This window comes from Pantoea sp. KPR_PJ (assembly GCF_041386365.1).
Lineage (GTDB): Bacteria > Pseudomonadota > Gammaproteobacteria > Enterobacterales > Enterobacteriaceae > Pantoea.
In genome coordinates this window covers 797,428-911,625 of sequence record NZ_JABMIK010000001.1, presented here as the reverse complement: position 1 = coordinate 911,625, position 114,198 = coordinate 797,428, and the positions used below count along the sequence as shown (strand labels likewise).

The following is a 114,198-nucleotide window of genomic DNA, read 5'->3' as shown; positions in this document are numbered from 1 at the left end:
TCCAGCAGGTGCAGCCTTTCCAGCAGTCTGACAAGAGGCGCGTCTGACTGCACGGCCTGTAGATGCAGACGCAGATAGTGATAAACCGGCATATAACCCGGCGCCATCTGCTGCGGCAACCAGCCCCGCACTCGCGCCAGCGCCGGCCGTGGCCACGCGTGCAGCGGACGATCCAGCAACCTGATCTCGCCCTCGCCCTCCAGCAACCCCGCCATGAGCGCCAGCAGAGTGCTTTTACCTGCGCCATTTGGCCCAACCAGATGCAGTAGCCTGCCCGCTTCCACGCTGGCGGAAAAGGTCGCCAGCCGTCCTGCAATGGCGACCTCTGTGAGGCAGAAAACCATTTACTGCGCCAGCGCCTGCTCAATACTCTGCCGGATGGCGGCATCATCAGGCGTCATATCAGGCGTAAAGCGCTGCACAACCTTGCCGTGGCGGTCGATCAGGAACTTCTCAAAGTTCCAGAGGATGTCCCCCGGTGCCTTCGGCGCGCGGCCCTTGCTCACCTGACGTTCATAGAAGCCGCTGCCTTCAGGACGACGGGCATCCGGCTGCGCCGCCACCAGCTGGGCATAAAGCGGATGACGCGCTGCGCCGTTGACATCGCCTTTCGCCAGCAGCGGAAAGCTGACGCCATAGGTCGTGCTGCAAAACGTTTTAATTTCCTCGTTGCTGCCCGGCTCCTGCTCCAGAAACTGGTTGCAGGGAAAGCCCAGCACGCTAAACCCCTGCGCCTGATAGCGTTTCTGAAGCGCTTCCAGCTGCTCATACTGCGGCGTCAGGCCGCATCTGGACGCCACGTTCACCACCAGCAACACCTTGCCCTGCCACTTCTCCAGCGTGGTGTTCTCGCCATCAATCGTTTCCACTTCAGTTTGATAAAGGCTCATAAACGTATCCTTTGGTTTATTAGAGACAAGCCAGCCAGGGCTAGCGCGAAGATTTGATCAACAGCCCAATAAAGAGCGGCGCGCCAAGCGTCGCGGTCACCACACCAATGGGCAGCTCCGCGGAGGTCAGCGCCAGACGCGCAATAACATCAGCGGCAAGTAATACACCTGCGCCTGCCAGTGCCGATGCCGGTAACAGATAGCGATGATCGCTGATGCCGCTCAGCCGCAGCAAATGGGGAATAACCAGGCCGACAAAACCAATCGCCCCCGCCATCGCGACGCTGACGCCCACCAGCCAGCCCGTTGCCAGCACAAAGAGGTTGCGCCAGAAAAAGAGCGACAGGCCAAGCTGCTGTGCGGAGGTTTCTCCCAGCGCCAGCAGATTTAGCACGCGCGCGGTGGCAATCAGCCCGAGGATGACCGGCAACAGCGCCAGCATCATCCAGCGGTAGCGCCAGTCGATTCCGCTAAAGCCACCCATCATCCAGTACATCAGCTGGCGCAGGTCAAGGCTGGTGCTGAAATAGACCGCCCAGGTCATGACGGCGCTACAAATCATGCCGAGCGCAACGCCAGTGAGCAGCAGCCGCGTCACCGAGAGCTGCCGATGCGCGAAACAGAGCAGGATCAGGGTAATCAGCAGCGCGCCCGCCATGGCGGCCAGGCTGAGGCTCCACAGCGACCCGCTGCCAAACAGTACGCCAAGTACCAGGCCGATGCCCGCCCCGTTAGAGACGCCAAGCAGTCCGGGTTCTGCCAGCGGGTTGGTAAAAAGCGCCTGCATCACCACGCCACACACCGCCAGCGCCGCCCCCACCAGTACCACCGCCAGGGTTCGCGGCAGGCGCAGCTGCCAGACAAACAGCTGGCCACTGTCGCTCAGCCACTGCGACGGCGCGATCCAGCTGTCGCCGGCGCACAGGCTGAGAAGCGCTAACGCCAGCAGGATAAGGCCCAGCACAATTAATCCACGGCGGCTACGGCGATCCGCCTGATGAACAAGCTGCTCCAGCAGGGACATAAAAGAGGATTCACTCAGAAAACAGAGATTTGATTGTAGAGAGACTGGCAGAAAAAGAAAGGCTGGCGTGTGCGGCGCTGGAGAGCGCCGCACACGAGGTTAGTGCGCATGTGACGAGAGTGAAAGCCGCTCGCGATGCGGCTTTAGCGTGCCGTACAACGGCTTATCGTGGCTCGCCGCACGCCTGGCACGTTGAGGACGATGCGTTTGCCAGCTGCTGCCGTTCCAGTAGCCGTGTGACCCTTTTATCCCCAGCTTGCGGCCATGATGCGCTTGCCACCATTCAGCCGAGCGCCAGTCAAAACCATCCCAGTAGTTACCCTGCGCATTACGGTCGCCCGCATGGCGACTTGCTCCTGTTGCATTAGCGTGGCCAACATGGCTGACGCCAGCCAGCAGCAACATACCAAATAACAGTGCCGTTTTTCTCATCCGCAACCTCTCTTGTTTGCTGTCGGCGCAGTTATAACAAAAGCGTTTGCAGGGTCACTATCAGCGCGTGCCGATTTGCACGGTTTTTTGCAGATGCTTACACAAGTCTGACACCAGCGAAAAGAGCCGGCGGAACGGCAGACGATGTTACGCGGTACACCAATGAAAAAGGCCGCTTACGCGGCCTTTTTTTGAACACTGAAATCGGTCAGTCGTTATCTTTCGGAGAAGCATTTTCGACACGGCTTTTCAGCTTCTGACCCGGGCGGAACGTCACTACGCGGCGCGCAGTGATTGGAATATCTTCCCCCGTTTTTGGATTCCTGCCTGGGCGCTGATTTTTATCGCGCAGGTCGAAATTACCAAACCCAGACAGTTTAACCTGTTCACCATTTTCCAGAGCGCGGCGAACCTCTTCAAAAAACAGCTCCACCAGCTCTTTTGCGTCGCGTTTGCTCAGCCCAAGCTTTTCAAACAGGTACTCTGACATTTCAGCTTTTGTAAGCGCCATAGGTTCAATCCCTCAAGGTTGCCTGGAATCGCTCTTTTAATGCCGCAACACATTTGCCAACGGTCGCGGCAATCTCCTCTTCTTCGAGTGTCCGGCTGGTATCCTGCAAAATCAGGCTGATGGCGAGGCTCTTGAAACCCTCTTCAACACCCTTACCGCGGTACACGTCAAACAAGTTTACGCCAACTACCTGATTTACGCCAACTTTCTTACACTCGGCGATGATATCTGCTGCAGGGACGTTTTCAGCCACTACAACGGCGATATCGCGACGGTTTGCCGGGAAGCGAGAAATCTCGCGCGCATCAGGCAGGACGCGGTCTGCGACCTTATTCCAAAGCAGTTCAAAGACTAAGGTGCGGCCGTTGAGATCCAGCTTACGTTCCAGCTCAGGATGAACCACCCCGATAAATCCGATTCGTTCGTCCTGCAGATAAATAGCCGCGCTTTGCCCCGGATGCAGCGCCGGATTGGCTTCAGCACAGAAACGGATAGCGTCCAGTTTGCCGGTCAAATCGAGCAACGATTCTAAATCACCTTTTAAATCATAGAAGTCAACCGTCTGACGCGCCAGATCCCAGTGCTCTTCAAAGCGGTTGCCGCTTAATACGCCAGCCAGCATAAGATCCTGGCGAATACCCAAATCTGCCTGGGTATCAGGCACAAAGCGCAGGCCGCTCTCAAACAGGCGCACGCGGCTCTGCTGACGGTTCTGGTTATAAACCACGGCGCTCAGCAAACCGGTCCAGAGCGACAGGCGCATCGCCGACATATCGCTGGAGATAGGATTAGGCAGAATCAGCGCCTCTTCACCCGGATGCAGCAACTGCTGAATTTTCGGATCCACAAAGCTATAGGTAATCGCTTCCTGATAACCTTTGTCGACCAGCAGGCTTTTGACGCGTTTCAGGCTCAGACTGGCTTCGCGATGCTGCGTCATCTCCAGACCCGCCTGCACCGGCACGTCTGGAATATTGTTGTAGCCATAAACGCGCGCCACTTCTTCAATCAGATCTTCTTCAATCGCCATGTCGAAGCGCCAGCTCGGGGCAACGGCTTTCCACTCACCCTGACCTACGGTCACTTCACAGCCAAGACGCGTCAGAATATCGGTAACCTGCGCGTCAGACACGACGTGACCAATCAGGCGATCCAGCTTCTCGCGGCGCAGCGTAATGGTGGCGCGCGGCGGCAGCGATGCCTCATGCGTCTGATCGATAACCGGGCCCGCCTGACCTCCGCAAATCTCCAGCAGCAGCTGGGTAGCGCGCTCGATGGCTTTATGCTGCAAAGCCGGATCGACACCGCGCTCGTAGCGGTGTGACGCATCGGTATGCAGGCCGTGGCGGCGTGCGCGGCCGGTAATCGCCAGCGGATCGAACCAGGCGCATTCGAACAGAATGTTCTGCGTGGCGTCATTCACCCCCGAATGCTCACCGCCAAAGATGCCGCCCATCGCCAGCGCGCTGTGGTGATCGGCAATCACCAGCGTATCGCTGCTCAGCTTCGCTTCACTGCCGTCCAGCAGCGTCAGGGTTTCATCCTCTTTCGCCATACGCACCACGATGCCACCGTTAAGGCGGTCAAGGTCGAAAGCGTGCATCGGCTGGCCCAGCTCAAGCAGGACGTAGTTAGTGATGTCGACCACCGGATCGATAGAGCGAATACCGCAACGACGCAGCTTTTCACGCATCCAGAGCGGCGTAGCGGCTTTGACATTAATGCCCTTTACCACGCGGGCCAGATAGCGCGGGCAGGCGTCGGTTGCATCAACGCGAACAGGGAACGTATCCGCAATGGTGGCCGCAACCGGCTCAATGGCCGGTGCCGTAAGCGGCAGACCATTAAGTACTGCCACGTCACGCGCAATGCCGATGATGCCCAGGCAGTCCGCACGGTTGGGCGTGACGCTGATCTCAATGGTGTTGTCGTCAAGCTTCAGGTAGTCACGGATATTGGTGCCGACTGGCGCATCAGCGGGCAGTTCGATAATGCCGTTATGATCGTCGGAAATACCCAGCTCAGAGAAGGAGCAGAGCATCCCTTCTGACGGCTCACCGCGCAGCTTCGCCGCCTTGATTTTGAAGTCGCCCGGCAGCACAGCGCCTACGGTTGCTACCGCTACTTTCAGACCCTGACGGCAGTTTGGCGCGCCGCAGACGATATCCAGCAGGCGATCGCCGCCCACGTTGATTTTGGTGACGCGCAGTTTGTCAGCGTTCGGGTGCTGGCCGCACTCTACGACTTCCCCCACCACTACACCGTGGAAGGCACCGGCAACCGGGTCGACGCCGTCAACTTCAAGACCGGCCATGGTGATCTGTTCAGACAGTGCAGCGCTGTCCAGAGCCGGGTTTACCCATTCGCGTAACCAGAGTTCACTGAATTTCATTGGATAACCTGCCCTTATTTAAATTGTTTGAGGAAACGTAAATCATTTTCAAAGAAGGCGCGCAGATCGGTCACGCCATAGCGCAGCATGGTGAGTCGTTCCATGCCCATACCGAAAGCGAAGCCAGAGTAAATCTCGGGATCGATGCCGACGTTGCGCAGTACGTTCGGGTGCACCATGCCGCAGCCCAGTACTTCCAGCCACTTACCGTTTTTACCCATCACGTCAACTTCCGCAGAGGGTTCAGTGAACGGGAAATAGGACGGACGAAAGCGGATCTGCAAATCTTCTTCGAAGAAATTGCGCAGAAAATCGTGCAGCGTGCCTTTCAGATTGGTGAAGCTGATGTTTTTGTCGACAATCAACCCTTCCATCTGATGGAACATCGGCGTGTGGGTCTGATCGTAGTCGTTACGATAGACGCGGCCGGGTGCAATGATGCGAATTGGCGGCTGCTGATTTTTCATGGTACGGATCTGCACGCCGGAGGTCTGGGTACGCAGCAGACGCGTCGCATCAAACCAGAAGGTATCGTGATCGGCACGCGCCGGGTGGTGACCCGGAATATTCAGCGCGTCAAAGTTATGGTAATCATCTTCGATTTCCGGACCGGTCACTACGGCGAAGCCGAGTTCGCCAAAAAAGTTTTCGATACGATCGATGGTGCGCGTGACCGGATGCAAACCGCCGTTTTCGATGCGGCGGCCCGGCAGTGAGACGTCAATAGTTTCCGCAGCCAGACGTGCATTCAACGCAGCGGATTCCAGCGCCTCTTTACGAACGTTAAGACGCTCCTGCACCTGCTGTTTCGCCTCGTTGATCACGGCGCCCGCAGCTGGACGCTCTTCTGGCGGCAGCTCGCGCAGCGTGGTCATCAGCTGCGTCAGATGCCCTTTTTTACCCGTATATTCGACGCGCACCGCGTCAAGGGTGGCGATATCCGTCGCCTCGTCGATAGCGGCCGTGGCGCGGGCCACCAGTTCTGCGAGTTGGGACATGGTTTCCTCTTCTTCCAGTCAGGCTGGTCAGTTCTCGTTGGGACATTAGGGTCCAATTGGCGTCGCCAGAAACACAAAAGCCTCCACGAGGGAGGCTTTCGGCGCGATTTTTCGTTTCTTTTCTATGCGCTAAAGCCCCTGATTGTCAGGCGCTAAAGTAAAAAAAGAAACGGAAAATAGCAGCATTCATGCTTGCGTTACCTTGATTTGATACAGAGGGCACTATTGAAAAGCCCGGCGGTGAAAATGTCAATCTTTTGCTTGAGTTACAGGCAATAAAAAAGGGAGCAAGCTCCCTTTTTTATCTGACTTACGCCAGAGCTGATTTCGCTTTTTCAACCAGTGCGGTGAACGCCACTTTGTCGAATACAGCGATGTCGGCCAGGATCTTACGGTCAATTTCAATGGACGCTTTTTTCAGGCCATTGATGAAACGGCTGTAGGACATGCCGTTCTGACGCGCTGCTGCGTTAATACGCGCAATCCACAGCTGACGGAACTGACGCTTACGTTGACGACGGTCACGGTAAGCATACTGACCAGCTTTGATAACAGCCTGGAAAGCAACGCGGTAAACACGTGAACGTGCACCGTAGTAGCCTTTAGCTTGTTTTAAGATTTTTTTGTGACGTGCGCGAGCAATTACACCACGTTTTACGCGAGCCATGTGAGCTCTCCTGTATCAATATTCTGTGATGCCCTTATGCCCTGCTGAATGCAGAGGTGTCGGGGCAGATTTATAAAAAAGTTAACTTATGCGTACGGCAGGCAGGCAACAACCAGACCCAGATCGCCTTTAGACACCATGCCTTTCGGACGCAGGTGACGTTTACGCTTAGTTGATTTTTTAGTCAGAATATGACGCAGGTTTGCGTGCTTACGCTTGAAGCCGCCAGAAGCGGTCTTCTTGAAGCGCTTAGCCGCGCCACGTACAGTTTTAATCTTTGGCATTTTAAAAATATCCACTTCGCATTGTTAATAAAACGAATCAGACAGGCGAACAAAGGGCCGCACAGCGCGAACGCTGCGCGGTCATTGTTACTTGAAAGCCTACTGTTTCTTCTTGGGAGCGAGCACCATAATCATCTGGCGGCCTTCGATCTTCGATGGGAAGGATTCGACTACTGCCAGTTCTGTCAGATCTTCTTTCACGCGGTTAAGCACTTCAATACCGATCTGTTGGTGCGCCATCTCACGACCGCGGAAACGCAGCGTGATTTTGGCTTTATCGCCTTCTTCCAGAAAACGAATCAGGCTGCGGAGTTTTACCTGATAGTCGCCTTCATCGGTACCAGGACGGAATTTAATTTCCTTAACCTGGATAACTTTTTGCTTCTTCTTCTGTTCCTTAGAAGATTTGCTTTTTTCATAAAGGAACTTGCCGTAGTCCATGATACGGCACACCGGCGGTTCGGCGTTCGGGCTGATTTCTACTAAATCAACACCCGCTTCTTCAGCTTTTTCAATAGCTTCGCGAAGGCTGACAATACCAATCTGTTCGCCATCCACGCCAGTTAAGCGTACTTCAGTGGCACGGATTTCACCGTTGATACGATTCGGACGCGTCGGTTGTACTCGTTTTCCGCCTTTAATAACCTTATTCCTCTAATTGGTGAAGATTGCGGCTGCGAATCTCTTGTTGCAGCTTCTCAACAAACACATCGATATCCATCGTCCCGAGGTCTTTACCACGGCGGGTGCGAACGGCCACTTTGCCAGCTTCCACCTCTTTGTCACCGCAGACCAACATATAAGGGACGCGACGTAATGTGTGCTCGCGGATTTTAAAGCCTATCTTCTCGTTTCTCAAGTCTGCTTTCACACGAATGCCAGCATTCTGCAATTTGCGTGTCAACATGTCGACATATTCTGCCTGTGCATCGGTAATATTCATTACCACCGCCTGCATCGGTGCCAGCCAGGTCGGGAAGAAACCAGCGAACTCTTCGGTCAGGATGCCAATAAAGCGCTCCATTGAACCAAGAATTGCGCGGTGAATCATCACCGGGGTCTGACGGTCGTTATTTTCACCGACGTAGGTAGCATCCAGACGTTTTGGCAGGGAAAAGTCTAGCTGAACTGTGCCGCACTGCCAGGCCCGGTCAAGACAGTCATACAGGGTAAATTCAATTTTCGGGCCATAGAATGCCCCTTCTCCGGGCTGGAATTCAAACGGAATTTCGTTTTCATTCAGCGCGGCGGCCAAGTCTTCTTCAGCACGATCCCACATTTCATCCGTGCCGATGCGCTTTTCAGGACGCGTGGAGAGCTTCACCACGATCTTTTCAAAGCCGAAGGTGCTGTACATGTCATAAACCATGCGAATACAGCTGTTTACTTCATCACGCACCTGGTCTTCGGTACAGAAGACATGGGCGTCATCCTGTGTGAAGCCGCGCACGCGCATCAGGCCGTGCAGTGCGCCTGACGGCTCATTGCGGTGGCAGCTGCCAAATTCGGCCATACGCAGCGGTAAGTCACGATAGGACTTCAGACCCTGGTTGAAGATCTGAACATGGCCCGGGCAGTTCATCGGCTTGATGCAGTATTCACGGTTCTCAGATGAGGTGGTGAACATCGCTTCTTTGTAGTTTTCCCAGTGCCCGGTTTTTTCCCACAGCACGCGGTCCATCATAAACGGACCTTTCACTTCCTGGTACTGGTACTCTTTCAACTTACTGCGCACGAACACTTCCAGTTCGCGGAAGATAGTCCAGCCGTCATTATGCCAGAAAACCATGCCCGGCGCTTCTTCCTGCATATGATACAGGTCGAGCTGCTTACCGATTTTACGGTGATCGCGCTTCGCCGCTTCTTCCAGACGCTGTAAATAGGCGTTGAGCTGCTTTTTATCTGCCCATGCGGTGCCGTAGATACGCTGCAGCATCTTGTTATTGCTGTCGCCGCGCCAGTAGGCACCCGCAATTTTTTGCAGCTTGAAGTGGTGGCAGAAACGCATATTCGGCACGTGCGGACCGCGGCACATGTCGACATATTCTTCATGATGGTACAGGCCAGGACGATCGTCATGGCTGATGTTCTCATCAAGAATGGTAATTTTGTAGTTCTCGCCGCGCTCAGCGAACACATCACGCGCCTGCTGCCAGCTAACGACTTTTTTCACAACGTCGTAGTTGGTTTCAGCCAGCTGGTGCATGCGTTTTTCCAGCGCGTCAATATCTTCCTGCGTCAGGGTGTGGTCGAGGTCGACGTCATAGTAGAAGCCATTATCGATAACCGGACCGATCGCCATTTTTGTGTTGGGCCACAGCTGTTTAATCGCATGTCCCAGCAGATGCGCACAGGAGTGGCGAATGATCTCCAGACCCGCTTCATCTTTGGCAGTAATGATGGCAACAGACGCATCTTCTGTGATGGGATCAACCGCATCGACAAGCTGTCCGTTGACGCGTCCCGCGATACAGGCTTTCGCCAGACCCGGACCAATGTCCAGCGCAATATCCATCACGCTGACCGCGCGATCGTAAACGCGCTGGCTGCCATCAGGAAGAGTAATTACAGGCATTTCGTATCCTTAATTGCAGTGGTAAGCCACACGAAAGCTTACATACAACATTGAGTAAAGGTGATTGCCCGGCGTAATGTCAGACCCACGTTGTCGGAATGACGCCAGGAAGTAGTGCGCCGCAGATGATAACAGCTTTAGGCTGCCAGCAAAACCCGCCGCTGTTTGGCTAAGTTGAGGAACAGACGAAAAAAAACCGCAGCAGAGCTGCGGTTAACCAACATACCGCGCGGTTTACATGGCGTAAGTCAGCATAATGCTGGTGCGCGTGTCGGTGCGATCCGGCGCAGACTCTGGCGGATTGTTATTCCAGGTCACGTTATAGGCCAGCTTCAACGCAAAGTGATCGTTGATGCCCACCTGCAGACCGGTTTCAGAGTTGATAGTCGTATCTTCACCAAAGCTGCTCAGGACAGAGACACCCTGAATAAACTTGGTATTGTCGGTCAGCTGCCACTGATAGCTCAGCGCGCCGTAACCCAGTGCGCGGGTCTCGCTACCGCCGTCGTGGAAATCGTCATAGCGCACGCCCGGACCAAATTCTGCCCGCAGCGAGTGGATGGGACCGCTCAGAATCTGACGACCATAACCCGCAGTCAGAACGTCGCGCGAATCGTAGCCGTTAAAGCGGTCACTCAGCCAGCTCGCCTGACCAAACAGGTAGTCAAAGCTGTTGAGGTTATAACGCGTACGGCCACCGATATTGTAGGTTTCTGCCGAACGCTCATCATTAGACGAGGTATTCGCTGCATTGCCCCACAGGCTGTAAGCCATGGAGGTCTGATACCACGTCATATTGGTTTGAGCAGTAAGTGAGGAGCTTTTGGTGTTACCTGTTTGTGCCAGGTATCCCGCAGAGGCGCTGCCATCAAACGGTTTTTTTGCCGTTGATGGATCGTCCATTGCGGTAAAAACGGTGTTATCCGCCAATGCCTGGTGGCAAAACGCGCCGGCGGAAAGCAAAAGAACGGCTGAGAGCTTGTTAAGCACTTTCATTTATTGTGACCCGTACGACAGTTAAAAAAAAAGGAGAGTGTGAAGACTTTTATCGGCCAATCAATGCAATTTACGGTAAGTATTGTAAATAATTATTAACCTGACGATCTCCTTTGCCGATCGCGCCACGCCGCCTGCACATTGGGAATTTTCTCATTAACGGCGAAACATCCTCTGTGTGGCAGACAAAAAAAAACCGCAAATACGACAAAATCTTTCAGCGGCACCTTTGGCGCTTTACCCGGTTTTACATTCAGATGCGGATTATCCGGGCAATTATCCTGTTCATTATTCGCGCATTTTTTCGCCATGGTCTACGCTGTGCTCAGTCATGCTATACAGAGGTGAAAAATGAGCGGCAATGTTAATCGTTACGTTGTCACGTTTAGCTATGAGGAATCTGGCCTGAGTGATGTTCAGAGACTTAATAGTGCAATGGTGGCTGCCGGATTCACTACCACTCTTCATGATGATGAAGGCAAAGCGCACCCGCTGGCTACCAACAGCTTTGGGCTGGTCAGCGCCCTCTCCCCGGACGATCTGCAACAGCAGGCCGTTGCCGCGGGTGAAAGCGTGTTACACCAGAAGCCCGAGGTCAATGTGACTACGCTGGAGGCTTATCTGCACGACGCCTCCAGGTAATATCCCTTGCCATTCATTCCGGTAAGCTGTGCGCGAGCGCGGGTTTTTGCAGGGATGCTTAGCGATATAATTGCCTGTATATCGTGTTAAGCCCGGAGTGATGCCGCAGCCTGACAGGTAAAGAGAGGATCGCCCAATGTGGACCGCTATTAGTCGTCTGTTAAGCGAGCAGTTAGGCAACGCTGAGATAACCCAACGCCATGAACTCGCCGGAGGGGATGTGCATCCTGCCTGGCGTATCCGCTATGGCGAGCACGATGTCTTTGTGAAGTGCAACAGCCGAGAGATGCTCACTCTCTTTACCTGGGAAGCCGATCAGCTGGCGCTGCTGGCACGCACGCAAAGCGTGCGCGTACCCGAGGTCTATGGCGTTGGCCACCACCGCGACCATAGCTTTCTGCTGCTGGAGTATATCGAGCCACAGCCGCTTGATGCGGCGAACGCCTTTCAGCTTGGCGAGCAGCTGGCGCGTCTGCACCAGTGGAGCGAGCAGGCACAGTTCGGCCTGGATTTCGACAATAATATTACCACTACACCGCAGCCTAACAGCTGGCTGCGCCGCTGGTCTGTCTTTTTTGCCGAGCAGCGCATTGGCTGGCAGCTTCAGCTGGCAGAAGAGAAAGGGATTACCTACGGCAACACGGAAGAGATCGTTGATTGCGTTCAGCGCGCGCTCGCTTCCCATCATCCTCAGCCTTCACTGCTGCATGGCGATCTCTGGCCAGCAAACTGTGCCGGTAGCGCCATCGGCCCATGGATTTTTGATCCTGCCTGCTACTGGGGCGACCGCGAGTGCGATCTGGCGATGCTGGGCTGGTTTTCTGACCTGCCGCGTCAGATCTACGAAGGCTACCAGTCCGTCTGGCCGTTGCCGGATGGCTTCTCGCAGCGCCAGCCAGTCTATCAGCTCTACTATCTGCTTAACCGCGCCAACGTATTCGGCGGCAGCTGGTTAAGCGAGGCACAGTTTGCCGTGGGCCGGCTGATGAATGAAGATGCGCTGGCGCAGCGTCAGGCCAGACCGGCCTGACCTGTCAGAGAAAACCGAGCAGCGACAGCACGAAATAGCCGCCGATGGCAATCACAACCGGCAGAATATAGAGCGGGAAAATCTGAAGAAAAATGGTGTGGTGTGGCACCCGAATTTTCTCTTCAAGCTGCTGACGCGTGCGCCCTTCACTTCCTTTGGCCTGCTCCAGAATCAGCTGATCTTCAATGCCCTCTTTGATATGGCGCGTCTGCCGTGCCATGCGCGAACCGGATGATTCCAGTGCCAGCCCGACAAAGATCAGAATATAGATAATCCAGAAGCCAATATTCATCTGGCCATTAAAGGCCGGAACCGGAGAGTTATGCCAGAAGAAGCCGAGGAAAGGCGTATTAAAGCGGATCATATCGACAATGACGTGAACAAAGTCGAGCATAACAGCATCGATGCCCGGCTGTTTTTCACTGTGTCTGAACATAAAGCTCAGCACTGAAATTGCTGTCGAGAGTAGCGCGAGCAAAAAAATTACCCAGCCAGCCACGCGCTTAAGGATGGCGATGCGGCCAGCCTGTTGATATGTCATGGTATCTCCTGTACCTGAATCCAGTTTGCAGTCAGTCTACCTGTCTGCCGCAGATATTTCCTGAAAAAAGCATCGGCCGTGCGCTTTCGCGGTGCCCATCGGCCCATGATAAGGTAGCGCAAATTCAACAAGGAGCCAGCTGATGAGTTATACCCGCCCTGTTTACGCCGCCCTGTTTGATATGGATGGCCTGATAATTGACTCCGAGCCGCTGTGGGATCAGGCTGAGATGGATATTTTCTCCACGCTGGATGTCGATCTCTCCCGCCGCGGTGAGCTGCCGGATACGCTGGGCCTGCGCATCGATCAGGTCGTGCGCATGTGGTACGAAACAATGCCCTGGTCCGGCCCGTCACAGCAGGAGGTCACCGCGCGCATTATTGCCCGGGCACTGGCGCTAATTGAGGAGCAGCGCCCACTGCTGCCCGGCGTCCGGCAGGCGTTGCACCTCTGCCGTCAGCAGGGACTGAAAACCGGACTGGTTTCCGCCTCGCCGCTTATGATGCTGGAGCGCGTGCTGGCGCTGTTTGAACTGCGTGGCGCGTTTGACGTGCTGGTTTCTGCCGAGGTGCTGCCCTACAGTAAACCCCATCCGCAGGTGTATCTGGATGCCGCAGCGCGGCTGGAGATTGATCCGCTGCACTGCGTGACGCTGGAAGATTCTGTCAACGGAATGGTCGCCACTAAAGCCGCCCGTATGCGATCCATCGTCGTGCCACCTGCCGCGCTGAGCGACGATCCGCGCTGGTCACTGGCAAATGTCAAGCTGGACAATCTTACTCAGCTCACGGCCACCCACCTGCTGGGATGACCACAAACCCGCCGCTGGCGGGTTTTTTATTATCTGTTGATCGCCATCTCAAAAAATAAAACAACGTTTCAATTTTATTGAATTGCCTGTCCACTCCTTTTAAGATGCCCTCAGACGCCCCGCGGGGCACGCCTGCCTGACTTCGCCAGAGAGGATTAAGATGGACGTTCGTCAAAGTATTCACAGTGAACACGCCAGACAGCTCGATACCGCTGCGCTACGCCGCGAGTTTCTTATTGAGAAAATATTCAGCGCAGATGACTACACCCTGACCTACAGCCACACTGACCGCATCATCGTTGGCGGAGTCATGCCAGTAGCCACCAGCGTCACCTTCGGCAACGAGATGGGCAAGCAGCTGGGCGTCAGCTACTTCCTTGAGCGCCGGGAGCTGGGGATCATCAATATTGGCGGCCCGGGCACGGTAACGGTTGACAGTCAAGTCTGGGAGATAGGTTCAGAAGAGGCGCTGTACGTCGGTAAAGGAGCACAAAACCTCATTTTCCACAGCAATGATGCGTCTTGCCCGGCAAAGTTCTATTTCAACTGTGCACCGGCCCACAGTCGCTTTCCCGATAAAAAAGTGGGCAAAGAGGAGGCAGTGCGCACCACGCTGGGCGACGCGGCCACCTCTAATCGTCGCACCATCAACAAATATCTGGTGCCGGATGTTCTGCCAACCTGCCAGCTGACAATGGGTCTGACCCGTCTGGAGGAGGGCAACCTGTGGAACACCATGCCGTGCCACACACACGAGCGCCGCATGGAGGTTTACTTCTACTTCGACATGAGCCCGGAGAGCGCCGTGTTTCACATGATGGGCCAGCCGCAGGAGACGCGTCATCTGCTGGTGCATAACGAACAGGCGGTGATCTCACCCAGCTGGTCGATTCATGCCGGCGTCGGCACCCAACGCTACACCTTTATCTGGGGCATGGTGGGCGAGAATCAGGTTTTCGACGACATGGATCATGTCAATATCCGCGATCTGCGCTAACAAAGGAGGCGCACTTATGATACTCAACGCATTTAATCTGGAAGGGAAAGTCGCGCTGGTCACCGGCTGTAACACCGGGCTTGGTCAGGGCATGGCGCTGGGACTGGCGCAGGCTGGCTGCGATATCGTCGGGGTTAATCGAGACGATGCGACAGAAACGCAGCAGCGCGTAGAAGCGCTAGGTCGTCGTTTCTGGTCTCTACAGGCGGATCTAATCCGCACGGAAGAGGTGCCCGGCATCGTGCAGCAGGCGGTCGCCGCAGCGGGCAGGATCGACATTCTGGTCAACAACGCCGGCATTATCCGTCGCGAAGATGCGTTAAGCTTCAGCGAACAGGACTGGGATGATGTGATGAACATCAACAGTAAGAGCGTATTCTTTCTTTCACAACAGGTGGCTCGCCAGTTTATCGCCCAGGGACACGGCGGCAAAATCATCAACATTGCCTCGATGCTGTCGTTTCAGGGCGGTATCCGCGTGCCCTCTTACACTGCCTCAAAAAGTGCGGTTATGGGCCTGACGCGCCTGATGGCAAACGAATGGGCAAAGCACGGCATCAATGTCAATGCGATTGCGCCAGGGTATATGGCGACCAATAACACCGAGCAGTTGCGCAACGATGAAGGCCGCAGCGCTGAGATTCTGGGCCGTATTCCTGCCGCTCGCTGGGGCGTACCGGAAGATATGATGGGGCCGGCGGTTTTTCTCGCCTCATCCGCATCCGATTACGTAAATGGGTATACGCTGGCCGTCGATGGTGGCTGGCTGGCGCGATAACGTAAAGCACGGCGGCATCCGGTCGCCGTTTCGCTTGTAAAATTCACGCTTCGTTACAGCGTCACAACTTCTCATTCACTGGATAAATCCCTATACTGGATGCATCGACAGTTTGCACCCAGGTTCTATCATGACGGGCGAAGGCCACGTAATTTTTGCTATTGCCACTGCTATTTTTGCTAAACGCGCTGAGCTGACACCCGTGCTGGCTCAGGCTGACTGGTGGCACCTTATTCCCGCCGCGCTGCTTACCTGCCTGTTACCTGATATTGATCATCCAAAATCGTTGCTCGGTCAGAGACTAAAGTGGCTCTCCTATCCGATAGCACGTGCATTTGGTCATCGCGGCTTTACGCACAGCCTGCTGGCAGTAGCCGCCAGCCTGTGGCTGTTTCAGATTAACGTGCCGGAAGACTGGCTGCTGCCGGCCGACGTTTTGCAGGGCATGACGCTGGGTTATCTTAGCCACATCGTTGCTGATATGCTGACGCCTGCTGGCGTGCCGCTGTTATGGCCCTGCCGCTGGCGTTTTCGTTTGCCCCTCCTCAGAAGCCAGAAAGGCAATCAGCTTGAGCGCACGCTCTGCCTGGTGCTGGTAGGCTGTTCCCTGTGGTTTCCGCCGGGCGCGCCCTCCTTTGGTGCGCAGGGCTGGACCTCGCAGCTGTTTGATACCCTGCAAAATGGCGTCTCTCGCCTGATTTCTGCGCAAAAAGCACATTAAAACCGCAGAAAATGCTGTCTGGTTATAAGCCATTCCATTTGGATATAAGTCGACACCAGCGGTAGCTGGTACCATACGGCCACTTAATTCGTGTGTCACAATATCTCGCGTTTCGGCTTTTCAGAAAGCCGGACGCGCTCTCTGGAGCCAACATGGATCTACCTCTGATTCTTAATCTCGTTGCCTTTGTCGCGCTGCTACTGCTGCTATCGCGCCTGGGTCGCCAAAGCTGGAGCCTGTCGAAAAAAGTGCTGGTCGGTCTGGTGATCGGCGTGCTGTTCGGCCTGGCGCTGCAAACTATCTATGGTGCGCAGAGTGACGTGCTGAAAACCTCTATCAGCTGGTTCAACATTGTCGGTAACGGCTACGTGCAGCTGCTACAAATGATCGTGATGCCGCTGGTGTTCGCCTCGATTCTCAGCGCCGTGGCGCGTCTGCACAATGCCTCATCGTTAGGCAAAATCAGCCTGCTGACGATTGGCGTTCTGCTCTTTACTACCGCCATCTCTGCGCTGGTTGGCGTGCTGGTTACTGGCCTGTTCCACCTCAGTGCTGAAGGTCTGGTGCAGGGGGCGCAGGAGAGCGCGCGTCTGGCTGCCATTCAGAGCAACTACGCAGGCAAAGTTGCCGACCTGACCGTTCCGCAGCTGCTGCTCTCTTTTGTGCCGAAAAACCCGTTTGCCGATCTGACCGGTGCCAGCCCCACGTCGATTATCAGCGTAGTGATCTTTGCGGCCTTCCTCGGTGTAGCAGCGCTCCAGTTGCTGAAAGATGACGAAGTCAAAGGCCAGCGCGTTCTGGTCGCTATTGATACGCTGCAGTCCTGGGTGATGAAGCTGGTGCGACTGATCATGAAGCTGACCCCCTACGGCGTGCTGGCGCTGATGACCAAAGTTGTCGCGGGTTCTAACCTGCAGGATATCATCAAGCTTGGCGGCTTCGTGGTTGCCTCCTACCTGGGCCTGGCGATTATGTTTGGCGTCCATGCGCTGCTGCTGTCGGTGAACGGTATTAATCCTTTGCGCTTCTTCCGCAAGGTATGGCCGGTGATCACGTTTGCCTTTACCAGCCGCTCCAGCGCCGCCAGTATTCCGCTGAACGTGGAAACCCAGACGCGTCGTCTGGGCGTACCGGAATCGATCGCCAGCTTCTCCGCCTCGTTTGGCGCAACCATCGGGCAAAACGGCTGTGCCGGCCTCTATCCAACGATGCTGGCTGTCATGGTGGCCCCGACCGTGGGCATTAACCCGTTCGACCCGGTCTGGATTGCGACGCTGGTGGGTATCGTCACGCTCAGCTCCGCCGGTGTGGCAGGCGTTGGCGGCGGCGCAACCTTCGCTGCGCTGATTGTGCTGCCGGCAATGGGCCTGCCTGTTACGCTGGTTGCCCTGCTGATCTCTATCGAACCGCTGATCGATATGGGCCGCACCGCCCTGAACGTCAACGGCTCAATGACTGCCGGTTCCCTGACCAGCCGCTGGCTGGGCATGACCGATAAAAAGGTGCTGGAGAGCGATGAGCACGCGGAGCTGGCTCATCGCTAAGCGCGTTATCTGGCCCTGAACCTGACGACGACCTTCCATGCTGGTGACGTGAACGTCACCAGCATTTTTTTTGCGTTATGTTCTGCCCCGTCTTTTCTGCTACTTCTTCCCTCTGTTAGCCTCTCGTCCCTGTCTGAAGGTTAATTACGCAACCTGGACCAGGGATCCCGGCAGCTTCACCGGTTTGTCGCCTTTAGAAAGTGGTCTCTTCTGCGCCTTATCAGTGCGCGGCTGCAACAGCGCCTCCACCCTGCCCGTGCTTCACAATCCGCCGCCATGATGGCGACGTCGTTAAGAAAGCGTTAAGCGTGGTAAAAAGAGGAAAAAGTCGCGCCTCTGCGCTTGTTTTCGCGCCGGAAAAAGAGAATGCTGCGGGCAGTTACCGCAGGAGAAAACCGATGAAAAAAGTTATCGCCTCAATGCTGGCGCTAACGCTGCTGTCGCCAGCCCTTGTTTCAGCCCATCCCGGTGGTTGGGGGCCGGGTCCAGGCCCTCACTGGGGCGGTCACGGTCGCGGCTGGGGCGGTCCAGGTCCGCTGCGTTTCCTGCCGGAAGCCGCAACCGCCGTTTTGATTGGCGGTCTTACCTACTACCTGCTGAATGGCGACTACTATCAGCGCCAGGGTGAAAACTACGTGGTGGTACAGCCCCCCGCTGAACCCTACAGAGAGATGCGGGTGCTCGACTTTAACGGCAGACGTTTTTACGTGCAGGAGGGGCACTACTACCAGCGCGATATTAATGGCGAATATATTGAGGTGCCGCGTCCGGCCGGGCTGTAAGCGAGCAGCACGGCTTATCGCGACCAATGAAAACGGCCCGTCAATGACGGGCCGTTATGTTATTCAGTTTTTTCAGGCTTATTGTGCAGCCTGTGGATCGGTGTCGTAATCTTTACAGCTCTGGAAGCCATAGTTCATCACGCGGCCTGTGTCGTTGTAGCTAACGAAATAGGTCTGTGGCTTGCCGTCGCGCTCGCCAAGCACATAGGTCTGGCAGGTACCGCGTGCGTGAACCATCGTAATCTCGGTAGAAGCCGGACCCGCAATCTGACGTACCTGATCGCGCGTCATGCCTTTTTTCACATCCTTAACAACCGGCTTGCTGACGTAGCTCTCAGCACGATCGTAAGCCGTACAACCAGACAGTGCGACCAGCGTCAGCGCCGCAGCGATACAACCCATTGCTTTTTTCATCTTGTTGTTCCTCATTTTTTGTCCATGTAAGCTTAAGCCTGGAACAGAAATGCAGATTTATCAACTTTATGGGTGCATTTTACGCTGACTTTTCATCGTCAGGTTCGCGTAAAAAAGCTGTTTATCTCCCGCCCGGCCCGTATAATCCTGCGCGAGAATAACCACTCTCAAAACTACTTTTCGGAGGCGAGATGAACAGACAGCGTGCAGCGCGCGATGCCCGCCACCGTACGCGACAGGATGAGATCATCGCGGCAGCGCGACGCTGTTTTCGTCAGTCAGGTTTTCACGCTGCCAGCATGGCGCAGCTTGCCAGCGTCGCCAGCCTCAGCGTTGGGCAAATTTATCGCTATTTTCCCAGCAAAAACGCGCTTATTGAAGAGATGATAAAACGCATCGTTGACGGTCGTGTGGTCGCGATGAGTGAACAGAACGATCTTCTCCATATCGCCGATATGATCGCCCGCCGGGAAACCCTGAACGAAGAGGATGAGATGCTGATGCTGGAGGTGGCTGCTGAGGCAAGCCGCAATCCGCGCGTCCGTGAAATCCTGCAGCGTGCAGAAGCGCGGCTGTTTCATAATGCCTGCGAAAAACTGCGCCGGGACTATCCCCACCTGAGCGAGGCGCAACGTGCCGCCTGCGTTGAGGTGCTGGCGGTGCTGATTGAAGGCACGGCTTTTCGTCGGCTGACGACGCAGAAAGCGTCAGCGGAGCTGCTCTACACCCTTTATAAACAGATGATCCATCATCTTATCACGCCCTCAGAGGACAAATGACACCTGCATCAACGAACCGACTGGTCTATGCCATCACGCTGGGCCTGATGGCGGCGCTTGGCCCGCTCTGCATCGATCTCTACCTGCCTGCGCTACCAGAACTGGCACAGGATCTTCATACTTCAACCGCCACCGCGCAGCTTAGCCTCACTGCTGGCCTGCTCGGGCTGGGTGCGGGCCAGCTGCTGTTCGGGCCGATGAGCGACAAATTTGGCCGCCTGCGTCCCCTCACGCTCTCGCTGGTCCTGCTGTTTATCGCCTCAGTGGGCTGCGCTCTGGCGCAGGATATTCATCAGCTGCTACTGGCGCGCCTGTTCGAAGGACTGGCTGGCGCCGGCGGTGCGGTACTCTCGCGTGCCGTGGCGCGTGACATGTACAGCGGCCATGAGCTGACGCGTTTTTTTGCCCTGCTGATGCTGGTCAACGGCCTGGCGCCGATTGGTGCGCCGGTGCTCGGAGGCGTCCTGATGACGGTGCTTAACTGGCGCGGCATTTTTATTGTGCTGGGTGCCACGGCGCTGCTGCTGATCCTGCTGGCACGCTGGAAGCTGCACGAAACGCTGCCGCCAGAACGCCGCAGCCAGGGGTCGGTGTTTTCGGCCTGGGCCGCACTGGGTCAGGTCATTACCCACCGTCCCTTTATGGGCTTTTGCCTGACGCAGGCGTTTATGATGTCGGGCATGTTCGCCTATATCGGCGCGTCTCCCTTCGTATTACAGCAAATTTACGGCCTGTCGCCGCAGGCGTTCAGCTTCTGCTTTGCCGCTAACGGCATCGGTCTGGTCATCGCCTCGCAAACCAGCGCCCGCCTCTGCCCGCTGTGGGGTGAGTATCGCGTGCTGAAGGGTGGCCTGACGCTGGCGTTTGTCGCTTCCAGCCTGCTGCTGCTGGCGGGGCTGAGCGATGCCCCTCTGCCGCTGGTGCTGGTTGCCCTCTTTTTCACCATCGCCAGCAATGGCGTCATTGCCACCACCGCGTCGTCGCTCGCCATGCAGAGTCAGGGCCACCGCGCCGGTAGCGCCTCGGCGGTGATCGGCGTCTGCATGTTCTCTTTTGGAGCGCTCTCGGTACCCATTACGGGGCTGGGTGGCACCTCCCTGCTCAGCATGACCGGGACCATCTTCGGCTGTTTTATGCTGGCTATTTTTATGTTTACTTTCCTCGCGCAAAAACCTGCGCCGCGGAAAGAAACCGTCTGATAACGCAGCAGTTAACCGGAAACAACTGGCGCTTTGGCTTGTTGTTTTCACTGATGCACGTTAGCTTTAAGGAATGGTTCGCACGGGCCAACAGGCCAATGACTTGGGGAGAGAGGCATGTCACTGCAACAGGAAATCATTACCGCACTTGGCGTTAACCCGGAGATCGATGCGCAGCAGGAGATTCGTCGCAGCGTGGATTTCCTCAAAAACTACCTGAAGCGCCACCCGTTTCTGAAGACGCTGGTGCTCGGCATCAGCGGGGGGCAGGACTCAACGCTGGCGGGCAAACTGTCGCAGCTGGCCATCAGCGAACTGCGTGAAGAGACCGGCGACAAGGCGTATACCTTTATTGCCGTACGCCTGCCCTACGGCGTACAGGCGGACGAGCAGGATTGTCAGGACGCGCTGGCGTTTATCCAGCCCGATCGCTCACTGGTGGTTAACATCAAAGAATCAGTGCTGGCCAGCGAACGCGCGCTAAAAGCGGCAGGCATTGAGCTGTCAGATTTTGTGCGCGGCAACGAGAAAGCACGCGAGCGCATGAAGGCACAATACAGCATTGCGGGTATGACCCAGGGGGTGGTGGTCGGCACCGATCACGCGGCGGAGGCGGTAACCGGCTTTTTCACCAAATATGGCGACGGGGGCACCGACATCAACCCGCTGTTTCGCCTTAACAAACGTCAGGGCAAGCTGCTGTTAAAAACCCTGGGCTGCCCGGAACATCTCTATCTGAAGCGTCCAACCGCGGATCTGGAAGATGACCGTCCCGGTCTGGAAGATGAAGTGGCTCTGGGCGTCACCTATGAAATGATCGACGACTATCTGGAGGGCAAAAGCGTCGCCCCGGAAACAGCGAAGATCATTGAAAACTGGTATCAGAAGACCGAGCACAAGCGCCGCCCGCCAGTGACCGTTTTTGACGACTTCTGGAAGTAGCGCCCTTTTCCCCTGCTTTCCGGCAGGGGAAACCTTTCCACCCATATGTTCAATCATTAACCCACTGGCGAAAGCCTGAACAGACTGATATGCTGTATGAATACACAGTTACAGGAGTCTGTCTTGGTTCGACGTGCCGCTACGCACCGCCTCGAGTTTGATGCGGCTGCTATCTACGAATATCCCGAACACCTGCGCGAATGGCTGGAAGGCTTACCTAATCAGCCCGGCGTCTACACCTTTCACGGTGACAGCGAGACGCTGCCGCTTTACATCGGGAAAAGCATTAATCTGCGTTCGCGGGTGATGTCCCACTTCCGCACGCCAGAAGAAGCACGCATGCTGCGCCAGGCGCGGCGCGTCAGCTGGATCCCAACCGCCGGCGACCTGGGCGCACTGCTGCTGGAAGCGCAAATGATCAAAACCCAGCAGCCGCTGTTTAATAAACGTCTGCGCAAAAATCGCCAGCTCTGTTCTATTCGCTTTGTCGACGGCAAGCCTGATGTGGTCTATGCCCGCGACGTCGATTTTTCCCACTCTCCTGATCTGTTTGGCCTCTACCGTAGCCGCCATAAGGCGCTGGAAACGCTGAAATATCTGGCCGATGAGCACCAGCTCTGTCACGGCCTGCTGGGACTGGAGAAGCTGAGCGCTAACCGCCCCTGTTTTCGCGCGGCACTGCGCCGCTGTGCCGGTGCCTGCTGTGGTCGTGAGACCGTGGACGATCATCAGGCGCGCCTGCTGGAAGCGCTGGAGAGCGTGCGGGTGGTGTGCTGGCCCTGGCAGGGTCCGGTGGCGCTGATTGAGGAAGGCAAACTGATGACGCAGATCCACGTTATCGATCACTGGTTTTATCTGGGATCGGTTAATACGCTGGAAGAGGCGCGCCAGCTGAAACGTGCGCCGAGCGGCTTCGACCACGACGGCTATAAAATCCTCTGTCGACCGCTTATCTCCGGCCACTATCCCATTGAACCGCTATAAAAAAACCGCCGACGCTGCCCAGCGCTCTTTTTCTGGGCAACGTCGGCGGTCTTACAGCCTCAATTCAGCGTGATTATTCAGCCGGCGGTGGGGCAAATTTACCGTCGCGCGGGCCTTTTTCAGTCAGATGCTTTTCAAAATTGGCGTTGTACTGCTTTTTCTGCTCTGGCGTCAGCACGTTGTAGATCTTGTTCTGGGTTTCCATCATCGCGACGGCGCGCTCTTTTGCGTTAGCGGTCATTTTTTCTGCCTGCGCTTCCGCCTTCGCACGGTCAAAACTGTCAGCCGCCACGATTGCATGATCGGCACGACGCTCTTCCAGTGACGGACGTTTAAAATCTTTATGGCTCTCTTTCATGATGTCGCGAATCTGGGTTTTCTGCGCCTCGGTCAGGTTCAGATCCTTAAACATCATGTTCATACCGTGGTGCATCGGCGGCTTATGCATCGCTTTTTCGCTACCGGCCGGTGGAGGTGTCAGGTTGTCAGCCGCTGCATGGACTGCGCTTGCCGCACCGAATGCCAGAGTAGAAGCCAGAAGAAGTGAAGTCAGTTTACGCATAATAGTGTCCTTATCATTCAGTTAATGACGACAGCAGTCTGTCGTGTCTTCGAAAACAAGATTACGCTGCTGAATGTCAATCACTCAGAGAGTGAGTAAAGCCGTGAAAGCATAAAAGACAAAAATCGGGCAATCATGGAGAGAATGAGAAGAACAGCGTGAGGAATTGCAAAGGAGTATGAATTCAAAGCGGATTTGGCAGGAATTATGGAGGAGTGTAAGGGTTTGGGCAGCAAAGCGGAAGGATAATTCTGCGCCTTGCTGCCGTTTTTTGTCAGCGCGCCAGCGCCGCCGTCTGCTCCCCTTCCTCGACCAGCATTAAGCCAGCACGCAGCCCGGGCGCAACGGCAGGGTTAGGAAACAGCACATATTCCCGCGCCTGCTGCACAACGTAACGCCTCTCTCCATCTTCGGCCAGCAGTGCACCCTGCGGGAACGCGGTGAAGTTGCGCGTCTCTGCGTCCATATGCAGCTGGAACTGCTCGCTAAGGCGGGTAATCTGCTGCACGACCCGATAATGGCGCGGCGCAGCCTGTGCCTGCGGCAGCGGCTCCCCGCTCAGCAGCGCAGAGAGCGCCAGCTGCGCGGCAGCGAACTGCGTCAAATCGTTGGTGCCGAATGGCAGTGCTTTGCCCAGTTCCAGCGTACAGCTGGCCGCACTGAAATGCGCGCAGCTAAAGTAAGTGAAGGTCCCGCCAGGCGCAGTATGAAACACCAGTGCCTCCAGCCCAGCTACCGCCAGCCAGTGAATAAAATCTGCTGGCCAGGGCTGCAGGTTAAGCGGCAGTACGCCAAAACGCGTATGCCAGGAGCCGCGGATGGCGGTATGCAAGTCAAGGTGCCAGCGCGGCTGCTCCGCTTTACACGACTGAAGCCAGAACGCGTCGGTCGCCTGCTCCAGGCGTAGCGCGCGTCGAGCCTCGTCGCAGTCCTCAATCTGCTGCCAGCGGCCGCCAAACAGCCGGTTCATGTCGTAACGCAAATAGCGCTTTCCGGCCCGCAGCGCCGGCGGGTTACCAAGAATCGCCAGCACGCGATGACGGAGCGCCATCTCGCCGCGCAGTAACGCGTTAACCAGCCTGTTCATTATTTCTACCGGCGCGGTCTCATTGCCATGAATGCCCGCCGACAGCACCAGCGCCTGCTGCGGTTCACATTTGGGATCAAGCTGGAGGATCCCGTGATCGATCCACTGCCAGCGCAAAGTGGGGGTCTCGCCGTGCAGCATGGCCGGCGCCTTCCCTGACAGCGTTTGCTGTAGAAAATCCTGCATGGTTACTCCTGTCTGCGAAAGAGAAGCCCGTGTCGGCTACAGCTGGAAGGCATAAACGCTGCCCAGATTCAGCAGCTGCGTAAGCTCATCCAGCGCGTCGCGCCCTTCCCTTAACAGCTGCGGATCGGCCAGATCCGCCTGCGTCAGACGGTCGCGGTAGTGGCGATCTATCCAGCTGTTCAGCGTCGCGAACAGCCTGTCGTTCATTATCACCGCCGGGTTAAGCGCCTGCAGCTCCTGCGGCGTCAGCACCACGCGCAGGCGCAGGCAGGCCGGACCACCGCCGTTGTGCATACTTTCGCGCAGATCGAAGCTCAGCAGTTCGCCGACGGGTCCACCCTGCTCGACCAGCTCGTTCAGATAACGCCAGACACCGGAATGCTGGCGTGACTCTTCCGGCAGCACCAGCAGCATTGAGCCATCCTCGCGGCTCAGCAACTGACTGTTAAACAGGTAGGTATTGACGGCATCTGCGACCGAAACGCGATGCTCCGGCACCTCAATGGCCGTAAAGCCAGGCACTCGCTGTTGCAGCGTCGTCAGTAACTCAGGCTGTCCAACAAATGCCTGCTGATGGCAGAAGAGCACCTCGCGGTTGCTGACCGCAATCACATCGTTATGAAACACCCCCTGATCGATCACCTGGGGATTTTGCTGAGCAAATAGCGTCTGGCTGCTGTCGAGCTGATGTAAACGCGCCACCGCCTCACTCGCCTGGCGCGTCTGTCGTGCCGGATAGCGGCCCGGTGCCACGCCGCCGTTGTCGTCACGCCCATAAACAAAGAGTTGCAGGCTGCGCTCACCATACTCTCTGCCCAGCCGGTTATGGTTCGCCGCCCCTTCGTCGCCAAACAGCGCAACCTGCGGCAGCGCGTCGTGTACGCTAAAGTGGGTCGGATCGCGGAAAATGGCACGCAACAGCCGTGCGGTCTGCGGTGCCTCCATGGCGCGGTGAAATTTATTATTCAGGTTTGCCACGGTGAAGTGTACCCGCCCGTCGCGGCTGTCTGCCGAAGGCGATACCGTTGCCGCGTTAGCCACCCACATCGCTGAGGCGGAACTGACGGCCGATAACAGCGCAGGTGAAGATTTCGCCGCCTGCATCAGCACCTGCTCATCGCTGCCGCTGAAGCCAAGCTGACGCAGCAGCGGCAGATTCGGCCGCTCATGCGGCGGAATGACGCCCTGAACAAATCCGCGATCCGCCAGCGCCTTCATTTTCAGCAGCCCCTGTTTTGCCGCCAGGCGAGGATTGGAGGGCTGATGCTGGTTGCGCGTCGATGCCTCGTTGCCGAATGAGAGTCCGGCATAGTGGTGCGTCAGGCCGACCAGCCCGTCAAAGTTTGCTTCAGCCGCTTTCATGCCTGCTCCTCGCGCAGAGAGAAATCAAGGCCCGGCGACAGCGCGGCGGGCAACGTCAGATCCGGCGTCTCCAGCGACGCCATGGGCCAGGCGCAGTAATCAGCGGCGTACCAGGCGCTGGCACGATGATTACCCGATGCGCCAATGCCCCCAAATGGCGCGCTGCTTGCCGCGCCGGTAAGCGGCTTGTTCCAGTTAACGATACCCGCGCGCGCCTCCAGCAGCAGCTGGTCGAACTGCGCACGTGACGGCGAAATCAGGCCGCACGACAGGCCATAGCGGGTATCGTTAGCCCTGTGGATCGCCTCACTAAAACTGTCGTAACGGATCACATTCAGCAGCGGACCAAACACCTCTTCATCCGGCAGTCCATGCACCTGCGTCACGTCGATAATGCCCGGCGTCAGCAACGCCTTATCGCGCTGCGGCCAGCGCATCTCCAGCAGCACCTCGCCGCCAAGCGCGACGCGCTGCTGCCAGGCCTGATAGATTTTTTCCGCCGCGCCGACAGAAATCACGCTGCCCATGAACGGCTGCGGTTCAGCGTTCCACGCGCCGGGCTGAAGCCGCGCACTGACCTCCACCAGCCGCTGCAGGAATGCATCCCCTGCTGCGCCGCGTTTCACCAGTAAACGGCGCGCGCAGGTGCAGCGCTGACCGGCGGTAATAAAGGCTGACTGCACCGCAATATGCACTGCTGCGTCAATATCCGCTGGCTCCTCTACAATAAGCGCATTGTTCCCCCCCATCTCCAGCGCCAGCATTTTCTCTGGCTGACCGGCAAACTGGCGGTGCAGCTGATAGCCCGTGCCCGCGCTACCGGTAAAGAGCACGCCATCGATTTGCGCCTCAGCCGCCAGCGCCTGGCCCGTTTCACGCGCGCCCTGCAACAGCGCCAGTACGCCGCGCGGCAGCCCCGCCTCCAGCCAAAGCCGCACGGTTTTTTCTGCGGTTAAGGGTGTCAGCTCGCTGGGCTTGAACAGCACGCAGTTACCCGCCAGCAGCGCAGGGACAATATGGCCGTTAGGCAGATGGCCGGGGAAATTGTAGGGACCAAATACCGCCAGCACGCCGTGCGGCCGATGGCGGAGAGAGCTTTCGCCCTCATGTTGCTCACCCGTACGCGTGTGAAAGGCTTTTACTGAAATGGCGATCTTGTTGATCATCGCCTGAACCTCGGTCAGCGCCTCCCAGCGCGGCTTGCCGGTTTCTGTGGCGATGGTCTCTGCCAGATCCGCTTTATGGCTCTCCAGCAGCGCGGCAAAGCGTTCGGCCAGCGCCTGACGCTCGGTAAACGGGCGTCTCGCCCAGCCGGGAAAGGCAGCGCGTGCCGCCGCCGCCGCGTCAGCAATCTGATCGGCGCTGGCGGCGTGCCCTTGCCATACAGACTGACCCGTTACGGGATCGGTTTTGCTCAGCATATCGCCGTGACCTGCCAGCCACGCGCCGTTAATCATTTGCGTCATGCTTTTTTCTCCTCGCTACCCAGCGTGACCACGCGCAGGCTGTCGCCTGGCTGAATATGCAGTGCGCTGAGCTGCGCCTCATTAAGAACCACGTCGTGCTGCTCAATCCGTGCAGGCAGCAGCGCAACGCGAAAATGGTGATAGTTGAGACTGGCCACCAGGCAGAGCGGTGCGTGCTCATCCGGCTCGCCGAGCACAGCGCTGCGCACGTGGCTTTTACGAATGGCGCGGATGTCATCAATCTCGCACTCCAGCGTCGGGCCACCGTCAAAGATGTCGATATAGTTGCGGTAGCGGAACCCTTCCGCCTCCAGCACCGCGCGCGCAGGCGCGGTTTTCTCATGCACCTGGCCAATCACCGCCTTCGCCTCAGGCGACAAATAGTCAATATAGAGCGGGTGTTTAGGCATCAGTTCAGCGATGAACGCCTTTTGTCCGGTGCCGCTGAGGAAGTCTGCCTTGCGGAACGCCATAGAGAAGAAGCGACTGCCAACGCTGTCCCAGAAGGGAGAGTGCCCCTGTTCGTCGCTGACGCCGCGCATCTCGGCCACTACGCGATCCATAAACAGATGGCGGAAATTAGCCATAAACAGGAAGCGCGACTTCGATAACAGATAGCCGTTTTTTCCGTCGCGGTAGTCGGGATCGAGAAACAGCGTGCAAAGTTCACTGCTGCCGGTGTGGTCGTTGCTCAGCGACAGCGTCGGCAGCGCCGCGTAAACGTTGAGCTCTTTCGAGGCATGGACCTGGGTGCCCACGCGAAAATTGTACCAGGGCTCCTGCAGTCCGACGGCGACCTCAATCGCACAGATACCCACGGCCCGGTTGTCATCGCTGTCTGCCAGCACAAACACGTAACCCTGCTCAGCTCGCGGCAGCGTGCCCTGCCAGGTTTGCAGCGATCGTTCTATGCGCGCCTGCAGGGTCGGGCTGTCAACCGGCAGAGAGGTCAGGCCGCCGCCGGTTTTCCCCGCCAGCGTCAGCAACTGCGCCAGGTCATCATGTTCAACAGGGCGAATTATCATCATGTTGTTGATCCTCGCGCCAGGTGTTCACAGGCAAGGGCGAAACGTGCCATGCCGGTTTTGACCTCCTGCTCACTGATATTCAACGCCGGGGCGAAGCGCACGACGTTGGCACCCGCAATCAGCACCATCACACCTTGCTCGGCCGCCGCCAGATTGAACTGCTTCGCCTTACCGGCATAGTCCTCATTCAGCACCGCGCCAATCAGCAAGCCCAGACCGCGTATCTCCTTAAACAGATGCAGGCGCTGGTTAATCGCCTCCAGAGCCTCAACGATCCAGCGATGGCGCTCGGTCACACCGCTCAGCGTGGCGGGCTGGTTAATCAGCTCCAGCACTTTGCCTGCTACCGCTCCCGCCAGCGGATTGCCACCGTAAGTGGTGCCGTGCGTCCCCACCCCCATCACCTGCGCCAGATCTTCGCGCGTCAGCATGGCACCAATCGGAAATCCGCCCCCTAGCGCTTTGGCGGTGGTCAACACGTCCGGCGTCACGCCGTAGTGCATATAGGCATAAAGTGACCCGGTGCGCCCTACGCCGCTCTGCACCTCGTCAAAAATCAGCAGCGCCTGATGCCTGTCGCACAGCTCGCGCAGGCCGCGCAAAAAGGCGGGATCGGCGGGCAGTACCCCGCCTTCCCCCTGGATCGGCTCCACAATAACGGCACAGGTCGAGTCATCAATCAGTTGCGCCGCGGCCTCCAGATCGTTGAAAGGCGTATGATGGATATCGGGCGGCAGCGGCGCAAAATCTTTTGAGTAGGCGGGCTGCCCACCTGCCGACACGGTAAACAGCGTGCGGCCATGAAAGGCATTATTAAAGGCAACGATGCCGCTTTTCTGGTTGCCAGAGCGATCGTGCGCCACTTTACGCGCCAGCTTTAATGCGGCTTCATTGGCCTCGGCACCGGAATTACAGAAAAATACGCGGTCAGCAAAGGTCGCATCAATGAGCTGTTTCGCCAGGCGTAAAACGGGCTCGTTGGTATAACCATTACCGGTATGCCAGAGGCGCGCAGCCTGTTCGGTCAGCGCCTGTTGCAGGTCAGGATGGGCATGCCCCAGCGCGTTAACGGCAATACCTCCGGCTAAATCGATATACTCTTTACCCTGTTGATCCCAGAGGGTCGACCCCGTCGCGCGCACCGGTACAAAATTTGCTGGCGCGTAGACCGGCACCATCCATTCATCAAAGTCGTGACGCGAAACCTGCAGTGACATAACTGTTTCTCCTGCCTTCCCGCCCGGCATGCCGGTGAGTAAAGCTAATGTTTTAAAATTGTGAAATCCGGGTAAATGCAGCCCTACTCTAGATTGCAGCTTGCGTGCCAGCCAAGGGAATAAATGCATAAAATGAGACGCGTTGCGAAATATCAATAAGTTACACATCGACGCTATTCACTTTAAATGCATATATAGTGAATAATGTTGAGCAGACCGCGCTTGCGCCGAAGGATCCACAGAGGATTTATGCAGTTGCCGAAGTAAATGTTGCTTTTGTGATCGCTCCTGATTTTTATTGCCATAACAGGGCAACAGTCGCACCGGAAGCGTGCATGTCGCCCTTTAAACAGGCAACGCTTTAATATCATCGGGTGCATTGTCTGAATAAAAAAAACAGAAATGCACCTGCAGGCAGCCATTAACATGCCAGACAAGGAAAAACAGCCATCCGTCTACTGCCTGTCAACGCTAAATAAATATGAGCGTTTGTCGCATTATTTCTGACGTTATTATCATGGCGGAAATAAAAGTCGTGACGAAGATTTCAATTTGTAAGCACGCTAATGATCAGCATTCAATCCTGCTGCGGGTTATTGAACATTTTCAGTTAAGCTTGATTTTCATCTGGGATTAGCTAGCCGCTATTTTCCGCCGAACCCTCTGGATAAGAAAACATCAATGTGATTAATTAAACCATTTAAATCAATAAGTTAATTTATAATTAAATTTTTTTATTTTTGTTAAAGATGTCGATTTTCAGAGAACCAGAGGCGAACTGGCAGGCAGCAAAAGGTTGCAGACCCTTTTCGAAACATTTGATTACACTTATTGCACTAGGTCTGTTTACCTTTTTGTGTCATTTTTTCTGCACCTCGTTTAACGGGGAAATAATAACTAACAAAGACAGGGTAAAAATAAATGATGCAGCGCGCTTTCCTGGCGACACTCGTGTCGTCCATTCTCGGATTATCTTCCGCTCAGGCAGCGGAGATTTATAATAAGGACGGGAATAAACTTGACCTGGTCGGTAAAATTAACGTTTCACATCTGTTTTCAGATGACACTAATAACGACGGGGACACCTCTTCCTACGCCCGCTTTGGTTTCAAAGGCGAAACGAAAATTGCCGATCGGCTGACCGGCTATGGGTTCTGGCAGTACCAGTACAGCCTGCGTAACTCAGAGGGTAGCGATGCGCAAACCGGTAACCGCACCCGCCTTGGCTATGCCGGCCTAAAATATGGCGATGCCGGTTCGCTCGACTATGGCCGCAACTATGGCCTGGTTTATGATGTACTGGCCTACACCGACATGCTGCCCTTCTTTGGCGGCGATTCAGGCTATACCGATGGATTCCTGGCGGGCCGTTCCACCGGTGTGCTGACCTGGCGCAACAAAGATTTCTTTGGCCTGGTCAAAGGTCTGAATCTGGGTGCGCAGTATCAAGGTAAAAACGATCGCTCCGGTAACATCGATGCGGTGCGCCGTTCTAATGGCGATGGCTATGCGCTGTCTGCCAGCTATGACTTCGATTTTGGCCTGAGTTTTAGCGGCGCGTTTGCCAGCCTGGATCGCACCGAGACGCAGAACGCCGCAGCACGCGGCGAAGGGGAGAAAGCGCAGCACTGGGCAACCGCAGTGAAATATGACGCTAACCAGATCTATCTCGCTGCAATGTATGGTCAAACCCTGAACGCCACGCCGGTTAGCGGCGGCTATGCTAACAAAGCAGTAAACTTTGAGGCAGTCGCGCAGTATCAGTTCCTGAACGGCATTCGCCCGTCAGTAGGCTACGTCTCTTCGAAAGGGAAAGAGATTGAAAATACTGGCGATGCGGACATTGTGAAATATGTCTCTGCGGGCGTGACCTACTACTTCAACAAAAATATGTCTACCTATGTTGAATACAAGATCAACCTGCTCGACGACAACAATCCGCTGGGCCTGAAAACTGACGATATCACTGCCGTCGGCTTGATCTACCAGTTCTGATACGGGTTTACCCTCACCTGCCCGGTCCGTGTCAACCGGGTCACTGAAGGCCGCGCAAGCGGCCTTTTTCAGTCAGCCCGCGGCTTCAGGTCAGACGATACCACGCGTCCGCACGCAGCGGTGTGGGCAGCGTCTCCTCTTCACCCGCCATCTCACGCAGGCTGATTTCAATATTGGTGCAAATCGCATCCATTGGCAGATGATTATTCAGATAGCCAAAGGGCATCTCCAGCTCTTCTGCCAGCGTATCCAGCGACAGAAAGGTGTAGGAGATAAACATCGAAACCAGTGGTGTCATATAGTGCAGATCGGGCGCCAGCGCGAACGGCAGCAGCGTACAAAAGAGATAGACGGTACGGTGCAACAGCAGGCCATAGGCGAACGGCACCGGCATACTGGCCAGCCGTTCACAACCGCCGAGCACGGCCGCCAGCTGGTTGAGGCTCTCATCAATACTTCCCCACATAACATCACTGATTTTGCCCTGACGGCGCTGATCCGCCAGCCAGTGCGACAGCTGTAAATGCAGCATATTCGTGGGCGAGCGGCGCGACAGCACCCACCTGCTCTCGTCACCCAGCAGGCGCTGAAGGTCGGCACCGGCATCGCTGCGGCGCAGCTGATGCTTCAGGCTGTAGCAAAACGCCAGCAGCAGCGCCTGGACGCGGGGTGCCTCTTCGGGAAACAGCGCCAGTACCTGGCGCTGTAGCGTGCGGCAGGCGATAAGTAGTGCGCCGAAGAAGTGGCGCGCCTCGCTGAAACGCGCAAAGCAGACGCTGTTGCGAAAGCCGAGAAACACCGCGATTGAGACACCTAGCAGACTAAAGGGTGCCAGCGTCAGCTTAATGCCCAGCGTCTCGTACCAGTTGAGCAGCCAGAGCGCGAGCAGCGACATCAGCAAATTGAGAAACAAGCGAAATGAAATAGCAGGCAGCACTGAGCCGTGCCAGGCGAACAAACGAACGAACCAATGGCGATGGGGACGAACGATCATGATGTGCAAGTGACAAGGGATTTTGCGGCGATTCTGCCGCTTTCCTGTCACGCTTTCCAGCGGTAAATTGTGACAATTGTCACAATTTACCGCCCCTGCCCGGACAAGGCTATGACCCCATTGTCACGCGAACTTTATGGATTATCACACTGGGCAATCATTGTCGCCACGGCGCGGCTGAGGTGGGGATCGTCGGGGGCATAATAGAACTGCACGCTGGTCTGCCGCTGGCTAAATTTTGCCACCTCTACCCATGCCACCACCTCTGACTGCGGGTTTAACAGGTTAAACCGATCGACGCCGCCGGGCAGCGGATCGTCCGCTTCCAGCAGGAGTCGCTGTTCAGCCGCCACCCCTTCCAGACACTGCTCGATGGCGTCTCGATGGCCTGACAAATAGCCGGTCGTGGTTTCAGGATGGCGCGTAACGTGGCCCAGGTCCACGCAGCCGCACAATAAAAGAGAACTTATGGCAAGACAGGGCATTTTCATTTACTCATCCTTCTACTGAAAAAGCGCCAGGCGGATAGCGTTGATGCTGGCACAGGTCAGTCAAACGTTCCTTTAATAACGCATCAGGGCTGCATAATGTTAAAGCGGTCTGACGCCTCTCCTGTATCCACCGCTATTGGTGGCTGTACCTTCAGGGTAATCCAGTTTGAGGTGACGCGCTGCTGCTTTTCATCTTCCAGCGTCACCGACAGATGATATTCGTTACTGGCTCCCGGTGAGTCATCCCAGGCGGGCATAATCAGGCTCCAGCCCTGCGGCTGGTTATTGTCGGCGGGCGGCGTCAGGCTCAGCGCCTGAGTATCTCCCTGCCAGCTCACCGCTTTAATGGGGTTACTGTGGCGAATTTGCAGCTTCAGCGGCAGACTTTCACCCGGCGTCAGCTGCCACGGGGGCGTGGCGAGAAATACTGACAGCGTTTTACGCTGACGGAAATTCAGCACCGGGGTCTCTGAACGCGTCACGCGATCGTAGCGGCTGCCCCGCAGCGAGCGCGCTTCAGCCACATTGCCCGCATCCAGCTGTTTGCTCAGCGCGACGCCAAAGCGGTAATTGAGTTTGAGGCCCAGCTGATCCTGGGTTTCCCCTGCACTGCTGGTTTTATGGGTGGCAGAGAGCGTCACCAGCGGCACCGGGGTATAGGAGACGCCGAGCGACAGCGCTGAAGGGTTGTGATAACGGTTGCCGCTGTGGAACAGATCGACATTATTGCCCAGATACTGCTCCCAGCTCAGCGAAACGCCCAGCTGTCGGTAAAAGGGCAAATAGCTCTGCGTGGTGATGTCATACCCGCGTGCCATGCGCTGCTGCTGTGTCTCGCCGCTGTTCTTCCAGCCGCTCAGGGGATGATAATAGTTGGCGGAAAAACGCAGGTTCTCATTCCAGGCTTCCGTCCCCAGCGAGGCACGCTGTTGACCAATAGCAAAGTTTCGATCGAGAAAGGCGTTATAGCCCAGCAGCCACGCCGGTGTTACCCAGCGCTGCCCCAGCCCAACATTTCCCACCAGCCCGTCGCTGGTATCACGGATGCCCAGTTGGCTAAAGGTCAGATGACTCTGCTCGTCCGCCAGCGTGCTGAACAGATCGCCACCGGTGCCGGTAAAATTGCCCTGCATATCGACCATTAAGTCGAGCTGCGCGTTGCCCCAGGGAGAGAGCAGCGACTGCCCTTCACTTTGCACACGGCTGGCAACCTCGTCGCGAAAATGGTTAAACGCCCAGACGCCCGCCTGCTGCCCAAAGGTGGTGGAACTGTCCGCGTTCTGGCTGGCTTCACCAATACTTTTAGCGATGCTCGCCAGGCGTTTATTCCACTCATCGCTGTCAGCTGGATTACCCAGCGACGGCAGCGTCTCAAGCTGCTGCTGAAAACGTGCCGGATCGTCAAAAGGCGCGTCCGACACTGACGACATATCACTGAATGCCTGCGCCACAGGCACAGCAGAGAGGATCGCCGCAGCGACCAGCCCGGGGAGGGTATAAAGACGGGTAACGCGAAGAAAAAGCATAGCGACTTAACGGTTTTCTCAGTTCATGAACGAGATCTGTCTCACAAAACGTATAGATTAACCTTAACACATGGTCGTCATTTTGTAGAAAAAGAGAGAACCAGAAAGGCGTTCGTCAGGATAAAAGCCGGATAAGCGGACCGCTTACCCGGCCTGACAGCGCATCAGGAGAAGATCAGGCCGCCATCCACGTTAATGGTCTGCCCGGTAATATAGCGAGCATCCTCAGAGGCCAGGAAAGCCACCAGACCGGCCACATCCTCTGGCTGACCGGCACGCTTCAGGGGAATGTTCTCTACCCACTCCGCCATTAGCTCGCCCTTGCCATATTTTTTCTCCCCGGTGCTGAGGATCTCACCCCAGACGCGATCGTTGTAATCCCACATTTCACTTTCAATGATGCCGGGACAGAAAGCGTTAACGGTAATATGGGCAGGTGCCAGCTCCAGCGCCAGGCTTTGCGTGATACCGATGACGCCCATCTTGCTCGCCGCATAGTGCGGCGTATAAATAAAGCCCTGACGCCCCTGGCCCGATGAGGTATTGATCAGGCTGCCGCGCATCTGCTTTACCATATACTTTGCCGCTTCGCGGCAGCAGAGCCAGACGCCGGTGGTATTCACCGCCAGCACTTTCTCAAAGTCCGCCCTGGGCATCGCGTCAAATCGATCAATGGTGATGACGCCAGCGTTCTGGATAGAGACATCGATGCGGCCAAAGCGCTCAAACGCCTGCTGGTAGAGCTTTTGCACCGCCTCCTCATCCGTTACGTCTGCCTGCAAGGCCAGAATATCGCTGCCATAGGTTGTGCTGAGCGCCTCGGCGGTGTCAAACACCCGCTCGGCATTAGAGACCATCACCAGGTTAGCGCCGTCACGCGCGAAGCGTTGCGCAATGCCCGCGCCAATTCCGCGACAGGCACCGGTAATCACCACGGTTTGCCCTTGAAAATCATGCGTCATGTTCTCCTCCGCTTATCCATGACTGACTTCAGATACCGATGTTGTCTGCTGCTTTTTTTCATGACGACGCAGCATGACCACTTTGCTTTGCAGGCGTTGCTGGAACTGGTCAATCACGACGGCAGTAACAATCACCAGCCCTTTGATCACCATCTGCCAGAAATCGCTGACGCCCATCATCACCATGCCGTCGGCAAGGAAGACAATGACAAACGCCCCGATGATGGAGCCGGAGACGCGGCCACGCCCGCCCGCCAGTGCCGTGCCGCCCAGCACCGTTGCCCCGATAGCATCCATCTCAAACATATTGCCGGTCATCGGGTGCGCGGTTTGCAGTTGCGACGCCACAATCAGGCCAACCAGCCCGGCGCACAGCCCGGAGAAGGCGTACACGAAGATTTTTACCTTCATGATGGGCACGCCCGCCAGCCGCGCGGCGGGCTCGTTACCGCCTGCGGCATAGATATAGCGCCCAAGTGGGGTTTTGCGCGTCAGATAGAGTCCGAGCAGCAGAAAACCGACCATCAGCCAGATGGGAAGATAGACGCCCAGCAGCGTGCCGGAGCCGAGAAAGGCGAAACCGGTATTGCCCAGCGCAGGCAGGCCGACCAGGTTAGCGTAGGTACTGCCGTCGTTAAACAGCAGCGCCGCGCCGCGCGCCACGTACATCATGCCAAGCGTACAGATAAAAGGGGCCACGCCGAGACGGGTGATCACCGTGCCGTTAATCAGGCCGATTACCACGCCAAACAGCGCCACCACGAAGATAACCTCCGGCACGTTAAGAAACAGAATATTGCCGTTCCACAGCGGCACGCCGCTGGTGAGCAGCGCGCCCGCCACCATGCCGCAGATCCCCGCCACCGCCCCCACCGACAGGTCAATGCCACCGGTGAGGATCACCAGCGTCATGCCAATCGCCAGTAGTCCGGTAATGGCCACGTGCTGCGTCATGATCAGCAGGTTCGACGGCGTCAGAAAGTTCGGCACCATCACGCTAAAGAAACCGATCACGATTAGCAGCGCGATAAAGGTTCTCGCCTTGAGCAGGTACATATAGAGCAGGTATTTTTGGTTCATCATCTCTCCCGCGGGCGAGAACACATGCCCGTCATGCCAGTAAAACTGGCGGCTTAGTCATGCGGCGTCGAGGCCGTAATCAGTTTCTCGCGTGTGGCCTCGGCGCGGGTTAAATCAGCGGTAATACGCCCGTCGGCCATCACCAGCACGCGGTCCGCCAGCGCCATTACCTCATCAAGCTCCGATGAGGAAAACATCACCGCCAGCCCCTGCTGCGCCAGACTGCCAATCAGGTGATAGACGTCGGTTTTCGCTCCTACGTCAATACCGCGCGTCGGCTCATCCAGCAGCACCACCTTTGGCCCGGTCATCAGCGCTTTGCCCAGCACCACCTTCTGCTGGTTACCGCCGCTCAGCGAGGTAACGGGCAGCTCCGCATCGCTGACCTTGATCGCCAGATGCTGGATCATCTCATCCACGCGCTGCTTCTCTTTTGCCGGATGCAGCAGGCGCAGCGCGCGACGAAATCCGCGCACGCTGAGATCGGTCAGCGTCATGTTGGCGGTGACCGACATCAGCTGCACTACGCCTTCCCCCTGCCGATCCTCAGGCACCAGCGTGATGCCGCGCTTCAGCCGCTGCTGAAAACTGCACCGCTCAAGCGCCTGGCCCGCCAGCTGTACCCGGCCCGACTGGCAGGGCATCAGGCCGATCAGCCCCTTAAACAGTTCGGTGCGCCCGGCACCCAGCAGGCCGTAGATACCGATCACCTCGCCTTTGCGCAGCGAGAAGGTCACGTCATTGAGACGGTAGCCACCGTTCTGATGCAGCGCCGTCAGGCCCTTCACCTCCAGCACCGTTTCGCCCTGCGGCGCAGCCTGATAGTCAAAGTGTTTTTTCTTGTCACCCACCATTTGCTCAATAATCCAGGGCACGCTGGCGTCGCGCACGTCGCGCTCGCTGATAAAGCGGCCGTCGCGGAAAATGGTGATGTGGTCGCCAATCTCCATCAGCTCTTCCAGACGGTGCGAAATATAGATAATGGTGACGCCGCGCCGCTTTAGCTGCTCGATAACGTTGAACAGCACCTTTACTTCTGACTGGCTGAGCGCACTGGTCGGCTCATCCATAATCAGCACGCGCGTATCCTTGGAGAGCGCCCGCGCAATCTCCACCAGCTGCTGGTGGCCGATGCCCAGTTCGCCGAGCGGCGCATAGGGATCGACATCCAGCTCCAGTCGCTCAAGCAGGGATTTCGCCAGCGCATACTGGTATTTCTCGTTGATCACCCCGCGCTGAAAGAACTCATTGGCGATAAAGATGTTGTCCATCACATTCATGTTGGGAAACAGGTTCAGCTCCTGAAAGATGATGCTGATGCCCTGCTTTTCCGCCTGATAGGTGGAGGAGAGCGAGACAGGCTGGCCATCAAGCAGGATCTCGCCGCCGGACGGCGTCTCCACGCCAGCCAGCATCTTCATCATGGTGGATTTGCCCGCACCGTTTTCACCGATCAAGACATTGACCCTGTTTCGGTAAACGCGGTAATTGACCTGATCCAGCGCAGTAACGCCAGGATAGAGGCGCGACAGGTTGCGCGTTTCGATAATAACGTCACTGAGGGTATCGGACTGGGAACTCTGCATAGCCGCTCCTTACTGCCGCGTAATAGCAACAGGCGTCACGTTTGGGATCTGCTGCGGCACCTCCCAGCTGGTGAAGACGCCCGACAGCTGCACCTTGTCGCCCACTTTCGGTTTAAACGCCGCCATCATGTCGGAGGCCTGCTGATTGATGGCGCGGCCGTAGTCGCCAAACAGCACCTGATCGTTAAAGTCCTGATAGCTTGCGCCTTTGAAAGCGTCACGCAGCGCGGTACCGGGAATAATGGGGCCGATCTGCACCGTGATGTTGTCGCCAGAGGCTGCTTTAACCGTCATGCGGCCATTGCGTGAGGTGGTGTTGACCGCCGTGACTTCTCCGCGAATGCTGACGCTGAAAATGCAGGGATTTTCCGCCTGACTGCGGTAGCCCAGTGCGGTGCAGGCGCTGTCAAAATCCTTCGCCGACTGAAACGCCTTCAGCAGTTCAGCCGCAGGCTTTGCGTCATGCTCCACCTGAGGCACCAGCTGCTGCTGCCAGGTCTGTGCAATATTGGCCATTTTAGGGTTAGGCGGATTTTTCAGGTTGGCCAGCTCCTGCTGCGACACAATGCGGCAACCGCTGAGCACAATCAGAGGAAGCAGAAGCCAGAGTCGTCTGTCCATCGGTTTCTCCTGACGCCCGCGACAGGCAGGCGTCGCTGCGGTTGATTACGACTTAAAGTTGAAATCCTGTACGCCGCTGGCGTTCTCCGGCGTAATCAAAATGCCGCGGAACATCACGCGCTGTTTTGCTGGCCGGGTGCCTTTCTGAATAAAATTATCCAGGTCGGTAACGCCCTGCGCAGCGATGGCCTGGGCCTGCAGCATCACCGTCGCTTTTAGCGTGCCAGCCTTCACCGCCTCCCGTTCGTCATTGCTGCCGTCGATACCCACTACGATGACGTCATCACGTCCTGCCGCCTTCAGGGCAGCAATCGCGCCCAGCGCCACCGGACCGTTGCCGCAGATCACCCCTTTCACATCCGGGTGCGCCTGCAGAATGCTGTCCATAATGCGCTTGCCATCGATTAGCGTACCTTTGGCATCCTGACGCGCTACGCTCTGCATATCAGGGTACTGATCCAGCACCTGGTGAAACGATTTAGAGCGCGTCACGCAGTTGTTGTCCGCAAGGTTACAGGTCAGTTCAGCGTATTTACCCTTTTCACCCATTTTTTCCACAAAGACGCTGGCCACATCGGAACCGGCCTGGAAGTTGTTATGGGTAATCTGCTCCAGCGCCACGTCATCCACCGGAATTTCACGGTTAATCAGTACCACCGGGATACCGGCATCTTTGGCCTTTTTGATGGCGGCAACGCTGGCGGTAGAGTCGGCGTTATCAAGAATGATGCCCTGTACTTTTTTACCAATGGCGGCATCGATCAGCTCGCTCTGTTTTTTCACGTCCTCACCGTGCGACAGCACCGTGGTTTTGTAGCCCAGCGCCTGCGCCTTGAGGCTGGCCCCTTTGGCTTCTGAGGCGTAATAGGGGTTATCCAGTGAGTTAACGAGGATCATGATGGTGCCTTTCTCTGCCGCAAAGGCGGCGCTGGAGAAGAGGCTGGCGGCAATCGCGGTGCAGAGCAGGGAGCGGATTTTCATGGTGATGTTCTCTCTTTTATACGTAGGGTCGTGACGCTGGAGGGCGTGGTGTTGTCTTACCAGATGGTGAAACCACCATCGATCATCAGATCGGCTCCGGTGATCATGTCGCTGCCGTTACTGGCGAAAAACAGCACTGCGGCGGCAATCTCGTCGGTATAGGCGAAGCGTCCCAGTGGGATAAGCTTTTTCATCTGTTCACCCTTTTCGCCGCGCCAGGCTTTTTCGCCCATCGGCGTCAGTACCACGGTGGGTGACAGGGTGTTAACGTTGATGCGGTGTGGCGCAAACTCTTTTGCCATTACTTTCGTCATGCCCAGCAGGCCCGCTTTGGCAGAGGTGTAGGCCACGTGGTTGTCGATAGCGACTGAAGCAGCCTGTGAGGCGATATTGATAATTTTGCCGCCTTTACCTGCTGCCACCATGTGCCTGCCCGCAACCTGTGAACAGAGAAAAGGCCCGGTCAGATTGACGGCGATCTGCTTCTGCCATTCAGCAAAGTCGGTGTCGAGTACCGGCTGGAGCATGACGTAACCGGCGCAGTTAACCAGAATATCGATCTGACCGTAGTGGCCCACGACTTCGTCAAATGCCCGCGCTACCGAACCGGGATCGGTGACGTCACACTGGACAAACTGCACGCTCGCCGCGTCGAAGGTTTCACGCAGGCTGGTCACTTTGTCCGCTTCGAAAGGAGGATAGAGCAGCGCCAGCCGCGCGCCTTTTGCCAGCAACATCTCGTTGCTCGCCATCGCAATGCCGCCCAGCCCGCCGGTTACGACCGCGACTTTGCCGTCCAGGTTCTGGCTGCTGTCGACGCCGTAGCGCAAATTGACATCATATTCACTGCTCATTCTTCTTCTCCTGTCAGGTGACGGACGGCCGGTCCCGTTAAAAAGGTTTTTCACCGAGTACGGCAGCAATATTCATTTTCGAACAAAAATATAAGCTATCGAAACGCAATGGTATGTGGGTGAGATCAAATTTCATACACCTCGTGAAAATAATTTTTATCCCCTTGTTTTCGCATAAAAACGGGAGTATTGCTGAAAAGGTGCATGGACAAAGCGGCTGAATGGCCTCAGCACGTTCAATACCATGCGCACCATACATTTTCGTTCGAAAACAAAAACCCCGTCCCCTCACCTCGCATTCATTAAAACAGCGGGGTAAACTCAGCCTCAGGCGTCACTTCGCCGGAATCGGCCGTGGATAAAAAGAGGAAGCATTTCGATTGAAAAGCAAAACAGAGCAGCTTGCTGATATGCAGCAGCGCCGCGAAAAAATTCTGGAGATGATCCGCGAGGATGGGACGGTGACGGTAAAAGCGCTGACTGAAGCCTTTGGCCTGACAGAAGCGACCATCCGTACCGACCTGAGAATGCTGCAAAAGCAGGGGCTTGTGCAGCGCTATCACGGCGGAGCAACGCTAATGACCGGTAAACAAAATACCGGTGCACTGCTGCTGGAGCGCCAGACGCATCTGGACGAGAAAGAGGCGATTGGCCGACTGGCGGCGCAGCATATCGAAAACGGTGACACGGTGATTTTCGATTCAGGCACCACAACCACAGCCATTGCTGAAGCGATTGGTCATATTCGCCGTCTCTCCGTGGTCACCACGGGCGTGAATATCGCGCTAAAGCTGGGCGGTGAACCCGGCATCAATATTTTGCTCACTGGCGGCACCTTCAAGTTCCCGACGCTCTCAACCTCCGGCGAAAAAGCAGCCAACTTTTTTGAAAACGTGCTGGCAGAGAAGTTGTTTCTTGCCACCGCCTGCATCTCACCGCGTCTGGGGCTGAGCTTTCCCAGCGAAACCGATATCAAGGTGAAAATGGCGATGATCAACTCCGCCAGCACGGTCTATGTGGTGGCGGACTCCAGCAAAATTGACAAAGTATCGATGTTCGCCCTGCCCTGCGACTGGAGCCATATCCACTACCTCATTACGGACGACGGTATCAGCGCGGCGCAGATCGCCGCCTTTGAGGCGCTGGGGGTAAAGGTACTGGTCGCCCCGCTGTCGCAGGCGCAGCGGCGGGCGGTATGAGCCAGTCCCACCGCTTGCCACACGGTTTGCGCCGGGCTATAGCGCCGGAATCTGACTTATCGTTGACCGCCTGCGCACCGCCCGTAAAAAAAGGCGTCCTGCCAGCATGCTTGCGCATGAGGACGGACGCCTTTATCCAAAACACTGTTCCGCCACCGCGGGCGAACGCAATGCAAATGCCTTTTCAGAAGAGCAAGTCTTGTGCCAGGACAGAATTACAGCGGCGGCGGGCCGCAGGGTCTTTTCCGGCCAGTCAGATGCACCTTACTGACGCACCTTGCGCAGATAACGCACAGAGGGTGTGCATCTCCCGGTAAAAGCGTACCTCAGCGATGGTGACTACTGCGCAGGCGCAGCGGCCTCAGCCGCCTCCTCTTTGCACGCCAGCAGCGGTGAGCCTGTTCAGCTCGGCGGGCGTCTGCCGCCTCACGCCCTGCACCTTGCCTGCTCTGTCGAACTGGCTGCGCTCCCTGTGGCATGGCGCAGCCGTTGAGTATCGGCCTCTGTCACCAGGCTAAGAGATCGATCTACCGCCAGATTGCCGGGGAAGGGTTTTCTGACCATCCTTGTTTTCAGTGCACAAGCAAAAACTATGCCCCCCCTGAAGCCTCAAATGCGATTGCTATCACGCGGATATTCTGAAAAATAGAGCATGGACAACCCGGTTAAAAAGCACGTTTCAGGCAAAAGTAATTAAAAATATTTAATAATTCCCCATTCGCATTAACGCATGACAGAATAGCCTGCACCGGAATATATCCGCTTATGCGACCCATTAATAAGTTTGCTTTAACTGTAACTGATGACGGCGTTTATCAGCCTTTTAACGCGCCCGGTTCTGGAGCCTCTAGCATGGCTTTGACAGTGGCGCAATGGTTTGAAATCTCAAAAGTCTTAGGTAGACTTAACGCCATACTATGCTGATGTAATTTTTCTGGTTTTTTTAGCTGATGCGGTGAAGGCATGATGTTGCACGCAGGTCGTCACGGAAATGACGCTGGCGGCGTATTATGCAGTTACTCTGATGAAATCGAGGAACATGGTGAAAAAGAGTCTTACGTTGATACTGCTGGCGACATTGACCCTGGCGGGCTGTAAAGCCCCGCCGCCACCTGTCACTGATGACACGCTGGTAACCAGCGAAGTCAATGGCGTTAAGTTAGTTCATCGTCATGCGGTTGCCGCGCCTGCCGAGTTCACGCCGATTAATCAGACCTGGCGCGCGCTCTATGCCGCCTCGGTCATGACTACGCCAGACTATGGCGGCAAAGTTGTGCGTTATCTGGAAAACGGTAAATCGTTTGAAGTGCTGGGAAGCGTCGAAAATCACTGGCTGGCGATTGCCGACCAGCCTGATGGCCCCCTGACTGGCTATGTCCCGCTGAAAGCGGGTGTAGAAAGCAGTCGCTATGACGCGACGTTACGCAGCGACCGCCCTCGTCCGCGTGGAAAAAATAAGCAGGTCTGTGTCGATGTCGGCGGTGCCAGCAAGGCGTGCCGCACCAACGATACCGCGACCTGGATCTTAGACTGATAATGAAATTCGGCGCATATTGCCTGTTTGTAATCCCTGAGTTCGCCACTCGGGGATTTGTTCTTGTCTGGAAGAATTCCCGTTAATGACTCAAGAATCGCAGGCCTCTGAGGTTAACGCCTCGGGCAACGATAATCTTTTATTGCAGGCTGCTGCCCCGCTGCTCAATGCCGTCGTGCAGCTGCGACAGGCGGTGACGCATGACGATCCCGCAGGCCTGCGCCAGTCGCTGATCGATGAAATCCGCCTGTTTGAACAGCGCTGCAAACAGGCCGGGCTGCCGTTTGAGATGATCATCGGCGCGCGCTACTGCCTGTGCAGCGCACTGGATGAGGCCGCCGCGCAAACGCCCTGGGGCACGCGCGGCGTCTGGTCTGGCAATGGTATGCTGGTGACGTTCCACAATGAGAGCTGGGGTGGCGAAAAATTTTTCCAGCTGCTTTCCCGTATCTCGCAAAGTCCGGCCCAGCACCTCTGGCTGCTGGAAGTGGTGCACTACTGCTTGCTACTCGGCTACGAAGGCCGCTATCGCGGGAGTGACAGCGGCCGCGTTCAGTGTGATGCCATCCGCAAGCGTCTGGCAAAACTGATTGATGACACGCGCGCCCCGCGCAGCGGAGATCCGAAACCGCTGGTGGAGGTGCATCCGCTGGTCAGCACTATCTCACGTCCCATGATCCCGCTCTGGGCCTGCGCCACGGTGGCGGCGCTGATCGCCTGCCTGCTATACAGCGCGCTGAACTGGCGGCTGGGCAACGATGCCGAGCCGCTGCTGCGCGCGATCTATCAGACTCCCCTGCCACAGATCACCGTTGGTCGTCGCCCCTCTTCGCCCCAGGCGCTGCTCGATCTGCGCCAGCGTCTGAGCGACGTCATTGCCGCCGGGCAGCTTGAGGTCAGTGACGGCGCCTTTGGCAGCAAGGTCATCATTCCGGCGGATAAATTATTTGCTGAACAGGGCACCGCCATCAATCCCGTAGGCCGGGCGCTGCTGGCGCGTGTGGCGACGGCCATGAAAAACGTCAAAGGTTCGGTCCTGGTTTCGGTCTTTACCGACGATCGCCCGGTCGACAACAGCCGTTTCGCCTCCAGCTACGAATTCTCTTTTGCCCGTGCCCGCGCGGTCACACAGCTACTGCAAACCCAGTTTGCCGAAGGCCATGCCATTCGTTCTGAAGGCCGCGGCGACAGCGACCCGCTACTGCCCAATGACAGCAGCGAAAACCGAACCCGCAATCGCCGTGTTGAAATCACGCTGTTCGCTGCGCCGGAAACGCTCAGTAATCATCAGGGAGCCCAGTGATGCGCGCATCCTTACCGTCTGTTCTGACTCATCGCCTGCTGTGGAGTTTTATCGGCGTCACGGCGTTGAGCTGTTTGATCTGGATCCTTGGCCCTTTCTGGAGCTGGGGAGAGACCCGTCCTCTGGAGCCTGAGCTGCCGCGCCAGCTGACGGTCGGCCTGCTGTTTTTTGTCTGGATTCTGTTCCAGTTTATTCCGTCGCTCTATCACGCCTGGTTTAACAGCAAGCTACTGAATACTCTGCAGCAGAGTAGCGCCGAAGATCTCTCCGATCGCCAGGCGACCGAGGAGCTGTTGACCCAGCGCTTTAGCGAAGCGGTCATGCAGCTGAAACGTACCCCTTTCAGCCGCAACAGCCACAGCCGCTGGCCGGCACGCTTTCAGTCTCACTATCTCTATCAGCTACCGTGGTATCTGGTGATGGGCGCGCCTGGCGCGGGCAAAACCACCGCACTGCTTAACGCCGGTCTTGATTTTCCCCTGACCGACAGCGTTGGCAAAACGGCGATTCGTGGCGTTGGCGGAACACGCCACTGCGACTGGTGGTTTACCGATCGGGCGGTGCTGATTGATACGGCTGGCCGCTACACCCTGCAAGAGAGTCAGCGCACCCGTGATGCGGGCGAGTGGCAGAGCTTTATTAACCTGCTGAAGCGCTATCGTACACGCCAGCCCATTAACGGCGTCATCATGACGCTCAGCGTTGCCGATCTGCTGAGCGAATCGGCCGAAACCCGTTTTGCTCAGGCAAGCGCCATGCGCAGCCGCATGAGCGAGCTACACCAGCAAACCGGCATTCACTTCCCGGTCTATGTGATGGTAACCAAAACCGACCTGCTGAAAGGGTTTATGGGCTACTTCGGTGCGCTGGAGAAGCGTCAGCGCGACGCCGTCTGGGGCTTTACCTTTCCCTGGGAACCCAGTAAGTCGCACAAGGATGAATGGCATCGCAGTTTTAATCAGCAGTTTCACCGACTGGAGCAGCAGCTTCAGCAGCAGCTTGGCCATAAGATGGCACAGGAGCGCGATCTCAATCAGCGCGCCGACTGTTTCCTTTTCCCGCAAGAGTTCGCCTCGCTGCGCCCGCTGCTGAATGAGTATCTCGATGTGGTCTTTTCCAGCCAGCAGGAGGCCGTAGCCTGGAGCGCTCGCGGGCTTTTCTTTACCAGCGGGACCCAGGAAGGGCTGCCCTTTGACCGCATCATGGGCGAGCTGAGCCGCAAGCTACAGCTGCCGCAGGCAAGCGGCCAGACCATCGCCGCCTGGGACAGCGTCAACCGCAACAGCCCGATCCCCGGCAATAAAGGCCAGAGCTTCTTCATCCGCGATCTGCTTAGCGATCTTGTCTTTCGCGAAAGCGGTCTGGCGGGCAGTAACCGTCGCTGGGAGTATCGCAATCAGCTGTTCCACTGGATTGGCTATGGCGTACTGGCGGGCGCGCTGGCGATTGCCGCCAGTCTCTGGCTGATCAGCTTCTTCCAGAACCAGCGCTATCTCAGTCAGGTGGCAGAGCGGGTGCCCGCCATCGTCACTCAGAGCCAGCAGGTGATCCATCAGCCAGCCGATAATATTTTTGACCTGCTTCCGTTTTTAAATAATCTGGTCAAGCTGCCGCTCTCCGACCACTTTTCACTTGATAAACCGCCTGTTACGATGCGCGCTGGACTCTACCGTGGAACCCAGGTCAGCGATGCCGCCTGGGCGCTTTATCAAAATGCGTTAAAGTCTTTACTGTTACCCCGCGTGGCTCAGCAGATCACTAACCTGCTGCGTAACGATAAGGGCGACGATAATGAATACAGCCGCAATGCACTGCGCGCCTATCAGATGCTTTACCAGCCGCGCAATTATGATGGTGAATTTCTGCGCGCCTGGCTGCTGCAAAACTTACAGCGCTCGCTGCCGGAAAACGTGAGCGCGCGCGATCTTCAGCAGCTTGACTGGCATCTTAGCCAGCTGCTGGATCAACAAATTCAGTCTTCGCCTTATGCGCGCGACAACGCGCTAATGATGCGCAAACTTGCGGAAAATCTTAAAAATGCCGGTCGTGAAAGCCGTGCACTGGCCGTCACGCCCACAGCCGATGCACCGCCACTGACCGCGCACAGCGAGGAATGAGGTGAGTATGGCTGCGACCGTTGCACCCGGCTGGTACGGGAAGCTGCCCTCAACCGGCGACTTTTTGCGCTACCGGTTAAGTGAGAAGCATATTGCGCCCTGGAACCACTGGTTTCAGCAGGGGCTAATGCAGTGGCACAATCAGGAGCAGGCGGCAACCAGCTGGTTTATCCAGGCCCCGGTATGGAACTTTGTGTTGCCGGTGACGCCAGGTGTCCAGCAGGTGCAGATGGGCTGCCTGATGCCGTCGTGCGATCGCGTCGGCCGTGCCTGGCCGCTACTGGCGCTGCGTACCTTCCCTCTCAGCCAGTGGCACCCGGCACAGCTGGCTATTTCAGGCGACTGGTTTCAGGATTTAGGTGCCACACTCTGGCAGGCGGTCAGGGTGCAGGTCAGCGCCGGGCAGCTCGAACAACAGATACAGATGCTGCCGCCGCTGCTGGTGCCGGAGAAGCAGCAATCCGATATCATGGATGTGATTGGCTTCAGCGATCTGCCCTGCACGCTGAGCTGGCGTGAAGCGGCAGACCGTTTCGATCCCCAGCAGCATATCAGCTACTGGTGGACCAACCGCTGTGACGGGTTTCCCCACGCGACCCATAAACACAGCGGCAACCTGACGGCGCAACTGTTTTCTCTACTTTTTAACCCGGCGGCAGGTACTCAGCCGGGACGTAATGGCCTCTATCCGCCAATGTTCGAATAACGGTCTTACGTTTGCCCCTCAGACACGGGATGACTCATGCAATTTACCATTGTGCAGTGCAATACGGATGTTCCGGTAAAAACCGTGGCGTTTCAGCCGCCCGGCGGCACCATTGGCCGTAGCCAGGATAACGATCTGGTTCTGCCGGATGAATCGCGCGCGATTTCGCGTTTGCAGGCGCTGGTACATCTTTCTGCCGATGGCGACTGCCGCCTGACTAATCAGGGGAGCGTGACGTCGGTGGTGCATAACGGCATGACCCTGGCGCGGGGAGTGCAGGTTCAGCTTCAGCATGGCGATGCGCTGCAAATTGGAGACTATCAGCTTGCGGTAGCCGATCCTGCCCGTGCCGATGCGGCAAAAGACGATCCGCTGGCGCTGTTTCTGGACGGGGCGCAGGAACAGCACGACCTGCTGGGCCTGCTGGCAACCGAACCTGCGCAAAGCGCGATGCCGACGCCCCCTTCTTCGTCGCGCCATAGCGATGCCCGACTGGCTATCGATCCGCAAAAGAGTGAATCGCCTCGTCCGGCGGGGGCCGCCCTGGCCGATCAGGAGAAGCTTATCGCCGCTCTGCTGGAGGGCATGGGACTGAATAACGGCCACGCTACGCCCGTTGACGAAGAGCAGATGCGCGTCACGGGTCGAATGCTGAGCCTGTTCTCACAGGGTACCGTGGCGCTACTCTCTTCGCGCCAGATCCTCAAGCGCGGCGTAAAAGCGGATATGACCATGATCCTGAATGAGGCGAACAACCCGTTCAAAATCCTGCCTTCCGGTAAAACCGTCCTGATGCAAATGTATCAGAGCCAGATGCCGGGCTTTATGCCACCCGAACAGGCGGTGCGCGACGCGCTGGTTGATCTGCAGGCGCACCAGCTGGGGATGATTGCCGGCATTCGCGCCATTATCGCTGCCATGCTGCAGTCATTTAATCCGCAGCGACTGGAAGAACAGGCGCGTAGCGAAGGCGCGCTGCCGAAACTCCCGTTCTCCTCTGCCCGTAAAGCAGCGCTCTGGGACTATTTTATGCGTAACTATCAGCGCACCGCGGGCGAAATCGAAGACGATTTCCACACCCTGTTTGGCGAGGCCTTTCTTCACGCCTACGATGTTGAAGTGAATCAATATAAAGATTCCCAGACCCGGGCGGATGAAGCATGAAGATTGTGTTTGCCAGCCGCTGCCAGCAGGGGCTGCGTGATGAGAATCAGGACCGCACGGGTGCGGAAATTGATGAGAATAAAGCCTGTTTTCTGGTCTGCGACGGCGTGGCGGGTTTGCCCGGTGGCGAGCGGGCGGCGCAGCTGGTGCGCGACACCCTGCTGGCCGAACTGCATGAACAGACCCGGCTGACGCCAGCGAATACCCATGCGGCGATTGAACGCTGCCGTGCGGTGCTGCATCAGGCGCAGCGTATGGACCCCGCTTACGCGCGCATGAGCACAACGCTGGCCGCGCTGTTTATCGATCGCTCGCAGCAGCGCGCCTGGTGGGCGCACGCGGGCGACAGCCGGGTTTATCACTTTCGCCACGGCACGCTGTTTGAAGTGACACGCGATCACAGTCTGGCGCAGCAGCTGAAAGATGCAGGCTATGAAAATACCGGCATTAACAGTAATTTACTCTATAATGCGCTCGGTGCAGAACCGGCACGTCCGGTGACCTTTTCTGCCGAGCTGATGCTGGAAGATGGCGATGCCTTTCTGGTCTGCACCGACGGCTTTTGGCTCAATCTGACCACCAAAGAGATGGAACAGGCGCTGCGCATGGTTAACGCCTGTGAAGAGTGGCTTGCGCTGATGGAAAAAGCGGTGAGCAGCAATGTGAAAAAGGATAATCTCAGCGCGCTTTCCGTATGGGTCGGCGAACCACAGGACGCCACATTGCTCTATTCTGCGGCGGATTCGGCACGCTTTTTGCCTCCCCGCTACTGATACCAAGGATCCTTATGAAATTGTGGTTGTCTGGCATTGCCACCTTGCTCATTGCCTTCGGCGCTCAGGCCGAGGATTATCGCGTGGTTTATTCACCCAGTCTGGCGCTGGAAGTTTTTATCGATAACGTCAAAAGCAAAGCGCCTGATGACTGGTGCAAAGAGACGCTGCCGTTGCGCATCGTATCGGGCAAAAGCACCGATTCTGCCGTACTGACCACTTTTTTACCGCGCGTCGGCACGCTGCTGGCGAACCAGTGCGGTACGCTGGATGTGTTGCCCTGGCAGATGACCAGTAAAGAGGGCAGCGTTCTCGCCAGCGGCAGCGCCACTAAACTGCAAAACTGGCGTCCCATTGTGATGGCCGATGCCACGGCCAGCGCCAGCGCAGCCAACGCCGCCCCACTGGATCTCTCTCGCCCAGTCAGCACCGCGCCGCTACAGCACTTTGACCTGCCCGGCGGCTGCCGTTTCCGCACCGCGTGGGATGCCGAGGGTCCGTCGCTGTTTATTCCGGACGGCGCGAAAGCCCAGTGCCCCCACGACGGCTGGCTGGAAGGCAAAAGCCAGCTAGCACTGGCGAATAAGGGAACCACGACGCCTTTAACGGTTTCCTTCCTGCAGGGCTATCCGGTGGCCAATCTGACGACTGCCGGTGCTCCGCTTGAAGCGATTTCGGTCAGCAAAGAGCGCATGATCCTGGCACGCACCGATGCTGCGGAGAGCTGGCTGGTACTGCCTTTTGATGAGACCAGCCACGTCTGGCGCTTTAACGGCGCGCTGCTGGTGAAAATGGATAAAAACAAGGCGCAGCAGGATCCTGACGCTGTGAAATCGCGAGTGGAAACGTTGCGTGGTCTTTGGGGACCACAGTTTATGCCACAGCAAAAAGTGAATGTGTTACTGATCGACACCCTGCACGCCGATTTGGTTGACCCGGCGATCGGTGCGTGGCGTAACATCAATTAATTACCGCGCAGCCTGGTCGCCAGGCGGTGTTCAGAGAGTTCACTATGTCGGCAAATGATAATCAAAAGGCGGTACCCAACGCGCTCCCGGCGGGATACCGTTTTAACGAGTTTGAAATCAAGGAAGTTATCGGCGGCGGCGGTTTTGGCATTGTCTATCGTGCCTGGGATCATCAGCTTGAACGCACCATCGCCATCAAAGAATATATGCCGGTTTCGCTGGCGGTACGTGCAGAAGATTTGTCACTGGAGCTGCGCGGCGAACGCTACCAGAAGCTGTTTAACGCAGGCCTGAACAGCTTTATTCAGGAAGCGCGTTTGCTGGCACGCTTCAATCATCCCGGTTTGCTGCATGTGTTGCGCTTCTGGGAGCAGAACGGCACTGCTTATATGGGCACGCTCTACTACAGCGGCATGACGCTAAAAGAGTGGCAGATCACCACGCCTGAGTGTGTGAATGAAGCCTGGATCCGTCGCCTGCTGCCGCCGCTATTTGGCGCGATTAATACCATTCATCAGGCGGGCTATCTGCATCGCGACATCTCGCTGGATAATATCCAGATTCAGGAGAATCAACTGCCGGTGCTGCTCGACTTTGGTTCAGCGCGTAAAGAGATTGGCAATCTGTCGGACGAAACCGAGATTATGCTGAAGCCGGGCTTCGCGCCGATTGAGCAGTATAGTGAAGAGGGTGAGAACGAACAGGGTCCCTGGACCGATATTTATGCCCTGGGGGCCGTGCTCCATAGCCTGATCACCGCTAACCCGCCCCCGGTCAGCGTGGTGCGCTGCATTGAGGATAATTACCAGCCGCTGGTGGAGCGCAAGCCTGAAGGCTATTCGCTGCCGCTGCTGCATGCGGTGGACTGTGCGCTGGCGATGAAACCCGCCGATCGTCCTCAATCGATAGACGCCTTTGCCGCACTGATCGATCTGCCGGTCAGCGATGTGGAAGCGGTGGTCAGTCAATTGCAAACCGTACCGGAGCCGCTGCCTGCACCCGTGGAAGAGGAGGAGGCTGTCACGTCTTCGCCGGTGGTGATGGCGGTAAACCACGCCTCGGCCAGCGTAGAGCCGGTCACGCCGCGCAACGTGCGCCGTCTCTCACCTGGCCTGTTGGCGCTGGCGGCCGTGGCGCTGCTGGCGGTGGTGACCGTCGTCTGGCTGGCAAACAGAGACAGCACCGCGCCGCAAAAGGCCGTGCCTGCAACCGTGGCGAACGCGCCGAATGACTCATCGCCGCCGGTGACCACCCCTGCCGCGCTGGCAACGGTCTACCTTAAACTGGAAAACGGAGCCAATGTAGTGCTCAACGGCCAGCCAGTGGAAGTGAAAACCGGCAGCAACGGGTTTGCCGCGCTGAATCTGGCGGCAGGCCAGTATCGCATTGAGGTGCATTCGGGTTCCAGCATGCGTGCGCAGTCGCTGGTCATTGATAAACCGGGCACCTGGCTGCTCAACCCGGGCAACTGATGTCCGTTTGCGGCGTGGATGACCACGCCGCAGGTTTTTTTCAGCCCTGCGCGCAGCGCGCTCCGGCCTGTAGCGCACGCACCTGGTGCGCCAGACGGCTTAAATTCTCCTCCTCCATGCCGCGCTTCGCCAGCTCCTGCTCCAGCGAAAAAAGATACTGCGCGTTACTGCCCAGCGGGCCGCTCGCTGTAGCAATCAGTGGCGCAATGGCCTCAGGACAGGAATCGGATTCATAAAGGGGATGGCGCGGATCCATAATAAACGCCAGCGCAGTGACGCTGCGGCCATCTTCCAGCGTGAGCGCGCACCAGGTAGGCAGATAGCAGCCGGTGATCATTTCGCGCTTCCACAGCAGTTCAAGCTCCTCATGCAGGCGCGCTTCCGGCAGTCGAAAGGCCAGGCCGCTGGTGGTTCCCCCCTCTTTCAGCGCCAGCATCCGTCCCGGCAGCGATGCCGTGCCGCGTCCGGCGATAAGACGCAGGCAAAAGGCGCGGTGCCATCCCTCCAGCGTGCCGGAGGCAACCTCATCCGCTTCAAAAATGGGGTTCCACATCAGCGATCCATAGCCAAAGATCCATACCGGGCTCTGGTCTGGACGGCAGGCCAGCGTCGCGGCAAGCGAGGCGGCTCGCTGCTCACAGCTCCAGAGCAGCGATTCTTCAATATCGCCAAAGGACGTTTTGCAGTCTGCTTTTAATAAAAATTCTCGGGTTAACAACGCGACCTCCTGACATCTTTGACACCCTGTCGAGTAAGCGTCCTTTATTTTATCTCTGTGCAACGTTCTCAGCCGCAACATAAAACGACAGTATGCATTTTTCGCTGCGCTTTCAAGGTTGAGGCAAGGCGGGAAAGTAAAAAAGAAGGGTCAGAGGCCAGCAGCGCTGGCCCCGGTCGCGGGATATTACTTTTTAGGATGCCACTTGTCGTCGTCACCCTTTTCATACTCTTTTTTTACGGCTGACCAGGCGACCTTGTGCGCCACCTCTTCGCGAGATTCATCCCCTCGCCGCTCGTCCTTATCCTTGTACTGTTCCCAGGCGCTGTTGAACGCCTTCTGATAAATCTCCTGAGCATGCGGCGGCAGGACATGTCTGACGCTATCCGGCAGCGCATCGCGATTTTTGTACGGCATACTTTCTCCTGCGTGATAAGCCAGCTGTAAGCCTGGCGTAACAGACAGAATTTACAACCCTGAACTTCATTCATCGAAGATCGAAAAAGCCAATGAAGGCAGCAAAAAGAGAGGTTATTTTCGGTTTTATCCCTTCTGAAATGCTGTTAATTTGATAAATCCATTTTTTTAACCTGCTGAATAGCATTGTCAAATTAACCCTGACCCCGGCTTTTAAGGATATAAAGCATTTCAGGTTAAAAAGTAAAAAGCAGTAAATTTTTCACTATGAGAGTGGTGAAAAGTTACACTCTCTAATGCGATAAAAGTTCTACACTTTTGTGAAACCCCGTTTGGGTTTCACCGATGCTTTTTCTCTGAAGAGGATGGTGAATGACCACACACGAAAAAACACGTCACAAAGAGTTCACGCTGATACTCCCCCTCGCCGCGCTTGGCGTGCTGTTTTTCTTTGGCGGTGCTAATAGCCTGCCTGCGGTTATCGGCATCAACCTGCTGGCACTGGTGGCGATCCTCAGCAGCGCCTTTAGCGTGGTGCGTCACGCCGACGTGCTGGCACACCGCCTTGGCGAACCCTACGGCTCGCTGATCCTGAGCTTATCGGTGGTGATCCTGGAAGTGAGTTTGATTTCCGCGCTGATGGCAACCGGCGACGCCGCGCCTGCTCTGATGCGCGATACGCTCTACTCCATCATCATGATAGTCACCGGCGGTCTGGTTGGATTTTCACTGCTGCTCGGCGGCCGTAAGTTCGCCACTCAATATGTCAATCTCGCCGGGGTAAAGCAGTATCTGATTGCGATTTTCCCGCTGGCGATTCTGGTGCTGGTCTTTCCCAACGCGCTGCCGGGCGGCAACTTCTCTACCACGCAGGCGCTGCTGATTGCAGCGATTTCCGCGGCCATGTATGGCGTTTTCCTGCTGATTCAGACCCGCACGCACCAGAGTCTGTTTGTTTACGAGCATGAAGATGACAGTGATGATGGCGATCCGCACCACGGTAAACCATCGGCGCACAGCAGTGTCTGGCATACCATCTGGCTGATTGTGCATCTGATTGCGGTGATCAGCGTGACCAAAATGAACGCCAACACGCTGGAATATCTGCTGTCTGAGTTTAATGCGCCTGCGCAGTTTACCGGTTTCCTGGTGGCACTGCTGATCCTGTCGCCAGAAGGCCTGGGGGCGCTGAAGGCGGTGCTGATGAATCAGGTGCAGCGCGCGATGAACCTGTTTTTTGGTTCAGTGCTGGCCACAATTTCACTCACCGTCCCTGCCGTTACGATTATCGCTACGCTAACCGATCAGCAGCTGGTATTTGGTCTTGAGCCGCCGCAGATGGTCATGATGTCAGCGGCGTTGATTCTCTGTCATATCTCGTTTTCAACCGGGCGTACCAACGTGCTGAACGGTGCAGCGCACCTCGCCATCTTCGCCGGCTACCTGTTGACGGTAATGCTTTAATCCTTGACGAAAAAAAAGAGCGACGTGTCGCTCTTTTTTATTTTGCCACCTGTCACAGGGGTTAGCGGCTGGTATCCAGCTCCGGGAAGCTCTTCACCAGCTCGTCTATCGCTTTCATCTGCACCAGGAATGGCTCCAGCTTATCGAGCGGCAGCGCTGACGGGCCATCGCATTTTGCATGGTCTGGATCCGGATGTGCTTCAATAAACAGACCGGCAATGCCCACCGCCATACCGGCGCGCGCCAGCTCGCCGACCTGCGCACGACGACCGCCTGAGGCCGCGCCGAACGGATCGCGCGTCTGCAGCGCATGGGTCACGTCAAAGATTACCGGGCTGTTGTTGGTGACTTTCTTCATTACGTTAAAGCCGAGCATATCCACGACCAGATTGTCGTAACCGAAGTTACTGCCGCGGTCGCACAAAATGACCTTATCGTTGCCGCCTTCTGCAAACTTATCCACGATATTGCCCATCTGACCCGGGCTGACAAACTGCGGCTTCTTCACGTTAATCACCGCGCCCGTTTTCGCCATCGCCTCAACCAGGTCGGTCTGACGCGCCAGGAAGGCAGGAAGCTGGATAACGTCTACCACGTCAGCAACCGGCTGCGCCTGAGCTGCCTCGTGCACGTCGGTGATGATTTTGACGCCGAACGCCTGCTTCAGCTCCTGGAAAATTTTCATGCCCTCTTCCAGGCCTGGACCACGATAGGATTTAATGGAAGAGCGGTTTGCCTTGTCAAAGGAGGCTTTAAACACGTACGGGATACCCAGCTTGTCGGTAACCTTGACGTAGTGTTCACAAATACGCATGGCGAGATCGCGCGATTCCAGCACGTTCATGCCGCCAAACAGCACAAATGGCAGATCGTTAGCGACCTTGATGTCACCAATAGTGACGACTTTCTGAGTCATGCCCTTTCCTTAACTTGATGGTGCGCTTAGTGCAGCGTCACCTGTTTCTGTTCAATTGCGTGAATTTGTACTTTGATCATTTCGCTGACCGGATCTTCCGGGCACTGCTCAACGAAATAGTTCAGATCGTTCAGTGCAATGTGCTCGCACTCGAGCTGCGCATAGATCAAACCGCGATCGCGGATCTCATAGGGGTCATCGGGATCGATCTGCAACAGAACCTGGCTCACGCCCAGCGCCAGCTCCATCTGTTTTTCCTCCATCAGCGCGGCTTTCATGGTGTCGAGCATCTTGCGCATGACGCTAACGGTTTTTGCCTCTTCCAGATCGTCATCATAGAGTTTCGCCGTTGGGCTGATGTTGCCTTTCAGCCATACTTCCAGCGTATGGGTGTCCAGCGAGTCGCCGTTGAAGGGATTGATTAGCCACATGTCGCCATCAATCCAGTCAGCGCGTAGAATGAGCTGGGTCGGGAAAATCACCGGCATCAACGGAATATCGAGTTCGTGCGCGATATGCAGCAAAATCACGCCCAGCGATACCGCCGTGCCCTGACGGGTTTTCAGTACTTTATCCAGCCATAGCGCATCTGAAAGGTTATAGATGCCGCTCGCGCCGCCGAACCCCCACTGGCGATAGAAAAGTTCCAGCAGTTTCTCCAGCTGTAGATCGGCGTCCGGTTCGCTGCTGACGTAGTGACGCGCTTCCGCCACCATCGATGCCAGCTGCGCCTGTACAGAGGACGCGGGAAAGTCGGCGCGGATGGCCAGGGTGGCACCAATCACCGCTTCACACAGCGGTGTCTGACTAAAATCTAATTGTTCGGTGGAGCTCATACTATCCCCAATAATGGCATTTTGGTCACCGCCAGCTTAATTACCGTTACCAGTGCGATCAGCGCAACCAGAAACGCGATCCAGCGTGTGCGGCTGGTACGCGGGCGACGGCTCAATGCCACGGAACCTAAGGCGATGTAGATAATAACGCCTAAAAGCTTCTCCGTCAGCCAGCTTCCTTGCGGTGAGAACGGGTAAAAGTGCGTAATGACCACCAGCATCACGCCGCTGAGCAGTAAAAAGGTGTCATTAACGTGGGGCGTAATGCGTACCCAGCGACGCTGCAGCAGCGCCGAACCACTGCGCAGCCAGTAAAAACGCACAATGAAAAGCGCGATGCTGATAAAGACCGTCAGCAGGTGCAGTTGTTTAATAAGGGGATAATAAGCGGCCATGATACGTCCTGTTAAAATGCGGTCTGACCGAGCGTGACGCGCGGATTGCCGCCATAGTCATTTACGGTCGCAACCTGAAGAAAACCTTGCTGTTGCATCAGCGCGCGTACCTGCGCGTCCTGCTGCCAGCCATGTTCCAGCAGCAGCCAGCCGCCCGGCGTCAGCCAGTCGGGTGCCTGCGCGATCAGCAGACGCAAATCTGCCAGCCCGGCCTCTTCGGCCACCAGCGCGCTAAGGGGTTCAAAGCGTACATCACCCTGTGACAGGTGCTGATCCCGCGCATCAATATAGGGAGGATTACTGACGATCATCTCAAAAGGCGTGGCGGGTAACGCCTCGAACCAGTGGCTGAGTACGAAGGTCGTGTTCCGGATACCCAGGATCGCCGCGTTGCTTTGCGCCAGCGTCACGGCGGCCTCAATGCGATCGACCCCCACAACCTCACAGTCGGCTCGTTCGCTCGCCAGCGCCAGCGCAATTGCGCCGGTGCCCGTACCGAGATCGAGGATGCGTGACGGCGCAGCAGACAGGTGCAACAGCGCCTGCTCGACCAGAACTTCGGTATCAGGGCGCGGAATGAGCGTGGCATCGGAGACGCGCAGCGGCAGCGACCAGAACTCACGTTCACCCGTCAAATGGGCAATCGGTTCGCCGCGCACGCGACGCATCAGTAACGCATCGAGCTGCGCCAGCTGCTCAGGCAGCAGTTCCGTTTCATCGAATGCCACCAGCCAGCTGCGCGATCGGCCCGTGATAAAGCCCAGCAGGATCTCTGCGTCCCGCTTCGGGCTGTCGCCCCCCTGCAGGGCTGCGACAGCCTGTTTTAGCCAGCCTCGAACGTCCATTACTCCTGACCAGCCAGCGCAGCCAGCTGATCGGCCTGATACTCCTGCACAATCGGCTCAATCAGGTTGTCGAGTTTGCCTTCCATGGTTTCATCAAGACGATAGATCGTCAGATTGATACGGTGATCGGTGACGCGGCCCTGAGGAAAGTTATAAGTACGGATACGATCAGATCGGTCGCCGCTGCCCAGCAGGTTGCGGCGCGTGCTCGCTTCCGCCTCATGGCGTTTTGCCATCTCTGCGGCGTGAATGCGCGCGCCCAGCACCGCCAGCGCTTTGGCTTTGTTTTTGTGCTGCGAACGCTCATCCTGGCACTCCACTACAATGCCGGTTGGCAGGTGGGTAATACGGATGGCGGAGTCGGTGGTGTTGACGTGCTGGCCGCCTGCACCCGAGGAGCGGAAGGTGTCTATTTTCAGATCTGCCGGGTTAATGTCCGGTAGCTCCGCTTCCGGCAGCTCTGGCATCACCGCGACGGTACAGGCGGAGGTATGGATACGCCCCTGTGATTCGGTTTCCGGCACGCGCTGTACGCGATGCCCGCCCGATTCAAATTTCAGTCGGCCATAGGCACCCTCGCCGGTCACGCGCGCGATAACTTCTTTATAGCCGCCGTGCTCGCCCTCATTTGCGCTGACAATCTCAACGCGCCAGCGGCGCGCCTCGGCATAGCGGCTGTACATGCGAAACAGGTCGCCAGCAAAAATTGCCGCCTCATCGCCGCCGGTTCCGGCGCGTACTTCAATGAAGCAGGCGCGTTCATCATCGGGGTCTTTAGGCAGCAGCAGAACCTGAAGCTGCTGCTCCAGACGCTCGCTCTGGTCGCGCGCCTGCTGTAGCTCTTCCTGCGCCATCTCGCGCATTTCGACATCGTCCAGCATCATCTGGGCGGTTTCGATATCTTCCTGCGTTTGCTGCCACGCGCGGAAACATTGGGTCACGTCGGTTAACTGGGCATATTCGCGAGAAAGCGCGCGGAAGCGATCCTGATCGGCGATAACGCTGGCATCGCCCAGCATTGCTTCCACTTCTTCGTGGCGCTCCTGTAGCGCTTCCAGTTTGGCAACAATAGAGGTTTTCATGTTGTGATGGGGTTCTCGTCACTGAGGGCAACAGCCCAGGAGTCTACTCGAGACCGAGGCTGTCGCGAAGCAATTGCAGGCGTTCGGTGTCGCCGTCGCGGGCGGCCTGCTGCAAAGATTTAGTTGGGGCGTGAATCAAACGGTTGGTCAGCTTATGCGCCAGTTCCTGTAACACTTTTTGCGGATCGGCACCCTGCTGTAGCGCGGCCAGCGCGCGCGACTCAAGATCGGCACGGACACTGTCAGCCTGGGTACGGTATTCGCGGATGGTCTCGACTGCGCTCTGCGCGCGCAGCCAGGACATAAATTCGCTGCTCTCCTGCACCACGATACTTTCAGCCTGCACGGCTGCGGCTTTGCGCTGCGCCATGTTCTGCTCAATGATCGCCTGCAGGTCGTCAACGCTGTAGAGATAGGCATTAGGCAACTTACCAACCTCTGGCTCAACATCGCGCGGTACGGCAATATCCACCAGCAGCATCGGCTTGTTGCGGCGCGCTTTCAGCGCTCGCTCCATCATCCCTTTACCGATAATCGGCAGGGGGCTGGCCGTCGAGGAGATAACAATGTCTGCATCCGCAAGGCGCGCATCGATATCGGCCAGGCCGATCACCTCCGCTCCCACCTCATTTGCCAGCCGCTCGGCTCGCTCGCGCGTGCGGTTAGCGATCATCAGCTTCTGGACGTTATGCTCGCGCAGGTGGCGTGCTACCAGCTCGATGGTCTCACCCGCGCCGACCAGCAGTACATTGACCGTAGAGAGGGACTCAAAAATCTGACGCGCCAGCGTACAGGCGGCGAAAGCCACCGACACCGCGCTGGCACCAATTTCGGTTTCGGTACGCACGCGTTTGGCGACGGAAAAGGTTTTCTGGAACATGCGTTCCAGCTCGCTGCTCAGCGCATGGCCGCGCTGCGAGTCGGCGAAGGCTTTTTTCACCTGGCCGAGAATTTGCGGTTCGCCCAATACCAGCGAATCCAGCCCGCTTGCCACGCGCATCAGGTGGCTGACCGCTGCATTATCCTGATGCCAGTAGAGACTTTGACGCACCTCCTCTTCATTGAGGTGGTGATAATCACACAGCCAGCGCACCAGACGCTCCTGCAAATCCGCCTGCTGCTCTACGCTCAGGTAGAGTTCAGTACGGTTGCAGGTAGAGAGAACGACGCCGCTCTGCACCATCGGCTGGGAAAGCAGGCTGTCGAGCGCCTGTTCCAGCACGTCCGGCCCGAACGCCACGCGTTCACGCAGGGCGACAGGTGCAGTTTTATGATTGATTCCGAGAGCGAGCAGCGTCATGGCGATAAAGGTTGGGATGTCCCAATAATGTCAGGGTTTTGTGATGCGCATTCTACAAGATGCGGCAGATCATGAAAAGCCATACAAAGGCTATGACTGTAATAAGATTAAACTGATCGTGCGCATTTTTCTTTTCATCGCCATTGACGGTTTATGACCGTATCGCTAGCGTTATCTGTTACGAATTAAAAACGTGTCCGAGGAGATGACCACGTTATGACCTTTTCACCACGCACCCTGTTGCGCCTTTTGCCGCTGGCAAGCGCCCTGTTGACCGCCTGTGCTGTTCATCAACCGCAGGGACCAGGCCCCGCCACCACCGCGCCACAGTGGCAGCAGCACCAGCAGGCGGTGGCGAAAGTCACGCACTATCAGACACGCGGCGCGTTTGCCTATCTTTCCGACAAACAAAAAGTTTATGCGCGCTTTAACTGGCAGCAAAGTGCACCCGATCGCTATCGCCTGCTGCTCACTAACCCGCTGGGCAGCACCGAACTTCAGCTCGACGCACAAGGCCAGACCGTGCAGCTGGTGGATAACAAAGGCAAGCGCTACGTCAGCAATGACGCCGAGAAGATGATTGCACAGCTGACCGGCATGGATATTCCGCTTGCTAACCTGCGCCAGTGGATGATGGGTCTGCCCGGCGACGCCAGCGACTATCAGCTGAATAATAATTATCAGCTGAAAAGCCTGAACTACAGCCGCAGCGGCCAGCAGTGGCAGGTCACGATTCAGGATTACGACAGCAAAGTAACGCCCGCGCTGCCTGCCAGCCTGGAGCTGCGCGAAGGCGATCAGCGCATCAAGCTGCGTATGGATAGCTGGACGCTGCAATGATCACCTCCTGGCCCGCTCCGGCAAAACTTAACCTGTTTCTTTACGTTACCGGCCGTCGTGCAGACGGCTACCACAACCTGCAAACCCTGTTTCAGTTTCTCGACTATGGCGACACGCTGCATATCACACCGGACAGCAGCGGTGACATCAGACTCACCACGCCGGTCGAGGGCGTGGCCCATGACGACAACCTGATCGTGCGCGCCGCGCGGCTGCTGCGTCAGGCGGCGCAGGCGCACCAGACGCTGCCCGCCAATGCGGGTGCGCAGATTGCCATTGAGAAAAAATTGCCGATGGGGGGTGGGCTGGGTGGCGGCTCCTCGAACGCGGCCACGGTGCTGGTGGCACTCAATCACCTGTGGCGTACAGGCCTTTCAGCGGATGCACTGGCAGAGATTGGGATTCAGCTGGGTGCAGACGTACCGGTCTTTGTCAGAGGTTTTGCTGCCTTTGCCCAGGGTGTGGGTGAACAGCTTCAGCCCGCCAGTCCCACTGAAAAATGGTATCTGGTGGCGCACCCTGGCGTCAGCATTCCTACGCCACTGGTCTTTACCGATCCGCAGCTTACGCGCGACACGCCCGTGCGCTCGCTGGCGGCACTTTTAGCGGCGCCCTTCCACAATGATTGTGAGGCAGTGGTAAGAAAACGTTTTCGCGAGGTTGATGAGCTTGTTTCCTGGCTGCTAGAATACGCGCCGTCGCGCCTGACTGGCACTGGCGCTTGCGTGTTTGCCGAATTTGACACCGAGTCAGCTGCTCGTCAGGTGCTGGAACTCGCCCCGAAATGGGTATGCGGATTTGTCGCGCGAGGCGTTAACGTCTCGCCTCTGCATCGCACCCTTTCCGGGCTGTAAGCCCATGTGTGACAGTGTCACCCTGTTCCAGATACTGCACCCTGGGCATTAACACACCCGTATGAACATGCGCTGCGGTATGCGCCGGTTACCGTAACGCCGTTCATTCTCTGGACGCCAAGCCTGAGGTTCTTCTCGTGCCTGATATGAAGCTATTTGCTGGTAACGCCACCCCGGAACTAGCACAACGTATTGCCAACCGCCTTTACACCAGCCTCGGAGACGCCGCAGTGGGCCGTTTCAGCGATGGCGAAGTGAGTGTACAAATCAACGAAAATGTACGCGGTGGCGATATTTTCATCATCCAGTCCACCTGTGCTCCCACCAATGATAATTTGATGGAACTGGTTGTGATGGTCGACGCGTTGCGTCGAGCTTCTGCTGGTCGTATTACTGCGGTTATCCCCTACTTCGGGTATGCCCGCCAGGACCGCCGCGTGCGTTCCGCGCGCGTGCCGATCACCGCTAAAGTGGTCGCGGATTTCCTTTCCAGCGTAGGTGTTGACCGCGTTCTGACGGTTGATCTCCACGCCGAGCAAATCCAGGGCTTCTTTGACGTCCCGGTTGATAACGTTTTCGGCAGCCCTATCCTGCTGGAAGATATGCTGCAAATTGGTCTGGAAAATCCGATTGTGGTTTCTCCTGATATCGGTGGCGTTGTGCGCGCGCGCGCCATCGCCAAACTGCTGAACGATACCGATATGGCTATCATTGATAAACGTCGTCCGCGCGCGAACGTTTCTCAGGTGATGCATATTATTGGTGACGTGGCAGGCCGCGACTGCGTGCTGGTCGACGATATGATCGACACCGGCGGTACGCTGTGCAAAGCGGCTGAAGCGTTGAAAGAGCGCGGTGCAAAACGCGTCTTCGCCTATGCAACCCATCCGATTTTCTCCGGCAACGCGGTTGAGAACCTGCGTAAATCGGTCATCGATCAGGTTATCGTGTGCGATACCATTCCGCTCTCGGAAGAGATGAAGTCACTGCCGAACGTGCGTACCCTGACGCTGTCCGGCATGCTGGCTGAAGCTATCCGCCGTATCAGCAACGAAGAGTCTATCTCGGCCATGTTCGAGCATTAATTTTCTCTGGAGGCTGGGCCCGGTGCCCGGCCTCTTTTTCCTGTCGCGCCAGTTAAGCAATAATCCCCCTTTTTCCCCCGATATTTCCTCAATGCGTTTTCTGCAAGCGCTCTATTTTTAACCGCATTCTCTTTTTACACAAAGCCTGACCGCAACGCTTCTTTTGGTAAGCATTTAGTGCTATTTTGCTGCCCTCTTACAGGCGGGAACGCACATCACAATGAACCTCGACATCTATACCCTGTTTGTTTGCGAGCTTTATGTGCTGGTTTTCCTGAGCATTATTATGCTGTTTGCCTGGAAAGGTGCGCAGTATGACCCGGTGCTGGGCTACACCACGCTGGCGCTGATTGCCACGCTGGCGGCAGTTTTCCTCAGCAGCTTGCGCAGCAGCGGCCTGGTCTTTTTACCCGTGGCGGTCGGTAACTGCGTGATGCTGCTGGCCTATGGCGCGCTACTCAATGCCTTTCGTACTTTCAGCCTGCGTCCGACAGGCTTCGCCTGGCTGCCCGGAGCCCTCGTCTGGGCGTTGCTCTGCTGTTTTCCAGCCTTCTACCAGTCAATGCCGAAGCGCGTACTGGTCATCTGCATCCTCTGCATCCTTTACACCGCAGCGCTGATCCGGCTGCTGTGGCGGGCACGTGCTTCGCTTGCAGTGACCTTCTGGCCCGCCCAGCTGCTGCTCTGGATCCACCTGCTGTTTCATATAGCGCGCATCTTTCTTGATAATGCCGTCGCCACACCGCTGCGCGGCGCAATTGGCGGCTCTGACTTCTCAGTCTGGGTCATCCTGGAGTCGATTTTGTTTGTTATCGGCCTCACCTTTACCATCATGGCGATGGTTAACGAACGAACGCAGATTTGGCACCAGCAGGCTTCGCTGCACGATCCCCTGACCAGCGCCTGGAATCGCCGTGCCCTGTTTAGCCAGGCCGACAAGCTGATCGCCCGCTGCCTGCGTCAGCAGCAGCCCTATACGGCAGTACTGTTCGATCTGGATCACTTTAAAAGCATCAATGACCGCTTTGGCCATCTGCAGGGCGACCGGGTATTACAGGATTTTTGTGCGGTAGTAACGCCAAGGCTGCCACAGCATGGCTTATTTGCCCGGCTGGGTGGCGAAGAATTTGCGGCAATTCTGCCTGGTGATGCGCGCGATGCGCATGAGATTTGTGAAAAAATTCGCGTCGCGACGCTGGCCTCGCTGCCGAACAATATCGCCTATTCGGTCAGCATTGGTTTTGCAACCTCCAGCGCGGCGACGCAGAGTATGGAAGGACTGCTGGCGCTGGCTGATGAGGCGTTATATCGCGCCAAAGCCAGCGGTCGTAACCGAACTGAGCAGTCTCTGACGTTAGTTGCGTCAGCTCAGTGATGAGGCGTTTTGCGGCAGCGCTCATCGTAATGGCGATGCCAGTAGTAACGATCCTCGATTTTTTCCCGCCCGCTGATGCGTGCGCCGGCGAGCCAGAGTAAGGCGCCAATAAAAATACCCAGAATGGCGCCCTGCGCCATCAGCGATGGCAGCGTAATACTGGGAAGCTGATTGATAACCGAGAAGCCAATGCCGGTTATCATGACGATCATACCTACGATCATCAGTGCATTACCTGCTTTACGACAGTGTTGATGTTTCATAAATCACCTCTATCCCTATGAGCAAGTCAATCAAACCGCACATAATGTTAACTGGCCATAAGTTTAGGCAATGACCCGGTTTTAATTTGCGTTCAGGATCACATAACCACCATAAAGGCTGACGTAACTTTACTCGCAGCAATCTGATTTAAATAACAAAATCATTAATCACGCTGGGTGACTTTATGTTAACGCCAGGGTTTGTTCTCTTTCCTGCTGCGAAGTACACTAACGCCTTTTCAAAACCTGAGCAGGATAATCATCGTGAGCAGCATTAAACTGATTGTGGGCCTGGCAAATCCCGGCGCGGAGTATGCCGCTACGCGCCACAACGCGGGTGCCTGGTATCTCGATTTGCTGGCGGAGCGTCATAATCAGTCGCTCAAGGAAGAGGCAAAGTTTTTTGGCTACACCGCGCGTATCAGCCTGGCGGGCGAGGATGTGCGTTTGCTGGTGCCAACCACCTTTATGAACCTGAGCGGTAAGGCCGTGGCAGCGATGGCGACCTTTTTCCGCATCACGCCTGAAGAGATTCTGGTGGCGCACGATGAGATGGATCTGCCGCCCGGCGTTGCAAAGTTCAAACAGGGCGGCGGGCATGGCGGACATAATGGCCTGAAAGACATTATCAGCAAGCTGGGCAACAACAATAACTTTCACCGTCTGCGCATTGGCATCGGGCATCCCGGCGATCGCAACAAGGTAACCGGATTCGTGCTCGGTAAGCCGCCAGCCAGCGAGCAGAAGCTGATCGATGACGCGATTGATGAAGCGGCGCGCTGTACCGAAGTATGGTTAAAGGAAGATCGCCTGAAGGCGATGAACCGACTACATGCGTTCAAGGCAAGCTAAACGCCCTGCCTGCGCCATTTGTGTGTATAATGCGCCAACTTTTTTTCGTTTCCAGCAATGTCTGTAACAGGCATTGCACCTCAAGTTAGAAGGGTAACCAACCATGGGATTCAAATGCGGTATCGTGGGCCTGCCGAACGTCGGTAAATCCACCCTGTTCAACGCGCTGACGAAAGCGGGCATCGAAGCGGCTAACTTCCCCTTCTGCACCATTGAGCCCAATACCGGCGTGGTGCCGATGCCGGATCCGCGCCTTGATCAGCTGGCGGAGATCGTCAAGCCGCAGCGTCTGGTGCCGACCACCATGGAGTTCGTTGATATCGCGGGTCTGGTAAAAGGCGCATCAAAAGGTGAAGGTCTGGGCAACCAGTTCCTGACCAATATTCGTGAAACCGAAGCGATCGGCCACGTGGTGCGCTGTTTCGAGAATGAAAACATCATTCACGTTGCGGGCAAAGTGAACCCGGCGGAAGATATCGACGTCATCAACACCGAGCTGGCGCTTTCCGACCTGGAAACCTGTGAGCGCGCTATCCAGCGCGTGCAGAAGAAAGCCAAAGGTGGCGATAAAGACGCTAAAGCTGAGCTGGCAGCCCTGGAGAAATGCCTGCCGCATCTGGAAAACGCCGGTATGCTGCGCGCGCTGAAGCTGGATGCGGATGAAAAAGCCGCTATTCGCTACCTGAGCTTCCTGACGCTGAAACCGACCATGTACATTGCTAACGTTAATGAAGATGGTTTCGAAAACAACCCTTATCTTGATCAGGTACGGGCAATTGCAGAGGCGGAAGGATCGGTCGTTGTGCCGGTCTGCGCGGCGGTAGAATCGGATATCGCCGAGCTGGATGATGAAGAGCGTGAAGAGTTTATGGCTGAACTGGGCCTGGAAGAGCCGGGCCTGAACCGCGTGATCCGCGCCGGTTACGCACTGCTGAACCTGCAAACCTATTTCACTGCTGGCGTGAAAGAAGTGCGCGCCTGGACCATTCCGGTGGGTGCGACAGCCCCACAAGCGGCCGGTAAAATCCATACCGACTTCGAGAAAGGCTTTATTCGCGCACAAACTATCGCGTTTGAAGACTTTGTTGCCTATAAGGGTGAGCAAGGCGCGAAGGAAGCGGGCAAGATGCGTTCAGAAGGCAAAGAGTACGTCGTGAAAGATGGCGACGTGATGAACTTTTTGTTCAACGTCTAATAGTTTTGTTCACCTCATAAGGTTTGACTGAATCTTATGCCCCTGAAATCCACGCAAATGCGTGGATTTTTTTATGCCGCTTTCGATAACTTTTTAAATTATAAGATTGATTTTAACAGGTGGTTGAGCACAGCGCCCTTTCATCTTTACCTCGAGGGGAAGTCGCAGTCCAGTACAAACAGGCTAAATTGTGATGTTCACTGATACCAAGTGCCGTAGAGCACACCATAAGAAAACATGAGTAGCGTTATGATTTTCAGTGTCTTTTCTTCATGGACAAATCCAGCACTCAGAAGGAAGCTGCGCTGTCCTCGGCAGAGGCGATCATCCCGGGGCCTTTGAAACCCGCATGGCGGCGTTTACGCCCGCATGGATAGCCCTTGAGATGCGTCTGATGGCCGAGCACGAGTTCGGCACGGGCATACTGCCACAACCGGATGACAGAGTATCTCTGGTGACGCTGCCTGACCGCCTGATTTGTACCTGTCACGGATTCACTGCATTGCTGGCAGGTAAGCACCCCGTCTGACTGCGTTACCTGGCGTTCAGCGCCGCGTCATAAAGGAACTTTCAGGCGTGACAAGCGCAACGTTTAGGTTGTCCCTTGCCTGCTTCACTATGTGAAGCGTTTTTCCGATTTGTTCTTTGATTCACTTCACGCAATCTCGCCTTGCCGACACAACACCTCGTTAAACTTCATACGCTGACCTTCAGAACATCACGCGTCTCCCTGCGACGCGACATTTACCCTCTGGAGGTCGTATGGAGAATTCAACCCGTCACTACAGCGGTGAGTACAGAGCGATAAAGGCAACAAGCCCACCAGCGCCTACCGCCAAAATCATGATGGCAGCCGGCATAGGGCATTTCATCGAATGGTTTGATTTTGGCTTATATGGCACCCTGGCGGCGATCATCGCCGGCAACTTTTTTGTCAGTTCCGATCCGGCTACCGCTCTGTTGAAATCCTTTGCCGTGTTTGGCTCTGGCTTTTTAATGCGGCCGCTTGGCGGCTTCTTTTTCGGCTCAATGGGCGATCGGCTGGGGCGGCGAAAAGTGCTGGTGACAGTGATCGTCATCACCTCGATTTCCACCTTCGTGATGGGCATTCTGCCGACCTGGCATCAGGTCGGGATCGTCGCACCGGTATTGCTGGTACTGACGCGCCTGGTGCAAGGCTTTGCGGCAGGCGGTGAAAGCTCTGGCGTCATTACCTATCTGGCAGAGAGCGCGGCACCCCATCGTCGCGCCACGCTCACCTGCTGGAGTGAAAATTTTAGCTTTATGGCTTTTGTCTGCGGCTCAGGGCTGGTGCTGACGTTGACCTACTGGCTGGGAGAAACCGCAATGAATGAGTGGGGCTGGCGCATTCCCTTCCTGCTGGCGGCACCGCTCGGGCTCGGAGGACTCTATATGCGCCGCAACATGGAGGATTCAGCGGCGTTTCACCGGCTGAAAGCCACCGGAAAAATCGAAAAGTCACCGCTGCGCACCGCCCTGAAAACGTCGCTGTCTGCGCTGCTGTTTTGCATCGGCTTCGTGGTGGTCAAAGCGGTCAGCAGCTGGGTTCTGCAATCCTTTATGCCCGGCTATTTATCGACACATCTGCACTACAGCCGCACCGATTCCTATCTGATTACCACGCTGGGACTGCTGAGCGTCGCCATCAGTATGCCCGTCACCGGGTATCTGTCAGACCGATGGGGACGGCGGCCACTGATGCTGCTGGGCTGCGCTGGCTTCATCCTGCTGACCTATCCCGCCATGCTGTTGATGACCCAGGGATCGGTGGGCAGTTCCATTGCGGCGATGAGCATGCTGGGTGTGTTTGTCGCGCTCTTCAATGGCGGCTGTGGTGCCGCCATGGTTGAACTCTTCCCTACTGCGATCCGCTATGGCGGCATCGCCATGTCCTACAACCTTACTGTGGCGGTGTTTGGCGGCGTCACGCCGCTGGCGTCAGCGGGTCTGATTCGCTTAACGGGCGATCCTCTCTCGCCAGCCTGGTACGTGATGATCACCGCGCTGATCTCGTTTATCGCGGTGTGGTGTGCCAAAGAAACCGCTGGAAAAGTGCTGGACTAACGCAAACTGGAGCCGATATGCAGATTACACGTGTCGAGTGTTTCCCCCTCAAAATCGCGCCTGAACAGGTTTATCTCGGGGGTGAGGCAGACGAAAACGCCCCCGACTATTACTACCGTCCTGAATACCGCTGTGTCTATTCGCGCAAGATGGAAACCTGCCTGGTGAAAATCACCAGCAGCGAAGGTCACGTGGGTTGGGGAGAAGCGCTGGCCCCCGTGGTGCCGCAGGTGATTGCTGAACTGATCAATCAGCTGTTTGCGCCCCTGTTAATCGGTGAATCACCGTTCTCCAGCGGCGTTCTGAACGCCAGAATGTATGACTCGATGCGCGATCGCGGCCACACCGGCGGCTACCACCTCGATGCCATTGCTGGCGTGGACATTGCGCTATGGGATCTCAAAGGCAAAATTCTCGGCCTCCCCGTTCATCAACTGCTCGGTGGCGCATTTCGCGATGCCATTCCTTGCTATGTCTCGGGTTTGCCTGAGCCCGACATTGAGAGCCGCTGCTGCCTTGCCAGGCAGTGGCAGGAGAAAGGCTTTCATGCCGTGAAGCTGGCGCTGGGCTATGGCGTGCGCGAAGACATCGACAATATCCGTGCAATTCGCGAAACGATCGGCGATGAGGCGCAAATTTTTATTGATGCCCACTGGAATTACAGCGTGGCGGAGGCCACCGACCTGGCGGCGCAACTTCACGCGCTGGGGGTCGGTTTTCTTGAATCCCCGCTGCTGCCAGAAGATATTGTTGGCCATCGTGAACTGCGCGCCAAAAGCGCAATTAGCATTGCGCTGGGCGAAACCGAGCGCTCGCGCTATCAGTTCAAAGCCATCATTGAACAGCGTGCGGCAGATATTCTGCAACCCGACGTGGGCCGAACCGGTATCAGTGAACTGATGCGCATCGCTTCGCTGGCTGAAACCTGGAATTTGCGCGTTGCTCCGCATTTAAGCGTGGGCTTAGGCCCCTGCATTGCCGCCTCGATTCACGTCGCCGCCGCCATCCCCAACCTGTTCATGCTCGAATATCAGCCGCCGGTTTTTGCCATTGCCAGTCAGCTGCTGGAGCAACCACTGAGATGCGAACGTGGTGCCTATCATCTGCCGCAGGGAGCAGGATTAGGTATCGAAATCAATGAAGATCGCGTGCGCGACGTGATGACGGAGGCCGCATGTTAAAAGGCAATGTCCCGATCCTTGCCACCGCATTTGATGAGCGGGGCCAGCTAGACCTGACGTCGATTGAGCGTCTGGTTCGGTTTCTGCTGCAACAGGGTATTGATGGTCTGGCACTGTTTGGTAATGCTTCCGAAGGTTATGCGCTGACTCAGGAAGAAAAGCAGGCGCTGTTTTACTGCGTTAAAAAGCAGGTTGGTGACCTGCCGCTGGTGGCGGCGGCTGGCGGTGCGTCCTCCGCCGTTGCCATTGACGACATCAATCGTGTACATCGCTGGGGTGCGACGGTGGCGATGGTCAATCCACCATCGGTGGTCAAACCGGGGCCGGAGGAGATCTATCACTACTGGCGCGACATCTGCCAGGCCTGCTCGATCGACATCATGATTCAGGATGCACCATTGATGACCGGCGTGACGATTCCCGTGCCGACGCTGGTGCGGCTGTGCCAGGACTTTCCAGCCATCCGATACATTAAAGTGGAACAGCCGCCGAGTACGCTGAAAATCACCGCGTTAAAACAGGCGCTGGGCGATAGCGTGGGCCTGTTTGGCGGCTTGAATGCCGGGTTCCTGTTTGAAGAGTTATGCCGGGGCGTGACGGGCACCATGCCCGCCTGCGAATTTCCGGAAGTCATTAATGCGATTCTGTCGGCATGGCAGGAGGATCGCCAGCAGGCCCAGGGGCTGTTTTATCGCTATCTTCCTTTCCTGCGCTACGGCGTGCAGCCGGGGATCGGTGTCGCCATTCATAAAACCGTGCTGCACTGGGCAGGAATTTTTACCACGGATTACGTGCGTGAACCGGCGAAAAGCCTGGATGAGATCACGCGTCACGAGCTAAGGGAACTGACTCAGTTTCTGCCGCTGACCGTGCTGAAGGAGCGCTCATGAACTACATTGCGGTGGACTGGGGCACCAGCAACTTTCGCGCGCTCAGCGTGCGCGACGGCGTTGTCATTAAATCGGTGCTGGCAAGCTGCGGCGTCGGCAGCTGCCAGCGCGCCGAGCTGCCTGGGATTTTACAGCAGCAGTTGCGAAGGCTTGATGAAGCGTACGACGAACAGTTGCCGGTGCTGCTCTGCGGCATGATTGGCAGCAATCTCGGTATCGCTGATGCAGGCTATCTTGCAATGCCGCTCAGCTTTTCGCAGCTGCTTGGTAAAGGCATGCCGTTGCCGGGTATCCTGCCAAACCCGCTGACCTTACGTCCCGGTATTTGCGACAGCCAGGTTAATGAGATCTGTCGGGGTGAAGAGATACAGCTGGCTGGTGCGTTGGTGCATTCTACTGCCAACACCTTTGCGGCCGTCGGCACCCACAGTAAGTGGCTCAGGGTGGATCGCCTGGCGCAGCAGGTCACAGGCTTACACACCCTGATGACCGGCGAGCTTTATCATCTGCTGCTGACCTGTTCCGTGGTGGGCAAAGGCTTACCGGCGCAATCTTTCTCGCTGGCGGCCTTTCAGGCCGGCGTTGAGACTGCGCAAAGGGTGATGCGTGAAGAGACCGAGCTGGTGACGGAACTCTTTCGCTGTCGGGGGCGCTACATTCTGGGGGCGATGGAAAAGGAGGATGCCGCTTCGTGGCTTTCTGGCCTGCTGACAGGATATGAAATTACGCGCGCGCACCCCGGCGGCGATCAAACGGTTTGCTTTATTGGCAGTGATACACTGCTGCCGCATTACCAGCAGGCCTGCGAGATACTGCACTGCCGCTATGAATTGCTCTCCGCTGAACGCGCGATCGTTACCGGACTGAATGAGGTCTTTCGCTATGGTGAATAGTCAGCAAATTATCGCCATTCTGCGTGGAATAACACCCGAAGACGCGGTGTCGCATATTGCCTGCTTACAAGAGCACGGCATTAACCGCGTTGAGATCACCACGAATTCACCCGGCTGGGAAACCAGCCTGCATCAGGTTCGTCAGCATTTTGGCCATGAAGTCCAGCTTGGTGTAGGGACAGTCACTACCGCAGAGCAGGTGCAGCGCTGCTTCGATGCCGATGCCGATTTTATCCTTACCCCCAACCTGAACCCGCAGGTGATTGCACAGGCAAAACAACACCGGCTGTTCATCTGCGCGGGGGTTTTTACGCCTGGCGACATCTTCACGGCCGCGGCGCTGGGAGTCGATGTCATGAAAATATTTCCCGCCTGTGCACTGCCGCCAAACTATCCGCAGCTGATTAAAGGCCCCCTCTCCCGGCCCGTCCATTTTTCGGCTGTAGGCGGCATAGAGCTGGACAATGCTGGTGCGTTTTTGCGCTTTTATGACAGCGTCGGGTTAGGTTCTGCGCTCTATCTGCCCGGCCAGCGCGTAGCCGACACCGCTGCGCGCTGCAGACAACTGCTACAGTATCGGTAATGATTCGCCGCTGATTCTTTTCGCCGCCGCCGTCAGGTACAGACGCAAACTTTCACGGTCTATTTTTTTACTGCTGATATTGGATAACGCAATCGCGGCCTGCATGCCGGGAATGTTGCAGGCCAGCCGATAATCACCCGATCCAAAATCTTTGGCAAATACCTGATGCCGACGCGCTTCATCAATATCCTTTTTCAGCAGTTGATAGTCATGAATGCCAATCTGGCTGATGATCTCTTCATCGCTCATCGCTGACAGCAATTTAATGCCAATCACTGAATCATGTACGGGGTAGGATTCATAATTGCCAATGGCACGGGCAATACTGTTTCCACCACGGGTGTGGATTAAATAGACCACGTTTTTTCCACTCAGTACGCCGATGACAATGGAGATAGCGCGATCGCCGCTCTCTTCCAGCAGATCCATCACCGCATTGTAAAAGGCAGAGTTATGAATGGCGTGAGCGGACAGGCGGTGAATGCCGATACCCAGACTGTATTTGCGGCTGGCGTGACGTTGTACCATGTCGAGCGCCAGCAGCGTCTGCATGAGTCGCGTGACCTTTGCGGAATCCAGTTCAAGCTCGCGTCCCATTTCGCGGATGCCCTGCGGACGATTCGCCGTTGCCAGTAAATTCAGGCAGCGGAAGGCGTCATAGACGGTACGGTTCATAAACCTCCTGATATGAGATAGCGGGCGGCGCTATCGATGATATTCGCACTAAACCTCTTTGCAAACCCGCCCAGAAAGCGATAATACCCCACCCCTGATTGCCAAAGGCACGACGATGCGTGACATACCGCAAGGCACCCTGACCCGCAAAAAACATATGAAGCTGAGCACCCTCGTCACGCTGATGATTGGTGCGGTCGTCACCTTCGTGCTGCTCAGCGTGCATCTGCTCTATTTCTTCCAGATCGGTCACGCTACCCAAAGTCAGCTCGAAGATAAGGCGATGGCCGTGGCGCGCACGCTGGCGGACGTGCCCGACATTCAGCGGGCGCTCAGCGGCTCACCTGATGCCAACATTATTCAGCCCATCGCACGCGCGGCACAGCAGCACAATAATCTGCTGTTTGTGGTGGTCACCAATATGCAGAGCATCCGCTATTCACACCTCAATCCGGCGCTGATTGGCCAGCATTTTATCGGCAACGATATTCTTCCTGCTCTTCAGGGAAAGGAGAACGTCTCGGTCAATCGCGGTGCGCTGGCCGAAGCGCTGCGCGTTTTCACCCCGGTTTACAACGCACAGCATCAGCAGATTGGCGTAGTGTCTATCGGCATCTCACTGGAAGCGGTCAGCGATCGAATTAACCAGAGTCGCTGGAGCATTATCTGGACTATCCTGATTGGTGCACTGGCTGGCACGCTGGGCACGCTGGCGCTGGTAAAAACCCTGAAGCGCATTTTGTTCGGTCTGGAACCGCGAGAGATCTCGTCGCTGTTTGAACAGCGGCAGGCAATTTTGCACTCCATTAAAGAGGGGGTAATTGCCGTTGATGCGGATGCCGACGTATCGCTGATCAACGATGCGGCGCAGAAACTGCTGACAGACACTACCACCAACAGAATGGATGAGACCAGCGTGATCCATACTCAACTACTGGAAACACTGCGCTCTGGTCGTGCGCGACGCGACGAAGAGCTTAATATCAATGGTCACCTCCTGCTAAGCAATACCGTTCCGGTCTATAGTCAGCAGCGGCTAATCGGCGCGGTCTGCACCTTCAGAGATAAAACCGAAATCAGCCAGCTGCTGCAGCGGCTGAGCGGCATGGTAAACTATGTCGATGCGCTGCGAGAGCGCTCGCATGAATTTATGAACAAGCTGCACGTCATTCTGGGCCTGCTGCACATGAAAAACTATGCGCAGGTTGAGGCCTATATCTTAAAGACGGCGAATAACTATCAGACCGAAATTGGTTCGCTGCTCGACAAGATCAAATCGCCGGTCATCGCGGGCTTCCTGCTGAGTAAAATCAATCGTGCTTCCGACAGCGGCCATCGCCTGACGCTGAGCGACGCCAGCTTTTTACCGGACATCGGCAATGAGCAGCAAATTGCGACGTTGATTACCGTGCTGGGCAATCTGATTGAAAACGCGCTGGATGCGCTGGGTGAGGAAACGGGCGGCGACATACACGTTATGCTGCATTACCAGAACGGCTGGCTGGCGTGCGAAGTCAGCGATGACGGCCCCGGCATCCCCACTGAACAGCTGGATGCTATCTTTGAAAAAGGCGTGTCGACAAAAGGTGAAGATCGCGGCGTTGGGCTCTATCTGCTGAAGCAGCAGACAGAGCAACTTGGCGGCAGCGTGAGCGTGGAGTCAGAACCTGGCGTGTTTACCCAATTTTTTGTACAACTTCCCTGGGATGGAGGAAACAAAACCGCATGATCAATGTGTTAGTGGTCGATGATGACGCCATGGTTGCCGAGCTGAATCGTGTATATGTCGGACAGGTATCGGGCTTTCACTGCGTCGGCACCGCCTCCACGCTACAGCAGGCGAAAGAGATGATCGTCCACGGCGAGCCCGCCGTGGACCTGGTACTGCTTGATATCTATCTGCAGCATGAGAATGGACTGGATCTGTTGCCGGAGCTGCGCGAGGCGAAACAGCCTGTGGAGGTGATTATCATCTCCTCCGCTGCCGATGCGGCTACCATCAAAACCTCCCTGCACTACGGCGTGGTCGATTACCTGATCAAGCCTTTCCAGTTCCCGCGTTTTGAAGAGGCGCTGACCAACTGGCGGCAAAAGAAGTCGCTTATGGACAACCATCTTTATTATCAACAGGCAGAGGTGGATCAGCTAATCCATGGCAATCCCCCCACCAGCAACGACAGCAAACGCCTGCCCAAAGGGCTGACGCCTCAGACACTGCGCACGCTCTGCCAGTGGATTGATGCCCATCCCGGCAGCGAATTCTCTACCGATGAGCTGGCGGCCGAGGTCAATATCTCGCGCGTATCCTGCCGCAAATACCTGATCTGGCTGGCGCAAATTAATATTCTGTTCACCAGCATCCATTACGGCGCAACCGGCCGTCCGGTCTATCGCTACCGCCTGCAGCCGGAGTATCACTCGCTGCTCAGGCAGTACTGTCAGTAATCAGGCGATAACGGTCATCAAGCAGCCTGAAGCTAAACTGGCGCGACGAGGAGCAAATAATCTCGTCGTCGCGCGTCACAAAAATAGCCTCGATGTGCGGCAGATCGCGCAGCGCCAGCAGGCTTCTTTCTACTCCTAACCCGTAAAGCAACGTGGTGTAGATATCGCCATCCAGTGAGCGATCGGCGATCACCGTCACGCTCAGCAGCTCGTTATCCAGCGGATAGCCGCTGCGTGCATCAAGAATATGGTGATAACAGCGTCCGTCCAGTTCGAAATAGCGCTCATAGATGCCCGAGGTCACGACCGACTTGCCGACCACCTCCATCACGCCGATCAGCTCATCGCGCTGGCTGAAAGGTTTTTTCAGCCCAACCGCCCAGCCAGCTGACTCTGGCGGCGCACCCAGCGTCTGCACATTGCCACCAAGATTGATCAGCGCCCTCTCCACCTTCTGGTGACGTAGAAACCCACGCACGACATCCGCGATATAGCCTTTAGCGATGGCACCCAGATCGATCTCCATCCCCGGCTGGCGCAGAAACACGCTGAGACGCGCCGGATCCAGCTCTACCTGATGGGGATCCGTCAGAGCAATAAGCTGCGCCAGCTCCTGCGGCGGCGGCACGCTGTGTCCCTGAAAGCCAATCTTCCAGCGTTTCACCAGCGGACCAATAGTGAAATTGAACAGGCTGTCCGGCAGCAGGCTAACCTGATGCGCGCACTGGATCAGATCGAACACGTCGCGGCTGACGCTCACTGCCGCTTTGCCTGCCGCGTGGTTGATGGCCATCACCTCAGAGTGTGCCCGGTTAACGGTCAGAATATTCTCCTGATGGCGGATTACGCGAAACACCTGAGCGGCAAGCGTCGCATTATTATCGAAAAGCTTCAGAAGGATGGGTGACCCCATCAATACGGCGGACCAGGCGTAAACGCCTTCATCGGCTGTCATAGATGCCTCAGATGCGAGAGAAAAAAAAGCGGTGCCAGCTCGTCAGGCACCGCTTCAGGAGGGGAACGGGCGATTCAGTACCCGCCGCCGCTAGCTGCGCGCCAGCGCCGCCGCATTACGACCGGCAACCAGGCCAAAGATAATAATATCCGCCACGGCGTTGCCGCCGATGCGGTTAGCGCCGTGGATACCCCCTACCACCTCGCCCGCAGCCCAGGCACCGCGAATGACCTCTTTATTACGGTCGAGCACGGCGGTATCGGTATTGATGGTTACACCACCCATGGTGTGATGCACGCCAGGCGCAACGCGGATGGCATAGAACGGCCCCTGATTGAGCGGATGACGTAGCGCGGTGGTCCGGCCAAAGTCCTCATCTTTCTGGTTAACCACAAAGTCGTTGTAGCGGCCCAGCGTCTCTTCCAGCGTGGTGTGCTCCATGTTGAGCTTCACTGCCAGCTCGCCTACCGTTGGCGCACTCATCACAAAACCTTTGGCGATATACTCATCCGCCGCTTTGTTGTTCTCGCGCACCTGCTCATCAAACACCACCCAGGCACTTTTCTCTGGCAGGGCAATGATTTCCGCTGACACTTTGTCACGCGTCTCCATCTCGTTAAAGAAGCGTTTACCCGCCTGCGATACCAGGATGGCCCCACCGCCGCGGATGGACTCAGAAATCAGATAAGAGGTGGTCTGTTCCACCGTCGGATGGATCTGGATCTCACCCATGTCCACGGTATCTGCGCCCAGCTGTTGCAGCATGGCGATGCCGCTGCCGGTGGCCCCTTTATGGTTGGTGGTGACGAAACCATCGAGTTCCGGACGGTATTTCACCACCATTTCGCGGTTGGCGCTGAAGCCGCCGGTTGCCACGATAACGCTCTTCGCATACAGAATACGACTGTCGTAATACTCATCGACGACTTTAACCCCCGTTACTGCGCCGTTTTCAGAGAGAATTTCCGCCACGGAAGTATCGAGCAGCACTTCAATATTGCGCTTGTTGATGTTTTTCACCAGGCCGCTGATCAGGTAGCCGCCAACCGCTGAGCGATCCGCTGGGCGGTGCGTGCGGTCAATGCTCATACCGCCAGTGATGGTGATATCGTTGAGTTCAATACCGTGATCGGCCAGCCAGTCAATCGCCTCCGGTCCCAGCTCAACAAATTCACGCAGCAGCTGCGGATTGTTTTTGTTTTTGCCGCCCTTCAGCGTCTCCTGATAGAACAGCTCTTTGCTGTCTTTGATGCCTTTCATCGCCTGGAAACGCGTTTCCGCGGCATTCATGCCCACCGACGCTTTGATGGTGTTACCACCAATGGTCGGCATTTTTTCGATAATCACCACGCGTGCGCCTTCATCATGCGCCTGTATAGCTGCGGCCAGGCCTGCGCCGCCGCTGCCAATCACCACCACATCATAGTTTTGCGGCGCTGAGGGGTTGCCGCCCTCTTCAATCACATACTCTTTGCTGGATGTCGAGAGCGCGCGCGATACCGCTTTCTTCAGCGCCTCACTCTGCGTGGTTGCGCCGGTAATGGCATCAACGTGTGGACTGTTGGCAACCAGTATGCGGTTACGCAGACTCTCAAAGGTGGCGGTGAAGTCGACGTCAAGCGTGTCGTCCGGCACCATGGAGATGTCGGTAATACGGTCCGTGTCCAGCGTAACGTTGATTTTCAGCTTCAGCGCTTCCGCCTCTACTTTCTCCTGATAGACACCGGCTTTATATCTCCGTCCCGGCGCGCTGACTTCGCGGATCATGGCGTCCACCAGCGAGAAGCGCCACAGCGGCTCAGGAATCTTCAGCGCTTCACGCTGGGTGCTGTCGATAAAGAGATCCAGATGTTCATTGTTCAGCACGCGATCCGCCCAGTCCGGATAGGCGATGCAGGCTTTACCAATTGCGACAAGATCGTAGCCGTGCGTCAGCGCCATCTCGGCGTCAGACTTGTTCACTACCCCACCCACCCCGATCACCGGCACTTTTGCCAGGCGTTCAGAGCGCTGCGCGATATATTTATCAATCAGCGGTGTGGGATCTTGCTTGTCGACAATAGAAGGACGCAGCAGCTGGCCAACGGAGAAGTGAACATAGTCCAGCCCGCGCTCCGCCAGTTTTTCCAGCAAGTAGAGGGTATCGGCAAAGCGGATGCCGGGCACTTCGATCTCTTCGGGTGAGAAGCGATAGCCGATAACAAAGGTATTGTGCGCGATGCGCTCAGCCATCTTATGGGCAATATCGAGCACCGCCAGCGGGAAGCGGGCGCGATTTTCACGGCTGCCGCCCCACTTGTCATCACGCTGGTTTGAGTTAGGAGAGTAGAACTGCTGGATCAGGTAGGTGTTAGCACCGTGGATTTCGACCCCGTCAAAGCCAGCTTTGATCGCGCGGTTTACCGCATCACCAAATTTGGTGATCATCACCTCGACTTCCTCCGCCGTCAGCGCCTGCGGCGTGGTGGCGCCTTCGCGCGGTGCGGCGATAGCGCTGGGGCCAACCGGCGTTTTACCGCCAATCAGCTCGGGTTCAACCATACGGCCACCGTGATAGATCTGCAAAATCGCCGTTGAACCCTGCGATTTAATCGCGTCTGCAATTCTGGCCAGGCCCGGGATCTTGTTGTCGTTGTCGATGGCGATGGCACCGGGGAACGCAGGTCCTTTCGAATCAATAAAGCAGCACTCGACAATCACCATGCCCAGCGTACCGGCACGGGCACGATAGTATTCCACTAATTCGCTGGTGACTGTGCCGTCATAAAAGCCGGTACAGGTCGTCATCGGCGCCATCACCAGGCGGTTTTTTAATACAAGGCCGTTCGGCAGTGAAAGGGGATTTAAAAGCGGGGTGCGAGTATTCATGTAAATTAACTCCGGAATTTAAAAAGCTTAAAAATCTTTTCGGACGGGATACCCTGACGATTATTAAGAGGTCCGACTTCATGTCACTAATATAGCAATTACTTTAATAACAAAACCAGTTAATATAGTTATAAAACTTTTTAAGAGCGGAGTAATTTATTTTGCAATGCTCAAAATTTTAGTTATAGTAATGTTAGCGAAAGCGCTAGAAAAATCAAACATTTGTTAATAACAAAAAATTACGATTTACAATCAGGAGGTTAAAGACCTCTTTTTAGACCATGGCGGGGAGGTAAACATGTCTTGTTTCATGCGGAATCTTCTTAACGTTCGCGCTGCCCTATTACTTACACAAAGAAACAAAAAGGGCTTAACGTACTTTTTGATCCAGATCAAAAATTACTATTATGACAGGCGCATCATATAGTCAGGTTACAAAGTTTTATTTAATAAAGTCGCTATGTGAAGACGTTATTCAATAAGGTTTTGGTGAGGTCATTCTGGCGAAAGAATATTAACGCCCTTCTCAACAAACCCAACATTCTTTTCTTTTTAACTTGCAGACCACGACTATGAATATGAAAACGACGCTGAACGACGCCGCGCAAGCGGCACCCGTCCCACCGCCGGGACAATCCAAACGCTGGCTTATGCTGGCCCTTCCCATCATCGTTGCCGTACTGCTGTTACTGGTCCCTACCCCTGCCGGGCTGGAGCCTTATGCCTGGCACTTCTTTGCCATTTTTGTGGGCGTTATCGTCGGCTTGATCTTTGAGCCGTTACCGGGCGCGGTTATCGGCCTGACGGGCGTGGTGGCTATCGCGCTGTTCAGTCAGTATGTGCTGTTCAGCCCGGCTGAGCTCGCCAGACCCGGCTTTAAAGTGGCAACCGAGGCGTTTAAGTGGGGCGTAAGTGGCTTTGGCAACTCTACCGTCTGGCTGATTTTTGGCGCCTTTATGTTTGCCGCTGGCTACGATAAAACGCAGTTTGGTCGCCGTCTGGCACTGATCCTGGTGAAATATCTTGGCCGCCGCAGCCTGACGCTCGGCTACGCCATCACCTTCGCTGATCTGCTGCTGGCCCCCTTTACGCCGTCAAACACCGCGCGCAGCGGCGGTACTATCTACCCAATTATCGCCAACCTGCCGCCGCTCTATGGCTCGAAGCCCAACGATCCCAGCGCGCGCCGTATCGGTTCCTATCTGATGTGGGTGGCGATCACCGCCGCCTGTATCACCAGCTCGATGTTCCTCTCGGCGCTGGCGCCCAACCTGCTGGCGCTGGCGCTGGTGAAAAGCATTGTTGGCTTTGATATCTCCTGGGGCATGTGGTTTATCGCCTTCCTGCCGCTCGGCGTGCTGCTGATTTTAATCATGCCGCTGCTGGCCTACTGGCTCTATCCGCCTGAAGTCAAAGTGAACGACGAGGTGCCACGCTGGGCCAGTGCCGAGCTGCAAAAACTGGGCAAGCTGTCGCGCAATGAAATCCTGCTGCTGATCTTTGTGGTGTGCGCGCTGCTGATGTGGATTTTCGCCACCTCCTGGATTGAACCCGCTATGGCCGCGCTGCTGGTAATCGTGCTGATGCTGTGGACCGGCGTGCTCAACTGGAATGACATTACCAGTAATAAAGCGGCATGGAATACCTTTGCCTGGTTTGCCACCCTGGTGGCGCTGGCGGATGGCCTGGCGCGCGTCGGCTTTATCGCCTGGCTGGGTAAAGAAGGTGGCATGCTGCTCCACGGCTACGATCCGCAGGTTTCTGCAGTGGTGTTGCTCATCGCCTTCTATCTGCTGCACTACCTGTTTGCCAGCACCACCGCGCACACCACAGCACTGTTGCCCGCGATGCTCACTATCGCCGCCTCCATTCCGGGTATTAATATGCCAGTGTTCTGCCTGATGCTCTGTACCTCGCTGGGTGTGATGGGGATCATTACCCCTTACGGCACCGGTCCGAGTCCGATTTACTACGGCAGCGGATACCTGCCGACCAAAGACTACTGGCGTCTGGGCACTATCTTCGGCCTGCTGTTCCTGGTACTGCTGATGCTGATCGCCTACCCCTGGATGGAAATGCTCTACTAAATCAGGCGACGAATCAGGTTAATAAAGTGTAAAATCTTTTCCCTTCTGCTTACGTCAGTCGCGCCGGGCGCGACTGACGAAATAAAAACCAACAATCTCTGCGGCAGTGGGTTTCGCGCAGTGTGAGCCATCGCCGCATGATTAAGTGAGCTGAGATGTCGAACAAACCTTTCTACTACCAAGAACCTTTTCCGCTGTCCCACGATGATACGCAGTACTACCTGCTGACCCGCGAGCACGTTTCCGTTGCCAGCTTTGACGGTGAAGAGGTGCTGAAGGTCGATCCCAAAGCGCTGACGCTGCTGGCACAGCAGGCATTTCATGACGCCTCTTTTATGCTGCGCCCGGCGCACCAGCAGCAGGTGGCTTCAATTCTGGCTGACGACGAGGCGAGCGAAAACGACAAATATGTCGCGCTCCAGTTTCTGCGCAACTCTGAAATTGCCGCCAGGGGCGTACTGCCTACCTGTCAGGATACCGGCACGGCGATCATCATGGGCAAGAAAGGCCAGCGCGTCTGGACCGGCGGCGGTGATGAAGCCGCGCTGTCACAGGGCATCTACAACACCTTTATCGAGGATAATCTGCGCTACTCTCAGAACGCCGCGCTCGATATGTATAACGAGGTGAACACCGGCACCAACCTGCCTGCGCAGATCGACCTCTACAGCACCGATGGCGATGAGTATAAATTTCTCTGCATCGCCAAGGGCGGCGGCTCCGCCAATAAAACCTATCTTTACCAGGAGACCAAAGCGCTGCTCAGCCCTGGCAAACTGAAAAACTATCTGGTCGACAAGATGATGTCGCTCGGCACGGCTGCCTGCCCGCCCTACCATATTGCGTTTGTCATTGGTGGCACCTCCGCTGAGAGCACGCTGAAAACCGTGAAGCTGGCCTCTACTCACTACTACGACGCGCTGCCTACAGAGGGCAACGAGCATGGCCAGGCGTTCCGCGATGTAGCACTGGAGCAAGAGCTGCTGGAAGCGGCGCAAAAGCTCGGCCTGGGCGCGCAGTTTGGCGGCAAATATTTTGCGCACGATATTCGCGTAGTGCGTCTGCCGCGTCACGGTGCCTCCTGCCCGGTAGGGATGGGTGTTTCCTGCTCTGCCGACCGTAATATCAAAGCCAAGATTAACCGCGACGGTATCTGGATTGAGAAGCTGGAAGATAACCCGGCACAGTATATTCCTGAAGCGCTGCGCCAGCAGGGCGAAGGTGATGTGGTCAGCGTCGATCTGAACCGCCCGATGCGTGACATTCTGGCACAGCTGTCGGCGTTTCCGGTCTCTACCCGTCTGTCGCTGAGCGGTACCATTATCGTGGCACGCGATATTGCCCACGCGAAGTTAAAAGAGCGCATTGATAAGGGTGAAGGACTGCCACAGTACGTGAAAGATCACCCAATCTACTACGCGGGTCCGGCGAAAACTCCGGCGGGCTACGCTTCAGGCTCCCTTGGCCCGACGACCGCAGGCCGCATGGATTCCTACGTTGACCTGCTACAGTCGCACGGCGGCAGCATGATTATGCTGGCCAAGGGCAACCGCAGCCAGCAGGTAACGGATGCCTGTCATAAACATGGCGGCTTCTACCTGGGCAGCATTGGGGGCCCGGCGGCGGTACTGGCGCAGCAGAGCATCAAGAAACTGGAGTGCGTGGAGTATGCCGAGCTGGGTATGGAAGCGATCTGGAAGATTGAAGTTGAGAACTTCCCGGCGTTTATTCTGGTAGACGATAAGGGCAACGACTTCTTTAAGCAGATTCAGGACAGCACCTGCGCGCGCTGCGTGAAATAACCTGCAACTACGCTGTCCCGGGCCGCCTGTGTTTACACTAAGCAGGTGGCCTGACATGAATCGCCTGACGTCTCGCGTCAGGGACAGCGTGCATCGGGCAAACAGAAGTCTCCTGCGTGCAGGGGCGATCGCACCTTGCTAAGCACGCCTGCACCACCCGACTCTTTTTACCAGAATGTTGTCTTATGGCGCAGCGTCTCGCACGCCTCGGGTGCCCGCAACCGATCGGCGGCGTCGCCATTGCTCAGCGCCATCATCTGACGCTCCGGCAGATTTACCGCAATAATGCTGTTCTCCAGCCCGTCCAGCACATCATCGTATTCAGTTAATACGTTATAGAACTCGTTCATCAACATTCCTTATTCAGTTCAGCCTCTGGCCTGTCAGCGCGCGCCCCTGATTCTGCCACAGCTATTTTACGCGGTGATGACAGTTAATAATGGGTCGAAATAACGCTAAATATGCCGGATTAAATATGAAACAAAAACGGCGTGTTGCCCAGCAGACAACACGCCGTAAAAGGCTAAATCAGAAGAAACCGAGCGGCTGAACGCTGTAGCTCACCAGCAGGTTTTTGGTTTGCTGATAGTGATCCAGCATCATTTTGTGAGTCTCACGTCCGATCCCCGATTTTTTGTAGCCGCCAAAGGCCGCATGCGCCGGGTAGAGATGATAGCAGTTGGTCCAGACGCGCCCCGCCTTGATGGCGCGGCCCACGCGGTAGGCCCGGTTGATATCGCGCGTCCAGACGCCCGCCCCCAGCCCATAAATGGAGTCGTTAGCGATAGCGACCGCTTCCGCCTCATCCTTAAAGGTGGTGATGCCAATCACCGGCCCAAAAATCTCCTCCTGGAAAACCCGCATGCTGTTGTTTCCCTTCAGCAGCGTCGGCTGAATGTAATAGCCGCTGGCAAGATGCCCTTCCAGCTTCTCCACCCCGCCGCCGGTCAGCACCTCGGCACCCTCCTGCTGGGCGATCTCGAGATAGGAGAGGATTTTGTCGAACTGCTGCTGCGACGCCTGTGCGCCAACCATGGTTTCACTGTCCATGGGATCGCCACGCTTGATGGTTTTAATGCGTTTCATCACCGCGGCCATAAAGGGTTCAAAAATCGACTCCTGCACCAGCGCACGGGACGGGCAGGTGCAAACTTCACCCTGATTCAGGAAGCCGAGCACCAGGCCTTCGGCGGCCTTGTCGATAAAGCTCTCTTCGGCCTGCATAATGTCTTCAAAGAAGATATTGGGCGATTTTCCGCCTAATTCCACGGTTGAGGGGATCAGGCTTTTCGCTGCCAGTTCCAGAATATGGCCGCCGGTGGCGGTGGAACCGGTAAACGCCACTTTTGCAATATCGGGATGAGAGGCCAGCGCTTCGCCCGCCTCTCTGCCGTAGCCGTGAACCACATTGACGACGCCCGGCGGCAGCAGATCCTTAATCAGCTCAACGAACAGCGTAATGCTGAGCGGCGTCTGTTCGGCGGGTTTTAACACCACGCAGTTGCCCGCCCCGAGCGCTGGCGCCAGCTTCCACGCCGCCATCAGCAGCGGGAAGTTCCATGGGATAATCTGTGCTACCACGCCCAGTGGTTCATGGAAGTGATAAGCAGCGGTAAACTCATCAATTTCAGCCGCCGTGCCCTCCTGTGCCCGCACGCAGCCGGCAAAATAGCGAAAATGATCTACCGCCAGCGGCAGATCAGCGGCCAGCGTTTCCCGCACTGGCTTACCGTTATCCCAGGTTTCATTCACCGCCAGATATTCCAGATTTTGCTCCAGCCGGTCGGCGATCTTCAGCAGCGCCAGCGCGCGATTCTGCGGCGAGGTTTTCCCCCAGGCTTCAGCCGCGGCGTGCGCAGCCGCAACGGCCTTGTCTACATCGGCTTTATCCGAGCGCGGAAATTCACCCACCACCGAGCCGTTTACCGGCGAGGTATTGGTAAAGTAATTCCCGTTCACCGGCTCAACAAATTCACCGTTGATGAAGTTGCCATAACTTTGTTGCAGCTTAATCAGAGAACCCTGTTCTCCGGGAGAGGCATAACGCATGGTGAATCTCCTTGCAGGATAGGTATTGAAACAACAATGAAACTTGCCGTTAACAATGAATGAACAAACCTAGCCTGTCAGATGTTGCTGTCGGAAACTGTGACCGCCACAAAGGAAAAGCACGCCGCTTGCCTGAAGGGATTATTCCAGCCACTAACCGACGCGTGAAAGCTCGCGCGCCGTTGGGTTGGTCAGAAGAGGTGACAGGAGGAGAATGACAAGCGGGCTTTCATGCACTGACACCGGGCGGCGTTTTTGTGCCTGTATCACGATACCTTGCTCACCGGGCCGGATCTGTCGCGCGCCCTGCGCCACAACAGCGGGTGCTGAAGAACCGGCCGTCCGCATGCGCGGCTATGTGCCCTGCGCCTGCCGCGCCTGCGGTCGCGTCTGCTGCCAGAACGCTACCAGCAGCTGGCGCGCCCAGTCGATGCCCTCGATATCGGCACCATCGTCGCTGACGTCTCCCGGCAGACAGGCCTGCATAACAGGGCGCGAGAACTCAGGATGAAACTGCACTGACAGCGCCTGCGGCGAATAGCGGAGGATCTGGCAGCCATCTTTGGCTGATTTTGCCAGCACCTGCGCCTGTGGCGGCGGGGTGATCACCGACTGGCGGTGTGAAAGCCAGACGTTGAACGCGGAGGGCAGCGCCGCCAGCAGCTCGTCGCGCCCGGCTTCCGCTTCGCACACCAGCGGCAGCAGACCGCGCTCCCAGCCGTTGGGGTTGTCTGCCACCTTCCCGCCCAGCGCGTAAGCCATCAGCTGATGACCGTAGCAGACGCCGAGCAGCGGCAGCCGGGCGTCAATGGCTGCGCGCACCCATGCGGCAGTGCGCTCGCTCCACTCTGCATGATCGGTCACCATCGCCCAGGATCCGCTGAGAATGGCCCCGCTGATGCGATCAAACTGCGGCAGCGCCTCGCCAAGATGTGGACGCACAATGAGATACTCATCCGCATGCAGGCCAAGCGCATCAATAAACCAGCGTGGCTGTTCGCCAATCTTATCGGCGACGGCAGCAGGCGGAACTTCCAGCTGAATCAGAGCAAGGGGCAAGGCAGAGGCGCAACTCATATTGAATTCATTCCCTTTCTGGTAGACGTCACGGCAAATCAGTCTGCCAGCAAAGCGGCAGGTTGTCTTATGATTTTCCCGCCTCTGTCATAACAGAAAAATATTTGTCATCGCCTGTCAGCGACTCCGTGCTTCGTGTCATCATGACAACGTGGTGAAAAATAACAGCGAAGGATGTAACTGTGGCGTTGCGGCATTTTTTTCTTGTGTTAATGGTGGTGTCTATCTGGGCGTTTAATAACGTGGCGGTGAAGTGGGGCCTGATGGAGCTGCCGCCGCTGTTCCTGACCTGCATGCGCTTTGTAGTGGTTTCTGTTGTCCTGATCCCCTTCTGCCGCATCACGCGTCAGCAGCTGCCCTGGCTTATGGCGCTGGCCTTTACCTTCGGCTTTGTACACTTTTCGCTGCTGTTTGTCGGGATGCGCTATACCGATGCCGGAACCGGGGCGATTGTTGTCCAGCTCGGTACCCCCATTGCCATGCTGCTGGCGATGGGGGTGCTGAAAGAGCGGCTGACGGTGATCCAGCTCTTCGGCATCGCCCTCTCCCTGTGCGGCGTGGCGGTGCTCTCCGGCAGCCCAACCATTCCCGCCTGGTGGGTACTGACGATCCTGCTCTGTAGCGCGACTGGCTGGGCGATCAGCAACCTGATTGTGAAGAAATCGCCGCCGATTAAACCCCTGACCATGACCGGCTGGATCGCCTTTCTGGCTGTGCCCATCGTGGGCCTCTCCTCTCTGGTGATGGAGTCACATCAGCTCTACGCGCTGAGTCATGCGGGCTGGCGCGGCTGGTTTGGTATTCTCTACAGCGCAGTCGCCTCCTCCATTGTTGCCTATACCCTCTGGTACGGGCTGCTGAAAAAATACAACGTTAACCTGATCATGCCCTACTCGCTGCTGACGCCGGTACTGTCGGTGCTGATGGGCATAGTGGTGCTCGGCGACAGCCTTAACAGTTTTAAAATCATCGGTGCCTCGCTGGTGGTGTGCGGCACGGCGATAGCGGTTATCAACCTGCGCAGTCTGCGTATGCACGCTCGCTTCCCACGCCTGCGCCGCCGCTGAATAAGCGGTGCTATGCTTCATAAACACCCTTTTATGGAGAATCACTATGGATTATCAGCTCGCCGCATCGCTGTGGCAGCAGCTGTGGCAAGGATTGCGTGGCCCCGGCGACGCAACCGCCGCCCCTACCTTTCTGGATACCGCAACCTTTTCCTCTGCATTTGCCGTCAGCGAACTGGCGGCCACCAGCATCGGCCTTGCCACACGGGCAGCGGCGAGCTTTGTGGGATCTGACCAGCCAGTCAGCGTCAACGTACGCCTCGCCTCACGCTGGTTTCAGTCGAGTTTTCTGCCGCGCAACCGGCCTGCGCCCGCACTCTGGGACGCGTTTGCGGGCGACTACCGCAGCAACGATGGCTGGATCCGTCTGCATACCAATGCGCCCCATCACCGCGCGGCCATGGCGCGCGTGCTGGGGCAACATCCCGATCGTGATGCGCTGGCACAGCAGGTGGCGTGCTGGCAGGCTGACGCACTGGAGCAGGCGATCGTTGACGCAGGCGGCTGCGCGGCACAGATGCGCAGCGAGGCGCAGTGGCGACAGCATCCGCAGGGCCAGGCCGTCAGCGAGGAGCCGCTGATAAGCTGGCAGCGCACCACGCCCGGCGCGGCGGTCAGCTGGCCAGTACCCGCCGCGCGGCCGCTGCTCGGCGTGCGCGTGCTGGACCTGACCCGGGTGATTGCCGGCCCGGTCGCGACGCGCTTTCTCGCCAGTCTGGGCGCAGAGGTGCTGCGCCTGGATCCGCCTGGCTGGGACGAACCATCACTTGATGAGGAGCTGGGCTGTGGGAAACGCCGCGCCGTTGTCGATTTCAAGAGCGCCGCAGGCCGCGGCACGCTGCGGGCGCTGATTCAGCAGGCCGACGTGCTGGTGCACGGCTACCGCGCCGACGCACTGGAAAAGCTGGGATTCGATGCCGATACCTGCGCGCGCCTGTCGCCGGGCCTGGTCGACGTTGGCCTTAATGCCTGGGGCTGGCGCGGGCCGTGGCGCAATCGCCGCGGCTTCGACAGCCTGGTGCAAATGGCGTGCGGTATCGCCCAGAGCGGCATGGCATGGGCTGAGCGGGAAACGCCAACGCCGCTGCCGGTACAGGCGCTGGATCACGCGACAGGCTATCTGGCGGCGGCGGCCGCGCTGGAGGGATTACGCCAGCGGCACACCACCGGCTATGGGGTGCAGGCGCGGCTGTCGCTGGCGCGCACCGGCTGGCTGTTGCAGCAGCACCCTGCGCATGCACAGCGCCCTTCAGCCGGTATTCAGGCGCATACCCACGACATACTGCCCGCCACCGAACTGACGCCCTGGGGCATCGGTGAACGGCTGCGGGCCGCTGCGCGTCTGCCGGGCACACCACAGCTCTGTGCGACGCCGGGCTACGCACCGGGCACCCATCAGGCGTGCTGGTAAAAGCAGAAAAGGCGTCCGGGTCAGTTCAGGGAAAATGCCTGACCCGGCAGGCAGCCTCAGGCGTCACCGTCGTCTTCAACAGCCTCATTGAGTTCGTCCCACATCGCCTGAATCGCTTCGCGGCTCAGTACGGCCAGCGTGCGATAGAACGTGCTGGTGGCATGAGCTTCTACTTTGCCGAGGAAGGTGCCGCACCAGGGCAGCAGATAGCTGTCAAACAGGGCAAACTGCGCCGCGCTCTCATCTTCTGCCGACTGGTCTTCCAGCCAGGAGGCCGCCAGCAACAGCACGCCAAAATGATCCGCTGGCGCGTCGCTGAGCGGCATCCCGCGGGCGGTCAGAAAGGCGCGCACCTCTGCTTCCGGCTTGCCTTGCGGCCAGTGAGAGGCACAGGGCGGCACGCGGCACTCGGGCCCCACAAATAGCGCATTGTAATCTGCTGCCAGCGCCTGCGGATCGCTGTTCTGCTGGAGGCGCTGTAGCAGTTCATCCTGCTCCAGCGGCCACTGTGCGCCGAGTTTGCCCTCGCGCAGCAGCGTAAACAGCGGCACCAGCAGCGGGTCCTGCGGCTGACGATTAAATAAAGAGCCGATAACGCGGCAAAGAATGGAAAACTCGTTCATGCACTATTCCAGAGGCTAAAGGGTTAAAAATGCGCCAGCTCGGCAATCTGTCGGCCGGTCCGCTGCTCAAGAAAATCGAGCAGGCGACGCGGCGTGACATTTAACACGCGATCTTCCGGAAAATCCACTTCCCGCGCGATACGCAGACAGTGCTCAAAATCGCCCAGCGTAAAGGCGGTGTGGGAGTCGGAGCCAAATGCCAGTCGACCGCCCGCGTCGCGTACCGCTTCGGCAATGGCGCGGCAGTTGGGTTCGCTGCCGGGACGTGAGGTGGTAAAGGAGGAGTTATTGATCTCCAGCGCCACGTTGTAGTGCGCGGCCGCGTCGGCAATGGCGCGAATATCGACCGGGAACTTTGGGTTGCCGGGATGGCTGATAATATGTGCAACGCCGTTGGCCATGGTGGCGATCATCGCATCAGTGTGGTGCGACTTGTCGCGTGGCGCATACACCGGCTCATGGAAACCAGCAATGATCACATCCAGAGAGTCAAGCATCGGGCCGGAGCAGTCAATTTCCCCCTGCTGGTTTTTGATATTGGCTTCGATGCCGCGCAGAATGCCAACACCGTCAATGACGCGCGGCCAGATTTTCATATTGACAAAATGCCAGTAGTGCGGCGCATCGGCCATATCAGGGCCATGATCGGTAATGGCAAAGAGCCGGATGCCGTTCGCTTTCGCCTGCGCGACATAATCATGCAGCGTGCTGTAAGCGTGGGTACTGGCTACGGTGTGCATATGTAAGTCAACCGGGTACATCATCTTCTCCTTTACGCCACCGACGCGGGCGGCGGTACGTGAACTTTTATTAATAGCCGCGCAGTCGATCAACGCAGCCCGACGGCTGCCTGCCCGCCTCACACGCCTCAATGGCACGGGCAATCGCCTCTATCGCCTCATCTACCCGGGTCAGGGCGGCAATATGTGGCGTCACGGTGACACGCGGATGACGCCACAGTGGATGGTGCGGGGGGAGTGGCTCCTGCTGGAAGACATCCAGCGCGGCGGCGCGAAGCTGCCCGCTCTCCAGCGCCGCCAGCAGATCGTCTTCAACCACCTGAGTGCCACGGGCCATATTGAGTAAGCATGCACCCTGCGGCAGCTGGCTCAGGGTTCGGGCATCAAACAGATCGGTGGTCTCTGGCGTGCTCGGCAGCAGATTAATCACCACCTGCGTGCCGTGCAGAAACGCATCGAGCGCCTCACGTCCGGCAAAGCTGGTTACGCCTGCAATCTGCTTAGGCGAGCGGCTCCAGACGCGCAGCGGAAATCCCCAGGGTTTTAGCGCATGGATAACGCTCATCCCCAGCACGCCCGCGCCCATCACGCCCACGGTAAACGCCTCGTACGCCGCCAGCTCAAGCGGCTGCCACTGCGCCTGCTGCTGTAGCTGGCGATAGTCGTCGAAGCGGCGATACCAGCCGAGCACGCAGTACACCGCATACTCCTGCATCTGCCGCCCCATTCCGGTATCTTCAAGGCGCACAAGCGGCACCGACGGCGACAGCATATCGGGATAGCGCGCCAGCTGCGCCAGAATGTCGTCTACGCCAGCCCCCATCGCAAAAACGCCGCGCAGGCCAGGCCGACCGGCCAGCAGCTCACGCGGCGGCTTGCGCACAATCGCATAGTCAGCGGCAGCTTCATCGCCCGGCTGCCAGTGCCGCACGCGCGCCTGCGGAAGGCGACGCTGCATCCCCTCCAGCCAGACCCCGGCATCCTGTGACGGGTGGTACCAGATAATCTCCATTTTGCTCCTCGTTTTTTACCCTCAGCCTCCGGTAAAAGCGGCATAAGGGCAAGGAAAAATCCGCTCGCGTTTGCCCGAAAGGCGTCGAACCCGCTTCACATTTCCGCTGCGTTAACGCGCCATGCCGTCAGATTAAGGCTAAAGTTGTTCGAGTGGTCAATGCGTTACGCGCGGCCGCCTTTCGGACAAGGAGAAAAACCGATGAAAAAAACTGTTGTAACCGCGCCTGTCGGGCGTCAGGGCGTCGCGCCAGTGGTGCTGACTCTGCTGCTGGGTTTACCTGCGCTGGCAGCGCACGCAGACGATCAGGCACGTATGCTCAGCAATCAGCCGCAGCCGCCAGATGTCCGCCTCGGCCCGCTATTCAGCGCAGTGCAGCAGGCGCAGTTCTACCCTGACCAGAAAACCTTTGCTGACGCCGTACCGAAATACGACCCTTCGTCGATCCTTGCGGACTGGCAGATGCAAAAAAATCAGCGCAATTTTGATCTGAAGCGCTTTGTCGCCAGTAACTTTACCCTGCCTGAAGCCGGTGAAAAGTATGTGCCGCCAGCGGGTCAGAGCCTGCGCGCGCATATTGATGGCCTGTGGCCGGTGCTGACGCGCACCGCCAACCGCGCCGGGCGCTACGATTCACTGCTGCCGCTGCCTAAACCCTACGTCGTCCCGGGCGGACGTTTCCGCGAGGTGTACTACTGGGACAGCTATTTCACTATGCTTGGCCTGGCCGAGAGCGGCCACTGGGATCGCGTGCAGGATATGGTCGATAACTTCGCCTGGGAGCTGGATACCTATGGCCACATCCCAAATGGCAACCGCAGCTACTACCTCAGCCGTTCGCAGCCCCCCTTCTTCAGCCTGATGATCGATCTGCTGGCAACCCATACCGGCGAGGCCGCCTACAGCACCTATCTGCCACAGCTGCAGAAAGAGTATGACTACTGGATGGCAGAGAGCGGTAGCGTGGCGGCGGGCCAGGCGCACCAGCGCGTTATCAGGCTGGAAGACGGTACGCTGCTTAACCGCTACTGGGATGAGCGCGATGCACCGCGCACCGAGTCCTGGCTGGACGATGTCAACACCGCGAAAAAAGCGCCGCAGCGGGACAAAAATGCGCTCTATCGCGATCTGCGTGCGGGCGCAGCATCCGGCTGGGACTTCAGCTCACGCTGGTTTAGCGACGCGCACAGTCTGGCCTCAATCCGCACCACCCAGCTGGCTCCGGTCGATCTCAACAGCCTGATGTTTCATCTCGAGAAAACGCTCGCTAAAGCCTATCGGCTTGACAAGCAGCAGGATAAAGCAAAGCAGTTTGCCGATTTAGCCGAGAAGCGCCAGGCCGCGATAAATCGCTACCTGTGGGATGAGAAACAGGGCTGGTACGCGGATTACGATCTTAAGACGCATCAGGCCAGTCCGCACCTTACCGCCGCAGCGCTCTTTCCGCTCTACATGCAGCTTGCCAGCGACAAGCAGGCCGACCGTACCGCGTCTGCCGTTGAACAACATCTGGTGAAAGCGGGTGGCCTGCTGACCACCACGGTGAACAACGGTCAGCAATGGGATGCGCCAAACGGCTGGGCACCGCTGCAGTGGGTGGCAGTAGAAGGGCTTGAGCACTACAACAAACCGCAGCTGGCGCAACAGATTGGCCTGCGCTTCCTGCAAAATGTGCAGACCACCTATGACAAAGAGCAGAAGCTGGTGGAGAAATATGTTGTGGACGGGCCTCAGCTCGGCGGCGGTGGCGGCGGTGAGTACCCGCTACAGGACGGCTTTGGCTGGACCAATGGCGTCACGCTGATGCTGCTCGATAAATATTGTCCAAAAGATAAAACCTGTAACAGCGCACAGGATATTCCTCAGACGACCGCGACCACAAAATAGCCTCTGCGAAGGGTCGGCGCGAGCCGCCCTTCGCTTTTTGCTACACCTTCCTTTAACACATCTTGAAACATCCCCCACATATTGATAATAATTCTCACTCTGATAGTGAGAATTTTTATCACTCTTGATTCGCCTGATCTGGCGGACTGAACAAGGAAAGGACATGAAGCTGCCGTTTACCCCTCACCGCTGCGCCCTGCTGTGCGCGCTGGCTATTGCTATCCCTTCGGCCAGCCTGGCGGACGAGACGCTGGTCATTACCGCTGCGCCACAGGAGAGTGCTGACAGCCCAACGCAGGGCTATGTTGCCACTACCAGTGCGGGCGCGACCAAAAGCGACCGCCCGCTGGTGACAACGCCGCAGTCGGTTTCCGTGATTACCCGCCAGCAGATTGACGATCAGGGTGCCATCGATCTCAATCAGGTGTTGAACTATACGCCTGGCGTCTTCACCGGCTTTGGCGGTGCTGCGACGCGCTACGACACCATTTCACTGCGCGGCTTCCACGGCGGCGACGTCGATAACACGTTCCTGGACGGCCTGCGCCTGATGAGCGACGGCGGCAGCTACAACATTTTGCAGGTCGATCCCTGGTTTCTGGAGCGCGTTGACGTTATCAAAGGCCCCTCGTCAGCACTCTATGGTCAGACGGTTCCGGGCGGGCTGGTAAACCAGACCACGCGCCGCCCGCAGTTTCGTGAAGAAGGCCATTTCCGTCTGTCAGCGGGCAATCACGCCACCAGCGGTGCGGCATTTGACTATACCAACGCCATTGACTCGCAGTGGGCGTTTCGCCTGACCGGAATGACGCGTAACAGCGATACGCAGTATGACCATACGCGTGAAGAGAAATATGCCCTGATGCCGCAGTTGATGTGGCAGCCCACCGAGGATACGCAACTGCTGCTGCGGGCCTATTTGCAAAAGGATCCGTCTGGCGGCTATCACGGTTCAGTGCCCGGCGAGGGTTCCCTCGATCCACACAACGGCGCAAAGCTGAGCACCGGCTTTTACGATGGCGATCCGGCGCTGGATCAGTTTAAGCGCCGCGAACAAATTTACAGCTATGACTTCCGGCATCGCTTCAGCGACGTCTGGTCTTTCGCCTCGACCGGCAGCTACAGCCACTCAAATGCCGATCTCGATCAGGTTTATCAGGGTGGCTGGCTGGCGGCAGACTCTTCGATCCTCAGACGCTATTACTCTGGCGAGCGCTCCTCCCTTTCCGCCTGGGCAACAGATAACCGCCTGACGGCGGAGTTTATTACTGGTGAACTGGAGCATCGGCTGTCGCTGGGGGCAGAGTACCATCGCTACAAAAACAGCCTTACCGACGCAGGCGGCGTGGCCAGCTCGCTTAATGCCGTCACGGGCGAGGCGCTCGGCCCCATGCCTGACTTTAGCTGGACGTCATCTACCCGCCGCTACTACCAGACCGGCCTCTACCTGCAGGATGAGATGGTGTGGGATCGCTGGCATCTCGATCTCTCTGGCCGCTACGATCGCATTGTCGCCGACAACAGCGGCACGTCGCGCCGCCAGGACGATCACGTTAGCGGGCGGGCGGCGCTGCTGTACGCCTTCGATAATGGTGTCTCCCCCTATGTGAGCTACAGCCAGGCGATTACCCCCACCGCGCTGACCGGCTCAGACGGCAATCTGCTCCAGCCAACCACTTCCGAACAGGTTGAAGCGGGCATTAAATATCAGCCTGCGGGCACGCGCGATCTCTATACGCTGGCGCTTTACGATCTGACGCAGAAAGATGTGGCGACGCGTAATATCGTGGACTCGACCTATACACCAACCGGCAAAGTCCATTCGCAGGGTATTGAGCTGGAAGCGCATAACCAGCTGACGCCCCGCCTGAGCACGGTGGCAGGCTACACGCTGAATCACCTGCGCTACAAAGAGACGGTGGACGGCAATGAGGGTCACACTCCCTATATTACGCCGAACAGCATCGCCTCCTTCTGGGGTCACTACCAGTTTGACGCAGGTATCAGCGCCGGGGCAGGTGTACGCTATATCGGCAAACAGTGGGCGGACAACGAAAACAGCCGTCGCGTGCCGTCGGTTACCCTGTTTGACGCGTCGGTACGTGCCGATCTGGGCGTGTGGAATAACGATCTGCGCGGCGCATGGCTACAGGTGAGCGCCAACAACCTGACCGATCGTCACTATGTTGCCGCCTGCTACGGTACAGGCTACTGCTACTGGGGGGCAGAACGTTCGCTGCTGGTGTCGGTGGGATACGATTTTTAAGCGGAAAGTAAAACGGGACGACCTGGTCGTCCCGTTGCAGTTCTTGCGCTCAGCGCGTCAGCTTCGCACTTTGCGGTAGATCCACAGCACCACGATGGCACCGATAACAGCGACCACAAAGCTGCCGAAGTTAAATCCGTCTACGCGACCAAAGCCGAACAGCGTACTGATCCAGCCACCGACGACCGCACCAACGATACCCAGGATCACGGTGACGATAAAACCACCGCCATCACGACCCGGCATGATCCATTTAGCGAGAATACCGGCGATTAAACCAAAGATGATCCATGAAATGATACCCATCCACTACTCCTTCCTTTTATGTTTAGGTTGTGACCGCCTGATTAATCAGGAGAATTACACAGATAAGTATAGACAGTAAATTCTGCAATGCAGGTTAAACAAATGCAAAAAATGGCGTTAAGGGGTAAAGCTTCAAACCGGTACGCCGATAACGGTCAGAGAATAAAGGAATAGCGAACCGCATTTTTGCCCTCTTTTGGAGCCAGGAAGTGAAAGAAGCCGACAACGAACAGTATCTCAAACGCGGCACGCTGGCCGTGCTGGGCGTCATGAAAGATTTGCTGCGTTTACAGACCCCTGTGATGGTCACGTTTTCGCGCGGCCAGTTTATCAGTCGCCTGCTCGACGCTGACGGCGAGCGTATTATTTTCGATCTCGGCAGCAACAGTTCTGATAACGACGCTGTGCTTTCCTGTCACGACGTAAACCTCACTGCGGAAACCTTCGGTGCGAAGATTGCGTTCAGCCTCGCCGCACTGGAAAAAACCACCTTTGATGGGCTGCCTGCTTTTAGTGCACCGCTGCCGGAGCTGCTGTGGCACATTCAGCGCCGCGAATTTTTCCGTATCAGTGCGCCCCTTGAGCCCACATTTTACTGCCATAGTCAGTGGCCCAACGGTAAACAGGTGCGTTTTCGCCTTCAGGATCTGTCGCTGGGCGGCATTGGCGTGCTGGTGGACGAGGCGCTGCCGGATGGCCTTAACAGCGGTGATAAGTTCAACAAGCTGCGCGTCGAACTGGGCGAATATGGCGAGTTTGAGGTTGGCGCTCAACTGCTACATATTGGCGAGCGCAGCGTGGTGAGCAGCAAAAACGAAACGCGCGTGACGCCGCGCCTCAGCTTCCGCTTTACCGCCATCGAACCGTCACAGGAGCGTCAGCTCCAGCAGGTCATTTTCGCTCTGGAGCGCCTGGCACGGGATAAAGCGAGGCGATTTCAGTAATTTTTCAGTGATTTAGGCGGTCATCATCCATATCCAGGCTATGCTTCTCCTTGCTTTCTTTTTTTAAACCGGCTCCCAGCAAGGAGAATATCCCCAATGGAAAACTGGCTCTCATCTGGCTATTTTCAACGTCTTTTTCTCAATGAAACCTTCTGGCTAAACAGCGCCATCGTGGTCGCAGGCACGCTGCTGATCTACTGGCTGTTACGCGGGGCAATCCGTTTTATTTCAGGCCGCATTGCGCGATACAGCGAGCAGCGCCACGTGCGCTTTACCTCAATTCTGGTAGACATCCTGCGCAACACCAGCCAGACGCTGCTGCTGATTTTCTCGCTGCTGATTGCCCTGCGCTTTGCTGACGTGCCTGCCAGCTGGAACAGCTTTATCGCCCACGGCTGGTTTCTGGCGCTTGCGGTCCAGCTGGCGCTGTGGATCGACGGCGGCATTCGGCTCTGGCTGCACAACCTGCTGCGCGACCCGGTCCACGTGCGCAACCCCGTCACCACGGTGATCCTCGGCATCCTGCTGCGCGTTGTCGTCTGGGTGATGATGCTGCTCGCCATCCTGTCGAATATGGGCATCGACATTACCGCGCTGGTGGCGAGCCTCGGCGTTGGGGGTATCGCCATTGCACTGGCCATTCAGACGGTGCTGAGCGATGTGTTTGCCTCGCTGGCGATTGGCTTTGATAAGCCTTTCGAACACGGTGATTTTATTGTGTTTGGCGATATCGCCGGCTCTATCGAGCATATCGGGCTGAAAACCACGCGCCTGCGCAGCCTGAGCGGCGAGCAGATTGTCTGCTCCAATACCATTCTTTTGCAGCAGACCATTCACAACTACAAGCGCATGCAGCAGCGACGCATTGTGTTTCGCTTTGGTCTGAGCTATGGCACGCCGTCGGCGCAGGTGCGGGAAGTCAGTCAGCAGATTAAAACCATTATCGAAGGGATGGAACTGACGCGCTTCGATCGCGCCCATTTCTTCGCATTTGAAGATTCAAAGCTAACCTTTGAGGTGGTCTATTACGTACTGGATGCTGACTACAACAAATATATGGATATTCAGCAGGAGATTAACCTGCAACTGATGGCGGCGCTGGAGAAGCGCGATATCCGCTTCGCCTTCCCAATCCGTCAGGTGGAGTTCAGCGGCGGCCGTATTCCGCCAGTGGAGATGCTGCGGGCGGATAACGATGAGCAGGAAGCGCGTCGGGCCTGATATCGGTCCATCGCACGCCGGCCACACCAGCGAGATGCGTGGCCGCCGGGCAGAGCACAGGATTCCTTTTTGCCCGGCGCCGCGTGCTGCACCGGCCCAGACCGCCCTTCAGCCCAGGGCGCGGGCCGGGCGGTCAGGACGGTTGTCTCTCTGCACTCTGCCCGTTCCTCACCAGGCCGCTCGGCCTGCAACCGCGCAGCGCCTCTTTATGCCTGCTTGCGCCATGGAAGGTCAGGCGGGCTGGAAACGGCAGCGCGCCACCGCCTCTGTCCAGCCCCGATAGCGCTCGCGCATTGTCTGCGCCCGCTCTGCACACGGCTCAACGCGGGTGCCCCCCTGCAACGCCCGCATATCGCTGCCCTGCTGCCACCAGCCAAGCACCTTGCCCGCCAGCAGCGCCGCGCCCAGCGCCGACACTTCTGCCGTTGGCGCACGCAGCAGCGGCCGCTGCAAAACATCGGCCTGGAGCTGCATCAGCCAGTCGTTTGCGGTGGCGCTGCCGTCCACGCACAGCGCCGACAGCCGCTGGCCACTCGCCTGCTCCATGGCAAAGAAGACGTCCGCAATCTGATAGACAACTGACTCCAGCGCCACCCGCGCCAGTACGGCAGGCGTTGCTGCGTCGGTCAGGCCGCATACCATGCCGCGCGCCTTGAGATCCCACCAGGGCGCACCCAGACCTGAGAGGGCGGGTACAAAATAGATGCCCTGATTGTGTTCGGTGGTCTGCGCCAGCGCCGTGAGCTCGTGCGGGTCGCGGACGCCAAGTATGTTACCCAGCCAGGCCGCGCCGGAGCCGGTATGGGTAATATTGCCCTCAAAGGCAAAGCGCAGCGCGCCATCGTGCCAGGCCACCGTGGTACTGAGGCCGTTATCGGTCATCAGCGGTGTGGCCATCGACATCATCAGGGAAGAGCCGGTGCCGTAGGTCGCTTTCACCACCTCCTCGTCACCGCGCCGCTGCGCCTGAAGCGCGGCATGCGAGTCGCCAATGCGTGACAGGATCGGCGTGCCTGGTAACAGGCCAGCAATATCGTTGATGGCTACCCTGCCCTGCTCGCTGGCTGAGGACACAATCGCGGGTAGCGCGGCGCGCGGCAGCTGAAACAGCCGCAGCAGCGTCTCATCCCAGTCGTTGCTGTGCAGACTATAGAGCTGGGTACGGGCGGCGTTGGCATGATCGGTCACAAATATCTCACCCGCGCTCAGCTGCCAGCTCAGCCAGCTGTCGACCGTACCGATGCACAGCTCACCCGCTGCCGCCCGCATCGCCCCATCCGGGATCGCCGCCAGCATGCCGGTAAGCTTGGCCGCCGGAAACATTGGATCGACGGCCAGCCCCGTCAGGCCGGTAATGCGCGTAGCATTGCCCGCTGCACGCAGATCGCGGCAAAAGGCCTCTGAGCGGCGATCCTGCCAGCTGACCAGCGGCGTCAGCGGCTTGCCATCATGCCGCTGCCAGATCAGCACCGATTCGCGCTGGTTGCTGATAGCGACCGCCGCTACGGGCGCACCGTTGCACTGTGCCAGACAGTCGGCCACCGCCTGTTTTACCGCCTGCCAGATCGCCAGCGCGTCCTGTTCCGCCAGCCCCGGCTGCGGATGGGAGAGCGTCAGTGGCCGGTTGCCGCGCGCGACTACGCTGCCCTGGCGATTGACAGCGACCGCTTTGGCATTGGTGGTGCCTTCATCAATGGCCAGGATAAGGGCGTCTTGCATACTCAGGCTCCCGCGCAAAGGCGCACTGCACTGTTCACCACGCTCGCGGCATCAATACCGTGACAGGCACGGGTAGAGGCGCGATCGCCCGCAATGGCGTACTGACCGTCAGGAATGCCGAGGCGCAGCAGAGGAATGCCACAGCCGCCCTCTGCCAGCACTTCTGCCACCAGACTGCCGACGCCGCCGTTAACGTTGTGCTCCTCCACAGCGATAACGGCTGGATAGTGATGTAACAGGTTGCGCAGCTGTTGGGTATCACAAGGTCGAATGGATGGAACGCTGATCACACCGGCCGAGATCCCCTGCTCTGCCAGCCGCTCGGCTGCGCGCACGATCTCATGCACCGTTGAGCCCATCGCCACCAGCGCAATATCCTTTCCTTCCCGCAACAGGTCGATGTTGCCCGGCATAAAGCGGTAGCTCTCGTCGTGCAGCTGCGGCAGATCTTTACCGTCGAGACGAATATAGACCGGGCCGACGTGCGCAAGCGCGTAGTCGATAATCTGGCGGCACTCCAGCGGGCAGGATGGGGCATAGATTTCGATGTTGCCGAAGCCGCGCATTATCGCAATGTCATCAATGCTGTGATGGGTGCTGGCGAGCGGGCCGTAGCTGGCCCCGGCGTTAAGGCCAAACAGCTTGACGTTGGTGTTGTTGTAACAGACATCGACTTTAACCTGCTCGTTGGCGCGCGACACCAGGAACGGGGCGGCGTTACAGGTTACGGCGATCTTGCCGCCCAGCGCCAGACCGGCGGCGGTGCCGACCAGCGTCTGTTCGGCAATTCCCACGTTGACCAGCCGATCGGGAAAGGCCTTGATAAAAGGTGAGATTTTTGCGGTGGAGGTCGAGTCCGCCACTACCGGCACCAGATCAACGCCGCGGTTAACCGCGTCGATAAAGGCGTCGACCATGACGCTGGCTAAATGTTGTGCATTACTCATCTTTCAGTTCCTCCAGGGCCAGTTCAATCTCTTCGCCTTTCGGCACGCGATGGTGCCACTCCGCTTTACTCTGAATAAAGGAGACGCCATAGCCCTTTTCGGTATGCGCTACGATAACCTGCGGCTTGCCGTTCTGCGGCAGGCTTTCGAGGGTGTCAACCACTGCCGCCATGTCGTTACCGTTGCATTCGGTCACCTCAAGGCCAAAGGCTCGCCATTTCTCCGGCAGCGGATCGGTGTTCATGATGTCGCGAGTCGATCCCGCCAGCTGTAATTTGTTCTTGTCATTAATAATGATCAGATTATCCAGGCCGTAGTGGGCTGCCACCAGCGCCGCCTCCCAGTTGCTGCCCTCTGCCAGCTCGCCGTCGCCGGTTACCACGAAAATGCGCCGTTTACTGCCATCCTTTTTTGCCGCAATCGCCAGCCCGACTGCCACCGGCAGACCATGGCCCAGCGCGCCGGTATTCAACTCAACGCCGGGCGTTTTCTGGCGCACCGGATGACCCGGCAGGTGCGAGTCGGCATGCTGGTAGGTCGGCAGCCAGTCGGTGGGAAAATAGCCCGCTTCCGCCAGTACACAGTAGTAGCCGCCCACCGCATGGCCTTTCGACTGGATGTAAATGTCACGCTGCGGATCGTCGAGGCGGTCTGGCGCGCAGTTGAGAATGCGAAAATAGAGTGCGGTTACGATGTCCGCCTGCGAGAGATCGGCACCGGTATGGCCGCCTGCCGGACTGCCCGCGTTAAGCTGGATAATGCGGCGGCGCACGGCGCGCGCCTTGCGCTGCAATTCGTCGACCGGGAGCTTGAAAGGATTCATACATCACCTCTGAATTTAAAATCATACTTGAATATATATTCATACCAGGTAAAAAAAGGGGTGCAGCAAATGTTGATACCTGCACCTCAACCGATTAATGCTTAGCTGGCTCGCCCTCCTCGATCAGCGCCTTCTGTGCAACCACCGCTGCTTTCTGCTGCATGCGGTTTTGCATCTGGTCGATGATGACGGCGATGATGATGACAATGCCCTTAATCACCATCTGCCAGAATTCACTGACGCCCATCATGATCAGACCGTCAGCGAGAAAGCCGATCACAAACGCGCCGATCAGCGTGCCGAGAATGGTGCCGCGACCGCCAGCCAGCGAGGTGCCGCCCAGCACCACCGCCGCAATGGCGTTCATCTCAAATGAGGTGCCGTTGGCCGGATGGCTGGCCACCAGCTGCGACGAGACCACAATGCCCGCAATCGCCGCGCAGAAGCCCGAAAGGGTATAAACCCAGATTTTTATCTGTTTCACCCTGACGCCAGAGAGCTCAGCCGCGCGTTCGTTGTCGCCGATGGCATAAACCTGACGGCCAAACGGCAGGCGGCGCGCCACATAGGCAATCACCAGCGCCAGCACGATCATCATCCAGATGGCGTAGGGCAGCCCCAGCAGCGATCCGGCCCCGATCCGATCAAAGCCGGTGTTACCCAGCAGCGGGTTGCCCTGCAGACCGGGAAAGGTTTCGCCGCCTGAGGTCAGCATTGCCGCGCCGCGCAGGATATACATGGTGCCCAGCGTGCAGATAAAGGGGGCGACGTTATAACGCGTAATAATCCAGCCGTTGGCCGCGCCGATGAGCCCCCCCACCAGCAATACCAGCGGCACAATGACCCAGACGCTGGGGAAAATGGCGATGCCGAACATCGGCAGTACAATGCCTTTGGTGATCAGCCAGCCGGCAATCATGCCGCACAGTCCCAGCGTTGCGCCGATGGAGAGGTCAATGCCGGCGGTGATAATGACAAAGGTGATGCCCAGCGCCAGGAAGGCGTTGATGGCGATATGCTTCACCATGATCACCAGGCTGCCAACCGCAAGAAAGTCTGGAACGGTAACCGCAAAAAACCCCACGATTAAAAACAGCGCGATAAAGGTACGCAGCTTCAGCAGCAGCAGAATGATGCCTTCGCGCGAGTTAAATACGTTTGCCGGTTGTCCTGCCATCGTCATAGCGTTATTGCCTTTCATGCTCAGAACCCCTGTGCGCTTGCTTTCACCAGCGCTGACTCTTCCGCATCAGCGCGCGGAATATCAGCCGTAAGTTTGCCGCCTGACATCACCAGAATGCGGTCGGCCACCGCCATGATCTCTTTCAGATCGGAGGTGGAAAAAAGCACCGCGATCCCCTGCTCTGACAGCCGCACCATCATGCGAAACACTTCGGCTTTCGCGCCGACGTCAATCCCGCGGCTTGGCTCGTCGAGCAGCAGCAGACGCGGATTTGTCAGCAGCGAGCGGCCAATGACGACCTTCTGCTGATTGCCACCGCTCAGCGCACTGATGGTTACCTCGGGCGAGGAGATTTTGATCGCCAGATTGCCCACGGTCTGCGCTACCGCCTCCTGCTCCCGGTGCCGGGCGATAGCAAAGCGACCCGACAGGCGACGCCAGAGGCTGGCGATGGTGAGGTTGCTGGCGACTGACGACACCGGGAAAATCCCGGCGCGCTTGCGGTCTTCCGGCACCAGGCTCATGCCCATGCGGATACGCTCAGCCGGCGGCAGTCGCGTCGGCACCGGCTTGCTGTCGAGCCAGACTTTGCCAAGATAGTTGCGCTCGCTGCCGAGCAGACACTCAAACAGTTCAGTACGCCCCGCGCCCATCAGCCCATAGATGCCGACAATCTCCCCGGCGCGCACGTTAAAGGTGACGTCATCCACCAGCGTGTTACCGCCGGGGCTGACGCAGGTAATATGTTCCGCTTCCAGCACTGCCGCACCAAAGGTACGGTCATCGGGCAGGAAGTTGCTCATCGGCTCGCTGCCCAGCATTTCACGCACGATCCAGGGCACGTCGATGTCACTGACCTTTGCCTCTGCCTGAAAGCGGCCGTCGCGCAGAATGGTGATCCTGTCGCCAATCGCCATCAGCTCTTCAAGGCGATGCGAGATATAGATGACAGAGACCCCCTGTCGCGTCAGCTCGCGAATAACGCGAAACAGGGTGGCGACTTCGGTTTTACTCAGCGCCGAGGTAGGCTCGTCGAGGATCAGAATGTCGGCATCTTCCGCCAGCGCTTTGGCGATCTCCACCAGCTGCTGCTGGCCCACCTTGAGATTGCCGACGTGCTCGGCTGGCGAGACAGGCTGGTCAAGGCGCGCCATAAGCGCCGCGGTACGGCGCTCCTGCTCTGCTTCATTAATGGGCCTGATACCGCGTTGCAGTTCGCGGCCAAGAAAGATGTTCTCCGCCACCGAGAGGTTTTCGAACAGGTTCAGTTCCTGATGCACCATGCCGATGCCAAGCTTTGCCGCGGCGCGCGTGCTGCTCAGCACCACTTTTTCACCGTTCAGGAAGATCTCGCCGCTGGTTGGCTGCTGCACGCCCGCGAGAATTTTCATCAGCGTCGACTTGCCCGCCCCGTTTTCACCGATGATGACGTTGACCTTGCCGCGCCAGACGCGATAGTCGACGCGATCCAGCGCCAGCGTGCCGGGAAACAGCATTGAAATGTTGCGCGCGCTCAGGATGATCTCATCGCTCATGGCGTCTCTCCCTGCTTCAGCGACACCGCCATCACCTCATTAACGCTGTTGTGGCCCATCTCAACCGCCAGCAGCGCCTGCGCCGGTTTGCCGACCCAGCTCGCGTCCACTGCCGGCAGCTGCTGCACCGCGTGGCGGTTTAGCGCACGGGTCAGCTGCGCATACTGCACCTGATTGGTAAACTCCTCGAAGCGAAAACCGGCAGCATCACGCAGCGCGTTACTGCGGATCACCGGGCCCAGGCTCACGTTGACCGGTTTGCCATTCAGCGTCAGCGTCAGGATGCGCTCGCGGCTGTTGCTGGTATCCACCGCCTCAACCCTGCCGCTGGCGCGCACAAAGACGCTTTCGCTGCCGCCCGCCTTCACCGTTCCGCTTTTGGTTTGCATGTCTGCCCAGCTCATGGCGTGCTGCTGTGCCGTGTCGAGCACGCGGCTTTGCCAGCTCGCCTCAGCGATCTGCTGCGGCGTCTGGTTGCTGTAGCTCGGCTTCGCATGGGGATCTTTCGGCATGATCGGATTGCCGCTGGCGTCCAGATCCACCACGGTACAGCCGCTTACTGCTAACGCCAGTGTCATGACCACCGTAGCCCCAATCCGTTTCATGCCGCCTCCGGTTACTGCGCCAGGCTAAAGTTTTTCAGCTTCGACGCATTGCTTTCGTCAATCAGCACACAGTCCATTAGCTGCTTCTCTTCTTTCTGCGCTTTCCCGTTTTTCAGGTAGTAGTCCACCTGCTCCACCGCCATCTGCGCCTGCGCCCAGCCCGGCTGTAGCACCGTTGCTTTGATATTGCCCTTGTTGATGATGGAGTCGCGGGTATAGTCGCTGCCGTCAAACCCCACCACGATGACGTCTGTTTTACCGGCCGCTTTCAGCGCGGCTTCCGCACCCAGCGCCATAGTGTCATTACCGGAAATCACACCGGCAATATTGGGGTTCTTCTGCAGAATGGTTTCCATGCGGCTGAACGCCTCCGTCTGGCTCCAGTTGGCGCTCTGCTGCGCGACCATCTTCATGTCGGGGTAGTCATCCAGCACGTCGTGGTAGCCCTGCGAACGCACTCCCGCGTTGGTATCAGACTCTTTGCCCAGCAGCTCCACGTAACTTCCTTTGCCGTTAAGCAGGCGGGCGAACTTCTCTGCGCCCAGCTGCGCGCCCTGATAGTTATTGGAGACAATTTGCGCCACCGCGACGCCGGTTTTATTGATTTCACGGTCGATGAGAAAAGTGGGAATGCCTGCATCTTTGGCCTTTTGCACCGGGCCCACGGTGGCGTCCGCCCCGGCGTTATCCAGGATAATGGCCCTGGCCTTACGCGCAATGGCGGTTTCGATCAGCTGGTTCTGCTTATTCACATCGTCGTCGTGCGAGGCCACCAGCGTGGTGTAGCCAAGCGCTTTGGCTTTCTCCTGCGCCCCGTCAGCTTCCGCCTTAAAGAATGGGTTATCGTGCGACGGGGTGATGATTGCCAGCAGGCCGTTATCTGCGGCAGACGTAGCGGCCGAGAGCGCCATCAGTGAAGCCAGTAGGGTGATTTTGACGAGAGGTAGGTTCATCAGTTATTCTCCGCTTGAATAAATATTCAATTGCGATTTTATATTCAATATGACTATGCACCCGCGCTGGCCGGGTGCGCAACCCTGGTTGTTTAAAAAGCGAAAAGGATCACAAAATGTCCTGCGTTGTGATTTGCTGCGTCCTGGTTAACAATACCAGGCCGATACTGAGAGGAAGGATGAATGGCGAAACAGGATGAGCAACGGCTGATGGTAAAGATTGCCACGCTTTACTACAGCGAAGGGATGAAACAGTCAGAGATTGCGCAGCTGTTGAAACTGTCGCAGTCGTTTGTCTCGCGCATTCTTAACCGCAGCGTAAAGGAAGGCGTGGTGAAGATCAGCATTGTCCCGCCGGCTAATGTTTTTCCCACGCTGGAAAAGGCGATCGAACAGACCTACGGTCTGCCGCAGGCGATCGTAGTGGATGTGGCAGAAAACGCCTCACCGCAGCAGATCAAACAGGCGATTGGCTCGGCAGCGGCCCACTATCTGGAGACCCGCCTGCGCGCCGACGAGCTGATCGGCATCTCCTCATGGAGCGGCACTATCCGCGCGATGGTGGATGCGCTGCATCCATTAAACGTCCCCTGCAAAGGGGTGATTCAGCTACTGGGCGGCGTCGGTGCCAACGGTAACGTGCAGGCCACCATCCTGACGCAGAACCTGGCGGCGCTGCTAAACTGCCCGTCGTGGCTGCTGCCCTCCCAGTCGATTGAGCATTCGGTGCAGGATCGCCAGCGTCTGGCGGCCAGTCCCGACGTAGCGGAAGTGCTGGAAAAGTTCGAGCAGGTGGATCTGGCGATTGTCGGCATTGGCGACCTGGAGCCGTCGGCGCTGCTGCGTAACTCCGGTAACTACTACGATGAAGAGATGCTGCGCACCCTGGCGCAGCGCGGCGCGGTCGGTGATATCTGCCTGCACTACTTCGACGCACAGGGCCAGCCGGTGCTGAGCGCCGATGAAGATCCGGTGATTGGCATGGAGCTGGCACAGGTGCGGCAGTGTCCGCAGGTGGTGGCGCTGGCAGGGGGCAAAGAGAAGGCGCCCGCCATTCGTGGCGCGCTGCGCGGGGGTTATGTGAAGGTATTGATTGTCGATTACCCCACCGCGCGGCTGCTGATGGAGTAACCGGTCAGATAGTGCGGTACGCCGTGGTAACTTTCCACAGGTAGCGCGGCGCCTGCGCGGCGGGATGTTTATTCTGGACGTGCTGATAAAACTCCTCTGGCGACATCGCGTTAATCATGGCGATGGCCCGATCGCGGTCACGTGAGAAGGTTCGCAGCAGCGCACCCGCGCCGTTGGCGTAGGAGACGATAGTGGCGTAGCGCAGCGTCAGCGGATCGCGGATGCCGGAGAGCGCCGACTCTTGCAGGATCTTGATATAGGCGGTGCCGATATCGATATTTTTCGCTGGATCGCGCAGCTCAGCGGTCGAGGGTTGTCCGCGGCGACCCTGCACGCGGTAGACCTCACGGCCCGCCGTTGAGGCTTTAATCTGCATCAGGCCCACCGCGTTAGAGCGGCTGACCACGGCGGGGTTGCCGCCCGATTCGACACTAATAATGGCGCTGATCAGCTTCTCATCAACGCCATAATGACTGGCGGCATCTTCGGTGAACATCGCCCAGGCGGCATTGATGTTTGACGGCGGTGCCTGGGTCAGCGGGGTATTGCGGAGTTTAACCACCTGTTTAGGGGGTTCGCTGGCGCAGCCTGCCAGCAGTAGCGCAGAAAGGGCAAGGTATCGAAATTTCACCAATTATTCATCCTGATGCAAAAGGGTCGCACGCTATCATACCTGGCGCGCACAGCAGCAAAATTACCCTTTATCCTAATTGTGTTAAAAAAGGTTTGACGCAGTGACTTCCGTCGCGCTTTTCGTCATTATCGGCGCGTATCCCCCGCTAACCGCAGGAATAGCCTTATGATTTCGCGCTCAGTTCATCTTATCTCCCCTTCCGGATATTGCCATAACCAACCCGCTGCATGGCGGGGCGTTGAGCGGCTGCGCGCTGCAGGCCATCAGGTCGGTAATCTGGAAACCCTCAGCCGACGCTTTCAGCGTTTCGCCGGCAGTGACGCCGAGCGGCTTGCCGAATTTAACCAGCTGGCGCAGCTCGACGTGCTGCCCGATATCGTACTGGCGGTGCGCGGAGGCTACGGGGCCAGCCGGCTGCTGGCCAGTATTGACTATGTTGCGCTACAGCGTCGCCTGCTTAACCAGCCGCTGGCACTGTGCGGTCACAGCGACTTCACCGCCATTCAGCTGGCTCTGCTGGCGCAGACCGGCCTGATCAGCTTTAGCGCACCGATGCTGGCGGGCAATTTTGGCGCAGAGATCCCTTCAGCATTTACCCTGAATCATTTCTGGCAGGCGCTGACGTCACCTGTGGTGGAGGTCAGCTGGCGCAGTGAGACGCCCGATCGCGGCGAGTGGCAGGGCACGCTGTGGGGCGGCAATCTGGCGATGATCTGTTCGCTGATCGGTACCCCCTGGCTGCCGCAGTTTGATGACGGCATTCTGGTTATTGAGGATGTTAATGAGCATCCGTTTCGCGTTGAGCGCATGCTTATCCAGCTGCACCAGAGCGGTATCCTGGCGCGCCAGCGCGCTATAATTACCGGTAGTTTTACCAGCACCGCGCTCAGCGACTATGACAACGGTTTTGATTTTGCCAGCGTCTGGCACTATTTGCGTGAGGTGACCGGCCTGCCGGTGATCAGCAATCTCGCCTTTGGCCATGACGCCGATACCGTTACGCTGCCGTTCGGCGCGCGCGCGCAGCTGCGCGTAGATGATGGCCGGGCCGAACTACAGGCCACTGGCCATCCGGTGTTACCCGAGCATTAAGCCGTTCTCAGGGAGATCGCCATTGAAGCCGCTCTACGACGATTTGTGGATCTCCACGCCGGAATTTCCGGTCGAAGATACCGTTAACGACCTCATGATGCATGGGTTCCTGCTGCGCCATCCGCGCGGCAATCTGCTGATAGGCCGTGTCGAACACCCGCTCGATCACGAAGTGCTGGCGGACGAAGGCGGCGTCATCCGTCACTATCTGACCCACTGGCATGAGGCTGCGCCAGGCGCTGTCGCCATTCAGCAGCGCTTTAACAGCGCGCTCTACTGCCACAGCCGCTCGCTTGGCCCGGTCAGCCGGGTGCTGGAGCCAGACGATACGTTCAGCAAGCCAGAAACACACTTTGGCGACTTTCATCTGCTGCCGACGCCAGGCCATACGCCCGGTAGCAGCAGTTACCTCTACGCGTCACCGCTGGGCCGCACCTATCTCTTTGTGGGCGACACGCTGACGCGCGACCACCAGCGCTGGATTACCGTGCTGCTGCCGGAGAGCAATCCCCATGAGCTGCAACAGTCGCTGGAGTTCTATCGCACGCTGCGCCCTGACGTGGTGCTGATGAGTACCACCCGTGGGCACCTCTCCTGGGTGGAGGTAACGCTGCAAAGCTGGCTGGCGGCGATTGATGAGGCAGAGCAGCAGCCGCTGGACCGACGCCAGCCGCCGCTGTTTTAGTTAAAGCGTTTTGCTGAGATAGTGGCGCTGATGATGGCGCGGGTAGTTATCCAGGCTGAAGCGCAGGCTGTAACCGAGTTTTTCATAGAACGGGCGCGCCTGAAAGCTGGCGGTATCGACCTGCGCATAGCAGCAGCCGCGCTGCCGCGCCTCTTCTTCAGCCGCCTTCATCAGTTTGCTACCGATCCCCTGTCCGCGCAGCCCGTCACTGACCCACAGCATATCAATACGCAGCCAGTTGCCGGTGGTCGACCCGGTCAGCCCTGCCCGCTTCTGGCCGTGCTCGTCGGTAACGAATACGCCAATGGCCTTAATTTCATCGATATTGATAAAGCGGCTGTTAAAAGCATTCAGGCCGAGGCGCACCTCATCCAGATCCTGATGCGTGACGGCGTCTGTAACGTTCAGTTGCATAAACTCTCCGGCTAAAGTCGGTTATGAGTGCGGATGGTTGCGATCGTCATAGGGTTCCAGCGACAGCTGATCGACATTGCGCGTTTCGCTGCGGCTACAGGGTATCAGCCGGGCGCTGTCATGGTAAACGAAGAAAACGTCCCTGCTCGCCTTATTCACAATCAGCTGATCGCCGTTGCGAAAGCGGGTGATCGCGACTTTGTCGCCGCCGTCTAAACGGGTGTGCTGCTCGCCGGACGCAATCTGAAAGTGATGCTGCGGCCATGCCAGGGTGCTCAGGCCATACTGTGCGCGGGAAAGCGTCATGGTGGGCCGGCCGGGACAGGTGATCTGAAACTGCGTATCGCCCCAGGCAGTTGCCATGCAGCAGCTCAGTAAGCCAAGGGTGAAAAGTGAGGCCTTCATTGGCAAACTCCGTGATAGTTATCATCTGATTTATTGAGGTATTCTCAGACTAACAGACTCAACGGACGATGAAAGCGAATCGGCCCGCACGGAGCGGGCCGAAGTGTGTCAAAAGCTGTCGTTAATTGCCCACTTCCGACATATCCTTGATGCTGTCACGATTAATCTGCTGCTCTTTACCGTAGACGTCTTTATAGGTGATCATACCCGTATCGTCATCCACCTTCGGTTTACCCTGCGCCACAATAGTGCGGCCGTCGTTGGTGTGCAGTACGTGGTCGTTTGCGCAACCGGCCAGCATCAGGCCCGCGCTCAACATACCGATGGCTATAACACTCTTTTTCATATTTCCTCCTTCCTGGGTTCGCATTAGGTTTAGCACAGCCTGGCCAAAGCGAAACCAGGAACAGGTTGAAAACGCATTGATTCCTAAAGGAGATTGCATGAACCGGCAAGATGCCCTGTTTCAGCGGCTGGCGCAGTCACCCTTTCGCCGCCGCTTTCACCTGGGCGAAAAAGAGCGGGCGTATTGTCTGGCGAAGGGGCCGGAAGTGATTGACCAGCACGCGGCGGACTTTGTGGCACAGCGTCTGGCGCAGGCAGAGCCAAAGAACGACGGTAAGCAGACGCCGATGCGCGGCCATCCGGTATTTATTGCCCAGCACGCAACAGCGACCTGCTGTCGTGGCTGTCTGGCGAAGTGGCACGGTATCGCCGCCCATCAGCCGCTGAATCGCGCACAGCAGGACTGGATTGTGGCCGTGATCCACCGCTGGCTGGTGAGTGAGATGAACCGCTAGAGGTCCGGCGTGAGCTGTCACCACGCCGGACGGGAATTATTCTGCCGCTACCTCGGCGGCGATCAGCATCAGTGCCAGTGCGGCATTTTCTGCATCGAAGGCCTGCATGACGTCGCGGATTTCTCCAACGCAGGCCATTACCTGCTGCTTCTTTTCCGCCTCCAGCTTTTCAATCGCATGGCGGATAATCATTAGACTGGCTTCTTCTTCTTTCATTACGTTTCCCTTAAATCGCCCCAACTGATGCGCAAAGATGGCAAGAATACCTTTAATGTGCTACTCAAGTCACCCTTTGGTACGTCTACAGCTTAACTATTAAGCAAACCTCAAATGGGAAGCCGCGCGAGACCTGCTATGATCAGAACAGGCGGGACGCAACGCGTCGAAATTAGCGCCACGAAATTCCCAGGGACTGAAGCAGGTACAGGATATGTTGCGACTCACCTTACTGACAATCATTACGCTGCTCGCAGGCTGCGCCTCTGGCCCGAAAGGGGTGGATTGCCCCGGCGAAGTCAGCACACTCTACGGCCAGCCGATGGGCCAGACGCAGGCGACCATTTTTGACCTCGTCAGCGCCTTCACCGTCAGCCGTGATGGCGTTCGCGTGCAGAGTGGGACACTGCGTTCGCTGGATCGTTTCAAATATGTGCCCTCGGCGGTCACCGCTGAAGGTTATTACGCCCAGCGCCTGTCCGATAAGCAGTTCCGCCTGATTAATCCGCATGACGACACCATGATTACCTGGACATGCCCTTAAGCGTGCGTCCGACGTCTGAATCGTTTATTGTCAACGCTCGTCAGAGATCAGGCCAGGTGATTATGGAAAAGCGACTGGACAACAACGGCTATATAGATTTTCCCTTTCCCGCCACGCGTAATGAGGATGGCTCGCTGAACCCCTGCGGCATCGATTTGACGCTGGAGACCGACCGTATTGATGAAATTGCGGTGCTGACGCACTCTGCTAATCTGCGTCGTTTGCTGGAAGAGGTTAATTTGCAGGACGGACTGTTTATGACGCTGGCCTGCGACTGGCAGCAGCGCGATGACGCGGTATGTGGGTTTGTTGACGTTGCCTTTCGGCCGGAACACCCTGTAGCGCAGTCGGAGACGCTGGCACTCGAGCGGGCATTTGCAGACTATCTGCGCGAGCAAGCGGCGCAGCACCAGATGACAACAGACGCTCTGCTCAACTATGCGCGCAGCGTGCTGGACTGGGGCTGGTCACCGCTGCGCCAGCGTGGCCGGGCGTATGAAAAAATTACGGTGATGTATTACTGCCAGCAGCGTGACGAGGCGGAATGGTGTCTTGACCATCTGCGGCATTTTCTGGTGAGCTGGTATCCCGGCTGTCGCCCTGCTTTGCTGGCGTCATACACAGAGTAAAACCGGCTGCCTGCGCCGGTTTCACGCTCAGGGCTTCACCAGACGTATAGCGTGCTCCAGCATGCGTTGCTCATCGCGCTCGCTGTGCGTGCGGTGCAGGCGCGCTCGCTTGAGCAGACCGGAGATCTCTTCTCGCTTTGTCTCATGTCCGGATTCAGCCAGCACCACCACCGCATCGCCAATCACGCGGCAAACTTCATCATAATCATCTTCATTTAATACATCGCGTTTCATTACCCCTCCTGATTTGCCTTGCCGGTTATGGGAAAACCCTGTCCAGAAACAGTAGTCAGGATTGGTACAGCCTGCAAACCAGACGGCAGGCAAACGCCTGAGCAGGTCAGACAATGCTCGTTATCAGGCCTGCGTCTGTTTTCGCAGTCTGGCGGCCGCTTTTACCGTGGCCTGTCGCCTCTTCTCAATAAAAGGTGCCATCTGTTCCCGGGCTTTTTTAAGCAGCTCATCTGATGCGCGGTGAGGCGAGCCACAGGTAAAGGGAGGGGCAGGATCATATTCCATCTGGAGCTGGATAGTTTGCGCTATATCTCTGCCGAACATCTCGGAGACGACGCTCAGCGCAAAATCGATGCCTGACGTTACCCCTGCGCCGGTTATTCGGTTGCGGTCGTGCACCACGCGCTCGCTTACCGGCTCTGCCCCCAGTAAGGCAAGCTGATCGAGAGACGCCCAGTGCGTGGTGGCCCGGTATCCGTCCAGCAGCCCCGCAGCCCCCAGCACCAGCGACCCGGTGCAAACCGAGGTGATCAGCTTTACCTGCTCACTTTGCGTGCGAATAAACGACAGCACCTCGTCATCCTCCATCAGGTTTATCTGTCCCGGTCCACCCGGAATGCAGATCACATCCAGTCTGGGGCAGTGGGCAAAGGTCGTGGTCGGGGTTATCGCCATGCCGCGATCCGACACCACTGGCGACAGATCTTTCTAGATGAGGTGGACCCGGGTATGGGGTGCCCTGGCAAAAACTTCAAAGGGGCCAGTCAGATCAAGCTGAGTCAGACCGGGAAACAGCAGCAGACCCATTGAGACAGAAGCAGCATCACTCATAAAACATCCTTTTTATCAGAAGGCAATAAAGGCAGCTTTCCGTCTGCTTCCGCTCTTCAGCCACAGCAGAGAGCAGGCCAACAGACACGCCGGGCTGTGAACGACTTTACGCGATTTGCCTTCTGTTGCCACAGCAAACATCGCTTACTCACTTCACTGAATTTTATCTGTTGGCCCTGGCGCGCCTGTGGTAAACCTGAGGCACTGAGAGAGCGTTACCTGCAAGGAGAAGCGATGAGAATCAGACTGGCGCTGCCGGAGGAGGCAGAAACATGCTGGACTATCCGTAACCAGGCAATACGCCATGGATGCCGTCACAGCTACGATGCGGCGATCATCGCCGCCTGGACACCGGAACAGATGCCCGCCAGCTACAGGTGTGCGATCGCTGAGCACCCTTTCTTTGTGGCTGAGTGCCCCGATAACCGGCTGGCAGCGACCGGCTTTCTGGACCTTTCTACCGCTAGCGTAGAGGCGGTCTTTACCTTACCGCACTACAGCGGTCAGGGATTAGGCAGCCTGATTATGGACGCGATCAAGCGAGAGGCCCGAGAACGAGGCTTTGACCAGCTGACCTTATCTTCAACCCCCAACGCCCGGTCATTCTATGAGAAGCAGGGTTTCACCCTGGTGCGGGAGAGCCGCTATTCCTCTGCGCTTGCGCAGGCTGAGCTGCGCTGTCTGGAGATGCTGTTAACGCTCCGCTAAGGTGTCCGGCAGCGTGCGGTTAAGTCCGCCTGGCCGCTGCCTGACATCGCCCCCTTTTCTGCCGTTTACCTCTCCTCTGCCCCGCCCGCAAACTGTCTGTTTTGTGATCTACATTGTAGTACAATCTTTATTTTTAGCACTACAATGGCCACATGGTTATCTGATCTCAGCATGGTGCGATCCGGTGACCGACAGCGGTAAAGTAGCTGCACCCTTACCCAACCGCATGGAACATCATGAAAGACACTATCAGCAAAACGGACCGTATCATTCTGACCCTGGGTGAAGAGATCGTATCGGGCAAATATGTTCCCGGCGCCTCTCTGCCTGCCGAAACCGAACTGTGCGATCAGTTCGCAACCTCGCGAAACATTATTCGCGAGGTGTTTCGCGCACTGGTGGCCAAACGGCTGATTGAGGTCAGGCGCTACCGCGGAGC

At 57.1% G+C, this 114,198-nt stretch carries 115 protein-coding genes, 1 pseudogene and 1 other annotated feature (2 of these 117 cut by a window edge); of the genes and pseudogenes, 53 read left to right on the top strand and 63 right to left on the bottom strand.

Annotated features, from left to right (window positions below; all coding sequences use genetic code 11):
• The 13 genes from btuD to HP564_RS04295 form a co-directional block, all read right to left on the bottom strand.
• On the bottom strand, positions 1-344 hold the beginning of the coding sequence (gene btuD, locus HP564_RS04355; RefSeq protein ID WP_371240498.1) for a vitamin B12 ABC transporter ATP-binding protein BtuD. 397 nt of this gene lie to the left of the window's left edge; only the first 344 of its 741 coding nucleotides appear in the window; it begins with the start codon at positions 342-344; its stop codon lies off the left edge, out of view.
• Positions 345-890: a glutathione peroxidase gene (locus tag HP564_RS04350; RefSeq protein WP_371240496.1), complete on the bottom strand. Its 546-nt coding sequence runs from the start codon at positions 888-890 to the stop codon at positions 345-347.
• Positions 891-930: 40 nt separating this feature from the next.
• A complete protein-coding gene (gene btuC / locus HP564_RS04345) occupies positions 931-1,914 on the bottom strand; it encodes a vitamin B12 ABC transporter permease BtuC (protein WP_371240494.1) in 984 nt (327 codons plus the stop codon).
• A gap of 99 nt (positions 1,915-2,013) precedes the next feature.
• The gene (locus HP564_RS04340) at positions 2,014-2,346 is read right to left on the bottom strand and encodes a DUF2502 domain-containing protein (protein ID WP_371240492.1); all 333 of its coding nucleotides are present in this window, start codon (positions 2,344-2,346) and stop codon (positions 2,014-2,016) included.
• A gap of 208 nt (positions 2,347-2,554) precedes the next feature.
• Entirely contained in the window at positions 2,555-2,857 is a 303-nt protein-coding gene (ihfA, locus tag HP564_RS04335) for an integration host factor subunit alpha (RefSeq protein ID WP_033747517.1), read from the bottom strand.
• A 4-nt stretch (positions 2,858-2,861) separates the two neighbouring features.
• On the bottom strand, positions 2,862-5,249 hold the full coding sequence (gene pheT, locus HP564_RS04330; RefSeq protein WP_371240490.1) for a phenylalanine--tRNA ligase subunit beta: 2,388 nt from the start codon (positions 5,247-5,249) through the stop codon (positions 2,862-2,864).
• Positions 5,250-5,263: 14 nt separating this feature from the next.
• Positions 5,264-6,247, bottom strand: a complete 984-nt coding sequence (pheS, locus tag HP564_RS04325) for a phenylalanine--tRNA ligase subunit alpha (protein ID WP_371240488.1) — start codon at positions 6,245-6,247, stop codon at positions 5,264-5,266.
• Positions 6,248-6,317: 70 nt separating this feature from the next.
• Positions 6,318-6,442: a sequence feature (Phe leader region), on the bottom strand.
• A complete protein-coding gene (gene pheM / locus HP564_RS04320) occupies positions 6,393-6,437 on the bottom strand; it encodes a pheST operon leader peptide PheM (protein ID WP_106120997.1) in 45 nt (14 codons plus the stop codon). (Overlaps the previous feature by 45 nt.)
• Positions 6,443-6,557: 115 nt before the next feature.
• Complete coding sequence (rplT, locus tag HP564_RS04315) at positions 6,558-6,914, bottom strand: 50S ribosomal protein L20 (RefSeq protein ID WP_075181661.1); 357 nt, start codon at positions 6,912-6,914, stop codon at positions 6,558-6,560.
• Positions 6,915-7,000: 86 nt separating this feature from the next.
• The gene (gene rpmI, locus HP564_RS04310) at positions 7,001-7,198 is read right to left on the bottom strand and encodes a 50S ribosomal protein L35 (RefSeq protein ID WP_006118955.1); all 198 of its coding nucleotides are present in this window, start codon (positions 7,196-7,198) and stop codon (positions 7,001-7,003) included.
• Between the two features lie 99 nt (positions 7,199-7,297).
• Positions 7,298-7,840 (bottom strand): translation initiation factor IF-3, encoded by a 543-nt coding sequence (gene infC, locus HP564_RS04305; RefSeq protein WP_033747527.1) that lies wholly within the window; start codon positions 7,838-7,840, stop codon positions 7,298-7,300.
• 4 nt (positions 7,841-7,844) lie between these two features.
• Complete coding sequence (thrS, locus tag HP564_RS04300; RefSeq protein ID WP_371240485.1) at positions 7,845-9,773, bottom strand: threonine--tRNA ligase; 1,929 nt, start codon at positions 9,771-9,773, stop codon at positions 7,845-7,847.
• A gap of 234 nt (positions 9,774-10,007) precedes the next feature.
• The gene (locus tag HP564_RS04295) at positions 10,008-10,769 is read right to left on the bottom strand and encodes a YdiY family protein (RefSeq protein WP_371240483.1); all 762 of its coding nucleotides are present in this window, start codon (positions 10,767-10,769) and stop codon (positions 10,008-10,010) included.
• 351 nt (positions 10,770-11,120) lie between these two features.
• Here HP564_RS04295 and ghoS point away from each other — a divergent pair, with 351 nt between their 5' ends.
• Entirely contained in the window at positions 11,121-11,411 is a 291-nt protein-coding gene (gene ghoS / locus HP564_RS04290; protein WP_371240481.1) for a type V toxin-antitoxin system endoribonuclease antitoxin GhoS, read from the top strand.
• Positions 11,412-11,547: 136 nt separating this feature from the next.
• A complete protein-coding gene (locus HP564_RS04285) occupies positions 11,548-12,441 on the top strand; it encodes a fructosamine kinase family protein (protein ID WP_371240479.1) in 894 nt (297 codons plus the stop codon).
• 4 nt (positions 12,442-12,445) lie between these two features.
• Here the strand turns inward: HP564_RS04285 and HP564_RS04280 are convergent, their stop codons facing one another.
• The gene (locus tag HP564_RS04280; RefSeq protein ID WP_371240477.1) at positions 12,446-12,982 is read right to left on the bottom strand and encodes a YniB family protein; all 537 of its coding nucleotides are present in this window, start codon (positions 12,980-12,982) and stop codon (positions 12,446-12,448) included.
• 142 nt (positions 12,983-13,124) lie between these two features.
• On the opposite strand from HP564_RS04280, the gene hxpB reads away from it, so the two are divergent.
• From hxpB to HP564_RS04250, 6 genes are all read left to right on the top strand, one after another.
• Positions 13,125-13,793, top strand: a complete 669-nt coding sequence (gene hxpB / locus HP564_RS04275; protein ID WP_371240475.1) for a hexitol phosphatase HxpB — start codon at positions 13,125-13,127, stop codon at positions 13,791-13,793.
• 160 nt (positions 13,794-13,953) lie between these two features.
• On the top strand, positions 13,954-14,790 hold the full coding sequence (gene kduI, locus HP564_RS04270) for a 5-dehydro-4-deoxy-D-glucuronate isomerase (protein WP_371240473.1): 837 nt from the start codon (positions 13,954-13,956) through the stop codon (positions 14,788-14,790).
• 16 nt (positions 14,791-14,806) lie between these two features.
• A complete protein-coding gene (kduD, locus tag HP564_RS04265) occupies positions 14,807-15,568 on the top strand; it encodes a 2-dehydro-3-deoxy-D-gluconate 5-dehydrogenase KduD (RefSeq protein ID WP_371240471.1) in 762 nt (253 codons plus the stop codon).
• Positions 15,569-15,698: 130 nt separating this feature from the next.
• Positions 15,699-16,289, top strand: coding sequence for a metal-dependent hydrolase (locus tag HP564_RS04260; protein ID WP_371240469.1), 591 nt, complete (start codon positions 15,699-15,701; stop codon positions 16,287-16,289).
• Between the two features lie 152 nt (positions 16,290-16,441).
• On the top strand, positions 16,442-17,833 hold the full coding sequence (locus HP564_RS04255; protein WP_371240467.1) for an L-cystine transporter: 1,392 nt from the start codon (positions 16,442-16,444) through the stop codon (positions 17,831-17,833).
• Between the two features lie 398 nt (positions 17,834-18,231).
• On the top strand, positions 18,232-18,615 hold the full coding sequence (locus HP564_RS04250; protein ID WP_371240465.1) for a DUF6515 family protein: 384 nt from the start codon (positions 18,232-18,234) through the stop codon (positions 18,613-18,615).
• 78 nt (positions 18,616-18,693) lie between these two features.
• Here HP564_RS04250 and osmE read toward each other — a convergent pair whose 3' ends face one another.
• The gene (gene osmE, locus HP564_RS04245; protein ID WP_371240463.1) at positions 18,694-19,029 is read right to left on the bottom strand and encodes an osmotically-inducible lipoprotein OsmE; all 336 of its coding nucleotides are present in this window, start codon (positions 19,027-19,029) and stop codon (positions 18,694-18,696) included.
• 191 nt (positions 19,030-19,220) lie between these two features.
• Here osmE and HP564_RS04240 point away from each other — a divergent pair, with 191 nt between their 5' ends.
• From HP564_RS04240 to cho, 4 genes are all read left to right on the top strand, one after another.
• Positions 19,221-19,808, top strand: a complete 588-nt coding sequence (locus HP564_RS04240) for a TetR/AcrR family transcriptional regulator (protein WP_371240461.1) — start codon at positions 19,221-19,223, stop codon at positions 19,806-19,808.
• Positions 19,805-21,007, top strand: a complete 1,203-nt coding sequence (locus HP564_RS04235) for a multidrug effflux MFS transporter (protein WP_371240459.1) — start codon at positions 19,805-19,807, stop codon at positions 21,005-21,007. Before HP564_RS04240 ends, HP564_RS04235 begins: the two co-directional genes overlap by 4 nt.
• A 117-nt stretch (positions 21,008-21,124) precedes the next feature.
• Positions 21,125-21,949, top strand: a complete 825-nt coding sequence (gene nadE / locus HP564_RS04230) for an ammonia-dependent NAD(+) synthetase (protein WP_371240457.1) — start codon at positions 21,125-21,127, stop codon at positions 21,947-21,949.
• A gap of 123 nt (positions 21,950-22,072) precedes the next feature.
• On the top strand, positions 22,073-22,933 hold the full coding sequence (cho, locus tag HP564_RS04225) for an excinuclease Cho (RefSeq protein ID WP_371240456.1): 861 nt from the start codon (positions 22,073-22,075) through the stop codon (positions 22,931-22,933).
• Between the two features lie 73 nt (positions 22,934-23,006).
• Here cho and spy read toward each other — a convergent pair whose 3' ends face one another.
• The 6 genes from spy to HP564_RS04195 all read right to left on the bottom strand — a co-directional run bounded on the left by spy (position 23,007) and on the right by HP564_RS04195 (position 29,841).
• Complete coding sequence (gene spy, locus HP564_RS04220; protein WP_371240454.1) at positions 23,007-23,495, bottom strand: ATP-independent periplasmic protein-refolding chaperone Spy; 489 nt, start codon at positions 23,493-23,495, stop codon at positions 23,007-23,009.
• A gap of 274 nt (positions 23,496-23,769) precedes the next feature.
• Positions 23,770-24,768 carry a succinylglutamate desuccinylase gene (gene astE / locus HP564_RS04215; RefSeq protein ID WP_371240452.1) on the bottom strand — a complete coding sequence of 333 codons (999 nt, stop codon included), beginning with the start codon at positions 24,766-24,768 and terminating at the stop codon, positions 23,770-23,772.
• A 36-nt stretch (positions 24,769-24,804) separates the two neighbouring features.
• Positions 24,805-26,130 (bottom strand): N-succinylarginine dihydrolase, encoded by a 1,326-nt coding sequence (astB, locus tag HP564_RS04210; RefSeq protein ID WP_371240450.1) that lies wholly within the window; start codon positions 26,128-26,130, stop codon positions 24,805-24,807.
• A complete protein-coding gene (gene astD / locus HP564_RS04205; protein WP_371240448.1) occupies positions 26,127-27,596 on the bottom strand; it encodes a succinylglutamate-semialdehyde dehydrogenase in 1,470 nt (489 codons plus the stop codon). The genes astB and astD overlap by 4 nt, the downstream gene beginning before the upstream one ends.
• Entirely contained in the window at positions 27,593-28,624 is a 1,032-nt protein-coding gene (astA, locus tag HP564_RS04200) for an arginine N-succinyltransferase (RefSeq protein ID WP_371240446.1), read from the bottom strand. Before astA ends, astD begins: the two co-directional genes overlap by 4 nt.
• A complete protein-coding gene (locus HP564_RS04195; protein WP_371240444.1) occupies positions 28,621-29,841 on the bottom strand; it encodes an aspartate aminotransferase family protein in 1,221 nt (406 codons plus the stop codon). Before HP564_RS04195 ends, astA begins: the two co-directional genes overlap by 4 nt.
• A 921-nt stretch (positions 29,842-30,762) precedes the next feature.
• Here HP564_RS04195 and HP564_RS04190 point away from each other — a divergent pair.
• On the top strand, positions 30,763-31,836 hold the full coding sequence (locus HP564_RS04190) for a porin (RefSeq protein ID WP_371240442.1): 1,074 nt from the start codon (positions 30,763-30,765) through the stop codon (positions 31,834-31,836).
• 85 nt (positions 31,837-31,921) lie between these two features.
• On the opposite strand, the gene HP564_RS04185 is transcribed toward HP564_RS04190, so the two are convergent.
• From HP564_RS04185 to HP564_RS04145, 9 genes are all read right to left on the bottom strand, one after another.
• Positions 31,922-32,830, bottom strand: a complete 909-nt coding sequence (locus HP564_RS04185) for a bestrophin family protein (protein ID WP_371240440.1) — start codon at positions 32,828-32,830, stop codon at positions 31,922-31,924.
• A 134-nt stretch (positions 32,831-32,964) separates the two neighbouring features.
• On the bottom strand, positions 32,965-33,321 hold the full coding sequence (locus HP564_RS04180; protein WP_371240438.1) for a hypothetical protein: 357 nt from the start codon (positions 33,319-33,321) through the stop codon (positions 32,965-32,967).
• Between the two features lie 83 nt (positions 33,322-33,404).
• A complete protein-coding gene (locus tag HP564_RS04175; protein WP_371240684.1) occupies positions 33,405-34,751 on the bottom strand; it encodes a YchO/YchP family invasin in 1,347 nt (448 codons plus the stop codon).
• Positions 34,752-35,011: 260 nt separating this feature from the next.
• Positions 35,012-35,809 (bottom strand): SDR family oxidoreductase, encoded by a 798-nt coding sequence (locus tag HP564_RS04170; RefSeq protein ID WP_371240436.1) that lies wholly within the window; start codon positions 35,807-35,809, stop codon positions 35,012-35,014.
• 12 nt (positions 35,810-35,821) lie between these two features.
• Positions 35,822-36,889, bottom strand: coding sequence for an ABC transporter permease (locus HP564_RS04165; RefSeq protein ID WP_371240434.1), 1,068 nt, complete (start codon positions 36,887-36,889; stop codon positions 35,822-35,824).
• A 53-nt stretch (positions 36,890-36,942) separates the two neighbouring features.
• Entirely contained in the window at positions 36,943-38,475 is a 1,533-nt protein-coding gene (locus HP564_RS04160; RefSeq protein WP_371240432.1) for a sugar ABC transporter ATP-binding protein, read from the bottom strand.
• Positions 38,476-38,484: 9 nt separating this feature from the next.
• Positions 38,485-39,096 carry a DUF2291 family protein gene (locus HP564_RS04155; protein ID WP_371240430.1) on the bottom strand — a complete coding sequence of 204 codons (612 nt, stop codon included), beginning with the start codon at positions 39,094-39,096 and terminating at the stop codon, positions 38,485-38,487.
• Positions 39,097-39,141: 45 nt separating this feature from the next.
• On the bottom strand, positions 39,142-40,077 hold the full coding sequence (locus HP564_RS04150; RefSeq protein WP_371240428.1) for a D-ribose ABC transporter substrate-binding protein: 936 nt from the start codon (positions 40,075-40,077) through the stop codon (positions 39,142-39,144).
• Between the two features lie 56 nt (positions 40,078-40,133).
• Positions 40,134-40,931 carry a GolD/DthD family dehydrogenase gene (locus HP564_RS04145; protein WP_371240426.1) on the bottom strand — a complete coding sequence of 266 codons (798 nt, stop codon included), beginning with the start codon at positions 40,929-40,931 and terminating at the stop codon, positions 40,134-40,136.
• A gap of 380 nt (positions 40,932-41,311) precedes the next feature.
• Between HP564_RS04145 and HP564_RS04140 the strand changes: the two genes are divergently transcribed.
• The 9 genes from HP564_RS04140 to HP564_RS04100 all read left to right on the top strand — a co-directional run bounded on the left by HP564_RS04140 (position 41,312) and on the right by HP564_RS04100 (position 52,167).
• Positions 41,312-42,130, top strand: a complete 819-nt coding sequence (locus HP564_RS04140; RefSeq protein ID WP_371240424.1) for a DeoR/GlpR family DNA-binding transcription regulator — start codon at positions 41,312-41,314, stop codon at positions 42,128-42,130.
• 1,039 nt (positions 42,131-43,169) lie between these two features.
• Positions 43,170-43,664 (top strand): SH3 domain-containing protein, encoded by a 495-nt coding sequence (locus HP564_RS04135; protein ID WP_371240682.1) that lies wholly within the window; start codon positions 43,170-43,172, stop codon positions 43,662-43,664.
• Between the two features lie 85 nt (positions 43,665-43,749).
• Positions 43,750-44,967, top strand: a complete 1,218-nt coding sequence (icmH, locus tag HP564_RS04130) for a type IVB secretion system protein IcmH/DotU (RefSeq protein WP_371240422.1) — start codon at positions 43,750-43,752, stop codon at positions 44,965-44,967.
• Positions 44,967-47,084, top strand: coding sequence for a type VI secretion system membrane subunit TssM (gene tssM / locus HP564_RS04125; protein WP_371240420.1), 2,118 nt, complete (start codon positions 44,967-44,969; stop codon positions 47,082-47,084). Before icmH ends, tssM begins: the two co-directional genes overlap by 1 nt.
• 7 nt (positions 47,085-47,091) lie before the next feature.
• Positions 47,092-47,790 (top strand): type VI secretion system-associated protein TagF, encoded by a 699-nt coding sequence (tagF, locus tag HP564_RS04120; protein ID WP_371240418.1) that lies wholly within the window; start codon positions 47,092-47,094, stop codon positions 47,788-47,790.
• A gap of 36 nt (positions 47,791-47,826) precedes the next feature.
• Positions 47,827-48,954: a type VI secretion system-associated FHA domain protein TagH gene (gene tagH / locus HP564_RS04115; RefSeq protein WP_371240417.1), complete on the top strand. Its 1,128-nt coding sequence runs from the start codon at positions 47,827-47,829 to the stop codon at positions 48,952-48,954.
• A complete protein-coding gene (locus HP564_RS04110) occupies positions 48,951-49,727 on the top strand; it encodes a PP2C family serine/threonine-protein phosphatase (RefSeq protein ID WP_371240415.1) in 777 nt (258 codons plus the stop codon). Before tagH ends, HP564_RS04110 begins: the two co-directional genes overlap by 4 nt.
• A 14-nt stretch (positions 49,728-49,741) precedes the next feature.
• The gene (locus HP564_RS04105) at positions 49,742-50,695 is read left to right on the top strand and encodes a hypothetical protein (RefSeq protein WP_371240413.1); all 954 of its coding nucleotides are present in this window, start codon (positions 49,742-49,744) and stop codon (positions 50,693-50,695) included.
• A 44-nt stretch (positions 50,696-50,739) separates the two neighbouring features.
• Positions 50,740-52,167, top strand: a complete 1,428-nt coding sequence (locus tag HP564_RS04100; RefSeq protein WP_371240411.1) for a serine/threonine protein kinase — start codon at positions 50,740-50,742, stop codon at positions 52,165-52,167.
• Between the two features lie 40 nt (positions 52,168-52,207).
• On the opposite strand, the gene HP564_RS04095 is transcribed toward HP564_RS04100, so the two are convergent.
• Both HP564_RS04095 and chaB read right to left on the bottom strand, forming a co-directional pair.
• Positions 52,208-52,885, bottom strand: coding sequence for a gamma-glutamylcyclotransferase (locus HP564_RS04095; RefSeq protein ID WP_371240409.1), 678 nt, complete (start codon positions 52,883-52,885; stop codon positions 52,208-52,210).
• A 186-nt stretch (positions 52,886-53,071) separates the two neighbouring features.
• Complete coding sequence (gene chaB, locus HP564_RS04090; RefSeq protein ID WP_371240407.1) at positions 53,072-53,302, bottom strand: putative cation transport regulator ChaB; 231 nt, start codon at positions 53,300-53,302, stop codon at positions 53,072-53,074.
• A gap of 372 nt (positions 53,303-53,674) precedes the next feature.
• On the opposite strand from chaB, the gene chaA reads away from it, so the two are divergent.
• Entirely contained in the window at positions 53,675-54,766 is a 1,092-nt protein-coding gene (chaA, locus tag HP564_RS04085) for a sodium-potassium/proton antiporter ChaA (protein WP_371240405.1), read from the top strand.
• Between the two features lie 61 nt (positions 54,767-54,827).
• Here chaA and kdsA read toward each other — a convergent pair whose 3' ends face one another.
• The 6 genes from kdsA to hemA are packed head-to-tail and all read right to left on the bottom strand — an operon-like array spanning position 54,828 to position 60,140.
• Positions 54,828-55,682 (bottom strand): 3-deoxy-8-phosphooctulonate synthase, encoded by an 855-nt coding sequence (gene kdsA / locus HP564_RS04080; protein ID WP_371240403.1) that lies wholly within the window; start codon positions 55,680-55,682, stop codon positions 54,828-54,830.
• Positions 55,683-55,708: 26 nt separating this feature from the next.
• Positions 55,709-56,518 (bottom strand): invasion regulator SirB1, encoded by an 810-nt coding sequence (gene sirB1 / locus HP564_RS04075; protein ID WP_371240401.1) that lies wholly within the window; start codon positions 56,516-56,518, stop codon positions 55,709-55,711.
• Positions 56,515-56,913 (bottom strand): SirB2 family protein, encoded by a 399-nt coding sequence (locus HP564_RS04070; protein WP_371240399.1) that lies wholly within the window; start codon positions 56,911-56,913, stop codon positions 56,515-56,517. The genes sirB1 and HP564_RS04070 overlap by 4 nt, the downstream gene beginning before the upstream one ends.
• An 11-nt stretch (positions 56,914-56,924) precedes the next feature.
• Positions 56,925-57,758: a peptide chain release factor N(5)-glutamine methyltransferase gene (prmC, locus tag HP564_RS04065; protein WP_371240397.1), complete on the bottom strand. Its 834-nt coding sequence runs from the start codon at positions 57,756-57,758 to the stop codon at positions 56,925-56,927.
• Positions 57,758-58,840: a peptide chain release factor 1 gene (gene prfA / locus HP564_RS04060; protein ID WP_371240395.1), complete on the bottom strand. Its 1,083-nt coding sequence runs from the start codon at positions 58,838-58,840 to the stop codon at positions 57,758-57,760. The genes prmC and prfA overlap by 1 nt, the downstream gene beginning before the upstream one ends.
• 43 nt (positions 58,841-58,883) lie before the next feature.
• Entirely contained in the window at positions 58,884-60,140 is a 1,257-nt protein-coding gene (gene hemA, locus HP564_RS04055; protein ID WP_371240393.1) for a glutamyl-tRNA reductase, read from the bottom strand.
• Positions 60,141-60,356: 216 nt separating this feature from the next.
• Between hemA and lolB the strand changes: the two genes are divergently transcribed.
• The 4 genes from lolB to HP564_RS04035 all read left to right on the top strand — a co-directional run bounded on the left by lolB (position 60,357) and on the right by HP564_RS04035 (position 64,294).
• Complete coding sequence (gene lolB, locus HP564_RS04050; protein WP_371240391.1) at positions 60,357-60,980, top strand: lipoprotein insertase outer membrane protein LolB; 624 nt, start codon at positions 60,357-60,359, stop codon at positions 60,978-60,980.
• Positions 60,977-61,834 (top strand): 4-(cytidine 5'-diphospho)-2-C-methyl-D-erythritol kinase, encoded by an 858-nt coding sequence (ispE, locus tag HP564_RS04045; RefSeq protein WP_371240389.1) that lies wholly within the window; start codon positions 60,977-60,979, stop codon positions 61,832-61,834. Before lolB ends, ispE begins: the two co-directional genes overlap by 4 nt.
• 137 nt (positions 61,835-61,971) lie before the next feature.
• Positions 61,972-62,919 (top strand): ribose-phosphate diphosphokinase, encoded by a 948-nt coding sequence (prs, locus tag HP564_RS04040; protein ID WP_006118899.1) that lies wholly within the window; start codon positions 61,972-61,974, stop codon positions 62,917-62,919.
• A gap of 220 nt (positions 62,920-63,139) precedes the next feature.
• Entirely contained in the window at positions 63,140-64,294 is a 1,155-nt protein-coding gene (locus HP564_RS04035; protein ID WP_371240387.1) for a GGDEF domain-containing protein, read from the top strand.
• Here HP564_RS04035 and ychH read toward each other — a convergent pair.
• Positions 64,288-64,557, bottom strand: coding sequence for a stress-induced protein YchH (ychH, locus tag HP564_RS04030; protein ID WP_371240385.1), 270 nt, complete (start codon positions 64,555-64,557; stop codon positions 64,288-64,290). The two genes, HP564_RS04035 and ychH, sit on opposite strands and share 7 nt — an antisense overlap.
• A 264-nt stretch (positions 64,558-64,821) precedes the next feature.
• On the opposite strand from ychH, the gene pth reads away from it, so the two are divergent.
• From pth to HP564_RS03990, 8 genes are all read left to right on the top strand, one after another.
• Positions 64,822-65,409, top strand: a complete 588-nt coding sequence (gene pth, locus HP564_RS04025; protein WP_371240383.1) for an aminoacyl-tRNA hydrolase — start codon at positions 64,822-64,824, stop codon at positions 65,407-65,409.
• 103 nt (positions 65,410-65,512) lie between these two features.
• Complete coding sequence (gene ychF, locus HP564_RS04020; protein WP_371240381.1) at positions 65,513-66,604, top strand: redox-regulated ATPase YchF; 1,092 nt, start codon at positions 65,513-65,515, stop codon at positions 66,602-66,604.
• A 259-nt stretch (positions 66,605-66,863) separates the two neighbouring features.
• On the top strand, positions 66,864-67,133 hold the full coding sequence (locus tag HP564_RS04015; RefSeq protein WP_371240379.1) for a hypothetical protein: 270 nt from the start codon (positions 66,864-66,866) through the stop codon (positions 67,131-67,133).
• Between the two features lie 314 nt (positions 67,134-67,447).
• Positions 67,448-68,689, top strand: coding sequence for an MFS transporter (locus HP564_RS04010; protein WP_371240680.1), 1,242 nt, complete (start codon positions 67,448-67,450; stop codon positions 68,687-68,689).
• Between the two features lie 17 nt (positions 68,690-68,706).
• Entirely contained in the window at positions 68,707-69,870 is a 1,164-nt protein-coding gene (locus HP564_RS04005) for a mandelate racemase/muconate lactonizing enzyme family protein (protein ID WP_371240377.1), read from the top strand.
• The gene (locus HP564_RS04000; RefSeq protein ID WP_371240375.1) at positions 69,864-70,760 is read left to right on the top strand and encodes a dihydrodipicolinate synthase family protein; all 897 of its coding nucleotides are present in this window, start codon (positions 69,864-69,866) and stop codon (positions 70,758-70,760) included. Before HP564_RS04005 ends, HP564_RS04000 begins: the two co-directional genes overlap by 7 nt.
• Complete coding sequence (locus HP564_RS03995) at positions 70,757-71,653, top strand: 2-dehydro-3-deoxygalactonokinase (RefSeq protein WP_371240373.1); 897 nt, start codon at positions 70,757-70,759, stop codon at positions 71,651-71,653. The genes HP564_RS04000 and HP564_RS03995 overlap by 4 nt, the downstream gene beginning before the upstream one ends.
• Positions 71,643-72,236, top strand: a complete 594-nt coding sequence (locus HP564_RS03990; protein WP_371240371.1) for a bifunctional 4-hydroxy-2-oxoglutarate aldolase/2-dehydro-3-deoxy-phosphogluconate aldolase — start codon at positions 71,643-71,645, stop codon at positions 72,234-72,236. The genes HP564_RS03995 and HP564_RS03990 overlap by 11 nt, the downstream gene beginning before the upstream one ends.
• Here HP564_RS03990 and HP564_RS03985 read toward each other — a convergent pair.
• The gene (locus tag HP564_RS03985) at positions 72,222-72,911 is read right to left on the bottom strand and encodes a helix-turn-helix domain-containing protein (RefSeq protein ID WP_371240369.1); all 690 of its coding nucleotides are present in this window, start codon (positions 72,909-72,911) and stop codon (positions 72,222-72,224) included. The two genes, HP564_RS03990 and HP564_RS03985, sit on opposite strands and share 15 nt — an antisense overlap.
• A gap of 157 nt (positions 72,912-73,068) precedes the next feature.
• Here HP564_RS03985 and HP564_RS03980 point away from each other — a divergent pair, with 157 nt between their 5' ends.
• Both HP564_RS03980 and dcuR read left to right on the top strand, forming a co-directional pair.
• The gene (locus tag HP564_RS03980; RefSeq protein ID WP_371240678.1) at positions 73,069-74,640 is read left to right on the top strand and encodes a sensor histidine kinase; all 1,572 of its coding nucleotides are present in this window, start codon (positions 73,069-73,071) and stop codon (positions 74,638-74,640) included.
• Complete coding sequence (gene dcuR / locus HP564_RS03975; RefSeq protein ID WP_371240367.1) at positions 74,637-75,356, top strand: two-component system response regulator DcuR; 720 nt, start codon at positions 74,637-74,639, stop codon at positions 75,354-75,356. Before HP564_RS03980 ends, dcuR begins: the two co-directional genes overlap by 4 nt.
• On the opposite strand, the gene HP564_RS03970 is transcribed toward dcuR, so the two are convergent.
• Together HP564_RS03970 and HP564_RS03965 are read right to left on the bottom strand one after the other, a co-directional pair.
• Entirely contained in the window at positions 75,337-76,311 is a 975-nt protein-coding gene (locus tag HP564_RS03970; protein ID WP_371240365.1) for an FAD:protein FMN transferase, read from the bottom strand. The genes dcuR and HP564_RS03970 overlap by 20 nt on opposite strands.
• Positions 76,312-76,401: 90 nt before the next feature.
• On the bottom strand, positions 76,402-79,179 hold the full coding sequence (locus tag HP564_RS03965; protein WP_371240363.1) for a flavocytochrome c: 2,778 nt from the start codon (positions 79,177-79,179) through the stop codon (positions 76,402-76,404).
• Positions 79,180-79,751: 572 nt separating this feature from the next.
• Here HP564_RS03965 and HP564_RS03960 point away from each other — a divergent pair.
• The gene (locus HP564_RS03960; protein WP_371240361.1) at positions 79,752-81,266 is read left to right on the top strand and encodes an anion permease; all 1,515 of its coding nucleotides are present in this window, start codon (positions 79,752-79,754) and stop codon (positions 81,264-81,266) included.
• Between the two features lie 155 nt (positions 81,267-81,421).
• A complete protein-coding gene (fumA, locus tag HP564_RS03955; RefSeq protein WP_371240359.1) occupies positions 81,422-83,068 on the top strand; it encodes a class I fumarate hydratase FumA in 1,647 nt (548 codons plus the stop codon).
• 167 nt (positions 83,069-83,235) lie between these two features.
• Here fumA and HP564_RS03950 read toward each other — a convergent pair whose 3' ends face one another.
• The 3 genes from HP564_RS03950 to HP564_RS03940 all read right to left on the bottom strand — a co-directional run bounded on the left by HP564_RS03950 (position 83,236) and on the right by HP564_RS03940 (position 86,194).
• On the bottom strand, positions 83,236-83,418 hold the full coding sequence (locus tag HP564_RS03950) for a hypothetical protein (protein ID WP_371240357.1): 183 nt from the start codon (positions 83,416-83,418) through the stop codon (positions 83,236-83,238).
• A 178-nt stretch (positions 83,419-83,596) separates the two neighbouring features.
• Positions 83,597-85,117: an aldehyde dehydrogenase family protein gene (locus tag HP564_RS03945; RefSeq protein WP_371240355.1), complete on the bottom strand. Its 1,521-nt coding sequence runs from the start codon at positions 85,115-85,117 to the stop codon at positions 83,597-83,599.
• A 354-nt stretch (positions 85,118-85,471) separates the two neighbouring features.
• Entirely contained in the window at positions 85,472-86,194 is a 723-nt protein-coding gene (locus HP564_RS03940) for a glutamine amidotransferase (RefSeq protein ID WP_371240353.1), read from the bottom strand.
• Between the two features lie 182 nt (positions 86,195-86,376).
• On the opposite strand from HP564_RS03940, the gene HP564_RS03935 reads away from it, so the two are divergent.
• Positions 86,377-87,261, top strand: a complete 885-nt coding sequence (locus HP564_RS03935) for a DMT family transporter (protein ID WP_371240351.1) — start codon at positions 86,377-86,379, stop codon at positions 87,259-87,261.
• Positions 87,262-87,307: 46 nt separating this feature from the next.
• A complete protein-coding gene (locus tag HP564_RS03930; RefSeq protein ID WP_371240349.1) occupies positions 87,308-88,672 on the top strand; it encodes a CoA transferase in 1,365 nt (454 codons plus the stop codon).
• A gap of 56 nt (positions 88,673-88,728) precedes the next feature.
• Here the strand turns inward: HP564_RS03930 and HP564_RS03925 are convergent, their stop codons facing one another.
• From HP564_RS03925 to ghrA, 3 genes are read right to left on the bottom strand one after another with little or no spacing between them, the layout of a single operon-like run.
• Positions 88,729-89,295, bottom strand: a complete 567-nt coding sequence (locus HP564_RS03925) for a molecular chaperone (protein WP_371240347.1) — start codon at positions 89,293-89,295, stop codon at positions 88,729-88,731.
• 23 nt (positions 89,296-89,318) lie between these two features.
• Positions 89,319-90,056, bottom strand: a complete 738-nt coding sequence (locus HP564_RS03920) for a phosphatase (RefSeq protein ID WP_371240676.1) — start codon at positions 90,054-90,056, stop codon at positions 89,319-89,321.
• A gap of 49 nt (positions 90,057-90,105) precedes the next feature.
• Positions 90,106-91,047, bottom strand: a complete 942-nt coding sequence (gene ghrA, locus HP564_RS03915; RefSeq protein WP_371240345.1) for a glyoxylate/hydroxypyruvate reductase GhrA — start codon at positions 91,045-91,047, stop codon at positions 90,106-90,108.
• A gap of 201 nt (positions 91,048-91,248) precedes the next feature.
• Between ghrA and treA the strand changes: the two genes are divergently transcribed.
• Together treA and HP564_RS03905 are read left to right on the top strand one after the other, a co-directional pair.
• Positions 91,249-92,934, top strand: coding sequence for an alpha,alpha-trehalase TreA (gene treA / locus HP564_RS03910; RefSeq protein ID WP_371240343.1), 1,686 nt, complete (start codon positions 91,249-91,251; stop codon positions 92,932-92,934).
• 163 nt (positions 92,935-93,097) lie between these two features.
• Positions 93,098-95,200 (top strand): TonB-dependent siderophore receptor, encoded by a 2,103-nt coding sequence (locus HP564_RS03905; protein WP_371240341.1) that lies wholly within the window; start codon positions 93,098-93,100, stop codon positions 95,198-95,200.
• 57 nt (positions 95,201-95,257) lie between these two features.
• Here the strand turns inward: HP564_RS03905 and HP564_RS03900 are convergent, their stop codons facing one another.
• Positions 95,258-95,506 (bottom strand): GlsB/YeaQ/YmgE family stress response membrane protein, encoded by a 249-nt coding sequence (locus HP564_RS03900; protein WP_371240339.1) that lies wholly within the window; start codon positions 95,504-95,506, stop codon positions 95,258-95,260.
• A gap of 209 nt (positions 95,507-95,715) precedes the next feature.
• Here HP564_RS03900 and HP564_RS03895 point away from each other — a divergent pair, with 209 nt between their 5' ends.
• Both HP564_RS03895 and HP564_RS03890 read left to right on the top strand, forming a co-directional pair.
• Positions 95,716-96,450 carry a flagellar brake protein gene (locus HP564_RS03895; protein WP_371240337.1) on the top strand — a complete coding sequence of 245 codons (735 nt, stop codon included), beginning with the start codon at positions 95,716-95,718 and terminating at the stop codon, positions 96,448-96,450.
• A gap of 96 nt (positions 96,451-96,546) precedes the next feature.
• Positions 96,547-97,671: a mechanosensitive ion channel family protein gene (locus HP564_RS03890; RefSeq protein ID WP_371240335.1), complete on the top strand. Its 1,125-nt coding sequence runs from the start codon at positions 96,547-96,549 to the stop codon at positions 97,669-97,671.
• A 231-nt stretch (positions 97,672-97,902) separates the two neighbouring features.
• Here the strand turns inward: HP564_RS03890 and HP564_RS03885 are convergent, their stop codons facing one another.
• The 7 genes from HP564_RS03885 to HP564_RS03855 form a co-directional block, all read right to left on the bottom strand.
• Positions 97,903-99,390 carry an FGGY family carbohydrate kinase gene (locus tag HP564_RS03885; RefSeq protein WP_371240333.1) on the bottom strand — a complete coding sequence of 496 codons (1,488 nt, stop codon included), beginning with the start codon at positions 99,388-99,390 and terminating at the stop codon, positions 97,903-97,905.
• A gap of 2 nt (positions 99,391-99,392) precedes the next feature.
• Positions 99,393-100,337 (bottom strand): transketolase family protein, encoded by a 945-nt coding sequence (locus HP564_RS03880; RefSeq protein WP_371240328.1) that lies wholly within the window; start codon positions 100,335-100,337, stop codon positions 99,393-99,395.
• On the bottom strand, positions 100,330-101,160 hold the full coding sequence (locus tag HP564_RS03875; RefSeq protein WP_371240326.1) for a transketolase: 831 nt from the start codon (positions 101,158-101,160) through the stop codon (positions 100,330-100,332). Before HP564_RS03875 ends, HP564_RS03880 begins: the two co-directional genes overlap by 8 nt.
• A gap of 94 nt (positions 101,161-101,254) precedes the next feature.
• Entirely contained in the window at positions 101,255-102,361 is a 1,107-nt protein-coding gene (locus HP564_RS03870; RefSeq protein ID WP_371240324.1) for an ABC transporter permease, read from the bottom strand.
• A 2-nt stretch (positions 102,362-102,363) separates the two neighbouring features.
• Positions 102,364-103,878, bottom strand: a complete 1,515-nt coding sequence (locus HP564_RS03865) for a sugar ABC transporter ATP-binding protein (RefSeq protein WP_371240322.1) — start codon at positions 103,876-103,878, stop codon at positions 102,364-102,366.
• On the bottom strand, positions 103,875-104,483 hold the full coding sequence (locus HP564_RS03860) for a DUF2291 family protein (protein WP_371240320.1): 609 nt from the start codon (positions 104,481-104,483) through the stop codon (positions 103,875-103,877). The genes HP564_RS03865 and HP564_RS03860 overlap by 4 nt, the downstream gene beginning before the upstream one ends.
• Positions 104,484-104,494: 11 nt before the next feature.
• Positions 104,495-105,436, bottom strand: a complete 942-nt coding sequence (locus HP564_RS03855) for a D-ribose ABC transporter substrate-binding protein (protein WP_371240318.1) — start codon at positions 105,434-105,436, stop codon at positions 104,495-104,497.
• Positions 105,437-105,619: 183 nt separating this feature from the next.
• Here HP564_RS03855 and HP564_RS03850 point away from each other — a divergent pair, with 183 nt between their 5' ends.
• A complete protein-coding gene (locus HP564_RS03850; protein WP_371240316.1) occupies positions 105,620-106,567 on the top strand; it encodes a sugar-binding transcriptional regulator in 948 nt (315 codons plus the stop codon).
• A gap of 4 nt (positions 106,568-106,571) precedes the next feature.
• Here HP564_RS03850 and emtA read toward each other — a convergent pair whose 3' ends face one another.
• Positions 106,572-107,201: a membrane-bound lytic murein transglycosylase EmtA gene (gene emtA, locus HP564_RS03845; RefSeq protein WP_371240314.1), complete on the bottom strand. Its 630-nt coding sequence runs from the start codon at positions 107,199-107,201 to the stop codon at positions 106,572-106,574.
• A 165-nt stretch (positions 107,202-107,366) separates the two neighbouring features.
• On the opposite strand from emtA, the gene ldcA reads away from it, so the two are divergent.
• Positions 107,367-108,293 carry a muramoyltetrapeptide carboxypeptidase gene (ldcA, locus tag HP564_RS03840; protein WP_371240312.1) on the top strand — a complete coding sequence of 309 codons (927 nt, stop codon included), beginning with the start codon at positions 107,367-107,369 and terminating at the stop codon, positions 108,291-108,293.
• A 22-nt stretch (positions 108,294-108,315) separates the two neighbouring features.
• A complete protein-coding gene (locus HP564_RS03835) occupies positions 108,316-108,978 on the top strand; it encodes an MBL fold metallo-hydrolase (RefSeq protein ID WP_371240310.1) in 663 nt (220 codons plus the stop codon).
• On the opposite strand, the gene HP564_RS03830 is transcribed toward HP564_RS03835, so the two are convergent.
• The 3 genes from HP564_RS03830 to HP564_RS03820 form a co-directional block, all read right to left on the bottom strand.
• Entirely contained in the window at positions 108,979-109,392 is a 414-nt protein-coding gene (locus HP564_RS03830; RefSeq protein WP_371240308.1) for a GNAT family N-acetyltransferase, read from the bottom strand.
• A gap of 21 nt (positions 109,393-109,413) precedes the next feature.
• Entirely contained in the window at positions 109,414-109,797 is a 384-nt protein-coding gene (locus tag HP564_RS03825; RefSeq protein ID WP_371240306.1) for a hypothetical protein, read from the bottom strand.
• A 121-nt stretch (positions 109,798-109,918) separates the two neighbouring features.
• Positions 109,919-110,143, bottom strand: a complete 225-nt coding sequence (locus HP564_RS03820; protein ID WP_371240304.1) for a YgdI/YgdR family lipoprotein — start codon at positions 110,141-110,143, stop codon at positions 109,919-109,921.
• A gap of 97 nt (positions 110,144-110,240) precedes the next feature.
• On the opposite strand from HP564_RS03820, the gene HP564_RS03815 reads away from it, so the two are divergent.
• The gene (locus HP564_RS03815; protein WP_371240302.1) at positions 110,241-110,597 is read left to right on the top strand and encodes a DUF4186 domain-containing protein; all 357 of its coding nucleotides are present in this window, start codon (positions 110,241-110,243) and stop codon (positions 110,595-110,597) included.
• 36 nt (positions 110,598-110,633) lie between these two features.
• Here HP564_RS03815 and HP564_RS03810 read toward each other — a convergent pair whose 3' ends face one another.
• Positions 110,634-110,813, bottom strand: coding sequence for a hypothetical protein (locus tag HP564_RS03810; protein ID WP_371240300.1), 180 nt, complete (start codon positions 110,811-110,813; stop codon positions 110,634-110,636).
• A gap of 214 nt (positions 110,814-111,027) precedes the next feature.
• Here HP564_RS03810 and HP564_RS03805 point away from each other — a divergent pair, with 214 nt between their 5' ends.
• Both HP564_RS03805 and HP564_RS03800 read left to right on the top strand, forming a co-directional pair.
• The gene (locus tag HP564_RS03805; protein WP_371240298.1) at positions 111,028-111,357 is read left to right on the top strand and encodes a hypothetical protein; all 330 of its coding nucleotides are present in this window, start codon (positions 111,028-111,030) and stop codon (positions 111,355-111,357) included.
• Between the two features lie 62 nt (positions 111,358-111,419).
• Positions 111,420-111,986 carry a hypothetical protein gene (locus tag HP564_RS03800; protein ID WP_371240296.1) on the top strand — a complete coding sequence of 189 codons (567 nt, stop codon included), beginning with the start codon at positions 111,420-111,422 and terminating at the stop codon, positions 111,984-111,986.
• Between the two features lie 27 nt (positions 111,987-112,013).
• Here the strand turns inward: HP564_RS03800 and HP564_RS03795 are convergent, their stop codons facing one another.
• Complete coding sequence (locus HP564_RS03795; protein ID WP_371240294.1) at positions 112,014-112,220, bottom strand: DUF2767 family protein; 207 nt, start codon at positions 112,218-112,220, stop codon at positions 112,014-112,016.
• Positions 112,221-112,343: 123 nt separating this feature from the next.
• Positions 112,344-113,051 (bottom strand): annotated as a pseudogene (locus HP564_RS03790) (DJ-1/PfpI family protein).
• Positions 113,052-113,285: 234 nt separating this feature from the next.
• Between HP564_RS03790 and HP564_RS03785 the strand changes: the two are divergent.
• Positions 113,286-113,759 (top strand): GNAT family N-acetyltransferase, encoded by a 474-nt coding sequence (locus tag HP564_RS03785; RefSeq protein WP_371240292.1) that lies wholly within the window; start codon positions 113,286-113,288, stop codon positions 113,757-113,759.
• Positions 113,760-113,995: 236 nt separating this feature from the next.
• Positions 113,996-114,198 carry the beginning of a FadR/GntR family transcriptional regulator gene (locus tag HP564_RS03780; RefSeq protein WP_371240290.1) on the top strand. Its footprint extends 493 nt past the window's final position, so only the first 203 of its 696 coding nucleotides appear in the window; it begins with the start codon at positions 113,996-113,998; the stop codon falls past the right edge of the window.

Coding starts and splice junctions, on each gene's coding strand:
- HP564_RS04350 (WP_371240496.1), bottom strand. CDS start 890: ATGAGCCTTTATCAAACTGAAGTGGAAACGATTGATGGCGAGAACACC.
- btuC (WP_371240494.1), bottom strand. CDS start 1,914: ATGTCCCTGCTGGAGCAGCTTGTTCATCAGGCGGATCGCCGTAGCCGC.
- HP564_RS04340 (WP_371240492.1), bottom strand. CDS start 2,346: ATGAGAAAAACGGCACTGTTATTTGGTATGTTGCTGCTGGCTGGCGTC.
- ihfA (WP_033747517.1), bottom strand. CDS start 2,857: ATGGCGCTTACAAAAGCTGAAATGTCAGAGTACCTGTTTGAAAAGCTT.
- pheT (WP_371240490.1), bottom strand. CDS start 5,249: ATGAAATTCAGTGAACTCTGGTTACGCGAATGGGTAAACCCGGCTCTG.
- pheS (WP_371240488.1), bottom strand. CDS start 6,247: ATGTCCCAACTCGCAGAACTGGTGGCCCGCGCCACGGCCGCTATCGAC.
- rplT (WP_075181661.1), bottom strand. CDS start 6,914: ATGGCTCGCGTAAAACGTGGTGTAATTGCTCGCGCACGTCACAAAAAA.
- rpmI (WP_006118955.1), bottom strand. CDS start 7,198: ATGCCAAAGATTAAAACTGTACGTGGCGCGGCTAAGCGCTTCAAGAAG.
- thrS (WP_371240485.1), bottom strand. CDS start 9,773: ATGCCTGTAATTACTCTTCCTGATGGCAGCCAGCGCGTTTACGATCGC.
- HP564_RS04295 (WP_371240483.1), bottom strand. CDS start 10,769: ATGAAAGTGCTTAACAAGCTCTCAGCCGTTCTTTTGCTTTCCGCCGGC.
- ghoS (WP_371240481.1), top strand. CDS start 11,121: ATGAGCGGCAATGTTAATCGTTACGTTGTCACGTTTAGCTATGAGGAA.
- HP564_RS04285 (WP_371240479.1), top strand. CDS start 11,548: ATGTGGACCGCTATTAGTCGTCTGTTAAGCGAGCAGTTAGGCAACGCT.
- HP564_RS04280 (WP_371240477.1), bottom strand. CDS start 12,982: ATGACATATCAACAGGCTGGCCGCATCGCCATCCTTAAGCGCGTGGCT.
- hxpB (WP_371240475.1), top strand. CDS start 13,125: ATGAGTTATACCCGCCCTGTTTACGCCGCCCTGTTTGATATGGATGGC.
- kduI (WP_371240473.1), top strand. CDS start 13,954: ATGGACGTTCGTCAAAGTATTCACAGTGAACACGCCAGACAGCTCGAT.
- kduD (WP_371240471.1), top strand. CDS start 14,807: ATGATACTCAACGCATTTAATCTGGAAGGGAAAGTCGCGCTGGTCACC.
- HP564_RS04260 (WP_371240469.1), top strand. CDS start 15,699: ATGACGGGCGAAGGCCACGTAATTTTTGCTATTGCCACTGCTATTTTT.
- HP564_RS04255 (WP_371240467.1), top strand. CDS start 16,442: ATGGATCTACCTCTGATTCTTAATCTCGTTGCCTTTGTCGCGCTGCTA.
- HP564_RS04250 (WP_371240465.1), top strand. CDS start 18,232: ATGAAAAAAGTTATCGCCTCAATGCTGGCGCTAACGCTGCTGTCGCCA.
- osmE (WP_371240463.1), bottom strand. CDS start 19,029: ATGAAAAAAGCAATGGGTTGTATCGCTGCGGCGCTGACGCTGGTCGCA.
- HP564_RS04240 (WP_371240461.1), top strand. CDS start 19,221: ATGAACAGACAGCGTGCAGCGCGCGATGCCCGCCACCGTACGCGACAG.
- HP564_RS04235 (WP_371240459.1), top strand. CDS start 19,805: ATGACACCTGCATCAACGAACCGACTGGTCTATGCCATCACGCTGGGC.
- nadE (WP_371240457.1), top strand. CDS start 21,125: ATGTCACTGCAACAGGAAATCATTACCGCACTTGGCGTTAACCCGGAG.
- spy (WP_371240454.1), bottom strand. CDS start 23,495: ATGCGTAAACTGACTTCACTTCTTCTGGCTTCTACTCTGGCATTCGGT.
- astE (WP_371240452.1), bottom strand. CDS start 24,768: ATGCAGGATTTTCTACAGCAAACGCTGTCAGGGAAGGCGCCGGCCATG.
- astB (WP_371240450.1), bottom strand. CDS start 26,130: ATGAAAGCGGCTGAAGCAAACTTTGACGGGCTGGTCGGCCTGACGCAC.
- astD (WP_371240448.1), bottom strand. CDS start 27,596: ATGACGCAAATGATTAACGGCGCGTGGCTGGCAGGTCACGGCGATATG.
- astA (WP_371240446.1), bottom strand. CDS start 28,624: ATGATGATAATTCGCCCTGTTGAACATGATGACCTGGCGCAGTTGCTG.
- HP564_RS04195 (WP_371240444.1), bottom strand. CDS start 29,841: ATGTCACTGCAGGTTTCGCGTCACGACTTTGATGAATGGATGGTGCCG.
- HP564_RS04190 (WP_371240442.1), top strand. CDS start 30,763: ATGATGCAGCGCGCTTTCCTGGCGACACTCGTGTCGTCCATTCTCGGA.
- HP564_RS04185 (WP_371240440.1), bottom strand. CDS start 32,830: ATGATCGTTCGTCCCCATCGCCATTGGTTCGTTCGTTTGTTCGCCTGG.
- HP564_RS04180 (WP_371240438.1), bottom strand. CDS start 33,321: ATGAAAATGCCCTGTCTTGCCATAAGTTCTCTTTTATTGTGCGGCTGC.
- HP564_RS04175 (WP_371240684.1), bottom strand. CDS start 34,751: ATGTCGTCAGTGTCGGACGCGCCTTTTGACGATCCGGCACGTTTTCAG.
- HP564_RS04170 (WP_371240436.1), bottom strand. CDS start 35,809: ATGACGCATGATTTTCAAGGGCAAACCGTGGTGATTACCGGTGCCTGT.
- HP564_RS04165 (WP_371240434.1), bottom strand. CDS start 36,889: ATGAACCAAAAATACCTGCTCTATATGTACCTGCTCAAGGCGAGAACC.
- HP564_RS04160 (WP_371240432.1), bottom strand. CDS start 38,475: ATGCAGAGTTCCCAGTCCGATACCCTCAGTGACGTTATTATCGAAACG.
- HP564_RS04155 (WP_371240430.1), bottom strand. CDS start 39,096: ATGGACAGACGACTCTGGCTTCTGCTTCCTCTGATTGTGCTCAGCGGT.
- HP564_RS04150 (WP_371240428.1), bottom strand. CDS start 40,077: ATGAAAATCCGCTCCCTGCTCTGCACCGCGATTGCCGCCAGCCTCTTC.
- HP564_RS04145 (WP_371240426.1), bottom strand. CDS start 40,931: ATGAGCAGTGAATATGATGTCAATTTGCGCTACGGCGTCGACAGCAGC.
- HP564_RS04135 (WP_371240682.1), top strand. CDS start 43,170: ATGGTGAAAAAGAGTCTTACGTTGATACTGCTGGCGACATTGACCCTG.
- icmH (WP_371240422.1), top strand. CDS start 43,750: ATGACTCAAGAATCGCAGGCCTCTGAGGTTAACGCCTCGGGCAACGAT.
- tssM (WP_371240420.1), top strand. CDS start 44,967: ATGCGCGCATCCTTACCGTCTGTTCTGACTCATCGCCTGCTGTGGAGT.
- tagF (WP_371240418.1), top strand. CDS start 47,092: ATGGCTGCGACCGTTGCACCCGGCTGGTACGGGAAGCTGCCCTCAACC.
- tagH (WP_371240417.1), top strand. CDS start 47,827: ATGCAATTTACCATTGTGCAGTGCAATACGGATGTTCCGGTAAAAACC.
- HP564_RS04110 (WP_371240415.1), top strand. CDS start 48,951: ATGAAGATTGTGTTTGCCAGCCGCTGCCAGCAGGGGCTGCGTGATGAG.
- HP564_RS04105 (WP_371240413.1), top strand. CDS start 49,742: ATGAAATTGTGGTTGTCTGGCATTGCCACCTTGCTCATTGCCTTCGGC.
- HP564_RS04100 (WP_371240411.1), top strand. CDS start 50,740: ATGTCGGCAAATGATAATCAAAAGGCGGTACCCAACGCGCTCCCGGCG.
- chaB (WP_371240407.1), bottom strand. CDS start 53,302: ATGCCGTACAAAAATCGCGATGCGCTGCCGGATAGCGTCAGACATGTC.
- chaA (WP_371240405.1), top strand. CDS start 53,675: ATGACCACACACGAAAAAACACGTCACAAAGAGTTCACGCTGATACTC.
- kdsA (WP_371240403.1), bottom strand. CDS start 55,682: ATGACTCAGAAAGTCGTCACTATTGGTGACATCAAGGTCGCTAACGAT.
- sirB1 (WP_371240401.1), bottom strand. CDS start 56,518: ATGAGCTCCACCGAACAATTAGATTTTAGTCAGACACCGCTGTGTGAA.
- HP564_RS04070 (WP_371240399.1), bottom strand. CDS start 56,913: ATGGCCGCTTATTATCCCCTTATTAAACAACTGCACCTGCTGACGGTC.
- prmC (WP_371240397.1), bottom strand. CDS start 57,758: ATGGACGTTCGAGGCTGGCTAAAACAGGCTGTCGCAGCCCTGCAGGGG.
- prfA (WP_371240395.1), bottom strand. CDS start 58,840: ATGAAAACCTCTATTGTTGCCAAACTGGAAGCGCTACAGGAGCGCCAC.
- hemA (WP_371240393.1), bottom strand. CDS start 60,140: ATGACGCTGCTCGCTCTCGGAATCAATCATAAAACTGCACCTGTCGCC.
- lolB (WP_371240391.1), top strand. CDS start 60,357: ATGACCTTTTCACCACGCACCCTGTTGCGCCTTTTGCCGCTGGCAAGC.
- ispE (WP_371240389.1), top strand. CDS start 60,977: ATGATCACCTCCTGGCCCGCTCCGGCAAAACTTAACCTGTTTCTTTAC.
- HP564_RS04035 (WP_371240387.1), top strand. CDS start 63,140: ATGAACCTCGACATCTATACCCTGTTTGTTTGCGAGCTTTATGTGCTG.
- ychH (WP_371240385.1), bottom strand. CDS start 64,557: ATGAAACATCAACACTGTCGTAAAGCAGGTAATGCACTGATGATCGTA.
- ychF (WP_371240381.1), top strand. CDS start 65,513: ATGGGATTCAAATGCGGTATCGTGGGCCTGCCGAACGTCGGTAAATCC.
- HP564_RS04010 (WP_371240680.1), top strand. CDS start 67,448: ATGATGGCAGCCGGCATAGGGCATTTCATCGAATGGTTTGATTTTGGC.
- HP564_RS04005 (WP_371240377.1), top strand. CDS start 68,707: ATGCAGATTACACGTGTCGAGTGTTTCCCCCTCAAAATCGCGCCTGAA.
- HP564_RS04000 (WP_371240375.1), top strand. CDS start 69,864: ATGTTAAAAGGCAATGTCCCGATCCTTGCCACCGCATTTGATGAGCGG.
- HP564_RS03995 (WP_371240373.1), top strand. CDS start 70,757: ATGAACTACATTGCGGTGGACTGGGGCACCAGCAACTTTCGCGCGCTC.
- HP564_RS03990 (WP_371240371.1), top strand. CDS start 71,643: ATGGTGAATAGTCAGCAAATTATCGCCATTCTGCGTGGAATAACACCC.
- HP564_RS03985 (WP_371240369.1), bottom strand. CDS start 72,911: ATGAACCGTACCGTCTATGACGCCTTCCGCTGCCTGAATTTACTGGCA.
- HP564_RS03980 (WP_371240678.1), top strand. CDS start 73,069: ATGAAGCTGAGCACCCTCGTCACGCTGATGATTGGTGCGGTCGTCACC.
- dcuR (WP_371240367.1), top strand. CDS start 74,637: ATGATCAATGTGTTAGTGGTCGATGATGACGCCATGGTTGCCGAGCTG.
- HP564_RS03970 (WP_371240365.1), bottom strand. CDS start 76,311: ATGACAGCCGATGAAGGCGTTTACGCCTGGTCCGCCGTATTGATGGGG.
- HP564_RS03965 (WP_371240363.1), bottom strand. CDS start 79,179: ATGAATACTCGCACCCCGCTTTTAAATCCCCTTTCACTGCCGAACGGC.
- HP564_RS03960 (WP_371240361.1), top strand. CDS start 79,752: ATGAATATGAAAACGACGCTGAACGACGCCGCGCAAGCGGCACCCGTC.
- fumA (WP_371240359.1), top strand. CDS start 81,422: ATGTCGAACAAACCTTTCTACTACCAAGAACCTTTTCCGCTGTCCCAC.
- HP564_RS03950 (WP_371240357.1), bottom strand. CDS start 83,418: ATGAACGAGTTCTATAACGTATTAACTGAATACGATGATGTGCTGGAC.
- HP564_RS03945 (WP_371240355.1), bottom strand. CDS start 85,117: ATGCGTTATGCCTCTCCCGGAGAACAGGGTTCTCTGATTAAGCTGCAA.
- HP564_RS03940 (WP_371240353.1), bottom strand. CDS start 86,194: ATGAGTTGCGCCTCTGCCTTGCCCCTTGCTCTGATTCAGCTGGAAGTT.
- HP564_RS03930 (WP_371240349.1), top strand. CDS start 87,308: ATGGATTATCAGCTCGCCGCATCGCTGTGGCAGCAGCTGTGGCAAGGA.
- HP564_RS03925 (WP_371240347.1), bottom strand. CDS start 89,295: ATGAACGAGTTTTCCATTCTTTGCCGCGTTATCGGCTCTTTATTTAAT.
- HP564_RS03920 (WP_371240676.1), bottom strand. CDS start 90,056: ATGTACCCGGTTGACTTACATATGCACACCGTAGCCAGTACCCACGCT.
- ghrA (WP_371240345.1), bottom strand. CDS start 91,047: ATGGAGATTATCTGGTACCACCCGTCACAGGATGCCGGGGTCTGGCTG.
- treA (WP_371240343.1), top strand. CDS start 91,249: ATGAAAAAAACTGTTGTAACCGCGCCTGTCGGGCGTCAGGGCGTCGCG.
- HP564_RS03905 (WP_371240341.1), top strand. CDS start 93,098: ATGAAGCTGCCGTTTACCCCTCACCGCTGCGCCCTGCTGTGCGCGCTG.
- HP564_RS03900 (WP_371240339.1), bottom strand. CDS start 95,506: ATGGGTATCATTTCATGGATCATCTTTGGTTTAATCGCCGGTATTCTC.
- HP564_RS03890 (WP_371240335.1), top strand. CDS start 96,547: ATGGAAAACTGGCTCTCATCTGGCTATTTTCAACGTCTTTTTCTCAAT.
- HP564_RS03885 (WP_371240333.1), bottom strand. CDS start 99,390: ATGCAAGACGCCCTTATCCTGGCCATTGATGAAGGCACCACCAATGCC.
- HP564_RS03880 (WP_371240328.1), bottom strand. CDS start 100,337: ATGAGTAATGCACAACATTTAGCCAGCGTCATGGTCGACGCCTTTATC.
- HP564_RS03875 (WP_371240326.1), bottom strand. CDS start 101,160: ATGAATCCTTTCAAGCTCCCGGTCGACGAATTGCAGCGCAAGGCGCGC.
- HP564_RS03870 (WP_371240324.1), bottom strand. CDS start 102,361: ATGAAAGGCAATAACGCTATGACGATGGCAGGACAACCGGCAAACGTA.
- HP564_RS03865 (WP_371240322.1), bottom strand. CDS start 103,878: ATGAGCGATGAGATCATCCTGAGCGCGCGCAACATTTCAATGCTGTTT.
- HP564_RS03860 (WP_371240320.1), bottom strand. CDS start 104,483: ATGAAACGGATTGGGGCTACGGTGGTCATGACACTGGCGTTAGCAGTA.
- HP564_RS03855 (WP_371240318.1), bottom strand. CDS start 105,436: ATGAACCTACCTCTCGTCAAAATCACCCTACTGGCTTCACTGATGGCG.
- HP564_RS03850 (WP_371240316.1), top strand. CDS start 105,620: ATGGCGAAACAGGATGAGCAACGGCTGATGGTAAAGATTGCCACGCTT.
- ldcA (WP_371240312.1), top strand. CDS start 107,367: ATGATTTCGCGCTCAGTTCATCTTATCTCCCCTTCCGGATATTGCCAT.
- HP564_RS03830 (WP_371240308.1), bottom strand. CDS start 109,392: ATGCAACTGAACGTTACAGACGCCGTCACGCATCAGGATCTGGATGAG.
- HP564_RS03825 (WP_371240306.1), bottom strand. CDS start 109,797: ATGAAGGCCTCACTTTTCACCCTTGGCTTACTGAGCTGCTGCATGGCA.
- HP564_RS03820 (WP_371240304.1), bottom strand. CDS start 110,143: ATGAAAAAGAGTGTTATAGCCATCGGTATGTTGAGCGCGGGCCTGATG.
- HP564_RS03815 (WP_371240302.1), top strand. CDS start 110,241: ATGAACCGGCAAGATGCCCTGTTTCAGCGGCTGGCGCAGTCACCCTTT.
- HP564_RS03810 (WP_371240300.1), bottom strand. CDS start 110,813: ATGAAAGAAGAAGAAGCCAGTCTAATGATTATCCGCCATGCGATTGAA.
- HP564_RS03805 (WP_371240298.1), top strand. CDS start 111,028: ATGTTGCGACTCACCTTACTGACAATCATTACGCTGCTCGCAGGCTGC.
- HP564_RS03800 (WP_371240296.1), top strand. CDS start 111,420: ATGGAAAAGCGACTGGACAACAACGGCTATATAGATTTTCCCTTTCCC.
- HP564_RS03795 (WP_371240294.1), bottom strand. CDS start 112,220: ATGAAACGCGATGTATTAAATGAAGATGATTATGATGAAGTTTGCCGC.
- HP564_RS03785 (WP_371240292.1), top strand. CDS start 113,286: ATGAGAATCAGACTGGCGCTGCCGGAGGAGGCAGAAACATGCTGGACT.